The sequence below is a fragment of the Paenibacillus sp. GCM10023252 genome (assembly GCF_042653305.1).
GTDB lineage: Bacteria > Bacillota > Bacilli > Paenibacillales > Paenibacillaceae > Pristimantibacillus.
Window position 1 is genome coordinate 230686 of record NZ_JBHSHW010000003.1, and the last position, 115343, is coordinate 346028.

Sequence of the window (115343 nt, forward strand, 5' to 3'; positions counted from 1 at the left end):
CCGTGTGCTGGCAGATCTATTCGAAGAGGGGATTCACCGCCGAACTGGAAGCGGATAGAGAGCAGAAGCAGATAGAGCTTCAAGAAGCGTTCACCGTCATTCAGCAGCTGTCGTCCCGCCTGGATCAGACCTTCCGCCGTACGACGGAGAAGTCGAACTATATCTCACAGTCCGGCATTGAGATGGTAACCGCCTTCCAGACGGTAAGCGCCGGACTGCAAGATCAGAATGGTGCGGTAGATCGCATCGAACAAGAGCTGCAAGATATTGATGGCATTGTACAGCAGACGCTGCAAGCTTCAAGATCCATGAGATTGCTGTCCCAAGACACCGAGACGGTTATTCAATCGACAACCAGCACTATGCATATTCTGCATAATCAGATTGGGAATATGTCCTCCATTATGGATGCTGCTGCAGGCTCCATCTCGAAGCTTGATGAATCCACGACGAACGTGCATCGCATTCTGTCTTCCATTCAAGAGGTCACGAACCAGACGAACTTGCTTGCCTTGAACGCATCAATTGAAGCAGCACGAGCGGGGGAGCAGGGCAGAGGCTTCTCAGTCGTCGCTGCCGAGATCCGCAAGCTGTCCCATCAGAGCCGGAATGCAACCGAAGAGATTCAGTCCATCCTTCAGCAGATACGCAGGGATACCGAGGAGTCTGTAAGGCAGTTCACATCGGGCAAGGAGCTGACACAGGAGAGTGTAGATAAGTCAACTTCCGCTATCTCGGAGCTCAACATCATGAGCACAGCTGCTTCAAGGCTCATCGAGTCTGTTGCTGCAATTGACCATATGATTGAGGAGCTGGCCGGCAATACAGCTGATATTGCTGAGGAGATGTCTGTCATTAATGGGGTGTCTAGCAGCAGCGCGGCATCCATCGAGCAGCTGCTGAGCTCTGCAGAGGTGCAGGCTGCGGCGAGCCGAGAAGTGTATGAGGAGATGCAGCAGTTGAAGGAGCTCTCCACGAACCTGCACAGGCAGGCGGGGGCATAGCTGTGTCGGAAGCACCACCCATCGTGCGGTGCATCGCAATACCTATATGAAAATATTATAAAACCTCGAGCCGTTCGCAGCCGTCATCCAGACGACAACGGTAATAATAACCGCAATTAGCGCCATGGCGATATAATCTCCGACTCCGAAGGGCTGAGCATGATACCACGTGCGCGTCTGCTTGCGGCCGAAGCCCCGCAGCTCCATGGCCGAACTAATGATCTCAATCCGTTCAATGCTAGACAGAATAAGCGGCATGAGGATGGCAATGAGGTTGCGGATACGCTTGCCTAGTCTCTCGTTGCGGGAGATATCGAGTCCTCGCGCCCCAGCCGCGAACGAGATGTTCTGATAGTCCCGCTGTACATCCGGAATATAACGCAGGGCAATGGAGACGGCATAGGCAATCCGGTAGCTTATCCCAACCCGGTTCAGCGACGCAGCGAATTCACTGGGATTCGTGGTCAGAATGAAGAGCAGGGCGATGGGAATGACGGCGGCATACTTGAGCGCTACATTGCATTGGTAGAACACTTGCTCAGCCGTTACGACATACTGTCCAGCGATAGGGAGCCAAACGTGCTTCGTGCCGTAGAGCTTCACCCCCTCCTGCGGGGAGAAGAGGAAGATGGCCAGATGGTTCAGCAGGAAGAAGAGCAGGATGAGTGCGAGCACGAAGGCATAGTCTCTATAGGGGACACGGGACAAGACGAACAACCCGATACCAAGGACAAGCATAGCGAGCAAGCAGCGTGTATCATAGGTAATCATAGCGGTCACCGACCACAGGGCGAAGAACAGCAGCTTGGCCGCGCCAGTCAGGCGATGAATAGGGGAGTCTATCTTCCTGTACTTCAACATTCTCGCTGTCATGTGGCCCGTATCCTCCTATCATGCTTAATGAAGCGGCGTACGAATAACCGAGGATCGGCAATGCCGCTGAGCTCGGCGAGCTCCATGAGCGACGTCTCGTTCAGATGGGCCTCCTGCAAGAGCGCAGCATCGGTTAGTATTCGGTCAGGGCGGTCATCCGCGGCAATTCGTCCGCTCGACAGCACGATCGTGCGATGCGAGTATTCCAGCATAAGGTGCATATCATGAGTAATCATAATGATAGTCAGGCCGAGCTTGTTCAATTGCAGCATGAATTCCATCATCTCGTTGTAATGCTTGTAATCCTGACCAGCTGTAGGCTCATCCAGTATAAGAATGTCCGGCCGCAGCACGAGGATGGAGGCGATCGTCACACGCTTCTTCTGCCCGAAGCTAAGCGCCGATATCGGCCAATTGCGATAGGGGTACAGCCCGCATATACGCAGCACTTCATTCGCTCTCTCGGCCATCTCTGCCGTGTCGACTCCGCGAGTCTGAAGACCGAGGACCACTTCGTCATACACCCTCGTTGTGAACATCATATGATTCGGATGCTGCATCACATAACCGATTCGTTCCGCACGTTCCTTAATGGTATCGCCGCTAATATCCCGCCCCTTGTATCGAATGCTTCCCTCCGTCTGGGGGTAGAAGCCGCAGATCAGCTTCGAGAGCGTGGACTTGCCGGCCCCGTTAGGCCCGGCAATACAAATAATCTCGCCTTGATGAACCTTCAGCGAGAGGTGATGAATAATCTGCTCATTGAGATCATAGCCGAACGTCACATCCCTCAGCTCCAGCAGCGGTTCCTTCTCGGCTGTACCTATGTCCTCCCCATACTCTCCCAGCTGAGCGTCCCATGCCTGAAGCGGCTCACGGAACGTATCCAGTTGAAGAGTGGTGAGACTTCGCGGATGGAGCTCTGGCGTAATCGTACAGCCTGCATAGCGAAGAGAAGTCACATAGAGCGGCTCTCGTATCCCGTTCTCGGCAAGAATGCCGGAGCATAGCAGCTCATTAGGAGAGAGATCGGCAACAATCTGCCCTTCGTTCATGACAATAATGCGGTCAACATTGCGGTGAAGAACATCCTCCAAGCGATGCTCGATGATGATAATCGTCTTGCCCGATTCCGCATGAATTCGATCAATGAGTTCGATCGCACGCTTGCCAGCGCGGGGATCCAGGCTAGCCAGCGGTTCATCGAACAGCAGGAGGTCTACGTCGCTTGCTTGTACACCTGCCAAGGCGGTTCGCTGCTTCTGACCACCCGACAAGGTGTGGGGAGAAGCTCCCAGATGAGCATCGATTCCGACTTCTATCGCTGCGGCATGAACTCTTGCAACCATGGCAGACCGTGATAGACCCTCGTTCTCCATCTGGAAGGCAATATCCTCTGCCACGGTGAGTCCGACGAATTGTCCATCGGAGTCCTGCAGCACCGTCCCTACCCGATCCGCCAGCTGGGACAAGCTAAGTTCCCTCGTCTCCTTGCCCCCAATTCTTAAGGAACCAGAGATCGTACCGGGATAGAAGAAGGGGGCAAGTCCGTTCATACAATGGGCGAGAGTGCTCTTGCCGGAGCCGGAAGGACCGACGATGAGCACCTTCTCCCCTTCGTAGATGGTTAGATTAATGGCAATTAGCGAAGGATCCTGCTGAGCTCTATATTGATAAGTGAACTCGTCGAACTGAACAATAGCCTTCTTGTCGGTTCCCATCAGGCCTCTCTCGTCAGGCTCCCCTGCTTCGTCCGCGACTTCGCATAAGCCGCGAGCAGAAGGGTGCCAAGCACGGCAACCGTCACAATGTTCGAGATTCCGGCCACCAGTCCTTGCGTGTATACCTTATTGACCGGTTCGGCATAGATGAGAATGTCCAGCGTGGGGGCTACCAGGAACCAAGCCACTGCTTGGGCAACGACTTGATACAAGTTGAAGCGCAGAATCTCCTTGCTGCCGAACTCTCCCTCATGAACACCGATGCGGCTGGAGGCAAGACCGATGACGACACCCACCAAGGCGGAGGCAATAATCCAGCTGAACCAAGGAGAGCCGTAGAAGATGGCATCCTTCAGGGTGTGTCCGATTAATCCAATTAATAATCCCACCCAAGGGCCGTACAGAATCGCGAAGAGGGCGAGCAGTGCGTACGTGGTCTCGATGTTTGTATCGGGAATTCCTGACGGAAGCGAACCGAACCGGCCTAGAATGACGAATAAGGCAGAACCAATCCCTACGGCTACAATGGACTTGATAGATAGACGGTTACTCCTGCGCGTATTGCTCATCTATATTCCTCCCATATTAGTGTCGGCTGCGTTGATCTGCAGCGCTATTGCACAGATTATATATCGGAATAATAGGAATTACAATATATGGCTGCCACATAAATATCGGGCCTGCCCATTGACGTTGTGGGTATGGGGGTGCTATATTATCAACAACAATAACCTACTTAGTTAATAGGATTAATATGTTATAAAGTCTACCCCACAAGGAGGAGACTTCCGCTCTCTGTCATCAGAGCAGTGCGAAGTCTGCTCCTTATTTGTTATTCAACCCTGCAGAAGGAGAGAACAATCATGTCCATAGCGACGACTTCCTTACGAACACGCAAGCAACGACGAGCAGGACGGAGCTGGCAGCCTTGGCTGCTGCCGCTCCTCGTACTGGCGAGCTGGCAGCTGCTAGGGCAGACGGGTTACTTGTCGCAGCGTATTCTTCCAACTCCTTACGAGGTTTTCACCGCTCTGGTTGAAGTCCTGCAAGACGGTACGCTCCTGGAGTATGTAGGGGCCAGCACGCAGAGGGCCTTCCTCGGCTTCCTCATTGGGGGAGGCATCGCGTTCGTACTCGGCCTGCTGAATGGCATCTACCCTGTGGCCGAGCGGTTCATTGACTCATCCGTCCAGATGGCGCGAACGGTTCCTCATCTAGCCCTCATCCCGCTCGTCATTATCTGGTTCGGCATCGGCGAGACGTCGAAGCTGTTCCTCGTTGCACTGGGAGTGGCCTTCCCGATCTATCTCAATACGTTCCATGGCATCAGGTCGGTTGATCCCGGACTGATCGAGATGGGCAAGGTGTATGGACTGCGCGGCATTCGTCTCTTCCTGCAAGTGACGCTGCCCGGGGCGCTGTCGAGTATACTACTCGGCATTCGCTATTCGCTGGGTATTATGTGGATCACCCTAATCGTAGCTGAGACGATTGCTGCCGATTCCGGCATCGGCTATATGGCCTCTCATGCGAGAGAGTTCATGCGAATGGACATCGTCGTGCTGTGCGTCATTCTGTACGCGCTGCTGGGCAAGCTATCTGACCTGGCGGCGAAGTTCCTCGAGCATCGCTGGCTGCAGTGGCATCACAACTACCTGAACAAGGGATAGGAGGAGGGAGCATCATGGTTCAATCTCATCAAGCAGATGGTGTGCAGCTGCATACGCGGAGCTTAAGCAAGTCCTTCGGCGAGTCCCCTATACTGAGCGATGTTCATCTGCAGGTGAAGCCGGGCGAATTCGTAGCCATTATAGGGCGCAGCGGCTGTGGCAAAAGCACGCTCCTCCGACTCCTCTCCGGACTAGAGCAAGCTTCGGAAGGTCTCATTCTCGTAGACGGGGAAGCCCAGAAGGGCTTGCACCCTCACACGAGAGTGTTGTTCCAGGATGCAAGGCTGCTTCCTTGGAAGCGTGCAGTAGACAATGTCCGCATAGGCGTTCCCGGCGGCGACAAGCAGCTGGCCTTGGCGGCTCTCAAGGAAGTGGGGCTAGAGGACAAGGCCAGCGTGTGGCCTTCGACCTTGTCCGGAGGACAGCGTCAGCGCGTTGCACTGGCCCGTGCACTGGCTGGTCACCCTCGGCTCCTGCTGCTCGACGAGCCGCTCGGCGCACTCGATGCACTGACGCGGATTGAGATGCAGCAGCTTATCGAACGGCTGTGGGTGGAGCAGGGCTTCACCGTGCTGCTCGTGACGCACGACGTGAGCGAGGCTGTAGCGCTAGCCGATCGGGTTGTCCTGATTGAGGGAGGCCGAATTGCGATGGACGTACGAATTGCTCTGCCGAGGCCGAGGGAGCATGACAGCGGCTTCGCCCATTATGAGAAGCAGATTCTGGATCGATTGCTGCAGAGGAACGCTCGGGATAGTGAAGCCTATCGGCGTGAGCTGAGCTTCTCCATATAGCACATCCATTATGAGACGAAGGTGGGATTATTCATGACGAAGATGTATGACATTCAGCTGCAAGCAGATGTATTAGTCATAGGAGGGGGGCCCTCCGGCACTTGGGCAGCCGTGACAGCTGCGCAAGGGGGAGCGAGAGTCGTACTCGTTGACAAGGGCTACTGCGGAACTAGCGGAGCAACGGCTCCATCCGGGACGGGGGTCTGGTATGTGAACCCGGCGGAGGATGAACGGGAGCAAGCGATGAAGAGCCGTGAAGCGCTGGGCGGCTATCTTGCCGACCGCGGCTGGATGAAGCGGGTGCTGGATAGGACGTATACGAATACGAATCAGATCGCGGCTTGGGGGTATCCTTTTCCAACGGATGGGGCGGGGGTGTCTCATCGAAGAAGTCTGCAAGGGCCGGAGTATATGAAGCTGATGCGCAGGCAGGTGCAGAAGGCTGGCGTGCGCATACTCGATCACAGTCCGGCGCTGGAGCTGCTTGCGGATGAGCATGGCGTTGGAGGAGCAGTCGGCATCAATAATCAGACCAAGGAGAGCTGGCGTGTGGATGCGGCGGCTGTAGTCATCGCAACCGGAGGGTGTGCCTTCCTGAGCAAGGCGCTGGGCACGAATGTATTGACGGGCGACGGTTACTTAATGGCAGCGGAAGCGGGTGCGGACTTCTCGGGGATGGAATTCTCCACTGCCTATTCCCTTGCCCCAGCCTTCTCTCCGGTGACGAAGTCGGCATTCTACACATGGGCGACCTTCTATTATGAGGATGGCAAGGTCATTGAAGGGGCAGGATCTCAGCGCGGACGCTCCATTATCGCCAAGACGCTGCTGACTCAGCCGGTGTATGCTTGCCTGGATAAGGCCGACGAGGAGCTGCGGAAGGCAATGCGAGAGGCTCAGCCGAACTTCTTCCTCTCCTTCGATCGGCTCGGTATCGATCCGTTCACGCAGAAGTTCCCGATCACGCTTCGGTTCGAGGGAACGGTGCGAGGAACAGGCGGCATCCGCATCGTCGATGAGAGCTGCGCAACCAAGGTTCCAGGCTTGTATGCGGCAGGAGATGCGGCAACTCGCGAGCTCATCTGCGGCGGATTCACCGGAGGCGGGAGTCACAATGCAGCATGGGCGATGTCTTCGGGCTATTGGTCTGGAGAGGGTGCAGCCCGGTATGCGCAGCAGCAGGGCGCTGCGGCTTCTTCCGGCAGACGGGTGCAGCTGCTCTCCGAGCGCACCGGCATTCCGACAACAGCCAGCCCGCGTGAGGGGGCGGTTGATTCCAGTGAAGTGGTACGTGCGGTGCAGGATGAGGTGTTCCCGTATGACCGGAATTGGTTCCGTTCGGGCGCGGGCTTGGAAGCAGGGCTCGCTAGGCTTAATGGGGTATGGGATGAGCTGAAGCAAGGCATCGGTGCAGGAGACGGCAACGTCGTTCGCGTGAGGGAAGCAGCGGCCATGACGGCTACGGCGAGATGGATGTTCATAAGCGCGCTTGCCCGGACGGAGACGAGAGGGATGCACCGCCGGGAGGACTTCCCGCAGCAGGACAGTTCGCAGTAGCGGAGAATACTAAGCGGCGGGCTCGAGCAGCTGTGGGTACAGCCGGAATTGGCGGCGGACACAGCAGGCGCCGGGGTATCACGCGGTCCGGAGAGGGACGACGAGTACGGTGCCGAGGGCGGTGTTGCAGTAGGCGCCGGGGTATCACGCGGTCCGGCAATGGACGCGGGAGGCTCAGCGGCAGCAGGGCAATCAGGCGCGTCACTCAAGGAGGCGGTAGGCTCATGATTGAGATTCTAAGCAAGGAACGCTGCGTAGATTGCAACCAATGCGTGTCCGTGTGCCCGACGAATGTATTCGATCCTGCGAGCGCCCCTGGGGAAGTGCCGACTATTGCACGCAAGTCTGACTGCCAGACCTGCTTCATGTGCGAGCTGTACTGCCCGACCGACGCGTTGTTCGTCTCGCCGCTTGCCGAGCAGGCGGCTTCAGTTACGGAGCCGGAGCTTGTTGCGAGCGGGCTCATCGGTTCCTACCGCGACAGCGTAGGCTGGGGGATTGGGAGGAAGTCGACGGCTTCTTCCGACGGGTCTTATGTTGTTTTCCGAAGGATGCAGGGGCATTAATACCAATGAACGATGTGAACAGATCTGATGGGGGTTATAGAGAATGAAGAACAAGCTGCGCTTAAGTGGAATAGCTCTACTGTTGATTATGACTGTATTCACCGTAATTGCCGCCGGCTGCGGGTCCGATAATAATAAGCCGGCTGCTGGCACGCCTAAGGAGAGTGTCTCTCCTGATGCCACCGTGAGTGCGGACTCTTCGTCTGCACCTAGTCCGTCTGCCGATGCATCTGCTCCTGCTCCTCTGGCGCCGAAGCTGCGTATCGGATATATCTCCGCTAATAACAAGGGCACGATTACAGGCGCGGAAGGCTGGGCACAGCAGAAGGGGTATCTGGACTCTGAGCTGCGGAAGCACGGTGTTACTGAGATTACCATTAAGTCGTTCCCGAATGGGCCGAACTTGAACGAAGCGCTAGCTGGCGGAGCGCTGGATATTGGCATCTATGGCGATACGCCTGCCATCAACGCGAGATCAGTTGGACTGAAGACCAAGCTAATCAACATTGCTCAATCCGGCATGAATGCGTGGCTGATTGCTAAGGCGGACGGTCCGCAGACGGTGGAGGAGCTGAAGGGCAAGAAGATCGCAACTGCGGACGGCTCCTATATGAGCCGCTACTTGCGAGGACTGCTGCTGGAGAAGGGGCTGGAGAAGGATGTGAAGGTGGTGCATCTGCTGCCGCCCGACGGTGAAGCTGCTCTAGCTCGAGGAGATATCGCCGCCTATGCGTATCCGACAGGCTTCGGTCCGCTGCTCATTAGCAAGGGATACAAGGCCATTGACCAGGCCAAGGACCATCCGAGCCTGCGCGGCTCCAGCGTAACGGTTGTCACAGAGGAGTATCTGAAGGACAATTCGGCTATCGTCGAGATCTGGAACGGCATTCGCCAGCAAGCGGTTAAGGAGATTCAGGCATCACCGGATGAATTCTATACGCTGTATGCCGAGGCTTCGGGCTTCCCCGTGGACATCGTGAAGGCATCCTTCGAGATTAGCCAGTGGCCGACAGAGCTGGTGCCGGCTGACGGTCTGCAGCTGCTGGAAGGGACGAAGAAGTACTTGTTCGACAACGGCATTATTAAGAAGGACTTCCAGCTCGACGACTGGGTGTATAAGCCGTAAGCCGTAGGTATAGTACAGAGCTGAATAGCTGCACGAAAAGTGGTGCCCCAGAAGCCTGGCTTCTGGGGCATCACTTTGGTATAGAGCAGCACTCCAAGTAACCCAGGTCGGCAGCTGCAAGGGTCCCCATGACCCTTGCAGCAGTCCAAGTAACCCCGATCGGCAGCTGTAAGGGTCCCCACGACCCTTGCAGCACTCCAAGTAACCCCGCTCGGCAGCTGTAAGGGTGCCCACGACCCTTGCAGCACCGCAAGCAACCCCGCTCGGCAGCTGTAAGGGTCCCCACGACCCTTGCAGCACTCCAAGTAACCCCGAACAGCAGCTGCAAGGGTCCTCATGACCCTTGCAGCACCGCAAGCAACACCGCTCGGCAGCTGTAAGGGTCTCCTCATCACGCTCTATGAGGTACTTCACTCCAAGCTGCCAGCCGAGAGTGCTATAGATGTCAGAATGACCCCTACTTCACTCATAGCAGGCTGCTCTGAGCGATATAGAGGTCATTGGTATATCCATTATATCGTGTTCTTCGGACGACGTGACTCCAGAATCTCTATCATGCCGGCGATCTTCCGCAGCTCGTTCAAGGCATCCTCGAACGCATAATATTCGCCGATATCCTTGTTGAAGTGTGCGTAGTCGATCAATCTGGACTTGCCCACTACCTCTATCCCGTTATGGAGACTCAGCAAGCAGATGGTCGTGCGCTTCCCCATCACCATGAACTCCTTGGACTCGATGAGCGCCTCCAGCTCGCGCCGGGTGTCGGTCTCGTGCAATCTACGGTTCTGAGTCTGGTTCGTTGACGTTGCATTCGGGGTCTGGCTTGGATTCTGCCCGTCCGTCTTGTTCATGCTTGCATCATTCCCTTCTATACCATTAATGACCATAACTATTCAGGCTGATAACTTCTATTATACGACTTAACAATTTGCCTTGTAAAATCAAGATAAAGAAAACGTCCCCGCCCAGCCCCTGCTCCTGCAGCTCCTTAGCTAGGCGGATGCACCTTGTACAGGACGTACCTGCTCGTCCACTGCTGACTCGTTACAATCCTTGAACCGCCCTCTTCATTATGAAAAAAGTACCCAGCCCCATTCTGTTCCTTGTACGTCCAGCCTTGCTTCTTCATATGACTAATGAGCGCTTCGCTGTCTGAGGTCTCGCTGCCCTTGCCCTTGCTCTTGTCCTCGTTCTTGCCCTTGTAACCATACCACTCCTCCGTCCCCGTGGAGGTGAGCTTCACCAGCTTAGCCTCTTCACCGCTATCTAATATGGCGGCGACGGATCTAGGCTTAAGCCCGTCTATAGGAAGAGCTGGGTATCCCAGCAGACTGTAAGGGTATGCCGGCCGCAGGAGCAGCAGCAAGCTTACGGCAATGAGCGCTGCCGCCGTCAGCAGGAGTAGAGCAGGGCGGAGTATCATGCGTCTTCTCATCGTGGACACCTCCGGATAGTGAGCTGACTAACGTCTAATTATTAGACGCAAGCGGAGGTGAGTTAGTTGCTGGTTCACCACTCCTATATATAGCAATAGAGCCGGCAAGACCGGCTCTATTCCCTGGGGCAGTTATTCTATCGTTCACAAGCAATGAGATCCTTGTCTCGATCACTCTTCTTGTTAGCCTCATAGAGATCCTTGGATGCAAAAGGCTTATACTTCGTCTTGCCGCCTTTGTTCTTCACGGATGAAGACATAGCCACGCCGCCCTGGTAGTATTTGTTCAGCTCCGTGCAGTTCTTGAATTCGGTCACCTTCGATGCGGCCTCAGCCTTCAGCACAACAGTGCTTAGTGAAAAAGCGGAAATTAAGAGTGCAGATAAGGCAACGTTTATTAGCTTTCTCATGATGGGCCACTCCCTGAATTTGGATTATCGTACTAATCATACAGAGTCTTGTCCCGATGTTCAATGAAGAATTTTCTAATTTTTCATGAAGACCGAACTGTATTCACATCTTCTACTCTTGACACCAATGCCGCTACGCTGTATAAATATATCTAAATATTCTGTCAACTAAATAATCAAGCATCGAGGATTGGGACAGTAGTTCATAAGCGATAGTCGCAGCGAGCCGGGGGAGTGGAAGCCGGTACGGAGCTTACGAATGAAGCGGGCCCAGGAGATGAGTCGTCGAGCCGTTAGGGGGTAGACGATTCCGGTCAAGTAGACCGTTACAACAATGGAGTGGTCGGTCATGCCTCTGGGGCAGCGGCTGGCACTTAGAGTGGTACCGCGGGAATGAACAGCTCTCGTCTCTTATATGGAGACGGGGGCTTTTTTTACGTTGGCGGTGCTAATACATTACATAATAAGGAGCTGAACATCCGCATGCTAATCCAACATGTCATGACGCTAACCAAGCAAATTGCACAAGACCTATGCGATTCGGCAGGTGTCACCCTGCCAGCTGATCTAACCATTAAGGCGGAGCATCCGGCAAGCAGCGAGCACGGGGAGTACAGTCTGAACGTTGCCATGCAGCTCGCTCGGCATGTGAAGCGCGCACCGCTGCTCATCGCGCAGGATATTCGTGAGCAGCTATGGAGCGATGTGAGGCTTCGGGGTGCTTTTCACCGGATTGAGGTGGCTCAGCCTGGGTTCATTAATCTGCATCGCCATTGGCAGTCATGGGCGGGGGAGACGGAGGAGCCGACAAGGATGGAGTCGGTCGCGCACGAGAAGGTGCTCATTGAACATACTTCCATTAACCCGAACAAGTCTGCGCACATCGGGCACCTGCGGAATTCCTGCATTGGGGACACGCTGGCCAGAATGCTGAAGAGGGCGGGGCATCGCGTCGAGGTGCACAACTATATTGACGACTTGGGCAATCAGCTGGCGGATACGGTTGTTGGCATGCTGCACACGAAGACGGAGGAGGCTCACAGGAGGTTCGGAGACTTCTGCTGGGATACTTATGCGAAGGTCAATCGGGCCTATCAGGAGGACAGCAGCCTGCAGCAGGAACGGACGCGAGTCCTCCATCAACTGGAGGAAGGAGACAACAACATCGCTTGGCTGGGACAGCTAGTAGCCGAGAGAATTGTAACGGAGCACGTGGTGGAGATGAAGGCATTCGGTATACGGTACGATGTCCTCGTATGGGAGAGCAGTATTCTCAGGGAAGGGCTGTGGACGGAGACGTTCGAGCAGCTGCGGGGAACGGAGGTTATGCACCAAGAGACGGCTGGGAAGCTGTCTGGGTGCTGGGTGCTGAAGCAGCCTAGGGGCAGCTCGGATGAAGAGCCGCAGGTGGACGGTGAGTCGCAGGATCAGCAGCATCAGCAGGAACAGCAGAATCAGCCGGGTCAAAATCAGCAGCATCAGCATCACGCGGACAAGGTGCTAGTGCGCTCGAACGGCATTCTGACCTATACGGCCAAGGATATTGCCTACCATCTGTGGAAGTTCGGCAAGCTGCAGAGAGACTTCCGGTATCGCAGGTTCGGGGATCGTCTCTGGTCTACTAGCGCAGAGGGAGCTCGCCGCAAGGTCGGCCATGCAGATAGAGTCATTAACGTCATTGATCATCGGCAGGAGTACCCTCAAGCGATGGTGAAGCAAGCTCTGCTAGCGCTCGGTTATGAGAGTGAAGCGAGCAAGCTTCAGCATGTCAGCTATGGCGTCGTATCCCTCAGCCCTGCAACAGCGCTGGAGCTGGGAATAGATATATCGGAGGGAAGGAGCTCCTACCCGATGTCCGGAAGGCAGGGAATTGGCATTAAGGTGGCAGCAATTCTAGATGGGATGGAGCGGGTTGTCAGTCAGAAGCGCTCGCGCCGTGCAGGGCTATCGAGCCGCGTCATTGCTGCTGCGGCAATCCGTTATTATCTGCTCCGCTTCCACCTGCAGACCGAGGTAGTATTCGATACCGAGCAGGCGACGGAGATCTCGGGCAACACGGGCGTGTATCTGCTCTATACCCATGCACGTGCTTGCAGCCTCCTGGACAAGGGGAATGGAGAACCGCTGCAGGCTGATGATGTATGGCTTGCCGGACTGCAGCAGCAAGAGCATAATCTGCTGCGCCATCTCGCCTATTGGCCGGAGGTTCTGCAAGCTGCAGCCGCAGAGCTGTCACCGACTCCAATCTGCTCCTATGCGTATGAGCTTGCCTCGTTGTTCAACCATTACTACGCGGCCTGTCCAATACTGAAGGAAGAAGGGGCTCGAAGAGCCTCTCGGCTATGGCTGACGCAGCAAGCTCAGCGTACGCTGCAAGATGCGCTAGAGGTGCTTGGCTTGCCGGCTCCTAGACGGATGTGAGGGCAGGGTGAGCCTACCCTTCCTCGCGCAGCTGCTCCATCCGGCGGCCTTGCGTCAGCATCGCGGCGCTGACCAACAGCACGCCGTTGACCACGAAGATCCAGCGGATGGGGATGAGGCCGCCCATGACCCCGCCGATAATCGGTCCGAACATCGTGGCTAGCTGAGTGGACGACTGATTCAGGGAGAAGGCCCGCCCGCGGAACGAGCTGTCGGTTACTCTCACAATCATGGCGTTGATTGCCGGGAATACCGCCGCGAACGCTAGTCCATAGATGAATCGCAGGACACCGAATTCCACATAGTCACTGACGAAGAATTGCAGGATGTTGCCGATTCCGCCGCCAAGCAAGCCGATGAACAGCACCTTCGTATACCCAATCCTTGCCCCCAGCTTGCCCCACTGTGGAGCGGCGAGCAGGGTCGCAATGCCTACGGCAGAGAACACGATGCCTGACTGGAGCGACGCCGCGCTTGTGTCCCCGCCCAGATGCAGCACATAGACGGTGATGAGCGGCTCGAGGATCATGACGGAGAATTGCGTAATGCCGGCCATGACGAGCAGCAGCGTGAAGGAACGGTTGGCTAGAGCGAGCTTCAGATCGTCGAATACATGGGAGCGGACGGCGGAACGGTTGAACGGCTGCTCCTTCACGAAGAAGACCGCAATGAGAGCAGATACGAGCACAATTCCCCCTGAGAAAATAAATGCCTCCCGGTTCCCCATATACGTACTCACCACTCCCCCAATCACGGGCCCCATGATGCCGCCGGTTGCTCCGGACGTTGCCATGATACCCAAGGCATATCCGGTCTTGTCCTCCGGTGTATTCGTCGCCACGAGGGCAATGGAGGCTGGCACATACCCCGCCAGCAATCCTTGGAACACGCGCAGCACCAAGAACCAGTAGGGGTCATGCACGAAGTAAGTGAGCACATAGAGGACAGCTAAGCTAAAGCCAGAGCGAATGAGCATCGGCTTGCGGCCGTACTTGTCCGACAGGGAGCCCCAATAGGGCGCAATGAGCGCGCTGGCGAGGAAGGTGATGCCGAAGGCGATGCCTGCCCACAACTCCAGATGAGAGTGGATGCCCAGCTCTGTTCTCATGAAGATAGGGATGAATGGGATGGAGATCGAATAAGCCGAGCTGCAGAAGAAGACGCCAATCCACAGCACAATCAAGTTGCGCTTCCAGGAGTATTCCATGCTAGTTCACTTCCTTGTGTGTAGGAATAAGAGGTCCGAGTGCGAATCTGTCACCTCTAATGGTACTCCTATCTGTTCCCAATTGCGAGCCGGACAGCTCGTTGATGAGGTACTTGGTTCTATTAGCCTAGTCATAAAATATTATGAAATATTCCAAATTTCCCATTCAATCTCCAGCCGATCTGCTACAATAGAGAAGCATGTCAAATATTGGAGAGGAGCTCAACCATCTATGATTCAGCTCACACCTCACACCCCGCGCTCGAACGGCAATACAAGCCGTAAGCGCAGCACACGAATGGTCTCATCGCTTCTGCTCATCCTTGCTATTCTGACTGCGGTACCCGCGGTTCAGCCAGCAGCCGTCTCGGCTGCGAGCACATCCGCAGGCACATCAGCTGTTAAGCCTGCCGCAAACCCGGCTGCTGAAGCAGCAGCTGCGAAGAAGGCGGCCATTGCTGTCGAAGCGATTAATGCGTTCGACGATCCCGCCGACTCGCGGGACAACCTGCAGGCAGCCATTACACGCGGACAAGCTGCTGTCGTGCTGGCGAGAGCGCTGCAGCTTAAGCCGCCGTCGAAGCCAGCTGACTTGCAAGGCTTCGCAGATGTTCCGGCGTCCGCTCCAGCAGCCGGCTCTATCTATGCCTTGAGAGCAGCCGGCGTCATTAAGGGCGGTACGACTGGCTTCAAGCCAGCCGCTCAGATTACGCGTGAGCAGCTCGCTTCACTGCTCAGCCGCGCCTTCGCCTTGCATGACAATGGCATTCAGGTGAAGTATGCGGATGCGGCCAAGATTGCGAAGCCGCATCAAGCCGATGCGGTTCGAATGAAGCAGCACTTCATCGTGGACGGCACGGCATTCGGTCCTAAGACAGCCGTCACGAATGAACAATTCGATCTATGGCTGTACCGCGCCTTGCAGCTTGATATCAGGCGAGAGGGTGTACTCCCGATCGAGCACTTCATCGGACAGCCTTCCCAGTTCGGCTTCCAAGTGTCTCCAGACGGCAAGCAGATGGCCTTCCTGCAGCCTTATAATAATCGGCTGAATATCTTCGTCAAGAAGCTTGGAGAGGAGGAAGCTGTGCGAGTAACTAGCGCCAAGGACCATGACATCATGGGATTCGCCTGGGCGAATGATTCCAAGCTCATCTACCCTCAGGATAGCGGCGGGGATGAGAATTACCATCTGTACAGCATTAATGTAGATGGCACCGATAACAAGGATCTTACGCCATTCAAGAATACGAGAGCGATCCTCGTAGATCCGCTGGACGAGCTGCCCGATGAGATTCTCATCGGCCTGAACAAGCGGAACCCGCAGTTCTTCGACGTGTACCGACTGAACATCGCGACGGGCAAGCTTACGCTCTCCGCTGAGAATCCGGGCAATATTAGCGGCTGGCTCACCGACCATCAAGGCAAGCTGCGAATTGCGATTGCCAGCGACGGCAATGTGTCGTCTCTGCTCTATAGGGAGACTGAAGAGCAGCCGTTCGCGCCGCTGTTAACGACCGACCTCGGAGATACGTTCGCACCGATTATGTTCACTTATGACAACAAGCGCCTCTATGCGGCCAGCAATATCGGTCGTGACAAGTCGGCGATCGTCGAGTTCGACCCGGCTGCCAAGCAGACGGTGAAGACGGTGTATGAGCATGCTGAGGTGGATGTCTCCAGCTTCCTGCCATCCCCGAAGAAGCAGACGATTGCAGCAGTTGTCTACGAGACGGACAAGCTTCAGTATCACTTTTTTGACACGGAGCTAGAGAAGCAGTATAAGGCGTTGCAGGCCCTGTTGCCTGGGCAGAGCATCTCCTTCCAGAATACGGAGCGGGATGGCAAGGTCATGATCTATGCCTACGATGATAAGTCAATGGGTACTTACTACTTCTATGACCTGGCAGCGAACAAGCTGGAGCTGATTGCTGACGTATCGCCATGGATGAAGAAGAGTGAGATGGGAGATCAGCAGCCGATTACCTTCGAGGCGCGCGACGGGTTGAAGCTGAATGGGTACTTGACGCTTCCGAAGGGGGCAGAGGGTGCTGATGCGAGCAAGCTGCCGCTTGTCGTGAATCCTCATGGAGGGCCGTGGGCTCGTGATTCATGGGGGTATAATCCGGAGGTGCAGCTGCTTGCTAATCGCGGCTACGCGGTGCTGCAGGTGAACTTCCGCGGCTCAACCGGCTATGGCAAGAGCTTCATTGAAGCCAGCGCCAAGCAGTGGGGCAAGGCGATGCAGGATGATCTGACAGACGGGGTGGAATGGTTGATTAGCAAGGGGATAGCGGACCCTGACCGCGTAGCCATCTACGGAGCTTCCTATGGCGGCTATGCTGCCCTTGCAGGTCTTGCCTTCACGCCAGACGTCTATGCAGCTGGTGTCAGCTACGTAGGTCCGTCGAATCTGTTCACCTTGCTGGATTCACTGCCTCCTTATTGGGAGTCCGAGCGAGCGAAGTTCTATTCGCTGGTTGGCGATCCTGTGAAGGACAAGGCGCTGCTGGAAGCGGCTTCCCCGCTGTTCCGCGCGGATGACATCAAGGCTCCGCTGTTCGTCGCCCAAGGGGCGAATGACCCGAGAGTCAAGCAAGCGGAATCCGACCAGATCGTCGAAGCGCTTCAGAAGCGAGGCGTTGATGTCCCTTACATGCTGAAGCAGAATGAAGGCCACGGCTTCTACAACATAGAGAACCAGCTGGACTTCTACCGAGCGCTAGAGGTATTCCTGCACCGTCAGTTGATGGAGTAGTTCAGCACTGCATCATGAATTAAGCCCGAGCATTGTCCGCAGACCATCTTCATCTGCGGACATGCTCGGGCTTTTTTATTCATAAAATTCAATGATGATGGTGATGCAAAGCCTTGCCGGAAGAGATTAAGACCGCCGGGAAGTCTTATAGTCAATAAAGCAGCTGCTAGTAAACGACTTAAGACCGCTGGGAAGTCTTATCTGACCAATCAGGACCCGAATGCGGTTGTCTAGAAGTGGTTAAGACCGCCAGGAAGTCTTAAGACCAGTAGAGCAGCAGCTAGCAGGGGACTTAAGACCGCTAGGAAGTCTTACAACTGCAGCTCCTGAGTAATCAATAGCTAGAGTTGGCTGAAGCTCCCTATAAGCTGTTGGGCAGTCTTACTCCTCCACAGCAGCAGAGCACTTCGCCTTCTTCGGCCACAGCGTGTAGCTGAAGGAGATCAGGAAGTCGGCACCGAGCACCAGCGACCAGATGCCTATCGTCTGGAGGAGGCTCTCGGTCCGGCTCTCATCGCCTACCATCACAATCATGCCTACAAGGACCAGGCAGCCTACAGCCCAGGCCAGCAAGTGGCGCAGCCAGCCTCGCCGCTCCTCGCGGGCATGCTCTGCACCATGCTTCACGCGGGGCGGCAGCGCCGGGCCGCCGGCGAACCTGTGGGCGAACTTCGCATCCGCCCACTTCACCATGCGGTGCCCATAGGCTACCGAGACGCCGATGTAGATGGCGGAGAGCGCATGCTCCCAGCTCGCCACCGCGCCTCGGCGCAGGTCCAGGACCGTGGCCGCGGCCAGCAGCAAGTCGACCAGAGGGGTGCAGAGGAGCAGCAGCGCCCCGACCTTCCGCCAACCGAACACATACCGGCACACCAGCCCTCCAAGCACGAACACCCAGAAGCCGATCTCACAGCCGATAATGAATGCAACAATCATAGCTAAGCCCTCACTTCATACAGTCGTGCCTGACAGCTCCGCTGCAGTTACTGATTAATATACCTCTCGAAGATCGCTCCGAAGTCCCGCACCTTGAACTGCTTGCGCGAAGCCGTCAGCCACTCGAACGCCGACTTGTTAATCGCTCCGAACTGAACGGCCAGATCCGCTTCCGTCTTGTGCACGTTCGAGACAGCTGTAGTAGCCACTTCGAGGCTGCGGTGGGCGTAGTCGAGGGCAATGTCGTTCTCATGCGTAATCTCAGCAATCTTGATCAGCGCCTTATACAGATCCTTCAGCTCCTCGATATGCTTCTTGTGCACATCGATGGTGAACGTCTCTGAGCCGAGAGAGAACTTGATCTCCACATCCAGGTCGACGGTACCAGCTGTCTCTAGAGAGACGTTCGTCACCTTGTATGTACCGTAAGGGTAGCGGCGCAGGACGCGCTTCTTGCTCATCGCGCTGTTGCCATCGAGATGGATCAACGCTTGATTGGTGAAGCAATATTCATCAGACTTCGACTTAATGAGGAAGAAGATTTTTTCCTGATCCTCGTGGAGCACATAGTCATCCGCATCCACCTTGTCATAGTTTTCCGGGCGAATCACCGCACCTACGTCACTGATTCCGAGCACATCTGCTGCTATTTTGCCGAACATTCCACATCATTCCTCTCGCAAGCTATAATAAGTACTTCTCCATTATATATATAATCTGGGAACAGGGCACCTCTTCGTTGAATAAAAAAAACCGCCAGCCCTCGCGCGATCAAGCGAAAGCCAGCGGTTCTGCAGCCTGTTGTGTCCTCTAAGCTAGTCCAATACAGCCTTAATATGCTCATTCGTAATGGCCCAGTGGGAAGCCGTCCACACCTTGGCATTCTTCTCCACCAGAATAATCTGCGGGGATTCATGCTTCACGGCAACATCCTCGGCAATCTGGTTCGACACCGGACGGGATTCGATCACCTTCACGAGGACATAATCGGCATCCTGGCGCGGGCTGGCCTCCAGGTATTCATTGAACTCACGCAGCGCGTTCGCGCTGACCGGACAGGTTGTGCTGTGCTTGAATACAACAACCGGACGGTCGGCGGAGCCTTCCAGCGTCTGCTGCCATTGTTCTATCGTCTCAATCTCTCTAACTTGTGCTGACACAGGTATCACTCCTTATTCGCCTGCTTGCGCAGACGAGTCTTCCCTGTATTATAGCGCCCCCTCGGGCAAAAGTCATGCAGCGCTCCATCTGCTCCTTGCACACCTATGCTCGCAAACAAAAACCAGTCCATATAGGACTGGTTGAGTAGAGCGAGAGCGGGTTAGACGCTCTCTGCCGTGCGCTTAGCCATTAACTGGGCAAGCTGCTCTTCCACTTGTGCGCTGCGCTCACTGCTCACTTGCGAGGAGGAGCTGCTGCCCGCATAAGGGGAGCCGTAGCTGCCGCTAGCCTTGCGCAGCTCTGCCTGTGCTTCCCACTCCATCAGCTTGTTCTCAATGCGCTCGAAGCCACGGGAGGCCGAGCTGCCTTGAAGCGAGCCCGCAGCATGGGGGCCAGTCTGGCCGGCTGTTCGGTGCAAGCGGGCGACGAGCTCGGTGCGCTTCGTCTGCAGCGCAGCCTTCTCGGCCTTAAGCGCTTCGACGCGGCTCGTCAGATCTGCCGCGCTCAGCTTGTTCAGCTCGTACAGGCGCAGCGACTCGCTCGCCTGCTCCTCGTACAGCAGCTTCGCCTCAAGCGCGCTGCGGGCCTCGGCTTCTCGGCCGGAGGCGGCAGCTTCCTCGGCCTTCGCCTCGTAATGCTTCGTATGCGCCTCAAGCTCGACATAACGCGCCTTCAAGCTGCGCTCCTGTGCCTGCTGCTGGACGACCGCTTGCTCCGCTGCAGCAATATCTTCATCTAATGTACGCAGGTAATGGTTCAGCATCAGTACCGGATCCTCAATGCGGTCCAGCATCTCATTCGCAGCAGCCTTCGTTATATTCACCATTCGTTCCAGGAATCCCATGGTTCATCTCTCCTTGTCCATTGTATAAGATATCAGTCTGTGTAGATGCCTTGCATTCTTGCAGCATTCTTGCAGTAGTCTTCCAATAGTCTTGCCGTGTTAGAATTCAGTTGGTCCCAATACGCGGTATGGCGCCTTCGGGACGAATAGTGTGGCAACCAAGTACGCCAGCAGGACGGCTCCGAAGGAGAAGAAGCCGGTAATGACGAGCAGCAGACGAATGATAGTGGAATCAATGTTCAGCCATTCGCTTAGACCTCCGCATAACCCTGTCAGCTTAGAGTCGGAAGTGGATCGGTACAGTTTTCTCACATGCATGACCTTCTCTCCTAGAATAATTGTCGTTGTCTTGTTATCTATAGGCTAATTGTATCCTGCAGGGTGAGCTAGCGTAACGGTCCACAGTCGGTTAGTGGAACTAGGCTTAAGGCGGGGAGGAGCATGGACTGGGGGAGGGCGAACTTACAGCTAATCGACCACCTCCGCGACACTTAACGAGGGAGATCCTTGTTATACGCTCCAACTACCGCCTGCTAGGCCAACTTAACAAGGATAATCCGTGTTAACGACCCTTCCATACTTCATATCGGTGACTTCACTTACGCTTAACGAGGAAAATCCTCGTTAAGTCCTCCAGCAGCCCGATCCTAGATCGACTTAACAAGGAAAAACCTTGTTAACATGACTCCGACCGCCAAGCTCTGCATGCAGCGAGCGACTAAGGATTGATTCCATTCATCTCCCTAACCTGCCTCTGCTGCCTCCGAACAGGTGCACAAGTGCACTTGATTCTGCCCGCCGGCACTCGGCAGCCCCGAATCTGGAGCACAAGTGCACCTAGTCCCACTTGCCGCCCTTCATCGCGCCCTGGACACACCAAAAAAGGAACTGCCTAGTCAGCAGTTCCTTCTTGACTTGCTCGCCGCGAGTACAATGAGCGGCTATATATGCAATTACGTTATCCGTTCATCTCACTCACTCCGCCTTCACTCACGATTCCGCTTACTTACTCCATCATTCCGTCAGTATAATGAACCCCCGCGGTTCGACGAACTGACCTTCATACTCATAGGGCTCATCACCGAAGTTGACGACGGCCCGCTTGCCGGAGGAGAATCGGCTCTCCTGAACCTTGCGGTCCTCGCTTACGAAGCGATGGGAGACCAGCTCATCGTAGCAGATCTGCTGCAGCCACGGACATACACGGTTGTAGCTCTCCACGAACGTGCTGCTGAAGCTCGCCCACCGCTCTTGATCAATGGACCACAACGGAGCCGATCCGTACAGAATGTTGAACAGGTCCTTCTTCCACCAGATCTCAGGGTTGTGATGATTACCATCCTCCCAACGCCAGGAAGTGACGATCGCATCATGGTAGACCAGCTCGTAGAGGGGAACCCGGGTATATTCATTAATGGAATACTTCAGATAAGTATCCGTAGCGGTTCGCGCTCCGAGCATAATGGAGGGCCTGGCATTGTCTCTCCAGTCGCCATAATAATGAATGCTGCCCTTCTTATTAATATCAGAGCTGAACCATGTACGCTGAAGCGTCATCATGCCATGAACATACACGCCGCGTGACCCGACATAGTCAGAGCCGAACTCTCCCCCTAAGTAGAGGTTATATTCATTCTCAAGCAGCTCATAGTTCTGGATGATCGCTTCCGCATATTGCTGTCTGGTAAGACGATGCTCAGGGTGATGGCACTCGTACAGCCCATTCGCTTGATAGACATCAACGAAGTAGGTCTCATGAGGGTAGAGGCGGAGCTCTCTCTCTACTCGATTCACGATCTCAGGCCTTACAGCCTCGGGGCACACGAAGGTTCCGAACGAATTGGAATAGGTGGAGCCGTCCTCCTTGCGGGTCGTAATCTTGTCGAACTTGCCCGGGTATACATTCCTCTTGAGCGGAATCGTCTGAATCGCAGCATTGGCCGGATGGCCATCCGGATGAATGTCGGTGAACAGCTCATACGCTCCCGTCCCGTAGCCGAGCTCCTTCAGCTTGTTGTCATAGCCCTCCACAGGATAAGGCAGATGGTTCGCATCCCACAGGATCAATGCCTTCTCAACACCGGCCTCCTTCAGCTCTTCAGCGAAGCTCACCTCACGCGCACCGTCCCACACATAGACATGCACCGCCCCGAGAATCTTCTCAATCGCAGGGAACCTCTCCTGCTTCTCCTTCAGGGACTGCACCTTGTTCTTGGGCCATACATATTCCCGATACCGCTTGCACTGAGCCACATACCCCCCTTTGTCCATGAAAATATACCGAATCCTCCGCTCATAGCTGATTTCACCCATCGAAGGAAGCCATACCGGAGCGAAGGTAATGAGCCCATTCTCACGTGTGAGTGAGATTGAGGCATCATATGGGGTCTCGAATATAGCCATGTATCCCGTCTCAAGCGCATGGTCCGTTACACCAATCCAGGCCATAGCTGCGCCGCCTCCGCAGAAGAAGAGGGGATGCTCCTCCAGAGGATAGAATGTATCGTCCACGGGAAGCAGCAGTCCCTGGCTGTCGGTCTGGAGCAGGTAGTGGTGCGCATCAGGCGTCTGGAAGGCAGAAGGGAAGCTGATTCGCTCAAGCGCGATGGAATCTGCAGAAGCAGCGGCTGCCGAGAGCGTGAAGCTCACCTCGGACTGCTCAGTCAGTTCAATCGTTGCGGTCAGCGTCAAGGTGCTGTTCAGCTCCAGCTTGAGCGTATTGCCGGACTGAGAGATATGTTGAATAACGAGTTCCTCGGACAGCGGCAGCTGCTCCCAGGTTTTGCTGCAGCGTTTATCGGTAACCTGGAGAATACGGGTATTCGGGCTGAATGTCACTTCGAGATTGGCATCAGTCAACACCCAGATGGCTGGTTCAGGATGGTTCAAGTTCATTAGGTATATCGCCCTCCATTCCTTGTTGTGACCAGTATAGGAGATTACCTGATCTAAAAATATAAGAATAAAGGATAAATATAAGACAATTCTATTATGGGCATTCCTCTCTACTCGTTAAGTTCTTGACGAATGAGTTCGACATGTTATGCTGGGACAAGATGATGACATAGAGGTGGAGTGAGCAGGTTGGGAGATAGAGGCAGGAATAAGTCATGGTTCTACGTAGGATTAATTGCAGTAGCGGCAATCTGGGGGACGAACTTCGCGATATCCAGGCTTGCGATGGAGACCTTCGATCCCATTCTGTTCTCGTTCCTGAGGTTCGGGGTCGCTGTACCGTTCTTCTTCCTCTTATTGAAGAAGCTGGAGGGGAGCATCGGAATTCCTCTCAAGGCGGTCCCAGGACTCCTAGGACTCGGCTTGTTCGGCATTACGATACTTGAGATTACCGTTATGTATTCCATTAAGTTCACTACGCTGGCGAATGCCTCGCTGCTCAATGTGGCGCCATGGCCTATCTTCGCTGCAATATTCGCACCGCTGTTCACCCGTGAGCCGATTACGAGAAGGCTGGTCATCGGCGGAGCAGCCGCGATGGTTGGCGTGTGCTTCGTCATCCTGGGCGGAGGCGAGGGCTTCGCCGTATCTTCGCAGAATATGCTAGGGAACTTAATGGCATTCAGTGTTAGCGTCATTGGTGCTCTCTATAACTTATATTCCATGTCATTAATGAAGCAGATGTCGGCGCTGCGAGTGAGTACGTGGACAATTGCCTTCGGATCGCTGTTCATGCTTCCCTTCACGCTTGGCTCCTGGAGCAAGGTAGAGTGGGGGTCGCTGGAGGCGAGTCATTACTTCTCGCTGTTCTACAACATTATCATCTGCACAGTGGTCGCCTTCCTCGTATGGAATGCGTGTATGTACCGAATCGGCGCGACACGCTCGAACTTCTTCCGCTACGTCGTACCTGCGGCAGCGGTCATCGCCGGTTATCTGATGTTCGGCGAGACGATCTCCCTCTGGCAGTTAGCCGGTGCGGCCTTCATGGCGGGAGGACTCATCTGGATCAGCATGGAGCAGCGTACGGCTCCGCCGATCACAACGGCAACAAGGTCAACCGTGTAGGCTCGGCACTGCCGAGCTCCCTCCACGATTCGGCATGGGCAGCATCGCGATCGCACTCTAGTGTTGGTGGAATCCAGTACTAGGGCGAGCTTGAGCCAACTCGCTCCCACCACGCAGAAGGGGCTATCCTCCAGGCAGAACAATCTGCCGGGAGGATAGCCCCTTACTGCTCACGCATATGCTGTCCTAGCGTCTCAGCACGGGAAGCAGCTTCATGCTCTGCTCCATACTTGAGCTGCAGATCGGACATTGAGGTTGAGATTGAAAAGAGAAGTCATCTCTCATCCAACATTCACAGCCGTCCTTGCTGCAAGTCCATACTGCGGTTTGCTCTTCGGGAACCGGCTCTGTGTTTTTCTTGGAATAATACATACAATCCCTCCTTCGATTTACAAAAAAAGGTCACACCTATGTAGGGAACGAAAGACCGTATTCGTGATCACCCTAACTATGATGTGAGCCATTAGCTTCTTATATACCAATAGCTTACTATAACATATTTTACGCAAGACAACAATGTACAAGAACCTAGATTAGGAAGAAAATCGCTTCCGATATTGCCGGGGGGTTACGCCCTCAAATTGCTTGAAGCAGGAAGTGAAGTAGGCAGGCAGGGGGAAGCCGACTTCCTCAGCAATACGTGCTATCGGCAGGTCCGTCTGCTGCAGCAGCAGCTTCGCTTGCTGGGTTCGGTAGCGGAGCAGATACTGCGTCGGCGAGCAGCCGAACTCCCTCTGCATGCAGCGTGCGATGTAGACGGGGTGGAAGTTCAAGCTGAGCCCCATCGCGGCTGCCGTAATCTCTTCCCGGTAATGCTTGCGAAGATAAGCGGCAGCTCCCTCTGCGCATCGAGACGACGGGGTAGAGCGTGACTTCTGCACCGCGGCCGACAGAGGCTGAAGCACCTGCTGGAACAGCATCTGCTGCTTCAACCGAGCGTCATGCTGATGAGGGCTGTCATTCAGCTCCACCATCTGCTGAAGCAGCTCATACATTCGCTCGGGATGAGCCAGACTCCCGTACTGCGGGAGGTACAAGGCGAAGGTCCGCTCCGTGAATTGGTAATGGTCCGGAATGCTCGGGGCATGGTCCTGATCGCTCCGTGAGGCCAGTCCTTCCTCATCAATAAGAGACCATGTGCTTAGCGCATTGAAGTGCAGCCAGTAATACGTCGTATCGACCTGGCAATCCAGCGTCGGATAATGATGCGCATCCGGACGCAGGATGAGGAACTGTCCAGGGTTCACCTCGTATGACTGCCCCTCCTCCCCCATATAGAGACACCCCTCCACCACTACAAGCAGATCGAATACGCCGATATTACGCCGATTCGGATGCTTGCGCCCTGCAGGCGTCGTCGTTATTCCGTTAATCATGTAATGCGGGAGCGGTGGCGCAGATAATTGCAGGATGCTCATGACAGACGTAGACTCCTCCCTCTAACAGATGAATCCTCAGGTTGGAATATTGATAGTATCCGTTCAATTCCTGATACTTCCCCATCACTATACCATCTATAATTTGAGGTGACCACGATGTAATATTGCACTGGAGATCAGGGGGCTTACGAACATGGCGAATTCACTTGCCGCAGAGAAGAATAAGTATGGACTGGGTGTGCTGGCTTGGCCGATTTTCATCGAATTATTCCTTCAATTCCTATTAGGCGCCGTTGATACGGTGATGGTTAGTCATATCTCGGATGAGGCCGTGGCGGTGGTCGGATATTCCAACCAGCTCTTCGCCGCGCTCACGACGGTGTTCATGACAGTGGCGAGCGGGGCGGGCATCCTCATCGCGCAGAAGCTTGGTTCCAGACGGGAAGGGGACGCTCGCACGATCGGCATCATGGCCCTTACGGTCAGCGCCTATATCGGAGCAGCCTTAAGTCTAATTCTCTACCTGTTCCCTGGGACCATTGCGCGACTGCTGCAGATGCCGGCCGAGCTGCTGCCGCTGGCAGAGATCTATATCTCCATCGTGGGCGGGGGGATGGTGCTGATCGCCATAATGTCCGCGCTTAGCACAGTCATACGCAATACCGGCAATACGAAGGGACCGATGTATACGGCGGTTGCGATGAACATCATCCATGTCGTCATGAACTACGGCTTCATCTACGGCAAGCTTGGCTTCCCGGAGTGGGGTCTGCAGGGGGTCGCGCTGTCCACGGTCATCTCGCGCGCGCTTGCCGCGGCGGTGCTCATCATCATGTTCATTGGCAGCTTCCAGCAGCGCATCCGCCTGGCTGAGCTTCGGACGTGGAGCAGCAAGCTGTTCGGCGAGGTGCTGAAGATCGGCTGGCCGCTCGGCGTCCATATGTCCTGCTGGGTGTTCACCCAGCTCATCATCTACTCCTATCTGGCGGTGCTCGGCAGCACGGAACTGGCGGCACGCACCTATATGAACACGCTGGAGTCGTTCTGCTTCCTGCTCGGCTACTCCATTGCGCTGGCGGTTCAGATTCAGATCGCTCATCTGTTCGGGGCGGGCAAGTCCAAGGAAGCTTATGCGACGGCCTATAGGGCGCTTGGCATCGGGATGGTGCTCGTCATGGTCAACGCGCTCCTCATCTACTTCTTCGGGGAGCAGCTGCTTGGCTTGTTCACGAAGGACGAGGAGATTATCGCGCTCGGCTTGTCGCTGCTTGGTCTTAATCTGCTGCTGCAGCCTGGCAAAATGCTCAACATGGCGCTGAACAACTCCCTCGGCGCCATCGGAGATACGAAGTTCTCGATGTACACCTCGCTGTTCTCCATGTGGCTCGTCGCAGCCGGGCTGTCCTATGTGGCGGGCATCCAGCTCGGCTGGGGACTGATCGGCATCTACTGCTGTATGATTGCCGATGAATATATCCGCGGCCTGCTCGCGCTGTGGCGCTGGCGAGGCCGCAAGTATCTGCGCCGCGCTGAGCTGGAGGAGCGGCGGCGCAGGTCTGCGCAAGCTGCTGCAGCGTCTGATACGCTGGCTGCACAGCAGCCTTCCGGCAGCAGCTCGAGTACCGCTGCTGCTGCAGAGTAAGGGAAGGTTAGCCCGAGACGGAGATCTCGGGCTTTTTGGTTGTGTTGCATGCCGCTGACGGGTGGAGGGGGAGAGTTAACAAGGAATATCCTTGTTAAGCCCTACAGGCAGGGGCGAGTTGGGGTACTTAACGCGGATTATCCGCGTTAAGTCTGCCGAAGGCACCGTCAGGAAGCAGTGATGGGACAGTTAACAAGGAATATCCTTGTTAAGCCCGGCAGGCAGGGTCGTGTTGGGGTACTTAACGCGGATTATCCGTGTTAAGTCTGCCGAACCGGCAACTGATTCGAGGTGACTGCGGGTGGGCGAGCAGAAGCTATGAGATCTCATTCCTAGCTGCCACCCTCTCCGCCCCTTAACCGTCCCTTCGCACCTGTACGCCCAGCTATAAATCCAGTACACTGGTGTTGAACTTAACTCGCTAAGTAACAACGGGTTAATGAAGCTGTGAAGGAAGGCAGGTATTACTTAACCATGTTAATAATGAATGAGAAAATAAAAGCCGCCGAGGTCGAGCTGACCGGGCTGAATGGCGAGAAGCTGGGTGTCGTATCCCGAGCGGAGGCGCTGCAGCTGGCGAAGGAGCACAAGGCAGACCTCGTCTGCACCTCGTTCATGAGCAGTCCGCCGCCATGCAAGCTGGTGAGCCGAGGCGCAGCCAAGCAGCAGGCGTCCCAGGAGAAGAGGGATGAACGCGTGAAGGACAAGCCGCTGAAGGTGAAGGAGCTCCGGCTCACAGCGGGCATCGAGGAGCATGACTACGACACGAAGCTGCGTCAGGCCGACAAGCTGCTCACCTCGGGGAATAGCGTCCAACTAGTCGTTAAGCTGCAGGGCAGCAAGGAAGGGCCGAAGGCGAAGGAGCTGCTGGAGCGGATGCTGAAGGATCTGGCGGGAAGCGGCAAGCGCAAGACAGGTATCCAAGTGAGCGGCAAGCAAGCAGCGGTAGAGGTGTTGCCGTTGTAGCCGTTGTACCGCCACATTGGGCCACAGAAAGCTGTTTTTCGGAGTGCTTCCGGAACGGATGGAGGGCTTGTGCAACCTATTTTACACTGCGAACCTTACACGATGCCTCCTGAGGACGGCGACAGCTGCTTGCGCTTGACCTATTGACATGTTCCCGCCGCTCGCCGCATACATCGTTAACACAGCCCGAATGTTCACCGTCTATAGTTGCACTTAGCAGTCGATTAAGCACGAGATGAAGGAGGATGTCCTACAGGATGCTTAAGCCCATTAACTACGCCCACCGCGGTGCTTCCGGCTATTGTCCGGAGAATACGCTGGCGGCGTTCCGCAAGGCAATCGAGCTCGGCGCGACAGGGATGGAGACGGATGTGCAGATGACGAAGGACGGCGTGCTCGTGCTCATCCACGACGAGTCCTTGCAGCGAACGGCAGGCGATCCGAGGCTGGTTAAGGATGTCACTCACGAGCAATTGCAGCAGCTAGACGCGGGGAGCTGGTACAGCGGTGCCTGCACGGATGAGCGGGTACCGACACTGCAATCTCTACTCCAGCTGGCTGCCCAGCACAACATCACCCTCAACCTAGAGTTGAAAAACGGCCTAACCCCCTATCCAGGGCTAGAACAAGCCGTCATTGCCATGGTTCGAGAGTACGATTGGACGGGTCGCACCATCATCTCCTCCTTCAACCATTACTCTCTGGCCGAGTGTAAGCGGTTAGCGCCAGACATCCGCACAGGCGTGCTCTATATGGAAGGGTTATACGAGCCTTGGGAGTATGCGAAGCGTCTCGGTGCCAATGCCCTACATGCAGCTCATTACGCTGTGCTTCCGGAGTGGGTAGCCGCTGCTAAGGAACAAGGCATGATCTACAACCCGTTCACCGTTAACGATGTGAAGGAGATGGAGAGGCTGCTGGATGCAGGGGTGGCAGGCATCATTACCGACTACCCCGATCGACTGGCAGAGCTGCTCCGAACGAGAGAGGGGACTGCTCAATGAGACGAACCTGGCTGTTAGGACTCGGCTTCTTCAGCATCAGCATCACGTGGGCGCTCTATAATGCGTTCGTACCATTGTTCCTAGATCCCTATGTGAGCAGCGTAGCCCTCATCGGCTTCATGATGACGATTGATAATTACTTCGCCTTATTCCTGCAGCCGTGGATCGGCAATCGCAGCGACCGGACCGATACGAGGTTCGGCCGAAGAATGCCCTATCTGCTCATCGGTATGCCGCTGGCCGCGGTGTTCGTCGCACTGGTTCCTTACCATACGGGGCTCGTAACCCTCGTTCTATTCATGGTGCTGATGAATCTTGCCATGAGTATCTATCGTTCTCCAACCATTGCGCTTATGCCCGACCTTACTCCAGACGCCAAGCGGACCAAGGCGAACGGCATCATTAACTTCATGGGCGGAGTAGGGGGTATCCTGGCATTCGGCGGCGGATCCATCTTGTATCGTAATTCCCAATCTGCGCCTTTCCTCGTCGCAGCAGCGATTACTTTAGCGGCGATGGTTGTGCTTCTCTTGGTTATTAAGGAGAAGCGGGACGCGCTTAGCTACACGCCTGCCGAGAGGCAGGGACGAATCCGCCTGAGAGGCGAGCTGGACCGGACGACGGTGCTGCTGCTCCTCGCGATCTTTTTCTGGTTCGTGTCGTACCAGGGGGTTGAGGCGCTTTTCACCTTGTATGGGACGAATCAGCTTGGGCTCGAGGACAGCGTCGCGTCGTTCTCCCTTACCTTCTTCTCCTTGTTCTTCGTCCTGTTCGCCATCCCCAGCGGCTGGCTCGGCAACCGCTTCGGCAAAAAACGCATCATCCTCATCGGCATCGCAGGACTCGTACTCGTATTCGGGTCCATCACGTTCGTGGAATCCGTCTTCATGCTGCGTGTGATGCTGGCCATCGGCGGAGTGTTCTGGGCGTGCATCAACATTAACTCCTACCCGTTCATCGTCTCGACGGGCAGCGAGCAGAGCATCGGCACTCGGACGGGTCTGTATTACCTCGTATCCTCTCTGGCCGCAATCACCTCGCCGCCGCTGCTCGGCCTCATCGTGGATGAGTTCGGCTACGGCTCACTGTTCTATTGCGCGTCGCTCGGCATGGTGGTGGCACTGCTGTTCGTTCTGCTTGTGAAGAATGAGGGCAAGACGGTGGAAGTGAAGTCGAACGGGGCTGAGGTAGCTGGGTAGAGTTCATAAGGTTATGTGTTAGGTGAAAACTTTGTAAGAAGCTAATTTAAGAAAGGACCAATATGTATATTGATAAGATAAACCAAATGATTAACGCTAATAACATTAAAGATGCTCTAAACCTAATAGAATTAACAGGAACTGAAAAAGATTATAATACTACGCACTATTTATTAGAGTTGTTAGTTACAACAGATAACCATTTAGTAAGGAATCAAGTTGCAATCGCACTATCAGATCTTAGGTGCCAGGAGGCTGTGAAACCGATTGTAAACTTATTAAAAAGTCCAAACACTCTTGGATATAGAGGAACATTACTTTATGCTTTAGAGCCATTAGACTATACAGATCAAATAGGTTTACTTCTTGACTTTATAATTACCGGTAACTTTGAAGTGAGTAGAACCGCGTTTTTGCTATTGGAACAAGTTAAAGACAAGATATCATCTGAACTAAAACAAGAATATAGAATGAAGATGGAAACTCTAATTGAGGAATTGGAAGATAAAATTGACTTTATTAACGAAGCAATAGATGGTTTTACAAACATATAATTTTAGACTATTCAAGAATACCATGATATCAACTAACAGCGTATTCACGCGGCTGTTATTCGCCTTTGGTCCCGACAGAAGGTGCTAGAGAAAGTGGAGGTAGCCGAACAACTCCTCCGAGGCTAAGTCTGACGACCCAGCTCCCGTTAGTCGCTTTAAGCCTCTCGAGTTCGTGAACACAACAACGTTATAAGAAACGGAGGGTCGATAATGAATATTGAAGTTGTAATGAATAACGGGAAGGAAATTGCGATAGTTAACTCGAATGAAGTTCTAATCTCAGATATACAAAGCGCATTAGATGTAATAGCAACCATAAGATACGAAACGGACTGCGATTATTTCTTGATGAACAAGCAGACAGTATCCGAGGATTTCTTTGATTTGAGCACAAAACTAGCTGGAGATATTCTCCAAAAGTTCATAAACTACCAAGTCAAAGTTGCGATTGTTGGAGATTATTCCGCATATTCGAGTAAAAGTCTGAAAGACTTCATATATGAAAGCAATAAGGGGAACCATGTATTCTTCTTAGAATCTAAGGACGAAGCTATAGAAAAGTTGGGAAGAATCTAAATTGATATCGTGATTACACGGACGGTCTATCAAACAGAAGGAGTGTGCCTTGCAGCCATGTCAGACCGTACAAACGAAATACCGCTTGAGATAAAAGCTAAACTCATGCAGCATTATGGGCTTATCGGTAAACAACAGACTAAGTCCGGTACTGGGGAGCAGTCGATGAATGGCTATCTGCCGCCGCAGGCTGCAGCTCAGTCAATGAAGCCGCTTATCATAGTTCCCGGAGTTGGCATCGGACCGCTCAAGCTAGGTATGAGCCGAGGAGAGGCGCAAGAGGTATTCAGTCATAACAGCACCTTGGAGTTCTATGCTTCTCATATGGAGTACGACTCGGATGACAAGCTGATAGGTATGGAGATTAGCAACCCATACGGGCCATCCAGCTTAGTGCTGCTCTACAACGGGGTCGATGTGTTTAAGACGAAGGCGGAAGCACTTGTCAGTGTAATAGAGGAAGCAGCCCCGTATATTAGAGATGGGAGCTCGGAGTCGGGTTATGGTTATATTTTCAGAGAGTTACAGATGTCGGTGTGGAGGCCAGTCGTGGATGAGGAGCACCTCACCTTCGCCACTGTAGCGATTGCATCACCAGGGTATTATTAGATAACAAGGCGGCCGCTTCCCAGGAGGAGGAGGCTGCTTCTTAGATAGGGGCACTGGACATGCTGGTTACCATCATCTTATTCGTCCTAGCAGGGCTTGCCGAGATTGGCGGAGGGTACCTCGTATGGCTCTGGCTGAGAGAATCGCGGTCCGCATGGTATGGCGCCATCGGAAGTCTTATTCTGGTCAGTTACGGGGTCATCCCGACACTGCAGAGCTTCCCGTCCTTCGGCCGAGTGTATGCTGCTTACGGCGGGGTCTTCATCATACTGGCCGTGCTATGGGGATGGCTGGTGGATCGCAAGACGCCGGATCTGTATGATTGGGTCGGCGCGGCGGTCTGCCTCGTGGGCGTAGCCATTATGCTGTGGGCTCCTCGGGGCTAGAGCTGCCCGTCTGTCAGCGTTATACTTGCAGTATACAATCTATTGAGTAAGGAGCTATCATGAAGCCGCAATATTTAATATATCGTACCAATCAGCCCATTCAATCAGATGAAGTATTGAGGGAGTTACATACAGCGCCGAAGGCTCTTATTAATCAATATCCGTGGCTGACGAATATGCTGGATTATCAGCCTGAAGCGAATGCTGCAATGCTGCATGATGATGGTGGTATCCATGTACTCCTGTCGGCAGCGGAGCCAAGTCAGCTCGTAACAACAGTCTATACGAAGGATCATGACCCTGTGTTCCAAGACAGCTGCCTGGAGTTCTTCGTGAGGCCAGATCCGCTTAAGCAGGACTATTACAATCTGGAGTGGAATGCGAACGGATGCCTGCTTGTCGGCTACGGTCCTGACAAGTGGAATAGAACTCAGGTGGATCCGTCTAAGTATGAGTCGTTCTATAGGAGGGCGTACATTAGGAGACGGGGTGTGAATACCTTCTGGTCCGTATATTGTTACGTTCCCTTCCATGCTGTAGGCGCATCGGATTATTCACTCCGGCAAGGATGGAGCGGCAACTTCTATAAGTGCGGCGATCATACCCCTCATCCTCATTATGGATGCTGGAGCAGGGTGAATTCTGATAACCCTGACTTCCACCTCCCCGACCAGTTCGGGCTGTTCGAATTCGTAGATGAATATACACAATGATAAGGAGTAACACATGTCATATCATCAAGTAGAAAATATATCCAATTCGCGAGCTGAGCTGCGTGCCGACTGTGAGAGCTGCTTCGGTCTGTGCTGCGCAGCTCTGCAATTCGGAGCTGGGGTCGACTTCGCTGCGGATAAGGCGGCTGGACAGGCTTGCCCGAATCTGCGAGAAGACTTCCGCTGCGGGGTGCATACGGAGCTGAGAGAGATTGGCTACCGCGGCTGTACTGTCTATGACTGCTTCGGCGCGGGGCAGAAGGTGTCGCAATTGACCTTCGGCGGCAGGGATTGGCGGCAAGCACCAGCCACGAGTAAGCAGATGTTCGACGTGCTTCCCGTCATGCGGCAGCTGCATGAGCTGCTGTGGTACTTGGGCGAAGCGCTCAGTCTGGCTTCCGCTCAGAAGCTCATTGGTCGGGAGCTGCAAGAGGCGTATGAGCAGACGGAGCATATGACCGAGCTGCCCTCAGACGAGCTGCTCCAGCTGGATGTCGACGCGCACCGCGCCGAGGTTAATAGGCTGCTCCTTCGGGTAAGCAAGCTGGTGAGAGGTGAGACGCTTCGACCGCTTACGGGCAAGGGCGGCCGCCGGAAGGTCTATGACCGGGGTGCCGATCTGTTCGGTGCCAAGCTTCGCGGCGCAGATCTTCGTGGTGCTTTTCTAAGAGGAGCTTGCCTCATTGCCGCTGACCTTCGAGATGCTGACCTCCGTGGCGCGGATCTCATCGGGGCAGACTGCAGGGACACCGATCTTCGCGGCGCAGACTTGTCTAGCAGCCTCTTCCTGACGCAGTTCCAGGTCAACGCGGCCAAGGGCGATGCAGCGACGAAGCTGCCTCCGATGCTTATGCGTCCGGGGCATTGGGGGAGCTAAGAATATTCCCAACGCGGACGGGCTACTTCTTCTTCCTACTCAGGAAGGTGTAGCTTAGAATGAATGCAAGGATTCCGACTAGGAGAGTCATCTTCCAATTCAGGTTGAAGACGACGAAGGAGCCGCTAGACTGCACTTGGAAGTCTTCGGGAACTTGATTCATCGAGATGATATAAGTGATAACCGTGTAGATTGCCATGATGCTGATAGTGTGACAAGCGGCTTGTAGTAGTCTTTTTAATGTCAAGTGAGGTTCCTCCGATAGTTGTGCCTGCTTAAGTCTCTCTGGAAATATTTAATGCAGAGAACGATTAATCCTGTTAAGCATAGGAATACGTAGATACGATAATCGTCAAGGTTGCTAACGTCCCGATTGTCAGAAGGAACCCGCCAATGATTACTTTTTTCAAATGCAGCACCTCGCTTCTTATACTGGGAAGTCGTTCCATATGTATTAACGCGTGATTCGTTAACTTCGTTGCAGGACGAGGTAAGATTAAGGGGAAATGATTCATTGCCTTGAATGCGGTTTCTTGGTAAAATTCGGAGTAACCCCTGCGTGTGATGCGGGACAGCGAACCTGTTACCGGTTATGCGGCTATGGAGAGGGTGAGGCAGATGAATCGGCAAGAGGCAGAATTCAGCAATCTGGTGAAGGCGTATCGCAAGCGGCACATGGGCAAGGGCCCTAGTCGAATAACGACGACGTTCTGCAAGAACTGGGCGATCTGCGAGATGGAAGGCAACTTGTCTCCGGTTGAGAAGTTCATTGCGGGAGCTGGCGATGGGAAGCAGATGCTGCGTGAGGCACGAACCCAGTGGGTCAAGGAGATCTATCGGACCCATCCTCCCCTTGAGATGGAGGAGCTGCTCGGCGCGAAGTTCGTGGACTTATATGTAGATATTGATATTGATAAGGACTTCGGCATGTCAGTGTTCGTGTTCGACCAGAATCTGCAGCAGAAGTTCGGTTCCGCATAAGCCGGAGCTGGAATGACTAACTATATATCGGATTGGCGCTCGGCAGCGTACCTGCGAGAGACTAACCGCTTGGAACAAGGAACTCCTTCGGATGAAGGAGGGCTTGGTCTTGGCGGTTTTTTTGTGTGCCGGTCAGGTGCGGCAAGGCGGCAGTGAGCGATCTAGGAGCAGGGCAAGCAGGGCAGAAGGAGTGCTGTAAGGGTCGTGAGGACCCTTGGAGCAGTGAAATTAGCGTAGAAAGGGTGCTGTAAGGGTCGTGAGGACCCTTGGAGCAGTGGAAACAGTGCATAAGGAGTGCTGTAAGGGTCGTGAGGACCCTTGGAGCAGTGGAAACAGCGCAGAAGGAGTGCTGTAAGGGTCGTGAGGACCCTTGGAGCAGTGGAAACAGTGCAGAAGGAGTGCTGTAAGGGTCGTGAGGACCCTTAGAGCACCGAAAGTAGAGTAGAAGGAATGCTGTAAGGGTCGAGAGGACCCTTAGAGCAGTGCAAGCAGGGCAGAAGGAGCGTCCGCGCACTTGGCTATGCTAGCTGCCATAACGTCACACACATTAACTTAAGGGAGTGTTCCATATCATGGGAAAAACCTTACATACCGGGCCGATTAAGCTGCCCAAGAAGCTCGATCCCACGCTGTGGGTGAGCAAGATGCCCTTCGGGCTGGGGCGGGTGAAGCCGCACCATATCCGCGATACGATGAAGGTCGCGTGGGATAACCGCGACAATCTGCCCTATGCCTACCGCATCCTGACGCAGGGCGTCTGCGACGGGTGTGCGCTCGGCGTCAGCGGCCTGTACGACCAGACGCTGAACGGCCCGCATGTGTGCACGACGCGGCTGAACGTGCTGCGTCTGAATACAATGCCGGCGATTAAGCCGGACATCCTGCACAGCGACATCGACGAGCTGCGCAAGCTGTCCAGCACGGAGCTGCGCAAGCTGGGCCGGCTGCCCTATCCGCTCGTCCGGCGCAAGGGTGAGCGCCGCTTCACCCGCATCTCCTGGGATGACGCCCTCACTCGCATCGCGAGCAAGATCTCCGCGATCGACCCGAAGCAGCTCGCCTTCTACTTGACCGCGCGCGGCATTACGAATGAGTCCTACTATGCCGCGGCGAAGGCCGCGCGTCTCATCGGTACGAACAACATCGACAACGCGTCGCGTATCTGCCACTCCCCGTCCAAGACTGCGCTGAAGCGCTCCGTCGGAATCGGAGCGTCCTCCTGCAACTATAAGGACTGGATTGGCACCGATGTACTCGTGTTCTGGGGCAGTGTGGCGGCGAACAATCAGCCGGTGTCGACCAAGTATATGTATGCGGCGAAGCGTAAGGGAACCCGCATCCTCGTCATTAACCCGTACCGGGAGCCGGCGATGGAAGGCTACTGGATTCCTTCGATTCCCGAATCGGCCTTATTCGGGACCCAGCTTGCCGACGACTTCTACCAAGTGAACATCGGCGGGGATATTGCGTTCATGCACGGCGTCATGAAGCATTGGTTCGTCATGGAGGAGATGAGCGCGGGCTCAGCGATCGACCATGCCTTCGTCAGTGAGCATGTGAATGGCTTCGAGGAGCTGAGGGAGCATGTGACCCAGCAGAGCTGGGAGCTGCTCGAGCAGTCCTCGGGCCTCACCCGCGAGCGCATGCAGGAATTCGCCGAGATTCTCGCGGCGGCGAAGTCCGGGGTGTTCGTCTGGAGCATGGGGCTGACGCAGCATCGCTTCGGCACCGACAACATCTCGCAGGTCGCGAATCTTGCGCTGCTGCGAGGTTTCCTTGGCCGCGAGCACTGCGGCCTGATGCCGATCCGCGGCCATAGCGGCGTGCAGGGCGCGGGAGAGATGGGAGCCGACCCGTTCTCGCTGCCGGGCGGCGAATTCAAGGGCGAGGATATCCAGCGGATCGAGCGAACATGGGGGTTCGAGCTCCCGGCATGGCAGGGCGATATCGTCGGGGTGACGCTTGAGAATGCGAGGCTGCCGGCGGGGCATGAGCGGCAACTGAAGCTTTTCTACACATCAGGGGGGAACTTCATCGAGACGATGCCGGATCCGGCGTTCGTGCAGGAGTGTCTGGAGAGTGTGGAGCTGCGCGTGCATCAGGATATTATCCTGAATACGTCGACGCTGGTGGATGCCCAGGAGGAAGTAATCGTGCTGCCAGCGATGACGCGCTATGAGCAGACGGGTGGCGGTACGTCGACGTCTACGGAGCGGATGGTCTATTATTCGCCGGAGATTGAAGGCCCTCGCATCGAGGAAGCGCGCGCGGAGTGGGAGATCTATATGGACCTAGCGGCCAGGGTGAGACCTGATCGGAAGCACCTTATTCAGTATGAGGATGGGCATGCGCTGCGCAGGGAGATTGCGGAGGCGGCGCCGAATTATCTCGGAATTGAGCACCTTCGCAGCAAGGGAGATGTGTTCCAATGGGGAGGAGCGTGGCTATGCGAGGATGGCAACTGCCCAACGCCGGATCGCAAGGGACAGCTCATTCCGATCCTGCTGCCGGAGGTGCGGAAGCCGGAGGGGCACTTCTATGCAACCACTCGCCGCGGCAAGCAGTTCAACTCCATGATCTATGGGGATAAGGATGCCTTCAACGCCGCCGACCGCTATGATGTGCTGCTCCATCCTGATGATGCAGCCAATCTCCACCTCACACCAGGGGAAGCCATCGTCGTCTACAACCGGCATGGTGCCTATCATGGCCGAGTGAAGCTGGAGCCGATCACGCCGGGTAACCTGGAGGTGTACTGGCCTGAAGGGAACTCGCTGTTCCCCAAGGGGGTCTATGAACCGATGGCCGGCATTCCGGAGTACAATTCCTTCGTCGTCGTGGAGAAGGCGGACACGTACCATGCGCACAAGGATACGAAGTATGTGGAGCGCCGGATTCAGGAGCTGGAGCTGGATGTGCCGGAATAGCGGGAGTAGCAATGGGTGTAACTGAAGGTTAACTGAGGTCATTCGAGAGTAGCGAGCGACCTTGATGGAAGGGCTGTGTGGAGGCGGGACGAGCAGCTTGGTACACGGGGCTAATGATTAACTTCGTTAATAGGCGGAAGGGGACTGCAAGATGGAACAAGAGCGAAGCAACACAACAGGCTGGCCCATTCGAAAATATTCCTCGCAATCCGGCACCTTCACCGAGCGAGACGATGAGATTGCATCCGAGTTCGCGCTGACGGTGAAGCTGGATGGAGAGGAGTTCGCGACCATCGTCTGCTCACCTACGGACCTGCAGCAGCTCATCATCGGCTTCCTCGCTTCAGAAGGCGTCATCCGCACGATGAAGGATATCGCCCAGCTCGACATCGATGCCGACAAGGGCTTCGCCTATGTCTCGCTCGTGCACAAGCAATCTACGTCCAAAGAGTACTATTCCCGTAGATTCATAGGCTCCTGCTGCGGCAAGAGCCGTCAATTCTACTTCCACAATGATATGATGACTGCGCGGACGGTGACTTCCCGGATTCAAGTGAGTGCAGGCGAGTGTCTCGCGCTGATGCGGCTGCTCCAGCAGAGCTCGGACGACTTCCGGCTAACCGGCGGCGTTCACAATGCCGCAATCGGCACGGCAGGCGAGCTCCTTGCTGTCTATACCGACATCGGAAGACACAATGCGCTCGACAAGGTGTTCGGCTATTGCGTGGAGAAGCGGCTACGCACATCGGATAAGATTATTATTTTCAGCGGGCGGCTCTCCTCGGAAGTGGTCCTGAAGGCGGCGAAGATTGGCTGCGGCATCCTCCTCTCGAAGTCTGCTCCAACTGACCTTGCGCTGAAGCTGGCAACTGACCTCGGAATTACCTGCGTCGGCTTCATCCGCGGGGATGAGCTGAATGTGTATACGCATTATGATCGAGTTACGGGGGGTAACATGTAGGGTCTAATAGGGTACTATTAAAAGATAGAACTTATGTAATCTCATAGATCAAGCTATCATTGATATAGCAAAATTGAGTTAATTCTCAACTATTGGAGGCTATCAATGATTAAGCTTGTCCTGCCAATTATCATTTCTCTAGTCCTAACTATTCTGTATTGCATGAAGTACAGCGGCTATAAGTTAGCTATACTCGTTGCAGCATTAATTAATATAATCTGTCTGTCTCTAGGTACGGTATGGTGGTGGATGACGGAGGTAGATGGACTCGGTCAATTGGTACAATTTTTTATTTATTCTGTATGCTTTGGAGTCATTGTAATCATTAACATCATTACATTAGTCACTACTAAAAGAAGAAGTCATTAGTCAAGAATTAATTACAATCCAGCAATTACTTTACAAGTAGTGGTTAGTTGAGTAGGCCCGCCCCACTTCTCTCTATTAACCCTCCCCATTCTGTGGTAGCATAGTAAGAACGATTCTCAATAGTGTGGCAAAGGAGTTCTTACTAACATGCTTCGACGTTTTTTTACCTATTATCGGCCTTACCGTAAGCTATTCTACCTCGACTTCGGCTGTGCGGTGCTGCTGGCTATCCTAGAGCTGGGCTTCCCGCTTGCGGTCAACTATGTCATCGACGACCTGCTGCCGAACAAGGACTGGGGACCAATCGTGGTCGCTTGCTCGATTCTGCTGCTCATCTACATTCTGAACACCCTGCTGTCCTATGTCGTCACCTATTGGGGACATATGCTCGGCATTAACATTGAGACGGATATGCGGCGCAAGCTGTTCGACCACGTGCAGAAGCTCAGCTTCCGCTACTTCGACAATACGAAGACGGGCCATCTCATCTCGCGTCTGACGAATGATCTGTTCGAGATTGGGGAGGTCGCGCATCACGGTCCCGAGGATATGTTCATTGCTGCGATGACGCTGATCGGCGCATTCGGCATTATGGCGTTCATTAATGTGAAGCTGGCGATCCTCACGTTCATCGTGGTGCCGATTATTATATGGCTGGTACTGATCTTCAACGGGAAAATGACCAAAGCCGCGAATCGTCTCTTCTCCGACATGGCGGACTTCAACGCTCGTATTGAAGATACGGTCGGCGGGATCCGCGTCGTTCAGGCCTTCTCCAACGAGGAGCATGAGAAGAAGCTGTTCCGCGGCAACAACCTGCGCTTCCGCGATGCGAAGCTGCTGTCCTACAAGATTATTGGGGCGAATGCCTCCATTACTTACCTGCTCATGCGGCTCGTGTCGCTGTTCGTGCTCATCTGCGGGACTTGGTTCGTCATCCAGAACGAGCTGTCGTATGGGGAATTCGTTGGATTCGTGCTGCTGACAAATATATTCTTCAAGCCGATTGAGAAGATTAATGCGGTCATTGAGAGCTATCCGAAGGGAATCGCCGGCTTCAAGCGGTATGTGGAGCTGCTCGATACTCGGCCGGATGTGGCAGATAAGCCGGGGGCGAAGCACGTAGACCGTCTTCACGGGGATATTGAATACCGAGGCGTCACATTCGGGTACGAGGGTGAGGCGAAGGTGCTGCAGGGGATCGACCTGAAGATTCGCGCAGGGGAGACTGTGGCGTTTGTAGGACCGTCCGGTGCTGGCAAAACAACCCTCTGCTCGCTCCTCCCGCGCTTCTACGAGATCGATTCGGGGAGCATTACGGTGGATGGTCACGATATCCGCGGGCTCAAGCTGGAGTCGCTGCGCAAGCAGATTGGCATCGTGCAGCAGGATGTATTCCTGTTCGCGGGAACGATACGCGACAACATTCTGTACGGCAAGCTGGGTGCTGAGGATGATGAGATCTGGCAGGCCGCGCGGCGCGCCAGACTGGAGGAGTTCATCCTCGCCCAGCCGGACGGGCTGGATACGATTGTCGGCGAACGCGGCGTGAAGCTGTCCGGCGGACAGAAGCAGCGCCTCGCGATCGCGCGGATGTTCCTGAAGAATCCGCCGATCTTGATTCTCGACGAGGCTACTTCGGCGCTCGATACCGAGACAGAAGCAGCCATTCAGCAGTCGTTGGCGGAGCTGTCCGTCGGACGGACGACGCTCGTTATCGCGCATCGTCTGGCGACGATCAAGAATGCCGACCGCATCGTCGTCGTGACGGAGCAGGGCGTGTCCGAGCAGGGCCGCCACGAGGAGCTTGTCGGCGCCGGCGGCATCTACAGCCGCCTGCATCAGGCTCAGTTCGGCTCATAAGCTATGAAGGCCCGCCCCAGTGTGATAGAACTCTGACCCATAAGAAGGACACTTTGGAAAAAGTGACCCTATTATGGGTCAATTGTGTTTTATTCGTGATAATGGGAATAAGAAGTGAGGTCGTGGAGGTGCAGCTGGAAGCAAATTGAGAAAAAGACCATATTGCTCGAATGAAATAAAAACAAAAAATTAACTGTTCGATAGATCTCACAAAACTCTAAATTAAGTAGATATAACCATAAGGAAAGAGTGCTAATTAACTATTCAAAAAAAAGGAAATTATGATAGCATTAAGTTAGGTGATTATATAAAATGTGATTGCACTAAAATTGTTGGAGGAATTATATTGAATAAAAAAGTCGTCATTTCATCTTTGGAAGCTGTGGCTATTCTAGGAAATTCACTTGCATATGCCGCTTCAAGCTCTGCAACGATCAGCTATTATGATACTGGGAAAAATGGCTCTACTGTGAATATGTCGGAGGTGTGACTGTTCAAGGTTTCAACAACAGCAGTTCAGATAATCAGTTGTGGGTACAGTTGTATCGTAGTGATTTCGGGTTAAATGATAAGATCACTGAGGAAGAAATTGCAATTGGTACTAGTTATTCTTGGAAGAAGAATGTTTCTGATGGGAATTACTATATTCACTTAGATCCTGATGGACCAAATTATAATGGTGTAATTGGTAGCGGTAGTGCAACTAATTAATTAATGAATAAAAGACAACGAGTAGGAGATAAGTGCTTCTACTCGTTATTTTCAATTTCAAAGGAGACGATTATGCAAAGTGGTATGAACAAAGTTGTGAATTCAGTTGCACTTGAGTTATCGATGTTATTTCGGAATTGGATTTGCTGGATTGTGTATGTACTTGGACTTGGAGAGTTTGGATTTATTGTCTTCATGAGGCTTGCTAGCTCAGACATCGGCGGTGCGTTGACAGCAACTGGTGCAGTCATTCAAGGTGGGGTATTTGCATTTCTCATATTGGGATATTTTCTGATTAGGAAAGAAACAGCCAATCATTCTGATGAAGTATTTAACTCCATTAAGAGTGGCTTTATCATAAAGGGTATATCGAAAATCATCACTATATTGGTATGCGTACTTCTATTCACTACGATAGCTATCTTACTCACAGTCTGCATATTCATATATTATGGAGTACCTGGACTGTTTTATCTCGAAATGGTCAAATACATTACTCTATATTATACCTTGCCATTCATAATATCAGGTCTCATTGGGATCTGGTTAGGTTCATTCTTCAAATCCAGATACATTCTGATTTTAATTATTCTAACAGGAGTTACGATAGGTCCTTTAAATAGTTTAATTTTCAAGAACTTAATGGCTGTAATTAGTGTAGATTTATCCCCTTTGTTAACAACAGTAAATATAAGTCAGTCTGATGTGGGTGCAACTATGGATCCTATCTATGGATATGCACTGGAGTGGAATAGATGGGTTCATATGTTGATATGGCTAGTATGTTTATCTATGTTACTAGTCATAAGAGGACTATATCACCAGAGGCGAAATAGTATTCGTATCCTACTACCAACATTCGGGGTTGCAGGTATTCTGCTTATTAGCAGTTTCATCTACCTATCTCAACCGAGTCAAGTTATTAAAACATTGAATGAGCGAGATTCAGTTCGAAATTATGATAAGAGTTATTATGCTATGCAAATAGTGGATCAGGTTGTGAATGAGGATGAGAATTTTCTTGTGAACAGTTATGTGCTTGATCTGAATATTAATCGAAGTCTTGAGGCCAATGCGAAATTAAACATTACTTTAGTTAATGATGCGGATACATTTGATTTTGTATTGTACCATCGATTTGAAGTGAAACGTGTAACCAATGATAAAGGAGAGGTACTAGAGTACGCTCGTGAAGGAGATCATTTGACAGTATGGACCCAATCCATGCAAACGAAAGGACAAAAAGTAGACATTACAATTGAGTATGCGGGCCTCAGTTCTCCGTATTTCTTCGTTAATGAATTGGCGGTGATGCTACCTTCATACTTTGCATGGTATCCTTACCCAGGGAACCAACCATCCATGATCTATACGAGGGAGAATAAATTGCAGGTTGTGCCCCTTCAGCCTACATCTAATGAGATTACCTATACTGTGAACTATCAGATTCATCCATCTAAGGTATATTCTAATCTCAGCATGAGTAGTGATCACACGCTTAGTGGCAAGAGTAATCAGGGGATTACTTTCCTAGCGGGTCAACTTAGCAAGATTCGTGTTCAGGATATTGATGTGGTATATCCAACTTCATTGTATAAGAATATGGACTCTCTTCGTCACTACATCTCTCAAACAGAGAAGAATATAGCATTGATTGAGCAGGATCTAGGAATAGAAAATCGGAAACCACGTCAATCTTATTTTTTATTATCAGTGCCGTATGCACGATCAATAGGATTTGTAAAATCCACTTGGCTCAGGGATGACCATATGATCTTCTCTGTTTCACATAATCTAAATAATGGAAGTATATTCGGGTATGAAGCTATGAATATAGGTGGATTAACCAGTTCCATTATTCGTACACCAGAGCTAATATGGGATGTCGAACAAGAAGATCAATTCTTAAATGCCTATTCTTATTGGTTTGAGAAGAAGCATGAGATTGAGCAAGGCAATACTCCAAATTTAGAACGTCTTATTGATGCGACAAAGAATAACAAGAATGATAAACACCATCATTTCTATCTTAATCTAAAGGAATGGTTAGATGTTCATTATGAAGATCAAGATCGTCTGAGTCATTTCTTTCAAGAGTGGAAACAGATGCTGCTGGATCAGAAAGATAATGAGCAGATCATGACTTTCGTATCCGATGAATTAAATAAGGAAAACCAAGGGAGAGAGAGCTAGATGCTAATTCTTGATCATATTACTAAATCTTTCGGGAAAACGACCGTGCTCCATCCGCTGAGTATTCAAATCGAAAATGGTATGTTCGGTCTATTAGGGCCCAATGGTGCGGGAAAGACCACATTGATGCGAATTCTTACAACCATCTTAGAACCAACAAGTGGACGTGTCCAATATGGATCCGTCCATTGGGGTGACAAGGATAAAGCTAGACAACTAATTGGTTATCTACCGCAGAAGTTTTCCTTCTATTCCAATTCGAAGGTAGTGGAATTATTAGAGCATATTGCTGTATTGAAAGGTGTAGAAGCACCGAAAGAATCGGTTCAAAAAGTGATCAAGGAAGTGAATTTGGAAGAACACTCCCATAAAAAAATGGGCAATCTATCTGGTGGGATGGTCCGAAGAGTGGGCATCGCGCAAGCATTACTGGGTAAACCTCGTATTATTATTGTAGATGAGCCTACGGCAGGCTTGGATCCTGAAGAGAGAATTAGATTCAGGAAACTATTGAAATCAATGGGCAAGAATAGCGTAGTTATTATTTCCACCCACATTGTAGAAGATATAGAAGCTACATGTGATCACTGTGCCATACTATATAATGGAAAAATTCTGAAAAGTGGTTCAATCAGTGAAATCTCTTCTCTAGCAGAAGGGAAAGTGTGGGGACAAGTCATTGATAGAGATAATTATTATAATCTAGATGAGAATGCTGGGATTATTGCCAGTCATGCTGAGGGCGATCAGTATCGACTAAGAATTCTTGCTTCGGAATGTCCGAAGAATGGGACACCACTGAAGTCAAATCTAGAAGATAGTTACTTATATGCGATGAGGAACTTGGAGTTATGAGAGTAGGTAGAATTCTACTATTTGATTGGAAAGCGATGGGGTTTAACTTTTACATCCCTCTACTCATTATGATCTTCTTATATGGGTATGCTTCATTAACTGGTTTCACTGAGAATAATTTTGTTCCATCCATTAGTTTGGCTGTGCCTCCACTAGCTGCCTGGTGGAGTATCTATCTGATGCAGCATCTCCTCGAAGAGCAAGGTGGAGAAGTCTTATTTAGTTATCCTATCTCCATTCGAATTCTTGGCCTTGGTAGAGTTCTTTTATTTTATTTGGTATTTGAACTTGCTTTATTCATTTTGATTCTAGGAGTTTGCTCCTATCAGATTGGTTACGCATTTAATTTTTTCGTTCAGCTTTCTATTCAGAGTTTGTTTTTCGCTAGTCTAGGTTTTATGGCAATGGTATATACCAAGAATACGAGTTGGTCACTATTCATTGTTGCTACATATGCGAGTACCCAGATTCTCACGAATGGAATTGTTATGCCTCTAATCAATGTCTATTTTTTCCGAGATCGAATCTTGCTAATGGAAGAGATCTGGGGAAAGTTATTCATCATTACTCTTCTGTCAATTGGAGTTCTTCTAACGGCACAACACTCTTTAAATCGCACTGAAAAATTTAAATAGATTTTAATGATTTATAATTTTAAGTAAGGCTCAACCTCAAATTCAGTGCTTGATTATTAGCCTGACATCCGATGGCGGTTGCATGCAATGAGTATGCCTGCTTTATAGCGACTACGATTCCGCGTGAATTAGTGGGGGCATTGGATGGCTTTAATGTGATTAAGGCGGCCTTCAACGTTCGCGTTTGTCCAACAACATTTATGGTAGTTCACAATCTCTTTTTTTCAATTGTGCATCGTATTGAGGGTGCAATCTCCTTATAAAAAATGATGATAGTAATTGTATAATGAAATTGAGAATTATATCAACTTCTGAATGTTTACAATCTCCCCCACAGGGTAAGTAGTGTAAGAACAGCTTATAACAACGAAGTGGAGGGATTACCATGAGCAAGAACAAGAAGATTGTTGGCGTATTCCATAGTCAGGACGAAGCGATTCGGGCCATCGAGAGCTTGAAGCGGCAAGGGTACACCTCTGATGAGATCTCTATTGTAGCGAAGAATCGGGATGACGTGAACGACGTCTCGGAAGAGACCGGTACTATGGCTCCTGAAGGACTGGCTAGCGGGGCAGCGGCGGGCGGTGTGCTTGGCGGAGTTACTGGTCTGCTTGCAGGACTGGGGCTGCTGGCGATTCCGGGAATCGGGCCGATCCTGGCAGCTGGTCCAATCGCAGCCACGCTAACTGGGGCAGCTGTTGGTGCCGGTGCAGGCGGATTGGTCGGCGGACTAATCGGGCTTGGCATACCGGAGGAAGAAGCGAAGCAATATAATGATTACGTGAAGGAAGGTCGCATCCTGGTGCTGGTAGAGTCCGATATGAAGCGCGACAACTACGCCTATGACAGCTTCCGTGACAACAACTCGCTGAACGCATCCTCCTATGGATCCGATTATGGCGCAGTTGCGAATCCGAATCATATCCGATAGATTCACGCAGCAGGACAGCCCTCAGCCGGATAATTATCCGAGCCCGAGGGCTTGTTTTGCGCTAAGGCTGACGAATTCCTTGGTGGTTAGAAAAAAAGGAGGAAGACGAGAAATGTTCAATCGTGCACTGTTGATCTATAACGGCAATGCCGGGCAGGCGGATGTGGCCAGGCAGCTGCAGATCATTGCGGGCCTGCTTGCCCCTGCCATACCAGAGCTTACGCTGCTCGCGACAGAGAAGCAAGGAGATGCTGAACGATATTGCCGGGAGCGGGGGGAGCAAGTGGAGCTGCTGCTGGTGCTCGGCGGTGACGGAACGGTGCATGAATGTGTGAACGGATTGGCAGAGCTTCCGCGTCCTCCAGTCGTTGGCATCCTGCCCGGGGGGACGTGCAACGACTTCTCGCGAGCGCTGCATATCCCTCAGGGGCTCGAGCAGGCGGTGCAGACGGTGCTGCAGGGCAAGACACTGGAGGTAGATATCGGGCGAATGGGAGATCGTTACTTCTCTAACTTCTGCGGAATCGGCCTTATTGCCGATACCTCTGAGAACATTAATTCCGAGCTGAAGGGGGTGTTCGGCAAGCTCAGTTATTTTCTAAGCGCGCTTCAGAAAATGCGGAGTGCGGAGTCTTTTCACTATAGGCTTGAGACGGATGATGGTGAGCTGGAGGGAGAGGCGGTCATGATCCTCGCTGCGAACGGGCGTTATCTGGGGACGAATGTGCTGCCGGGGTCGGATGAGCTGCTAACGGATGGGCTGCTGGACGTATTCATTATTCGGGAGGCGGGGCTGCCGCTGCTGAAGGAAGTGCTCAGTCACAAGGCTTCGCCGGATTGGAATCCGGAGAACAGCTCCATTGACTATGTGCAGACGAGTCGGCTGCGGATGGTGACAGATGAGCCGATGAAGGCCGATACGGATGGGGAGATGTATATGGAGACGCCGGTGGAGCTGTCGGTGCTGCGTGGGAGGCTGACTTTTGTAACGGGATAGGCTTATAATAGTACTCATTGTGCAGATGATATAGAGAGTAGAGAGCACACATGAGGAGTGGAGAGAGATGACTGTACAGCAAGTTGTGAAGCAATCCCCGCTGGTGGAGGCGCTCGGTCTGAAGCCGCACATTGAGGGTGGATGGTACCGGGAGATCTGGAAGGCGTCGTTCGAGATTCCGCAGGAGGTGCTGGGCGCGCCGTATTCGGGTAATCGTTACGCGGCATCAAGCATCTACTTCCTGCTGCATCCGGAAGAGTTCTCGGACTGGCACACCGTTCATTCGGATGAGCTGTGGCTATGGCATTCGGGCAGCCCGCTGCTGCTGACGCTTGGCGGTACGGAGGAGAATCCGGGCGTGAGGCAGGAGATTGTGATTGGTCCGGATGTGCTTGGGGGCCAGCAGCCGCAGGGGCTGGTGCCGGCAGGAGAGTGGCAGATGGCGAAGCCGCTGGGTGACGAACCGGTGTTGGTGTCGTGCATTGTGGCGCCGGGCTTCCACTATGATGACTTCCGGCTGATTGAGAAGAAGCAGGGGTAAGTGTAGAGGGAGCAGGCAGAGGCAGTTGCTACTGCAGGCTGGGTTAAGGGATGGCTGAATGGCGGGTGGCGGGTTGGATGTGCCGTCGCCGCGTTGAATGAATAGGTCGAGTTCAGATGGAGCTGCTTGGGGCTTCGCTGAGCTCGGCCTATTGTGGCGCTGGCATGGCAGCGGTGGGGGTGCAGGAGGGCGCGCCGGAAGGCAATAGAGCCAGAATGTGGCGCTGCAGCGAGCCGGCAGGCGCGCTGGAGGGCAATAGAGCCAGAATGTGGCGCTGCAGCGTCGCGGTGGGCGCGCCGGAGGGCCGCGGCGCAGAAGGGCAATAGCGCCGGAATGTGGCGCTGCAGCGTCGTGGAGGGCGCGCCGGAGGGCAATAGCGCCAAAATGTGGCGCTGCAGCGTCGTGGAGGGCGCGCCGGAGGTCAATAGCGCCAAAATGTGGCGCTGCAGCGTCGTGGAGGGCGCGCCGGAGGGCAATAGCGCCAAAATGTGGCGCTGCAGCGTCGCGGAGGGCGCGCCGGAAGGCAATAGCGCCAGAATGTGGCGCTGCAGCGTTGTGAAGGGCGCGCCGGAAGGCATTAGCGCCAAAATGTGGCGCTGCAGCGTTGTGAAGGGCGCGCTGGAGGGCAATAGCGCCAAAATGTGGCGCTGCAGCGTTGTGAAGGGCGCGCTGGAGGGTGATAGCGCCAAAATGTGGCGCTGCAGCGTTGTGAAGGGCGCGCTGGAGGGTGATAGCGCCAGAATGTGGCGCTGCAGCGTCGCGGTGGAGGCTAGTTGGGAGCTATAGCATCAAAATGTGATGCTGCAGCAGGAGGAGTGGGCTAGTTGGGAGCTGCAGCATCGGAATGTGATGCTGCAGCGCACGGAGTGGGCTAGTTGGGAGCTATAGCATCGGAATGTGATGCTGCAGCAGCGAGAGGAGGCTAGTTGGGAGCTATAGCATCGGAATGTGATGCTGCAGCAGCGAGAGGAGGCTAGTTGGAAGCTATAGCATCGGAATGTGATGCTGCAGCAGGAGGAGGAGGCTAGTTGGGAGCTGCAGCATCGGAATGTGATGCTGCATCAGGAGAGGAAGAGGAGGCTAGTAGGGAGCTATAGCATCGGAATGTGATGCTGCAGCAGGAGGAGGAGGCTAGTTGTGAGCTATAGCATCAAAATGTGATGCTGCAGCAGGAGGAGTGGGCTAGTTGGGAGCTGCGGCATCGGAATGTGATGCTGCAGCGCACGGAGTGGGCTAGTTGGGAGCTGTAGCATCAGAATGTGATGCTGCAGCAGCTAGAGGAGGCTAGTTGTGAGATGTAGCATCGGAATGTGATGCTGCAGCTGAATGTGTCGGGCTAGCTGGGGTTGTGCAGTAGAGGCGGAATGCGCCTCGGCCCCTGCATCAACCCGCCTGTCCCCCCCGGGCTCCCCGCGCCCCCGCGCCCCGCGCCCCTAATCAAACGAGCGAATGAACAGCTCCGTATACAACGGATCCCACTGCTCCCCCTTACCGCCCTCCAAGATGGAGAGCGCCTTGGCGCGGTCCATCCCCTTGCGATAAGGGCGGTCGGAGGTCATCGCATCATAAGCATCCGCGATGGCGATGATCTTGCCGAGCAGCGGAATCGCATCGCCGGCGAGGCCGTCGGGGTAGCCGCGCCCGTCGTAGCGCTCGTGATGCGAGCGCACACCGGGCAGCAGGGCGGCCATGGCGTCGGCGGGCTCGATTCGGCGCAGGATATTTTCACCCTGTACGGGGTGCTGCTTAATCTGGTCGAACTCCTCGTCCGTCAGCTTGCCATCCTTCAGCAGCACGGCATCGCGTACGCCGATCTTGCCAATATCGTGAAGCAGCGCTGACTTGCGAATGGTCTCCACGTCATCCTTCCCCAGTCCAGCGAGCTCCCCAATCCGAACCGCATACTGTGCGACACGCTCCGAATGGCCGGCGGTGTAGGGGTCCCGGGCATCGAGGGCAGCAGCCAACGTGAAGAAGTAGCTCTGAAGCAGCTGGTTGTTCCGCTCCTCCCTCTCCCGCAGTCCCTCGACCATATGGTTGAAGCCCGCGGCAAGCCTGGAGAATTCATCCGAATACGTATCCGCCGTCCGAATCGTGAAGTTCCCTTCCTTCACGAGGCTCATCGCTTCATGAATGGTCTGAATCGGCTGCCGAATGTCGGCGGACATGAGCTTCGCGCTCAAGATGGAGAATAGGACTCCAATGACGAGGATGATAGCCGCCCACTTCCAATAAGCGACGGTATCCTCTCCAGTCAGGCCGGTCAACCGAATCTGTGCAGCCAGGCTGAACAGGACAAGCGGCAGCGTGCCGATCAAGAAGGCGCTGAACAGGAACTTGCGGTTAATGGAGACAATAACTTCCCCGCTCAAGGTTAAGTCAGATTGATACAGCCTGACATGAGTCTCGCGAATGTGGACAACAATCGGTTGAATCGACTTCGACGTGAGGAAGAATTCAATGAGCGCATGCATACTGGCGACGAGGAAGGCGGCAAGCACGGCAAGCCCCACATAATAGAGCGGGAAGCCTACATCGCCAACTATAATCTGCCACGAAGTCATCGCTGCTGCAGGAATCGACATGCCGAGGAAGTGGGGACCGAAGATGCGCTTCACCGACAGGACAGGGAAGTGGTGCGTGCGCAGGTATGCCGTCTTCAGCTCGTCAGAGGTAGGTGTCACTCCGCTCCGGAATACTGCCTGAATCGGCTTCAGATGGAGACGGAATACATAGAGTTCGCACATTAGCATGAGAATAAGGGAAGCTACCAGTATGACTGCGAGGCGCACGGTCTCTTCCCAAGAGATCTGAAGCGTGGAGAAGACTAGCGTGCTCCCGACACCGAGGACGGCAATCATCGAGCCGAATACATAATTGCGAAGGAGCTGGGTTAGGAATACACGGTACACAGTTGAGGTGGCGTTCACGAATCCCAATCGGTTAAGAGCAGTAGCGGCAGGCTGTGTCATGAGGATCCTCTTTTCCAACAATATGAGTTGCGATATATCCATAGATTACCTTAACGCTAGGTGAAGCGTATACAGCATCTTCTCTTGTATATTTCGGAGGGGAGTTGCGCTATGATGAGTAGATGTCTTAATCTCGGAGTGAATGACACCATGAATCCAACCTTATGGACCCGCAACTTCATCTTACTGACGCTGGCCAACCTGTTCCTATTCCTATCCTTAGAAATGATGCTCCCAACGCTGCCCGTCTTCGCCGAGCAGCAAGGGGCGAATGAGACCCAAGTCGGACTCGTCCTCAGCTTCTTCGCCTTCGCTGCTGTCCTTAGCCGCCCCTTCGCCGGGGCCGCTGCCGGCACGCGAATGAGCCGCAAGCTGCTGCTGGCCATCGCGGTAGCCATCTGCCTCATCGGCACAGGCAGCTACTTCCTCGCCACCTCGATCCTGGCGATCATGCTGCTGCGAATTGTGCATGGCATCGGCTTCGGCGCGGCTACGACGCTGTACGGCACGGCCGTATCGGACGTCATACCAGCGTCCCGCAGAGGAGAGGGGATGGGCTACTTCGCGACCGGCAATGCGGTAGCGATCTCTCTCGGGCCGTTCATCGGCATCTGGCTGATGGAGAGCTACAGCTTCACCGCCCTCTTCGGGGTGGGGGCCGGCGTACTGCTCATGGCCATCATCTTCACTCTCTTCGTATCGGAGAAGAAGCCCGTGACAGCCTCGAGCCGGGCCGCCCAGCAAGCGAAGACGGATAAGGAGTCGGAGAAGGGGCAGTCTGGACCAGCCGCCTCCGTCAGACGTCTCCGTCTCTCCGATGTGGTGGAGCGGAAGGCGCTGTTCCCTTCCGCCCTAGGCTTGCTCGCCGGACTCTCGCTCTCCGGCATCGTCAGCTTCATCTCCCTCTTCGGGAAGGAGGCGGGCGTGAAGAACATCGGAATCTTCTTCCTCGTGCTCGCGGTAAGCGAGTTCCTGATCCGCTTCATCTCCGGGCCGCTGTTCGACCGGAAGGGGCGCAGCTGGGTACTCATTCCTTCGGCCTTCAGCTGCATCATCGGTGTTCTCCTCTTGTCGATAACCGATTCCACAGGGATGCTGCTGCTCGCTGCGGTGTTCTATGGCATGGGCTTCGGGGCGGCCTTTCCCGCCTTGCAAGCTTGGGTCATTAATCTGGTCGAGTCGCACCGCAGGGGAGCAGCTACAGCGACGTTCTACAATGCGTTCGATATCGGCATCGGCTCGGGTGCAATTCTGCTTGGTTACATTGCGAGCTTAACCAACTATTCGACGATGTACTTGGCTTCGGCCGTATTCTACGTCATTTATCTGGTGATCTACATCCCCTATGACCGCCGCCAGTCCAAAAAGACGCATGCCCATTCAACAGAATGAGACATGCGTCTTTTTTTCTAATACCATATTACACTTCTGACAAGCTATTCGTCCTTCTCCCGGCCAGCCAGCAGGAAGATGGCGATCAGGATGAAGGAGGTAAGTGCCATGAGCGGGATCGTAATCCAGCCGAACAGGTTCAGGTAATCGAAGTTGCACGGAATGCCTGCCTTGCACGGCAGCATCTCGGCGAGCCACGGGAACCAGATCTCGGCATTGTGGTAGATGGAGATTGCCATGCCGATGAAGTTCAGCGGCAGCACGTATCCGATGATGCGGCGGTCGCCGCGGTAGCTTGCAATGCCGAGGAGAATCGCCTGCGGGTACATGAAGATGCGCTGGTACCAGCAGAGCGAACAAGGGGCGTACCCCTTGATCTCGCTGAAGTACAGGCTTCCGAGCGTGGCCACCATGGATACGACCCAGGCGAAGTATAGTCCGTTGCGTCTCAGGAAGGAGGAGGGGGAGGAGCTTGATTGGGTATCGGCAGCTTCCACTCGCATTCGCGGTTACTTCCCTTCTACGGCCTTGTTGATGGCGGCTTGGATATCCTTGTAATCGAGATCGCCCTTGTACATCTTGCCGTTGATGAACACCGCGGGAGTACCTTCGACACCCGCTGGACGGACCATCGCTTCCTGGTCATCCACTTCCTTCTTGTACGTCTGCTTCTCAATATCCGTCTTCAGCTTGTCGAAGTCGATGTCGAGCTTCGCATCACGGGCAAGCTGGACCAGAACTTCCGGTGTGGCCCATACGGTGCGCTCGTCCTTCTGATTGTCATAGATGGCCTTATAATACGGCCAGAATGCTTCGGGATTCTGATGATAGACCGCTTGCGCGGCATAGGCAGCCCAGTCTGAATCAGGACCCAGGAACGGATAGTTCACGAAGTACATCGATGCCTTGCCGGTATCAATGAAGTCCTTCTTAATCTGCGGCTCGATGTTCTGCGCGAAGTATTGGCAGGTCGGACACTTGAAGTCGCCGAACTCGACGATCTTGACAGGCGCATCCTTGCTGCCCTGCATCGGCAGGCCGCTATAGTCGAAGTCATAGCCCTTGGATTGATTGTTCATGCCGAGGACAATAATAGCAATGACGGCTAGGAAGATTAGAGTTAACCAGATGAGGGCTTTGTTGCTGCTCTTGTTAGCCGCAGCCTTGGTGGAGCTGTATGTCTGACGCTTCTTCTTGTTCTTCGTGCTCAAGGTGAATACCCTTCCTCTCTATATGGGGCTTGTCCCTCTAAGTATAATGGAACGGCTTGTGGAGGGCGATAGCTAATTGTCACAATGTGTTGAAAATAATCCTCAGAACTCACAGCGCTCATCAGTGTCAAGATCTTACGCTTGTTGCTGGGTACGTTCCTTCCCCTTGTCGGTCGCCGCGAAGGAGCGGGTGAGCGTCTTGATCTCCTCTACCGGCTTGAAGCGCAAGGCAGACCAATCCTCGTCTATCGCAATCTGACGGACAGGCTCGAAGCCCTCGGCCGCGAGCATCACGCCGACCGTTTCTCTGCTGCAGTCCAGCTTTTTGAACAGCTTGGAGGATTTTTTAGGATAACATAACCACAAGAGCCCGCCGGGTGCCAGCACTGAGGCTGCCTGTCGCGCGAGCGTCTGAATGTCCTCGTTGCTCGTCCCGAACACCTGCACTAGAGGGTAGTTCGCACCCGTGCGAATATCCTTATGCACTTCGCCTTGGAAGGCTTGGAGCACATCGTCATAGCTATGCGGGGCGTTCAGAATGAGCACGGCTTCTCCGTTGTCTCTGTATTGCAGCTTCTTAAGAACAGGGTTCTCGGTCGTCAAGGTGTTCAGTCTCCTCTGCAGCAATGTGAATATCCTCTAGTATACCCTGAACTTCTTAGGACCGCGAGGAGGATGGAATTGGATGAGATACTCTTATCCGCGCCGCCTTCATCGTGCATTGTCGTGCATCGTCATGGTCCCGATGGCTTCAACGTACGGCTCCCCTTCGGTGCTCACTGGATTCCGTACTTGGCGCGGTAGCGGGCCAGGGTGCGCAGCGGCCAGATATAATTGTTGCTGTCGTAGTGGGAGTAGACACTGCCTGGCAAGCCGGCGCCAGTCGGATAACGATGTGTCCAATGGGCGGTCGGCAGCTCCAATTGATCCAACAGGGAGTGAATGCCTCGGTTCAGCTGAATAGTCGGCTGCGAGCTTGCTGCCATAAGTCCGTCCAGTGCCCATGCGGTCTGGGAGGGTGTGCTGCTGCCCAGCGGAATATAGAGCTTGCGGTGATCGCTGCTGCATGATTCTCCCCAGCCGCCGTCTTCCAGCTGAATGGCTTCCAGCCAGCGCACGCCGCGCTGGATCTGCTTGTGACCTGAGGGGAGGCCAACAGCTGTAAGAGCTTCAATGGCGGCGCCAGTCCCGTGCGTGTAGGCGATACCCCAGCGGCCATACCAGCTTCCGTTGTCCTCCTGCTGGTTCAGCAGCCATCGGACGGCCTTAAGCAACCAGGGGTAGTGGCTGCTCCTGTTGAAGCCTAGATCCTCGCCGAGGAAGAGCAGCGTTCGGGAGGTTAGGTCGGTGGTGGAGGGATCTACGACGATATCCTTCGCCCCTTCGAACGAGAGGAGGGGGAGGAGCGGGGAGCCGTTGTTACGCTCGAAGGCGGGCCATCCGCCATCGTCATTATGCATCGCCAACACCCATTGCAGTCCTCGCTCCCAGCTGTCTCGGCGCTCCGGGGTTGTCTGGTGATGCTTCAGGGCGCGCAGGGCGGCTACGGTATCATCCACGTCAGGGTAGAGGGTGTTCACATCAGAGAAGCCCCAGCCTCCGGGGACGGTATGCGGACTGCGAATGGTCCAATCGCCGCGCTTCGTATGCTGGCGGGTGCGTAGATACTGGGCAGCTCGAGTGATGGAGGGGTGAGCCGCTGCCGTGCCTGCCTGCTGGAGGGTGGAGCTGAGCATCGCCGTATCCCATACGGTAGACGTTGCTACAGGAATGTGTGAGATGGAGGAGCATAGGAGGGACTTGATTCCTTCCAGGGCGCTGCGGATACGCGGGGACTCGGGCTTATAACCAAGCTGGAGCAGGGCGAGCACCATGAGCATGGTCGAGGTGGAGTAGGTAAGAAGCGTCCCATTAGGTTCAATGCGGCTGAGCATATACTCCTCGGCATCCTTCGCGGCGGACGGATAGACGAGGGAGGCGATGGGATTGGATGTGAAGGCTTCGGCGAGCGAGGCGAGTAAGGCTGCCCAAGGGGCGTCATTGCGGAACGGCTGCTTGCCGCTGATGTAGAGGTCGGACAAGTCAGGTGTTCGTGCGGTGTGCAGGGTGAAGCGGCTGTTCGCTAGGAGGAGGACGGGGATGAGGTGTGCGCGAGCGTGTCCGGACAGAGAATAGAGGTCAATACTGAGAGCGTGCTTGGTGAGGAAGAGCTCGAGAGGCAGATGAAGAGAACGAGGGTAATCTGCTTGTCCCGTCACCGCCAGCATCACCTGCGTGAGCATCGTTCCAGTCTGGGACAGCCCTCCGCGGGAGAGGATATATTGCTTCGCCTGCTGCATGCGCGGGTGCTCTATGGAGTAGTGGTTGGTGTGAAGCAGCGCATAATAAGCTTCAATTGTCGTATCGAGATGACCTTCCACATTATCGTGATACAGCCGCCAGCTTCCGTTCGTCTCCTGCCGGCCAGCAATCCGGGCGGCTAGCTGCTGGATGAGCGGCTGCTCCTGCTCCAAGAGTCCGAGGGAGCCGATCAGGATGATGAAGTAGCAGTCCGGCATGATGCCGGACTGGCAGCACATGCGCCAAGCTCCGTCGGGTGACTGGAGCTGCAGCAGCTCCTTCGTCATCCGCTCGATTCGCTCCGTTACTCTCGCCAGTAGTGCAGTCATCGCGCTCACTCCCCCTGCTTGTTGTTGGGCAGCTGCACGTAGGTGCAGCTGCTCACAAGTGCAACTCCCTCAGATGTATATGCCCTGAGGGAGTGGAGTAGAGCAGATGCGTGAGATTCCACGGCGGCCGCCGCACCAGCGCGGCGGAAGGGGAATAGCGCCAGAATGTGGCGCTGCAGATCCGCGCAGGCCGCGGCGGAGGGCAATAGCGCCAGAATCTGGCGCTGCCCCCGCCAGCCGCGCCTCTCGCCGCGGCCCCGCGGCCGCTACACCGCCATGTCCGCGACGATGCCGCGGACGAGGGCGATGAACTTCGGCCGCGCCTGCGCCGCTACGCGGACGACCTGCTCATGCGTGAGCGGCTCCAGCTCGTCGCCGAGCGCCATGTCGGTGATGCAGGTGATGCCCACCGCCTGCATCCCGCAATAATTCGCCGCCGTGACTTCGGGCACGGTGGACATGCCGACCGCATCCGCGCCCCATGCGGCGAGCATCTTCAGCTCAGCACCGGTGCAGTAGGTCGGACCGGTGATGTGCACATAGACGCCTTGCTGGAGCGGTACGCCCAGCTCCTGCGCCTTGCCTGCCGCGAGCGTGCGCAGCTCGCGGTTGTACGCTTGCGACATGTCCGGGAAGCGCGGGCCTAGCTCGGGGATATTTTCACCAATGAGTGGATTGCTGCCTGTATGGTTAATGTGATCAACAATTAACATCAGATCACCCGCCGCGAACGCGCGATTCATGCCCCCCGCCGCGTTGGTCACGATAATCCGCTCGATCCCTAGCCGCTTCATCACATAGACCGGGAACACCACTTCCTTCATTGTATACCCCTCGTAATAATGGAATCGGCCCTTCATGACGAGCACAATCTTGCCCTCCAGCTTCCCCACGACGAGCTCGCCTGAATGCCCCTCAACCGTCGACACAGGGAAGTGCGGAATCCGTTCATAAGGAATCACGACCGCTTCCTCCACTTCATCTGCCATCACGCCAAGCCCCGAACCGAGGATCATCCCGATCTGTGGAGCAGCCCCATCGTGGCCAAGCTGACTGCGTATGTAGGAAGCAGCCTCATCTATTTTTGCAAGCATGTGATCCATTTTTGCATCATCCTCCTGCCGGAGACCGGCATTATTTCCTCCATCATAGCTTTCCATCGCCTTTCATGCAAAAACCATTGTACTTTCCCCATAACCTCCGTATAATTTATCTGAAATTATGCTAATTTATAGTGAACGGATTTTCACACCACCTGAGAATCTCGTCGCCTGGAGGAGAGCTTGCCCATGGGAGATCACAAGCTGGACAAAATTATCGAAGCTGCGCGCATGTATTATCAGCTTGATTACAATCAACAGGATATCGCAAAGCGTCTTGGCGTATCTCGTCCAACCGTGTCCCGATTCCTGCAGCTCGCGAAGAACGAAGGCATCGTGCAGATTAAGATCTGCGATCCGAATGAGAATAACGAGGAGCTCGCCCACAAGCTGCAAGAGAAGTTCGGCCTGAAGCGCGCCATTGTGGCGATTACCCCTCAATACGAAGATACAATTGCCAAGCAAGCCATTGGGGAAGCGGCAGCCGCTTATATTGAAGAGATCGTCAAGGAAGGCGATACGATCGGGACGACTTGGGGCACAACGCTATATGAGGTGGCGCTAAGACTGCAGAGCATCCATGTCAAGAACGTGAAGGTCGTTCAGCTGAATGGCGGCGTCAGCCATTCAGAGACGAATACGTATGCGTATGAGGTTGTGTCGCTTTTTGCCAAGGCATTCCATACCAATCCTTACTTGATTCCGCTCCCTGCTATCGTGGACCATGCGGTCGTGAAGCATGCCATCGAAGCCGATCGCCATATTCGCAAAATACTCGACATGGGCAAGCAAGCCAATATCGCCGTCGTCACCGTTGGTGCTCCTACCGATGATTCGGTGCTCATCCAGGCGAATTACTTCACGGAAGAGGATCTGCGGACGATCTATGCTTGCGGGGTAGGCGATATCTGCTCCCGATTCATTGACATAGAAGGGCGTGTGTGCAGCGGCGAGCTGGATCTGCGGACGATCGGCATTGACCTTGAAGAGCTTAAGCATAAGGAGACCTCGATCCTAGTGGCCGGCGGGCCTTCGAAGATTGAGGCCATCTATGGCGCCCTACGCGGCGGGTATACGAATGTGGTCGTTACCGACCATATTACGGCCCAACATCTGCTGGACTATGAGTCCAAGGCAGAGAAGAAGGCAGAGGAGAATAAGGATTCGGTAAGTGCATTACAATAGATCAGAATAGATAGATTAGAGATATAGTGGAGGCTGCTATCATGGACAACAACAAGGTGCAAGTGACAGGAGAGCAAGTAGCTGGAATGATCGATCATACGCTGCTGAAGGCAGACGCGACGAAGCAGGAAGTTGAGAAGCTGTGCGAAGAAGCAAGGGAGTACAAGTTCGCAACCGTATGTGTGAATCCGACATGGGTAGCTCTATGCGCCAAGCTGCTGGAAGGTTCAGGAGTTGGCGTGACGACGGTCGTAGGCTTCCCACTTGGCGCAACAACTACGGCAGCTAAGGCAGCGGAAGCTCAGGATGCCATTGCGAATGGTGCAACAGAAGTCGATATGGTGCTTAACATCGGTCTGGTGAAGTCCGGCGATCTGGCCGGCGCTCGTGCGGATATCGCAGGTGTGGCTGCGGTATGCCAAGGCAAGGCGGTGCTGAAGGTTATACTGGAGACTGGATTGCTCACGGATGAGGAGAAGGCAGCAGCAAGCAAGGCTTCGGTCGAGGCGGGAGCGGACTTCGTGAAGACGTCCACCGGCTTCGGTAAGGGTGGAGCAACGGTAGAGGATATCGCGCTGATGCGCCGCACCGTGGGACCAGACCTGGGTGTGAAGGCTTCAGGCGGCGTTCGTGATTATGAGACGGCTGCGGCGATGATTCAGGCTGGCGCGACTCGTATTGGAGCAAGCTCCGGTATTGCCATCGTAACTGGAGGCAAGGGAGAAGGGTATTAATGGAATAGCTGGAATGCAAGGCCGCCCTTATTTTTTCGACTCCGTCTGATTTTGGAGTTATAATAGCTTTACTGTATGTTCATATGAAGTAAGGGTGGCGGTAGCATTGGTTAGGCAACACGGAATAAGAGTGCTGTGGGATAAGCCCTTCGTGCTGTTCTCATTGATTCTCTTATTGAAAGCGAGCCTGACGTACGGCGTCGTGTTCAGCGAATGGACGTGGAGACCGCTTATTGCGGACATTCCTTTTGTCCTGTTATGCTTCTCTCTCATTGAAGTCATGGCCAAGAAGCGGAAGCTGCTTGCTTATATGATCGTGAACTTCTTGGTTACTGCGGTTTATTTCGCCATTATTATGTATTACAAATATTATGGAGTCATCGTCACCTATGTCGCGCTGCAGCAAGCGGGACAAGTGACGGAAGTGAAGAGCAGCGTCATGACGATTATGCATCCGTACTTCATGCTGATCTTCGTAGATATCGTGCTCTACCTGGTACTGTTCGGGGTCAGCCGCAAGGTGCGCGGGTGGCGAGAGCTGTATGCGGTACGGGAGCCGAGGAAGCTGGCGCTCTCAGCAGCCGCGGTCATGCTGATCGTGTGTCTGGCGAATGTGATGCCCTTCCGGGAGAGCATCAATGAACTCAAGAAGTCGCAGCAGATGGGGCTGCTTAATTATCAAGTCTACTCGGCGGTGCATGACTTGTATGCTGCTCGCAGCAGCATTAGTGCGGCAGGATTGCCTCCTGTGGAACAGGCGGACATTGATGCATTGAAGGGCGTTATGCCTCCGGCCAATCCGGCTCATTATGGTGAGGCTGCTGGACGTAACGTCATTATTATTCAGCTGGAGTCGTTCCAAGACTTCTTAGTCGGATTGAAGCTGGATGGCAAGGAGATTACGCCGAACCTGAACAAGCTCGTGAGTGAGCATTATTACTTCCCGAACTTCTACCAGCAAGTGGGGCAGGGGAATACGTCGGATGCCGAATACGTCGTCAACAGCTCCCTGCTCATTCCGCTTAAGGGCGCTGCGTCACAGGAGTATAGTGACAAGGAGCTGCCGAGCTTGCCGAAGCTGGTTCGGAAGCACGGCTACGAGTCGATGACTTTCCATACGAACGACGTTACGTTCTGGAACCGGAATGAGCTGTATGCGGCGCTGGGGTTCGATAAGTATTATGAACGCGAGTTTTTCAAGGATGAGGATATGATGTTCTTCGGCTCGTCGGATGAGGTGCTGTATAAGAGGACTTCTGAGGTGCTGGGGGAGAAGCAGGCTGCAGGCAAGCCCTTCTACGCGCATGTAATCTCGATGTCGGGTCATCATCCGTTCGATCTGCCGGAGCGTAAGCAGCAGATGGAGCTTCCTGCAAGATTCGAGAATACGTTCGTGGGACACTACATTCAGGCGCAGAACTATGCGGACTATGCGTTGGGGCAGTTCGTTGACGAGCTGAAGGCGAACGGCGTGTGGGATAACAGCCTGATTGTGCTGTACGGCGATCATCTCGGCCTACCCATCTACTCGCTGACAGGCGAAGACAAGAAGCTGATGCAAGAGGTGCTCGGCCGGCCTTATGACTATGCGGAGATGATGAATATACCGCTGGTGGCGATAGCGCCAGGAATTACCGAGCCGAAGGTGCTGGAGCAGGTAGGCGGTCAGTCGGACATTCTGCCTACGGTTGCGAACTGGATGGGCTTCAGCCTCGAGGGGCAGATTCACTTCGGGCAGGACCTGATGGGCCAGTCGTCGAACCTGCTGCCGCAGCGGTATTACTTGCCGTCGGGCTCGTTCATCGACGACAAGGCCGTCTTCGTGCCGGGCAACGGCTTCAGCGACGGCAAGGTGTATCCGCGCGAGCCGGGTGTCTCGGCCGCGGAGGCGCAGGTGAGCGAGGAGCAGTTCGAGCGCGCGCTGAAGCTGCTCCGGCTGAGCAGCCGCTACGTGGAGCAGCTGCCAGCGAGGGAGTGAGCTGGGATGCTGCCAGAGGGTGCTGGCTGCGCTCCCTTCTAGGGAGCAAGCTGAGCAAGATGGCAGCAGCCCCTGCGGGGTGAGCTGGGATGCTGTCAGCGGTTGCTGGCTGCGCTCCCTTCTAGGGAGTGAGGAGGCCTCGTCAGTGGCAAGCCGGCGTCTCCCTGCTGAGGGTTAGCCGATCAAGATTGTGCTGCTCCCTGCGGTTCCAACTGGGGCGGGGAGCAGTCTGCGGCTCAATCCGGCGTCTCCACATCGCAGGAGTAAGCCTTTCATATACTTGAATATGTGTTGTAATAGAGCTAGTGTCCACGTGCAGACCCCAAGTTGTTGGGTCAGACTGGGATCACTGGCTTTTTAGTTGTTTGGGGAAGTTAGAAGTCAGTTTCGCAAGGGGACGGAACTGAGCGCCGTTATTTTAGTCTTAATGGTCACTTTCTCTAATCTATCGGAACTGAGCGCTGCTATTCACCTATTATGATGCCAATTCTTCGCAAAAGAGAGACAATAACGGCGCTGAGTTCCGCAAGACTTCAGAATTGGCTTATTTACTATCGCATAACGTCTCTCCGTTCCGTTAAGTTTTCTCAAGTAGTAGGTTCAACCACCTATCAGTGTGCTGTTGCTCCTTACGGCCCGCAGGCCTCTGATAGCTACGGATGGTATCCTACTTTTTTCCTTTTTGTTCACTATCCCCTTCGTTCAGGAACTGGATGTCGCGCGAGTGCGATCGGTAGGGTAGCTGTGTAAGTCCTTACATAGGAAATTACATGAAAATGCATTTGGATGCAGGGAGCAGCATGCTTCTCTTGAAGTTAACGAGGAAAACCCTCGTTAAACCCCCGGCCGATACCCGGTTGAGGGCACTTAACACGGAAAATCCGTGTTAAAGTATCTCGGCCCAGCAGAGTAGCATGCTTCTCGGGTTGAGTCAACCTTGGGAGAAGGTAATTTGGCGCAATAGCATCGGAATGTGATGCTGCAGCGGCTGGAGCGGGTTAGTTGGGAGTAATAGCATCGGAATGTGATGCTGCAGCGGCTGGAGCGGGTTAGTTGGGAGCAATAGCATCAGAATGTGATGCTGCAGCGGCTGGAGCGGGTTAGTTGGGAGCAATAGCATCGGAATGTGATGCTGCAGCGGCTGAAGCGGGTTAGTTGGGAGCAATAGCATCGGAATGTGATGCTGCAGCGGCTGGAGCGGGTTAGTTGGGGTCAATAGCATCGGAATGTGATGCTGTAGCAGCTGGAGCGGGTTAGTTGGGAGCAATAGCATCGGAAAGTGATGCTGCAGCAGCTGGAGCGGGTTAGTTGCCAGCCAGCGGAGGTTACTTAACACGGAAAATCCGTGTTAATGGAGCATCTCCGAACCGCCGCACTTACCCACGCCCCCTAATAAAGTGGTAATATGGGAAAATGGGGGAGGAGAAGCGCTATGAACGGGCCTGTAACAGAATCAGCATCAGCCTCACTATCAACACCAACAACACCATCACAACCATCACAACCATCACAACCATCACAACCATCACAAGCATCATCAGCCTCACTATCACCATCAACAACACCACCACCATCATCATCAGTAAGCCGACATAAAATAATGTTCACACTCATTATTTTGCTTATTGGAGTCTCCTGGGCAGGGAACCTATGGACCTACGAGCGCTCACAGCTAGAGGAGCCGCTGTTCCTGAAGCACTACATGACCCTCGACGGGGCAACGGGCGAGATCATGAAGCTCACATTCCTTGAGAACAGGAACAGTAATCGGACGGTCAGCGGCATTCGGATCGACGAGCTGCCGATGGTACAATTCAACCTAAATGAAGAGACTCGGATGAAGCATCAAGTCATAAGGAGCGCCTCAGCGGAGCTGGACCCTCCACTGTTGAGAGACGTGGAGGGGAAGCCCCTGTCCATCAAGCATATCACCGTGTTCTTCAACCATGGGGAGCAGACTAGGGTGCCCATCGGGGACATTCAGATCGTCTGGCATTCCAAGCCGCCTTCCCTAACGAACGCCACTTCAGGCGGCAGTTCCAACGATGGCAGTGGCTTCGATCATCTCATCGTTGACCATACCGCTGAACTAGAGGCGATTACCTACACGCATAACGAGCACGTAAGGCCTTGGTTCGAGCTTAAGTTGAACAATGATCCGGTGGAATCCATCAAGTTCCCTCTATCCGTCCGTCAGGGCGACATCCTCCACTTCACTTACAAGTTGACCATACCGGAGGACAACCCTGCCGCGATGGACGTCCTGTACGGGAAGGCGCTCATGCACTTCAAGCTTCCCGATGGTCAGCAGAAGATAGAAGCTTTTCACCTAACGAGAGATCCTTATCTGTCCGAGAAGCAGATTAAGAAGCTGGTTCGTGCACAGAGAGGAGGAGAGCGATGAGCAAGGGGGCATACCGCAAGCTGGGCTGGGGATTGTTGCTCACCGTCATTGATATCCGTATCGCACAGCTGGACATCATACCCGACTTCGTTGGCTACATCCTAATCGCTGCCGCTCTGCGTACACTCTCCACGGAACAGGAGGCGTTCCGCCGAGCCAGCTGGATTGCGATACCCATGATCTTCCTATCAATGCCGGATCTCATTCTCCCTGCTGTGTCAGCCTTCATAGACATCGCGGCTATTCCGATGAAGCTTCATCTCTACTTCCAGTCCATGCAGGCGCTGCGCTTGCTCATGGTCTATTGGATATTCCAAGGGATGTATGCTTCAGCAAGGGAGCTCCGCGCATTCAAGCTGCTGAACTCGATATACAATCGACGACTACTCTACCTGCTAGTGAACGTAACCCTGATGGCTGGATACCCCTTCCTGTTCAATATGGAGGATTCCATGGAGTTAGCTCTCATTGCAGCAGGGGTGCTGGCCTTCATCCTCGAATTATTATTCATCAGACTGGCCTTCCGAATGGCTAAGGCGGAGCATCAGAAGCCTTCGGGACCTGGCCAGACCATTGATATAAGATTACTGCCACATGAAGGAGACACAACACATGGCTAAGACGAAGTACTACGTGGTCTGGGTTGGCGCGAAGCCCGGTATCTATACGAATTGGGGAGACTGCCAGCGGCAAGTGAACGGCTTCCCTGGCGCGAAGTTCAAGTCCTTCGAGTCCAAGGCGGAAGCCGAGCAGGCTTACAGCAAGGGCTCCCCGAAGAGCTGGGGCCAAGGAGCGGCATCATCTGGAGGAGCGCAGTCCTCACGTAAGTCCTCCTATCCCCTTAAGCAATCAGCCTCCTCATCAACCGCCGTCTCCAGCATGGCGGATATCGACTATGACAGCATCTCTGTCGATGTCGGCACGAGAGGCAATCCGGGTCCTGTTGAGTACAAAGGCGTGGATACGCGGACGGGTGAGGTTATTTTCAGCAAGGGGCCGGTAAGCAAGGGGACGAACAATCTAGGCGAGTTCCTCGCCATCGTTCATGCTCTGGCGTATCTCAAGTCGCAGAATAGCAGCAAGACCGTCTACAGCGATTCAAGGAATGCGCTCAAGTGGGTGAAGGAGAAGGCGGTCGCCACGACGCTGCCTCGCGATGCAAGCACGGAGGAGATCTGGAACCTCGTAGATCGTGCCCTTCACTGGCTGAAGACGAACGATTATCCGAATAAGGTGCTGAAGTGGGAGACGAAGGCTTGGGGCGAGATTAAGGCCGATTACGGGCGGAAGTAATGAATTGGATACGAATCGAAGGGGCATGACGATGGAACTGCTATCAAGAGAACGATTACAGCAATACTGCCGAACGATATGTATGCCTGAAGGGGCGACGGAACGATTGGTGGACATCACGGATCAATTAAGTGAAGATCAACAGCTCTATGAGATTTACACGGAATTCTATGAAAATTATATAGAGAGCGGCTATTGGACAACGGTATGGGAACCGCTGAATATCCATCCTTACGCATTAGAAGTACTCGGTAATGAAGCTTCGCTGTTGTACCTGCATGCCGCACTTCAGAGGCTGCCTATGACAGAACAGAAGTACTCCGAAAGGGGACTGAGTGAACAGTTATTCGTGGATACGTTGAGAGATATTGGGGTATGGGTGCAGAATGCCTATCAATTAGTGGGATACTACGCGATTAGGAACTTCAGCTGGATCTGGAGACATCTTGAAGCTAGAATGTTCAGGCTGGGCAGCATGCAGTTCATGGAATCCAAGTTCACCGGAATTGTCAAAGGGTTCTACAATGAGAAGGAAGAGAGATTGTTGCTCCTGTGCGGTGATGGGATGAAGTTAAGAGCGAATGGGGATCGGCAGGGAGTATGTAATAAAGAAGAGACAGCCGATGGCTTCGTGACGGAATACGAGGAGACGGAGGACTATTACATTGGAAATCCAGTTACTCCGATCGGCAAGGGGTTAAGCCAGCGTGTCCAGCTAAGCAAGGATGAATGGGAAAAAGTGCTGGATGAGGGGGACAGCCTGTTTGAAATCCACATTCCAAGAGACGCGGCATTTGATATGCAGAGCATAGCAGACTCATACTTGCAAGCTAAGACGTTTTTTGCGAAGCATTTTCCAGAGGTGCATGGTAAAGGGATGGTCTGCCATACCTGGCTATTCACCCCCCAGCTTCAGGAAATGTTACCCCCTTCCAGTAACATTATTAGGTTCCAACAGCAGTTCTATCTGTACCCGACAGCGGGCTCCATCAGCTTCTTGTGGAACTTTGTGTTCAATGAGATGACCGAGGTCAAGGATGCCAAGCCCGATACTTCACTTAGAAGAAAGGTGCTCGAATTCGTAGAAGAAGATAAAGAGATATTCGATATGAATGGGATTTTCCTTGATCGATGCGGGGAATTTGGAACGGTAACTTATAGCAAGTGATAGACAATCATTAGTTCGTTTACTCCGCAACCTTTTGGTTGTGGAGATTTTTTTGTGCAACATAATGAACTTAATTGGTCTCTATAATCTCTTAACTAATCTTAGCCGAACAAGACGCTTATTACCGAGAGTCTGCTGCTGGACGGATTCCATTACATTAAGACTTACAATAAGACCCTCTCTAGCAGCTCTTATTCTCCATTCATGAGAGACTGTCCAAAGATTGTCCCTTATAGTCCCAAATATTATCGGAGACATGACCCAATGAATTGGGATTATAATTAAGGACAAAGGGAATGTAAGCGTATCCACTCGTGAAAATGAACATCAAGCATTGTCCCTCAGAAGGAGCTGTTCATGTTGAGATTGAGATTGAAAAGAGTAATCAGTCTAGTGTTGATTACGGCCTTATTCATGACATTCATGGTCGAGATGGTCCCTGGGAGCAGAGCTATTGTTCAGGCGGCAACCATCAGCAACAACGAATCACAACTCGCTAATGAAGGCACGCTATCCCCATCACCATACAAGTATCCCTATGCCCCTACCCAGCAGTCTTACTTAGACAAAGCTATGCTGGACACAGTTAATATTGCGTTCCAGAATAGAGATGCTGCCAATGATGGCAATGTTAATATTACAACCGCATTCGCCTCTATTGCTCAGGCAATCGCTGGTGGGAATCATAAGCAGGAGTATGTGAATCACTATGTTGCCACGATTCGCAAGATGCTGACTGTTCCAGCTAACATGCCTAACCTGCAGGCTGGACTTGATTCACGAGGACAATCACCAATGGTCTATGCAATCGCTCTACTCTGGCACAATGAAGAGGTCATGTCACAATTCACGGATGCCGAGAAGCAGAAGCTCATTACGTTCATGAAGGCAGGCCTATATGCGACAGCCTATACGATCAGTGACTATGATCATAATGGCAATCTGCGGCCTGGCAATCGGACTTCCATGAATGGGGATACGAATAACTGGATTGGGACGGGTCCTAACTATTGGGAACCGAACTTGACTATCTTCTACGCTGCATCCTTCATCTTCGGTCTGGAGAATGTTAAGGATATGCTGCATCAGTATGACCATGCGGCATTCATCCAAGAGCTAGGCGCGCAGGGTCTGAGCACGATCAAGGCAAGCTACGAGAAGACGATTAATTATGAATCTCTGGCTAGCAAGGCAGCGATCGTTGAAGGCACATTGAGAAGTGAGAAATGGTCATTCAAGGGGGCAACGCTAGACCAATTCCTAGCTAATCCTATGGCCCTGTTCGAAGCGGTTGAGCAGCACACATGGAGCCATGTATCCGATGAAGGTGAGTTCATTGGAGAGGTAGGCATGCAGCATGAATTCGACTCAACCGATGCAGCAGGGCCGAGAGAATCCATCTCCTACGTCGCATTCGGCGTCTCGCCTTCCGTTGCCAATCTGGTGCTCATGAAGTACTTCGGATTTTGGGATGTGCCTGGCAACGAAGAACGAGCACACAACATAATGAAGCTCTATCAGGTTGGACTGTCAGACTACTATACGAAAGCGGTCAATGGCTACTTCACCCAATCCTGGTTGGGCACGAAGACAGAAAGCTTACAAAATAATGGAGTTCTCCTACTGCCTATGGAGCTCATGACTTCCACCAATCTAGTTAACCTGTCTATCTGGAATGATACCTTCAACTATGCGAATCTGTCCGGCATGACTGGTCAGAAGTGGACCCTTGTTGGGGAAGGAGCAGAGCTATCGCAGGAGACCATCATTCCTTATAATATTAAGTCACCGCTTACGACTGCTCCGGGTGCAACAGCTAAGGATCCTGCCGAGAAGGTGTTGAAGCTGCCTGCCACCTCCTCCGCCAGCCTTGGATACTCTAACCAACGCTTCGCAGATATCTCCTACCAGGCTTGGGTCATGAAGAGCGAAGAGGCCGCTGGAGAAGCAGCTATTCTCGGAAGAGTACAAGATGCTGATCATTATTACAAGATGTCTCATCTGAATGGGAAGCTGCTCATTGTGAAGGTTACAGGTGGTGAATCAACAGTACTGGCTGAGCAGGCCTATACGATGAATGCGAATCAAGCTTATCGGCTGAGAGCCGAGCTCATCGGTGAGAGCTTGAAGCTGTATGTGAATGGGCAGCTGCAATTAGAAGCAACGGACTCTGAATACAGCGAAGGATCGATTGGCGTATATGCCTGGGGCACTACGGCTAAGTTCGATGGGCTCATCGTACAGCATGAGAAGCCGCCTGCACCGGAGCTTAACTCCGTGCGAGTCGGACAGAGTCAATTAAGCCTGCAATTCAGTCCAGTGCCGGGAGCGAACTATTACAAGGTGTATTATGGCACAGCACCTGGTCAGTACACACACTCCTTCCTGACGGGAACGACCAACCCTACGCTGCCAAGCCTTAACAACGGAACCGTCTATTACACAGCCGTAAGTGCAATTGCTGGCAAGGGGGAGAGTGAGCTGTCTCAAGAACGGTCAGCGTCACCGGCGGTCCCTACAGCCGTTGTCCCTGAGTTGAAGAGCATTGTAAGTGATGGTCCGTTCGTAACGGTTAACTTCACAACAGATGCGGGATCCACTTCGTACTCCATTAAGGTAGGAGATCAGAGCGGTAACTACAATCGTGTGATTGAGAACGTAACGGGCTCAGGATATAGAGTGCAGCTTCAGGCAGCGCAGACTCCATACTACTTTGCAGTGTCAGCAACGAACGAGCAGGGAGAGAGTGCTAATTCCAATCAATTAGTCGGCATGGCGAATTCATCGACGCTTTATGCGGCTGATTTTGCAACGGAGGCAGAATTAGATCAGTATCAGATCATTACAGGCACATATTCCTTAGACCAGAATGGATCTTCAGGAAGATTGAAGGCTAACGGCTCAGCATTCGAGCGTATCTGGCTGAAGCAAGGGAAGGGTTGGAAGGACTATTCTACAACGGTGAAGATGTCCTACAGCTCGGCTAAGACCACCAGTATTAATCAGACCTTCATGCTGGGACGGGCAACGGATACCGCCAATTATTACCTAACCGGATATGAGCATAATCCAGTTACGAACGTTGGTACGATTAGAATTAATCGCAAGATGAACAATGTCATGACTATGCTCAAGGAGAAGGCGATGATACTAACTCCTGGGCAGGAATATGAGCTTAGAACCGAATATGAAGGGAATCAAGTCAGGCTGTATATAGATGGACAACTCCAGCTTGAGGTAACGGATGCTACCCCGCTGTTAGCTGGTAGTCCTGGCTTCCTGTCGGTTGATGCTTATGTGTACTATGACGATCTCGTAGTAGAGAGCAGGAATGGTCTAGAAGCCCCAATATTGAGCTCCGTCACGGCAGAGACGAATCAGGCAGTCGTCCAGTTCAGTGAAGTGGCTGGAGCTGACGGCTATAAGATCAAGTATGGCGAACAGGCAGGTTCATACACGCATGAACAGATCGTAACAAGTGCAGCCGAAGCTGGAGTGCGAGTGACTGGCTTAAGCGCAGGCCGAACGTATCAATTCGCAGTCAGCGCCTTCCACTCTCATTACGAGAGTGCGAATTCGGAAGTGAAGTCCATTACCTTAGCGGGGGGAACTCCGTCAACACCAGCACCATCGCCTACTTCAACGCCGTCACCAACACCAGTGCCGACTGCTGCTCCAGGGAGCAGCACGGTGGAGCTGACACCGACTCTTGACGGAGACGTTGCTAAGGCACAAGCTGATGCGCAAGCCCTGCGTCTGGCATATGAGCATGCAGAGGCGGATAAGGAAGGCAATCGTACAGCAGGCGTATCTATTAAGTCCATCGAAGGGGCAGAAGAGTATCGGGTAGAGCTGCCTAGTCAGCTGTTCACGGAATCCATGAAGATGGATAGACGATTCCTAAGCATAGAGACGGCTATCGGCCAGCTGGTAATTCCTCTTCATATGTTCAATAAGACTGAACTAAGCGGTGATTCGGTTACTCTTGCTATTGGCAGAGCAGATACGTCAAGCTGGCCGCAAGAGCTTCAAGACAAGATTGGCGATCAGCCTGTCATCGAGCTGCATGCTTATATAGGAGATAAGCAGGTGAACTGGAGCAACAAGGCTGCTCCTGTTACTGTACATATCCCTTATGAGCCGGCAGATCAGATGCGCGGTAAGAGCGAGCATATTACGATATGGTATATCGACGGTCAGGGGCAGATTACGAGAGTACCTTCTGCGCGCTACAACGAGGAGACGGGCGAGATCTCGTTCAGAACGACACACTTCAGCACCTATGCCGTTGCCTATGCTCCTGAGACCTATAAGGACTTGACCCGTCATGAATGGGCACGACTGGCTATCGAGGTTCTAGCATCCAAGGGTATAGTTCATGGAGTGGCTGACAAGGAGTACGCGCCGCAGCAAGCCATTACGAGAGCGGACTTCCTCCTGCTGCTTGTTCGTACACTCGAGCTTGAAGGGGATGGAGATATAGACTTCGAGGATGTATCGGACTCCGCCTATTACTCTGAGGCTGTTCGCATCGCCGGGGCGCTTGGTATTGCACAGGGCAAGGGTGAGAACCGGTTCTATCCAGAAGCTAAGATTACACGTGAGGACATGGCGGTGCTCCTTGCAAGAGCAATCGAAGCTGCCAATCCAGCTGCAATCAAGGGAGAACAGGTTGATATGAATACGTACTTCGATGCAGATGCAATAGCAGATTACGCTCGTACGAGCATGGAACGGCTAGTAGAATCAGGATTGCTGCAGGGCAATCAGAACGAGCTGCGTCCCAAGTCGCATGCATCAAGAGCAGAGATTGCAGTCCTTCTCTATCGGTTGTATAACAAGCTGAATTAAGCTGTAACGGTTGTGGTTGAAGCGCGATGTGCATGGATGCACATCGCGCTTAATCAGTCTAAGATGACGCGAGCTATTCATTGATAGGCGGTGATGCCAGCAGATTATTAAGCGGTATGTTCTTGGTTTGGTTCAGGCAGGTTAAGAATGTACGTGGTATTAATAAAAAATGAAACGAGAAAGGAAGCTGAGGTTAATGAACATGAGAAAATGGGTAACTTCGATTGGCGGTGCCGTTTTATTCGGAGGACTGCTATGGTCAATTCCTGCTTATGCTGCTAATGGAGAGCTTATCTTTCAATCCGGATTTGAGGGAAGTTCGACTCGTTCCACGACAAGCGCTCAGATTGATGATATCACAGGGACAGATACTTCGAAGCTTAGCCGCAATAATTGGGTAACGGATCTAGAGGATCATCCGCAAGTGGGCACTTTCAGACTCTATTATGAAAGCGGTAACACTGGAGATCGCAAGGCTGAGATTATTCAGGAGTCCCCTACGAATACGAATAAAGTACTGAATTACTGGTTGAAGAATGCGACTACGCCAGATAGCAACTTCTTCAAGGGGCGAATTCAGACAGACATCTATGATGATGCCAGCAGTAATCAAGAATCTCTGGATGAGATGTACTACAAGGTAAGAATGAAGCTGGACTCCGATGTACAGCAGCTGGAGACGCTTCAGAAGAAGATATCTTGGCTCACGCTGGCAGAATTCTGGAATCAGCCTACTTGGGATGGGAGCCCCAAGCCGTTCCGAATCACATTCGGATTGAACAAGGACGCCCCTTCGGTTGCTGGCGAGTCCAAGCCGCTGTACTTCCACGTAACGTCCGAGAATTATGCACAAGGCGTCGGATATACGGAAGTCTGGAAGTATGACAACAAGTCATTCCAGGTTCAGTATGACTCGTGGATGACTCTGGAGATCTACTATAAAAAAGGGAACAATACGACAGGCAGCAAGGGCCGGTTCTACGTAGCAGTAACACCCGAAGGTGGAAGTCGGCAGGTCGTGTTCGACATCTACAACTTCACCCATAACTCTACCGATACGAATCCTAGAGGACTCAGCCACTTCAACCCTATGAAGCTGTATACGTCTAACGAAGTCATTGACTATGTTCGCAATAGCGGAACAGGTAATGCCCTGCAAGTGCAGTGGGATGACTTCGAGCTGTGGAATGGCTGGCCAAGTCTATACGAAGCAGAGGCGATGAGAGTGGGGACGACCTCTGGCGATGCCCTGACCGATTCAGCTGACACAAGCTGCAGCAGAGCGTACTGTAAGATTCTATCCAGCAATGCGCCAGGAGACTTCATGAATCTATTCGCCTCTGTTCCTAAGGACGGCTTGTATGATGTGAAGGTTGGTGTCAAGAAGTGGACGAATCGCGGTCAGTTCCAGATGTCGATTGATGGAACGAACGTAGGCTCGATTCAAGATCACTATTCCTCCGTGCCAGAGTACACCGAGCTGACCATCGCGAGCAATTACCAGCTGTACGCAGGTGAGCGAAGGTTCAAGTTCTATGTGACAGGTACGAGTTCAACCGGTCATCAATTAGGCATAGATTATATTAAGCTGGTTCCCAAAAATTAAATAAAAACTGCGGCACCTCCCTTCAATTGCAGGGTCGGTGCCGCAGTCATGATTAGCCCTTCATGGATTGGATGAACTTCTCCAATGCGATTATACCAGCAGCTGCGCGGACCGTACAACTCCTTCAAGAGTGCTGCAGGGGGATTCATTTTTTGTTTTACATACATACAGTATGTATGTTAAGCTCGTATTACAAAATTTGAGAGGAGATCATTGCATGCTAACCAACAATTTCTATCCGGTCGTTATGACGGATCAAGTCGAGAGAAGTGCCAGCTTCTATACCGAGTATTTCGGATTCGATAAGGTGTATGAAGCGGATTGGTATGTAAGCCTGAGATTATCCAAGGGGGCTGTTCCATTCGAGCTTGCTATCCTTGATGCTTCACATCCTACGGTTCCCGAAGCGTACCGGAAGCGAGTACAGGGGCTCATTCTCAACTTTGAGGTGGAGGATGTCGATGCCGAGTACCGTAGACTTATAGAAGTAGCGGGGCTGCCATTGGAGCAGGAGCTAAGAGACGAAGAGTTTGGCCAGCGGCACTTCATAACGAGAGATCCTAGCGGGGTATTAATTGATGTCATTAAGGTTATCCCGCCAGCCGACACGGAGAGTTCTAATTACTTGGTATAGCGACTGACGCGGCATAGATGGGAGTAGAAGGGTTAGATGAAGAGGAATAAGGAAGATACGAGTGGGACGATTGACCTGCTGATCCGAACGGGCAGACAGCATTTTACTGCGCGGGGATACGCGGGAGCAGCGCTCGAGGAGATTGTTCAAGAGGCACAGTTGACACGCGGAGCGGTCTACCACCATTTCCGCAGCAAGAGAGGGCTGTTCGAGGCTGTGCTTGAAGCTGTGCAGAGAGATGTAGCAGAACGCGTAGAGTTCGAGGCGAGCAAGACCGATGATCCGTGGGAGCAGCTTGTGCTCGGGTGTCGTACGTTCGTTGCGGCGGCAGTTGAACCGTACAATAAGCGAATTATGCTCATTGACGGACCAGCCGTGCTCGGATGGGAAGCATGGCGCAGAATGGACGAGCGCAATGCGATGAGGTTATTGCGTGATCAGCTCGAGGAGATGCAGCAGCAAGGCTACCTGGTTCCCCTGTCCATTGAGGCAATCACTCATCTCATCTCGGGTGCTCTCAACGAATTTGCCCTGTGGCTTGCCCATCAGCCGGATGCAGACAAGCAGCTTGAGGAGCAGATGTCGGTCATTACCCTTATGCTGGAAGGGTTCCGTGTGCGTGGTTAGCAAGGGAGGGACGGTCTGGCGAAAAGCTTAAGCTTTTCGCCAGACCGTCCCTGTTCATTTATTTTACAACGCTAATGATTAAGTTCGCATGGAGGGAAGTGCCTGGGGCGAGCATGACCAGCTCTTCCTGGCGGTTCAGCTCCCCGGTCATGGCCATCCACGGCTCCACACAGACGAACGGCTTGTCCTTCACGGACCACAGCACCATATACTTGAAGATCTCATCGTACTTCATGCGCACCTGCAGCCCGCCGGCTACGGGGAAGGTAATCTCAGGCTTCTTCGGATCGAGCAGCGTAACCGATTCAACCAGCCCTTCCAGATCAAGCTCGCCGGTGAACGGCTTCACTTCATTGTCATTATAGTCGAGGTACTGCGTCGCATCTGTCCCATAGGCCAGCCTCTTGCTGTCGGCCTTGAAGTAGGGGTGGAAGCCCGCGTAGAACGGCATCGTAGACGCGCTGAGATTGCTGTAAGTCTGCCGAGTGTGGAGCTCTCCGTCCTTCAGAGCATAGGTGAACTCCAGCTCGAAGTCGAACGGGTAGGAGATACGTGTCATCTCGTTGCTCCGCAGCCTAATCGTAACCGAAGCTTCGCCTTCGCTCTCCGTCCCCACCACTTCCCAGACTGAGGTGCGTGCTACGCCGTGATTCGCCATCTCATAGCCTACTCCATCCCACTCATAAGACTTGTTCTCCAACTGCCCGCTGATCGGGAACAGGATCGGATTGCCCCCGCGAATATTCGCCTTGGGATCGATGAATGTATCTCTATCCAGGTAGAACAGCTCCTCCCCATGCAGCTGGCACCCTGTGACAATTCCGCCTCGCTCCGGGCATACTAGCACCTTAGATGAGGTGGATTCCTCTGTTAGCTCATAGATCGTATACGTATCGTCATAGGTTCTCACTTCATAATTAGCCACGATTATACCTCCAGTAGAACGGGAATGGGTTAAGGTGATTCGCCTAACAATATACCATATTTATGAAGGGGTTACCTACACTAGCAGCCATCCCAGCACAGAGAGAAGCACAGAGGTCATCACCATAGCCGCAAGCGGACGAAGTGCCCGGCTCCTTAGCTGCCCTAGATCTACAGTAAGACCGAGCCCGACCATAGCCATCGTTAGCAAGGTCGTGGTGAGGAGGGAGATGTGGCTCATCGCTGCATCCGGTACAGCTGTCACAGGCCCAATCACATAAGTGCCGACGACACTCATAGCGGCGAAGCCGAGCAGGAACCAAGGGAACGCGATGCGGTTGCTGCCTGAGCCGGTGGTGGAGCCAGAGCTAAGCCTGGAAGCCCGTACCCTCATGGTGCAAATAACCACAAAACTAACCGGCACCAGCATCAGCACCCGTCCGAGCTTCGCCATCAGGGCGTAAGACAGGGCCTCCTCTCCTGCTGGAGCTGCTGCAAGCGCTGCATGGGCTAGCTCATGCAGGGTCAGCCCTGCCCACATGCCGTAATCTGCTGCATCCTGGAATGGCAGAATCGGCAGCAGCAGCGGATAGGCAACGGCGAACATCGTTCCGACGAGGGCAATGATGCCAGCGCCAACCGCCGTATCCTGCTCCTTGGACTGCAACAGCGGGGAGACGGCGGCTATGGCGGCAGCACCGCATACCCCCGTTCCGATGCCTAGCAGGAGAGAGAGAGGGAGATCCGCCTTGAACAGCTTAGCTAGGCAGACGGTAGTTAGGATGGCGAAGAGTACGACTGCCGCATCCTTCAGCAGGAGGCTGGGCCCTTGAGCAAGGAGAATATGAATATTGAGCTTCAGCCCGAACAGGATGATGGCGGTCCTTAGCAGAATGCGGGAGGAGAAGGTAATGCCTGAGCGAAGCTTCTCCGGATAGCCGAACAGCTGGCGGTACAGGACAGCGAGCAGGATGGCTGCAGCCATTGGGCCGAGCAGTCGCAGCACTGGAAGGTGAGCGAGGAGCATACCCGAGAGCGCAATGATGAGGGTGAAGGTGACGCCACCGACTAGGGATATAGTTGTAGAAGGCTGCTTTTGCACAGTGTGAAGTGCTATTGCCATAGACGTCGGAGCCGCAGCCGGAACGGGAGCCGATTCTGGAATTGCTGATGGTGAATGTCCTTGTGCCCTAGGCAGCGACAGTAAGCTCATGGCGTGATTCCTCCGAGTTGTTGAAGTCTAGCTTCAGCATAAGGGAGGGGAAGCGGAATGTGAAATCAGGTTTTCTAATGGAAGGTATAAGGGGGGAGTGAGAAAAAGCCGCCCTCATGTAGAGGACGGCTGCAGTGGTATTCGGTATTATTGCGCGGCTGGAGCGTCAGCTGCTGGATCTGCTGCAGGTGCGAGCGTGTTCGTAATCTTCGCTTGCGCCTTCAGGTCTGTCAGCCATTGCTGGGACAGCTCGCCAACTTGCTGAGTGACTAGGGTGTCCTTAATCTCGGCCTTCTTGTCTTCCAGAGTAGGGATAACCGCAGCCTTGGAGTCGGTCTTCTTAATAATGTGGAAGCCGTTAGAGCCTTGAACCACTTCGCTTAGCTGGCCCTTCTCTAGCTTGAATGCTGCTTCTTCTAGCGCGGGATCATTCTCACCCTTACCGAAGAATCCGAGGTCACCGCCCTTGTCCTTGGAACCGGGATCAGTCGACTTCTCCTTGGCCACGGTTGCGAAGTCAGCACCACCCTTCAGTTCCTTCAGGATGGCATCGGCTTCTTCCTTGGTCGCTACGAGGATATGAGAAGCCTTCACTTGCTCGGGCTCGCCGAGGGAAGCCTTATTCTCATCATAGAACTTCTGGATGTCTTCATCGCTAACCTTCGTCTTCGGCTCAAGGATCTTCTTAATCTGAACCTGGGACTTCGCATCGCGCTTCAGGTCATCGATGGTCATGTTGTACTGAGCAAGAGCAGCATTGAACTCTTCTTCCGTATTGAACTGCTTCTTGAGGGTGTCAATCTCCTTGTTCACATCTTCGTCGGTGACGGTAACCTTAGCCTTATCTGCCTCTTGCTTGATCAGCTCGTTAGTGATGAGATTGTCCACAGTGGATGCGCCTCCGCTGACAACCATGGCATCATATAGCTGGTCCTTTGTAATATCTACACCGTTAACAGTCGCTACAGCTTCACCTGAAGCGCCGTCATTCGTGAAGGCGAAGATGGACACTGCAACTAGTGCAATAGCGAGGATCGTTGAGATCGCAACCCATGGTCCCTTGCCGTTACGCGTCTGCTCCGCTGTATCTGTGTCTTGTGAAGTAACGGGCACTTGGATAGGTGCTGGCTCGTTGTTGTCTGCATCGGTTGCAGGAACAGGAGCTTGGTGTGCAGCCTCTTGGTCAAGTTCTTTCTCAAGCTCACGTTCGATCTCAGCGTCAGTCGCCTCGACCTGATCTAGCTGCTCGTTCTTCGCAGCGTTTAGCTTGTTTTCCTCGTCTTTGCCGCGCTGCGACTCATCGTTATTCATGTGCAGGTGAACTCCCTTCTATTTGTAACGCTTGTACAATCTTCAACTACTATAACAAAATTAAAACACAAAAACCTTAATATAAAATAAAAATGTCACCTACTGGTCAAATTGTGCGTGCGTGGGGGAGAGGATAGATGGGGGAGTAGGGGAGGTGTTGGAGGTTGGGCGATAGGACGATAGGGCGGTAGGGCGATAGACATAGGCGGGTGAGAGTGGCGCCGATGCAGCGCTAGACATTGGTGGTAAGTAAGGGAGAGAGTGCGTGGAAGGAAGTGTAGGGTGGAGTTGTGGAGAAGGGTGAGTGATAAGGCGGAGTGATGGAGTAGAGTGAGGGGGGGAGTAGTCAGAGGGTGGGAAGCACAGGCAGAGTAGTCTCAGTAGTCTGAGTAGACAGGGGAGGTTGGCTAGTGCATTAGAGATATGTTGTGATTCCTTCCATTACTCCCAGGTGCTCCAAGCGCGCTAACCCCGCTAACCACCCAACCAGCCACTCTGGCCCAACCTGGCCAAACCTCCACCAACCCCGCCAACCCCGCCAACCCCGCCAACCCCCGCAAATCCACCAACCTCACCAACTCCGCCAACCAACCCTATGCGCCTGTGCAACGCCAGAATTTGGTGCTACAGCTCTCTGGAGCGGCCTCAGCGCCTCTGCAGCGCCAGAATTTGGCGCTATAGCCCTCCGGAGAAGCCTCGGCGCTCGTGCAGCGCCAGAATATGGCGCTATAGCTCTCTGGAGCGGGCTCTGCGCTCGTGCAGCGCCAGAATTTGGCGCTACAGCTCTCTGGAGCGGCCTCGGCGCCTCTGCAGCGCCAGAATATGGCGCTATAGCCCTCCGGAGAAGCCTCGGCGCCCGTGCAGCGCCAGAATATGGCGCTATAGCCCTCCGGAGCGACCTCGGCGCCCGTGCAGCGCCAGAATATGGCGCTACAGCTCTCCGCCGTAGCCCCGCCGCCGCGTGCTTCGCCATCCCCGCGCCCCCGCCCCCGTCGCTTGCTCCGCCATCCCCGCGCCCCGCCGCCGCGTGCTTCGCCATCCCCGCGCCCCGCCGCCGCGTGCTTCGCCATCGCCGCGCCCCGCGCCCCGCTGCCTCGTCCCCCGCCGTGGGTGGCCTCGGCCCCCCTGCCCCGCCATCCCGCGTGTTCCCGCTACGCAAAAACGCCAAGGAATGCTATGATATAACCATTGTACATTCCAGCATTATCCTGCATAGGCAGACAGCGGCTAAGGGCCGCTCAGGCGGCTGCACATAGAAGCAAGCAGCTATCATTCTTAGGAGGAGTAAGTGTGGGGAGAAAAGCGAGAATCCTTACAGGTGTTGCTCTATTCATGCTCATCCCTTGGGTCTTCTTCCTATGGCTGCAATCGAATGCAGCCTGGGATCTTCGAGTGAAGGCGCCGATGGAGCACTTCTACATCGTCAGTATCGTATCCGCAATTGCATTAGCGCTTGCTGCAGCGGTGGGATATACGGCCACACAGCTGCGCAATATTAAGATCAGCTTCCTCGCCCTGTCTTACATCTCGCTAGCCGCCATGTTCGTCCTGCACGGACTGGCTACGCCCGGCTTCCTCTCCCATCATAGCGGCATATCTGGCAGCGCCGCGCAGCTTAGTCTGCTGCTTGCAATCTTCTGGTTATGGTTATCCTCCATGTCGGCCGACCGCGCCTTCATTCGACTACTCGCGAGCAAGCAGAGAATGCTGATGCCAATCTGGTCTGGCATGCTGCTCTCCGCCAGTCTGCTGCTATGGTTCCACCCGCATCTGGCTCACTACATCCAGTTCAAGGACGCAGGAATGAAGTGGACCATTACCTTGCTCCTTACCGTGCTGGGCTTGTGGTCTATGTACCGATACCTGCAGTCATATCGCCTCTCCCGATTCCCGCTGCAGCTTGCTATTGTGTACAGCGCGGGCTGGATGCTCGTTGCTCAATATATTATGGTCACCGGACAAGTGTGGTATATCAGCTGGTGGCTCTACCACTTCCTCTTGCTCGGCTCCCTCATCATCATGGTTGGAGGCATGCTGCGGCAATACGTCAGCTCGCGATCCTTCCGTTCCTCTATGAAGCTGCTGTTCCGCACGGATCCCCGTGACTGGCTCAAGACCTATATCTCCCCAAGTGTGAAGTCTCTCATCGCAGAGACCGAAGCGCGAGACGCATACACAGCCGGCCATAACTACAGGGTTGCACTCTATGCTCTCAAGCTCGGGGAGGAGCTAGCCTTGAGCTCTGACAAGCTCCGAGCTATTGCCCAGGGAGGCATCGTCCATGATATCGGGAAGCTGTCCATCTCTGACCGCATTCTGAACAAGCCGGGAAGTCTGACGCCGGAGGAGAGAGCGGTCATTGAGCTGCATCCCGTGACAGGCTATGATCTCTGCAAGCGGCTCGGCTTCATGCCTGAGGAGCTGTCAGTCATTCGCTCTCATCATGAGAGATGGGATGGAGACGGTTATCCTGATCGGCTGAGCGGGGTACAGATTCCGCACCTTGCCCGAATTATAGCAGTGGCGGATGTATACGATGCGCTGACCTCCTCTCGCTCTTACCGGAAGGCGATGTCTCATGACGAGGCTACGGGACATATTCTCCGGCAGCGCGGCAAGCATTTTGACCCGGATGTTGTGGATGCATGGGTGAGGCTTGTGACGGAGCAAGCCGAGTTCTTCCGAGAGACAGCGGAGAACAGCCGGCATCTGAAGCTCATCCGCCAGGCAGCTAGATAGACACATGAAGGAAGGGGCTCCACTGCATTGAGAACGATGTCATTACGGACCAAGGGATTAATCGTAATTCTCCTCATCTCCTTCATTCCGCTGCTGCTTGCAGGGATAGGCAACTATCAGGCGGTGAAGCGAACGGTTACCCAGTCTCAGCTAGACAGGATACAGAATCAAGTACATAGCAGGGCGATGAATCTCTCCTCATGGATGGCGATACGCAAGGCGGAAGTAGAGGTCATTAGCCGGACGGATGTAGTCAGACTGGGAACGGATGAGGAGAAGCTGAAGTATCTTCAGCATGAGCTGATGCGTGCTGGGCTGGTGTATCGTGCGATTGGTTACGTCGATGGGGAAGGGAATGTGCTCGCTACCGATGGGAATCGGCTGAATATAGCGGCAGACAGTGAATATCAGAAGGCGATGAGGGGGACTACCGTCATTACGGACCCTATCACGACAGCCTTCACCGATGTACCGCACTCCTATATCTATGTTCCTATCTTAAGCGAGCGTAATGAAGTGACCGGACTGGTGTATGCAGCCATACCCACCTCCGTAATCAAGGCCTATTCCATCTTCTCCACGGACAAGAGCAACACCATTCGGCTCTATAACTGGTCAGGCGACGTTCATTACCGCGTGCATGCTCCAGGCAACGAAGAGGCTTACAACCGAGTTAGTGAGCAGCTGCTGTCTACGATTGACGGCATAGTAGAGAGCGGAAGCGGGAGAGATAAGGAGTACTTCGTGCATTCGAAGGTTATCGGCACGCCATGGTTCCTATCCCTGCAAGTTCCACAGGAGGTTATCGAGCAGTCGCTGGGCAAGCTGTTCTGGAGAACCTTCTATACCTTGGCGCTGTCCGTGCTGCTGATAGGCATTCTATTCCTCCTCTTCTTCGAAAATATCATCAACCGACTCAAAAAAATATTGTCGGTTACCGAGCACGCCGCGGCAGGCAAGTTCGACGCCGAGCATCTCGTTCAAGTTCCGAATGATGAGATCGGGCAGCTTGCCGGCTCCGTCAACGGAATGATGGAGCATCTCCAGGAGATGTTCGACCGGCTGAATGCCATTATTAATCAGAATCAATACGGCTTCATCGTGCTGGACGAAGAGTACCGGGTCAGCTATATGAACCGTACAGCAGAGAATATGATTGGATACACGTCAGAGGAGCTGGCGGGTCATGCTACTCCGCTGCTGTTCATGGATGAGGAGGAGATTCGCAAGGAGGCGGAGCTGCTCTCAGCGTTGGGCGGGTACGAGGTGCAGCCGGGCATTGAGGTGTTCAAGGAGCTCCGGAGACGGAAGTTCTCCTATGAACGGGAATGGACCTTCGTACATAGGGATGGCACACGCATCCCTGTCGCTCACAGCTCAAGCGGACTGCGTGATCGCAGCGGCAAGTTCACCGGCGTTGTCGGAATTGTCCGTGATATTACAAGCCGGAAGCAGATGGAGAAGACACGCGACCGGCTGCTGAATATTGTAGATGCCGCTAAGGACCCCATCGCCTCCGTAGACTCTAATGGCGATCTCATCTATATGAATCAAGCAGGCCAAGATCTGCTGGGCATTCGGATGTCTGAGGACAGCGCCCAGTCGATGAAGAGACGAGTTGCAGAGGTGCTTAATCCTAAGCTGTATGAACAGCTGATCCAAGGCGCTCTGCAAGCTCGAGACCGCGGCTATTGGGAGGGAGAGGCGGAGCTCCCAGGCGCTGAGGGTGAGATCATCTATCTCTCCGTTATTGTCGTAGCTCATCGTGATTCAGATGATGACCTATTCTTCTCCTGCATTGCCCGTGATGTGACGGATCAGAGGCTGACACAAGACAAGCTCGTTAAGGCAACCGCTGCTGCGGAGGAGGCAAGTGAAGCGAAGGGGCGATTCCTCGCCTTAATGAGCCATGAGCTTCGTACTCCGCTGAACGGCATTATCGGTCTAACGCAGCTGCTGCGCAAGACTGAATTGAATCGCGGCCAGAGAGATTATCTGGAGAAGATTAATATGTCCTCGGATATGCTCTTGCGCATGATTAACGATATTCTAGACTTCTCTAAGATTGAAGCAGGGAGAATTGAGGGAGAGCGGCTGAACTTCGATCCGGAGGAGCTGCTGCATCGATTGGCTGGACAGCTCAGTCTGTTCATGAACGGCAAGGATCAATTCCAATTCATCATAGATACGCCGGGAAGTCTTCCGAGAAGACTGATCGGCGATCCTATGAGACTGGAGCAAGTGCTGCTTAATCTATGCGCTAACGCCATCAAGTTCACCGAACGGGGCAGGGTCATCCTGAAGGTGGAGCTGGAGGAGCAGACGGAGCGAAGCGTAAGACTGGCCTTCTCCGTGGAGGATACGGGGATCGGTCTGTCGGAGGAGCAGCTCGCTAAGCTATTCCAGCCGTTCACGCAAGCGGACAGCTCTACCACGAGGAAGTACGGAGGCACGGGGCTTGGGCTAGTAATCTCTGATGCGCTCGTCCGAGGGATGGGAGGAAGCCTGACCGCGAGGAGCAAGCTTGGCGCCGGCAGCCGGTTCAGCTTCGCGCTTAAGCTCGAATGGGAAGAGCACGATGCGCTCCTTCGAAGTGAAGCCCAGTCCTTGCACTCCTATATGCGAGAGCAGCCGATCTGGCTGGTGGAGGATGACGTGCAGGTCCTTCATTACTGGAGTGAAGTGCTGGAATCCATGCAGCTAACCGTCATCGGATTCAGCAGCTGGAAGTCAGCTGAGCACAGGCTGCGAATTGTTGGCCAAGGAGCGCGGCCAAGACTTATCCTGCTGGATATGGAGATGCCGGACATGTATGGACTGGATACGTGGCTCTCCTTCCAGCAGGAAGCGGGCAGGATGGGCATTCCTCTCATGATCATGACAACATCCTTCGGCCGTGAAGAGATGCTGCAGCTGCCTCCGGAGGTGAGGCCGCATGCGGCACTCGTGAAGCCGCTGACGAGGATTGGATTGCTGCAAGCGCTAGGGACGATCTCCGACGAGGAAGGCAAGCATGCAGCAGCTGGCCGAGGAGCGGCTGGCCACGCGACGACTGGCCAAGGAGCGGCCGGCCATGAAGCAGCCGGCCAAGTGGCGGCTGGCCAATCAGCAGGCGGCTATGCACCTGCTGGCCAAGCAACGGGCTTCCAAGCCGCTGCCGGCCAAGCAGCAGCGGCAAGCGAGCAGCTGCAGCGCGTGCAGGGCAGAGTTCTGCTGGCGGAGGACAATAAGATCAACCAGCTCGTTGCGATGGAGCTGCTGAAGGAGGAGGGCTTCGAGGTCGAGCTCGCAGAGAATGGACTTGAGGTGCTGAGTAAGCTTGAGCAGGGGGGCTGGGACTTCATCCTCATGGATATTCATATGCCCGAGATGGATGGGACGGAGGCCGCACAGCGAATTCGCCAGCAGTCTAGATATAGGGATATCCCCATCATTGCGGTTACGGCGAATGTGGTGGGGAGCGACCATGAGTACTACCGGCAGCTGGGGATGAATGCGGTAGTGACGAAGCCGATTCAGATGGATCAGCTGCTGAAGGTCATGGACCGCTGTGTGGAAGACTCCGGTCAAGGGAGAGTGAGGCAGACGCTGCCTCTGGATGCTATCCCTGCTGAGCTGGAGGCGGTGCTGAATCGTGCTGAAGCACTGGCTATGGTTGGAGGGAAGGTGTCAATCCTGAAGCATATGCTGAAGCAATTCAGTACAGATTATGAGGAGTTCGGTCATCACTTCAAGAGAATGATAGAAGCAGGCGATAGGCAAGGAATGAAGAGACTGGTGCATACGCTCAAGGGAGCATCCAGCTATCTCGCTGCGGAACGCGTCAGGAAGGCTGCGGCAGAGGTAGAACCCCTTCTTGAGGAGATCATGGAGGAGAAGCCGCTGGCAGTGGAGCGAAGTGAGAGGCTTGTGAGCGAGGTGGATGAGCTGGTGAGAGTGATTAACAAGGCTAAGTATACTTAGCAGGGTAGAGAGTGCCTAACATTTTTCTAACAAATGATTGTAGCCCCTCCTAAGGTTATTGTATAGTTACATTAACGGACTAGATTCGACAGGAATCTCTATCCTGAAGAGGGTGGCATGGATATGAACAGAGTGCTAGTAATTGAAGATGACCATATGATGAGCGATATGCTAGCCATGTACTTGACTGAGGAAGGCTTCCATGTGGCCCAAGCGGGAACGGGGCAGGACGGACTGCAGCGTGCGGAGGAGTTCCACCCGGATGTCGTGCTGCTCGACCTCATGCTGCCGGATATTGACGGCATGGAAGTCTGTGCGGCTCTGCGCAAGGTGTCCAATGTGCCGATTATGATCCTGTCCATGAAGAGCGAAGTATCTGACCGGATAGGGGCACTTAAGGCCGGCGCGGACGATTATATGTGCAAGCCCTTCTCCATGCATGAGATGACAGCCCGAGTGGAGGCCTTGATTCGCAGATCGCATAACGTATTCTCGGAGGCGAAGGCAGAGACGGCTGCAGCTGCTGTGCAACTGAAGACCGATGAATTAATAGGGCTCGACATGGAGCGCAGATTGCTGCATGTCAGAGGAAGCTTAGTAGAGACAACCTTCTCCGAATTCGAGCTTATGAAGCTGTTCCTGTGCCATCCTGGCAAGGTGTTCAGCAGGGAAGAGCTCATCAACACGATTCGCGGCTTCGACTCCTTCGTGACGGACCGGGCGATCGACGTACATATTGTGAACCTGCGAAGGAAGATTGAACTCAGTCCGAAGGAGCCAAGACTGATTCGTACCGTCTGGGGCTTCGGCTACAAGTATACCGCGGAAGAATGATTAGATAAGCGCTTAGGTCCGTCTCTGAATAGAGACGGGCCTTTTGATATGACCGCTCGGACTTGGAAGAGTGGGGGAGGCTGCCTAGGGAGAGGGCTAATGTGGCGAACGTTGGCTGACGCGTTGACGTGGCTGGCGAATGCGAATGAGGCTGGGCTAACATTTTCATATGTGAAGACCGTAATATTCCTAATACTTCTATGTCATGATAGAGGGAAATATGAGAACAACACGGGAGATTAACGATGAACATGACGCTGGATACATTAAGCTCAGGAGAAGCCTACGCTCAGCTCGAGACCGCTCTGCAGCTCGCGCGTGCAGTGGGCAGGCGCATTGCTGCAGTGTACATACATATCGACAGTCATCCTTCCCTGCCATTGGAGACTCTTGAGGAGAAGATTCTGCAGGGGCTGTCTCCCTCGATCCCGGTGTTCCGCACTGGTGCAGGAGGCAGCACCTTCTTCCTGTATGTAGAGGCAGGAGAGAAGCTGGATACCTGTATAGCCGAGCTGGAGAGGAGAAGGCAGGCAGCTGAGGCGGCATTCCTCCTCGAAGGGAACGGAGAGTGCGGGCTGTGGATCGGAGCGTCTGTCTTCCCGCAAGACGGACATACGAGTGTAGCCTTAATGGAACGTGCAGGCACGGCGCTGGCGCAAGCCCGGGAGCGAAGCGACAGCCGCATCTGCTTCTACAGCGGGAATGAAGTGGCGGAGAAGGCATATCGTCAAGCTGTCATACAATCTACAATGAGGCAGGCCTTGTACAGCGGCCAGCTGGACATTAGCTATCAACCGATCTTCCGAACTGGAAGCGGCAGGCTGAAGGGGTATGAGGCACTCATTCGCTGGATTCACCCTCAGCTGGGTGTAGTCTGGCCAAGAGAGCTGATTCCTGTCGCGGAACGGACGGGTCTCATCGTGCCGATAGGCGAGTGGCTCATCCGCCAAGCTTGCATGAAGCTGGCTGCCATTCATAAGTATAGTAAGTCTGAACTGACCATTAGTGTGAATCTGTCGCCCGTGCAGCTGCGGGATCCGAGCTTCGCTCCGACGGTCCTCAGACTGCTGGATGAAGCAGGAATACCCGCTGGTTGCTTGGAACTTGAGATATCCGAGCATGACTCACTGGGCAGTGACAGCGAGGCGATACTCGTCCTGAAGCGTCTAAGTGAAGCAGGGGTGCGGCTCGTGCTGGATCACTATCATCAAGGGGGCTCATGCGGGGCTGATCTTAAGAATCTGCCGCTGAGCGGATTGAAGCTGAACAAGTCGTTCATGAAGGGGCTAGCCGTAAGCGAGGTCGAACAGATTATGGTGCAGACGATGCTGGAGCTTGCGCACAAGCTGGGACTTGAAGTAACAGCGACCGGGGTGGAGTGTGAAGAACAGTACCTGCTGCTAAGAGAGTGGGGCTGTGACAGCCTGCAAGGCTTCTTGCTCGGCAAGCCGATGGAGCCGGACCAGCTCGATCTCTCCATGATTAAGCGGTAACCTCTTCTAAGCAGGGCATACAACAAGAACAACATCGAGCCCGCTTCAGCAGCGAGCCCGATGTTGTTTTTTATAGAGATGCTGGATTTATGAGACCTCGAGGTACAGCTTCGTACCGTCATTATATTGGAAGATTGCGACGTCGCGGATCACTTCTACTTTAGCAATTCTTTTCCACTTCTTGCGAAAATCAAAGTTCAGTTCCATCTCGACCAATTTATGATGAAGTAATTCTACAGATGATAATTGCTCGCTCGGATAATACACAGGAACGGAACGGTTTTTGAAGGTAATGACTCTCATCATCTCCTTTTCCCCCTCCCACAGATCTAATCTTACAGCTTATGATAGTTATTATATAATAAACCCTTTAGGGGGTTATAAAACAGCGGTAAGTCTTTTGTTTGATTTGCTCATAGTTATCTAACAAATAAGACCGCAGCGTGTGGCTGCGGCCTTGTGGAGCGAATTAGCTGGAGTAGCTGCTGTACTTCTTCTTATAATGGGAATGTCCATAGTGCTTGTGCCCCTGCGGCGGGTAATGAGGGGGCTGCTGCGGCGGATAGTGCGGCTGCCGCGGCGGGTATTGGTGGCCCTTCTTGTAGGCACTGCTGCTATAATGATACTGTCCGTGAGGGCGGTGACCCGTAAGAGAATGCAATAACCGCTTGACTATATGCTTCAACATAACGTTCAACCTCCAATGATTCTGAATGTACTCCTTATACGGCTGAGATGAAGGATGGTTTCTACTATGGATAGATTAGGGCAGTTATATACGGGGAGAGGGGATTAGGTGACTTCTGTGATAAGGCGGCTCGGCAGCTGGCAGGATTGGCTCCGCAAGGCCGAGCAGATAAGAAGCAATTGGCAGGACTACCCGCTGCGCGATGGGACGGTCTGGGCAGGAAGGTACAAGGTGCTGCGATGCCAGGGGATGGGCAGCTACGGGCAGGCGTATGCTTGCTTGGATCGGGAGACGGGACAGACGGTGCTGCTCAAGCGGAACAAGCCGAGCAAGGGGAATCTCGGTCGCCAGCTGCTCAGAAGGGAGGATGCAATTCTTCGCTCCCTGAATGGGCCGATGATACCTAAGCGGCTGAATTATGTGCAGCGACACAGGGATGAAGCCTTAGTCATGGAGCTGGTTCCAGGGGACAATCTGGAGCATCGCATTATGGAGCAGGGCCGAGTGTATACGGAAGAGGAAGCGCTGCGGCTGCTTGGACAGCTGATGGAGGTGCTGGCATATGTCCACCAGGCAGGCTATGTTCACCGTGATGTGAGAATTCCGAATGTACTAGAGCATGATGGCAAGATTACGTTGATTGATTACGGCCTCTCCTGCCGCAAGGGGGAGGTGCTGCCCGAACAGATTCAGCGTGGTCTTGGCGATCTTGATGAGCCGGGGAGCGATGAAGGGGAGGAGCCTGCAGAGGCTGCAGGGTGGTCCGCCGTGAAGAGACGGATGCGAGTCCCTCAACCGACGAGCGACTTGCTGGGTGCAGGACATCTGTTCCTGTTCATGATGTACTCCGGCTACGAGCCTCCAGTGGAAGGTGAGGAGGGGGCAGGATCCTCAACTCCGTCGGAGCGGACAAGTGAGCTGGAGCCTGCGGTGGAGCTGAGCTGGGAAGAGGAGCTGCAGGTATCTGAGGGAGTAAGTCATCTCCTGAGGCAGCTGCTGGCAGCTGGCCCTCATTCCGACCCCTCGCTTACAGCAGAGAGCTGCCGGCGCGAGATTGACGCGCTTCTCTCGCGATCGTAGCAGCGATTCTTGCACACTCAGCCGGCCCAATATGGTGCATTATTGCACCAGGATGGCTGTCGGCGTTGGGAATAGGTCCAAATATGGTGCATTATTGCACCAGGATGGCCGCCAGCGTCGGTAGTCTGTCCGATTATGGTGCATTATTGCACCAGGATGGCTGTCGGCGTCGGGAATTGGTCCCAATGTGGTGCAATATTGCACCAGGATGGCTGTCGTCTTCGGGCATTGATCCCAATATGGTGCATTAGTGCACCAGAATGGCCGCCAGCGTCGGTAGTCTGTCCGATTATGGTGCAATATTGCACCAGAATTCCTCCAACGAGCCTCGTCCTTCGGCTGCAACGCCACATTCCGGCGCTATTGCCTCCAACGAGCCTCGTCCTTCAGCTGCAGCGCCACATTCTGGCGCTATTGCCCCCAACAGGCCTCGTCCTTCTGCTGCAACGCCACATTCTGGCGCTATTGCCTCCAACGAGCCTCGTCCTTCTGCTGCAACGCCACATTCTGGCGCTATTGCCTCCAACGAGCCTCGTCCTTCAGCTGCAGCGCCACATTCCGGCGCTATTGCCTCCAACAGGCCTCGTCCTTCAGCTGCAGCGCCACATTCTGGCGCTATTGCCTCCAACGAGCCTCGTCCTTCTGCTGCAACGCCACATTCCGGCGTTATTGCCTCCAACAGGCCTCGTCTTTCGGCTGCAACGCCACATTCTGGCGCTATTGCCTCCAACGAGCCTCGTCCTTCAGCTGCAACGCCACATTCTGGCGCTATTGCCTCCAACAGGCCTCGTCCTTCAGCTGCAACGCCACATTCTGGCGCTATTGCCCCCAACAGGCCTCGTCCTTCTGCTGCAACGCCACATTCCGGCGTTATTGCCTCCAAAGAGCCTCATCCTTCGGCTGCAACGCCACATTCTGATGCTATTGCACCAGAATGGCCGCCAGCGGCAACATATATGTAAGGAGCCTCCGCCCATGAACGTGCGGAGGCTCCTTAAGCTTTGGCTCAGATACTAATTATAGAAGAGTAATAACTAATAAGTTGTACAGTACGAGTGGAAGGATTGCGCTTGAAGGACCGAATCCTCTTGCGTCGTACATGCTGCAATGCAGGTAGAGGAAGCAGGGGTCCATATGTGTGATCATGCCTTCGTGCATCTGACCGTCAACCGTCTGAATCCGTACATACTTATGCATGTTGTTGCTGCACATATGTGCAAGCTTGTTTCTTACATCCATTACCATCTGTTTGTGCTCGGGTCCTGCTTCGTACAGAATAGCTTCTACTGGCTTCTTGCCTTGCTGCATTGGAGCAACGGCGTTCATATTGCTATTCATGCCACCTACATTGCCGTTCATATTGCCATTCATGCCGCCTATATTGCCGCCCACATTGCCGTGCATATTGGCATTCATATTAGCATTAGCATTCGCATTCGCGTTAGCATTGGCATTAGCGTTCGCATTCGGAGCCATCGGGTAATTGTACACGCGGATATCCGCCTCCCTAGTCGTTTGTACATAGGTATGCATGCACATGCCTAAGCGTGATACGTAAGGGAGGAGGATCTCATCATGATCTCAATGACCTCAACAGGTTCTCAATAATCTCATCATACATCTATGATGATTGGCAGAATCATGGGTCTTCTTCGTGTCTTCGCATAGAGGAACTTGCCCACTGTCTCTCGGATATTCGACTTGAGGTGCGACCACTTCCAGTCATTGCCCGATTGCTGCAGCGTCTCAATCGTCACTGTCGCAAGGCGAACCACCTCGCTTAACAAGCCCTCGGATTCCTTAATGTAGACGAACCCACGTGTAATGACATCTGGACCTGACAGCAAGATATTATCCTGCCTGCTCAGCGTAATGACAATGACAAGGATTCCATCCTCCGACAGATGCTTGCGATCACGGAGCACGGCGACGCCGACATCACCAATGCCGAGGCCGTCCACCAGCGTATTGCCGGCCGCGACCTGCCTGCTCTGCACCGCCTCTCCGCCAGCAAGGTCCAGCACATCCCCGTTCCGCATGATGTAGATACGATCCCGATCCACTCCGACCGCCTGAGCCAGAATTCGGTGCTGATGCAGCATGCGGTACTCTCCATGAATCGGTACAAAATACTTCGGCTTCATAAGCGTCAGCATCAGCTTCAGCTCTTCTTGGCTGCCGTGGCCGGACACATGCATGCCCGAAGAGGTATGGCCTCCATGTATCACGTCCGCGCCCAGCAGATAGAGATGGTCGAGCGTGCTCGCGACATTCCGCTCATTGCCTGGAATCGGAGAGGAAGCGAAGATGACCGTATCCCCCGGTTCAATGGAGCTGAGGGGGTGAGTCGAGCTGGCCAGCCTCGCAAGGGCGGCTACAGGCTCGCCCTGGCTGCCGGTGCATAGCACTGCAACGCGATTACGCGGGAGGTCCGCCGCTTCCTTGGCCTCGACGACCATATCCTCCGGCATGTTCAAGTAGCCAAGCTCTCGGGCTACCTTAACGACGTTAATCATACTGCGCCCGAGCAGCAGCAGCTTGCGATTCGTCTTCTGCGCCGCGTCTATAACCTGCTGGACTCGGTTGACGTTGGAGGCGAAGGTGGTTAAGAACACCTTGTGCTCCGCTCTATGGAATGCCTCCTCGATGCGCTCACCGACCATGCGCTCCGAGGGAGTGAAGCCTGGACGCTCGGCGTTCGTGCTCTCCGAGAGGAGGAGGAGGACACCCTCTTGCCCGATATTCGCCATCCGGTGGATATCAGGGAACTGGCCATTGGCCGGGGACAGGTCGAACTTGAAGTCTCCGGTATGGACGACCTTGCCCTCGGGTGTGTCAATGACAACACCCAGACAATCCGGAATACTGTGATTGGTTCGGAAGAAGCTGAGCGTCAGTTCACCTAGCGGGATGAGCGAATCAGCCCGAATCTCGTGAAGCACCGTCTGCTTCAAGTGATGCTCCTTCAGCTTGCCTCTAATTAAGCCAAGGGTGAGCCGTGAGGCATAGACCGGCATATTCAGCTGCTTGAGCACGTAGGGAATGGCTCCGATATGATCCTCGTGACCATGAGTGATGACCAAGGCGCGAACCTTGTCCTTGTGCTCCTGCAGATAGGAGATATCTGGAATGATGAGATCGACGCCAAGCAGACTCTCGTCAGGGAACTTGGAGCCGCAATCGATGACTACGAGGTCATCGCCGTATTGGACGACATACATATTTTTGCCAATCTCGAATACGCCGCCAAGTGCCATTACGGACAGTCTATTGTCGTTCCGGGCAAGTTTCTTCGTGCTCATAAGCATCCTCCTGTACCTGCTTGCTGCGCTATCAGGGTTACCAATTATGGCAATAAGTATGCAAGGCGAATGGCACAGAGGTACTTAAGCCTGATGGTATACCTGACTGTCCAGGACAGCTGCAGCATGACAGAGGGGTACCCCGATTGCAGCTGCGCTTACGAATAGGAAGATGACGGTGGAGTCTTGTCCAGTCGACGAATCCATCCGTGCATAGAATAGTACATGCCTGTTAGAGAGGGGGGAATAGGTATGTCTCTTAGAGCTAAGATCAAGTTCAGCCGCGTTCAAGTGAGCCGCAGACCATCATCCGGAGCACGCGCATCAGCACGCATCTCCAGCAGCAAGTGCTGTGATCCCGTAGAGTCGGTCCAGGAGGCTGGAGCTGAGCTGAGTGAGCTGTTCGGCCGGCTTAAGAATGAAGAGCTGGCAGCGAAGCTCATCTACGCGATTCGTTGTCACGATTGCCGCAAGCTGGAGCAGCTGCTGGGCTGCAACTGCCGGGTTGTGAACTTCTTCTGCACCTCCTGTGCGGACTGTGTAAGGATCTGCTGCACGTTCGGCCGCTGCAAGGATGTTACGATCTCGTTCACCATCTGCGTCGAACGCAGCCGGAAGTGCTGCTCGGGCCGCAGCCGGGGCTGCTAAGGTATAATTGTTCTTCATTGTGCCTAGTCAAAAGAAGGCTGACCCGCAAACAAAGGGGTCAGCCTTCTTCTAGTGGCAAGCCATTAACGCCCTCATAACACCGGCATAATACCCTGCTTCGCGCGGTACGAACTCATCAGCACGAACGCTCCGCTCCGATACAGCAAGCAGCTCACCTGAGGGTGAGATCTCGACGCCATGTACATTAACGGATGACGCTTCACCCTCGAACAAGGCGAGCATCGCACCGAGCTCAGCCTCGTACACGCCGGCCACTTCCGATGCCTGCAGCTTCAGAGAGGCTAGGGAGAAGCGGGCATCCACGACGCAGGCGAACTCCTCGCTAACCTCACGGTCAATGAAGGGGACTCCGCAGGCTGTCCCATACGATTCCTCGCGGTGCTGACCGAGAGGAATCAAGGATTCGAATGCAGCGACGATTCCAAGCTCCTCTTCCAGCTCGCGGGATGCTGCCCGTACGTTCTCCCCGGCAGACAAGTGTCCAGCCGCCGTAATGTCGTAGCAATTCGGGTACGTATCCTTGCCGGACTGTCTCAGCTGGAACCATACATACAGCTGATCGCCAGCCTTGCGAATGACCCAGCAGTGGAAGGTCCGATGCCAATACCCATTGGCATGCGCCTCCGACCGGGAAGCAGTACCGATTGGATTCATGGCCTCGTCATAGATATCGAAGCGCTCCTCGGTCATACTCCCTCTGCCCGTCCGCTCTCCAGCTGGGAAGTACAATGCGCGCATCGGGTTGCCTTGACAGGTACCTTGGACAGGCAGTAAGGGCATTCCTTCTCAGCAGGCTCCGCCGCAGGGGCATCAGCTTCTTCTCGCAGCTTGAGCCGGTGAAGCATGTTAATGCCCTTAACGAGCGCGAATACGCACAAGGCCACGAGCAAGAAGTCAAGCAATACATTGATGAACTGGCCATAGGCGATGACAGCCTCCCCTTTTTCAACCGCCTTAGCCAATGAATCCACTACCGTGCCATCATCCGCAATCTTGTCCTTCTCGAGGTTAATATACAAGTCCTTGAAGTCCGCCCCATTCAGCAGCACGCCGACAGGAGGCATAATGATATCATTCACAAGCGACGTGACGATCTTGCCGAATGCTCCTCCTATGATGACGCCGACCGCCAGGTCAATGACGTTTCCGCGCATGGCGAACTCTTTGAATTCTTTGACAATTTTCATAGGCTGCTCTAATCTCCTTCCAATTCATGAGGTACATCTATCCTAGTATTCTATCCTGATTCGATAGATTTGAGAATCACCCGCCTCACAAGTAGGTCCCAAGTGCGATATTCCCGTTGCACAAAAGAAAGGAATTTATACAATTATGTCGAATCTGAGTATATTGTAGTAAATATATGGATATTGAAGGAGTTCAATAGTGTGAATCATCATCACTCCATGCTGTCAGGAAGCTTCAACTACACCTTGCTGTCACTGGCTATCATGTGCGTCTCTGCTTACACCATGTTCAGCCTCATTCACTCCCAAGGCTTGTGGGGCAGGGCGCTTCGGTTAAATGTGTTCATGGGAGGAGCGGCCGTCTTCGCGCTAGGGCTATGGGCGATGCACGTCATCTCTCTGCTCGGCTCCGATTATATGATCAGCCTTAATTGGCGCATGGCAGCGGCCTATATCTGTGCAGCTGTGCTGGCCTACGCGGCTCTCCTTAATCTCAGGAGCGCAGCGAGATATAGGGGCAGACTGCTGGTGGCCTCTCTGCTGGCGGCTCTGTCGGCAGTATGGCTTCATTATCTGGCTATGTTCTCAGGGGATGTTGCCAGCTATGCAATCAACTGGGGACTTGTCCTGCTCTCCTTCGGTATTAACTTCTTAGGTGCCATCCTCTCCTTCTACTGGTCAGAGCGCAGACAGAGCCCTCGCAAGTATGCCAGCAGTCTCCTGCTCGGCTCCTCCAATATGGCTATGCATCTAATCGGGATGGAGGCACTCCAGATCGAGTACAGCACGGTGCTTACAACAGAGATGCTGAACCGGTATCTCATGGTGCTGGTGTTCCTGGTCGGCTTCGCCACCTTGATTATTCTATGCTTCAGCCTCGCCATCTGGGCATCCTCGCGCAACTTCGTACTAATGAACGAGCGATACAAGCTGCTCGTTGAGAACTCACTGGACACCATTGCTCTCATAGCGGAAGACAAGTGGGAGTTCATGAATCAGTCAGGACTCTTGATGTTCGAGGCACAGAGCAAGGAGGAGCTGTACGGACAGCCTATCTATACCTTGTTGGATGAGAAGCATCACGAGTGGGTGCGAGCCTGGTTGGCGAATGAAGAGAATGAGCCGCTGCTCCATATGGAGACGCCAAGCCGCGCAGTCGAGCTGGAGTGGAGGTCCCTGCAAGGCAAGCCGCTCAGTACGGAGATCGTCCGCACCAGCACGACGCATTCCGGCAAGCTCGTGACTCAGGTCATTATCCGGGATATATCCGAGAGGAAGAAGAACGAGGAGCTGCAGCTGAATTCCGAGAAGCTGTATATCGCTGGCCAGCTGGCAGCAGGCATTGCCCATGAGATTCGCAATCCGCTAACCGCGCTGAAGGGCTTCCTGCATCTCATCGCCTCAGGACGAGCTGTTAACAAGAACTACTATGATATCATGAAGTCAGAGCTGACCCGAATCGAATCCATTGTGAGCGAGCTGCTCATGTTATCTAAGCCGCAAGCAGCTCAACTGAGGCACGGGGATATCCGTCAGCTGCTGGCGGAGACGATTGCCCTGCTTGATGCTCAGGCTAATCTGCATCATGTTACTATTGATTACAAGCCTTGCTCGCAGCCTCTATGGATATACGGGGTTCCAGACCAGATTAAGCAAGTATTCATTAATGTCATTAAGAATGCGATTGAAGCGATGCCGAGCGGCGGGTATGTGAAGGTTCGTACGTATCTGCAGGAAGGGAAGCGGGTCAGAGTACATATCGAGGATGAGGGAGGCGGCATTACGAAGGAGCAGCTGGCTAAGATGGGCCAGCCCTTCTACACGACGAAGGAGAAGGGGACAGGTCTAGGTCTCATGGTGTCGTACAAAATCATTAATAACCACCAAGGCTCCATTGCAGCTGACAGCAGGCTCGGACTGGGGACAACCTTCTTCATTACGCTGCCCTATGCTCAGCCGGGCAAGGTCACTTCCATTCACAGTGCAACGCAAGCACAAGAGCACATACCAGTATTCTCCAAGGTGGAATAATCATTCGTGAAACCTATATTATACTGCATCGTAATATGCTGTAGAATGGAACTAATCTTGTAGCTTATTGGAGGGCTCCCTTATGTTCAATCGGTTCTTAGCTAGTATTGGAATTGGATCTGCCACAATCGACACTCTGCTGGAGAAGGCTCGCTACATGCCCGCTGAAGAGGTTCGCGGAATCGTTAAGATTCGTGGCGGCAACGTGGAGCAGCGGATAGAGACGATTCAGCTGTCCGTCATGACGGAATACATTCGAGAGAGCAATGATCATAAGTATACACAGCACGGCGAACTGACCCGCTATCAGGTCAGCAGCCCGTTCACCCTGCAGCCAGGCGAGAATCGAGAGGTGCCATTCTCCTTCCAGCTGCCGCACCAGACTCCGCTAACGATCGGCAGAGCTCCCGTATGGATTAAGACGGAGCTGGACATTCGCGGCGGCGTAGATCCAGGTGACAATGACCGCATTGAAGTAGTGCCAACCCCGCAGATGAATACCGTGCTGGAAGCACTAAGTCTGATTGGGTTCCGCCTTCGCAAGGCGGAATGCGAATATGCTTCCCGGTTAGGCGGAAGAATTCCATTCGTGCAAGAGTTCGAATTCGTGCCAACTACTCAGTTCCGCGGGCAGCTCGACGAGCTGGAAGTGATCTTCTACCCGTCTGATCATGAACTTGAATTGCTCCTTCAAGTAGACCGCCGGGCTAGAGGTCTTGCCAGCCTGTTCGCTGAAGCGATGGATATGGATGAATCCTTCGTTCGTGTGCGCTTCTCGAACGAGCAGCTCGCAGCTGGGCCGCAAGCGATTGCTCATCAGATCGCGGATATCATTGGCAGATACGTGTAACGGATACGCCTAACCGTAAGAGTGAATACGATGTCATACCTGCAGTTCAAGTCAGCGTCCTCGGGGAGGATGAGGGCTTGAGCTGTTTTTTTGGTACGAGGAGGGCGGGTCATCTAGATAGGGCGGCGTGCGTCCGTTCCATTAATTCCGTATAATAACGGCAGGAGGCGATTCACAGATGGCTGAACCGTTGAAGGCAATGTATGACGATCGATTCATTAAGCAGTTCGCTCGGCTCGTGAAGTCGGTCTGGGAGCCGTTCCAGGAAGTGTCCTACTATGAACGTGTAATTGCGGGAGACTGGGAGCAGCTGGAGCTGAAGGCCAGGACGAGAAGGCTGACCGAGTCGCTCGGCGCCGAGCTTCCTTCGGATTACGAAGCAGCTCTCTCGATACTGTATCGCATAGACGCGGAGTGTCTGGGGATGCCCTATCTGTTCTTCCCTGACTTCGTAGAGGTGTATGGTCAGCAAGAGGAGCATTGGGGGCTGTCGATGGAGGCACTGGAGCGATTCACTGCTCGATCTACGGCGGAGTATGCGGTGCGTCCCTTCCTGCTCCGTAACCAGGGACGGATGCTTCGCCAGATGATGGAATGGACGAGCCACTCGAATGAGCATGTGAGGAGGCTGGCCAGCGAGGGGGTTAGACCTCGGCTGCCTTGGGCACAAGCCTTGCCGATGTTCAAGCAGGATCCTGCTCCAATTATTCCGATCCTCGATTCCCTGAAGCAGGACAGCTCGCTCTATGTAAGGAAGAGCGTGGCGAACTGCCTGAACGATATATCGAAGGATCATCCTGAGCTTGTCATAGAGCTGGCTGAGCGGTGGCAGGGTGTTCATCCCCATACCGACTGGATCATTCGAAGAGGGTGCAGGAGCCTGATTAAGGCGGCGCATCCTGCTGTAATGAGCCTATTCGGCTACACCAGTGCTGGAGGAGATGGCGTGGAGGCGGCGGAGGCGGGTTCAGGGTCACCCCTAGTTGCTGAAGCGACGCTAAGGCTCACGCCGGAGACCTTATTCGTAGGCGGTGAGACGCTGCTTCAGTATCAGCTGAGGTTAAGGGACGGAGAGCCGATTAAGGCGAGGCTGGAATACGGCATCGACTTCGTCAAGGCGAGGGAGAAGACGTCGCATAAGCGCTTTTTATTAGCCGACAAGGTGTTCCCCGGAGGGAAGCTGGTTGACGGTGTGAAGGTCCACCGATTCGCAGACCTGTCGACGAGGAAGCATTACCCCGGGTTGCATCGCATCTCGCTGTGGTTCAACGGGAGGGAGATTGCAGCTTCTGAGATTATGGTAACCGATCTTGATTAATTGCTCGTCCCGGAGTAGGAAGGAGAGCCTCGCATGACCATTGGGGCACGGGTTCTCAAGACAGGTATGGCCGTGGCGCTTGCCATCTACATAAGCAATCTTATAGGTTTTCCGTCTCCGCTCATTGCGGCGGTTGCCGCTATTTTCACCATACAGCCTTCGATCTACCGTTCATGGCAGCAGATTGCGGACCAGCTGCAGACGAACTTGCTCGGTGCGGCTATTGCGCTGCTCGCGGTCCGATTGTTCGGCCACACGGAGATTGCTGTTGGTCTCGTCTGTATTGTCGTCATTCTGATTAGTATTCGGCTGCGAATGGAGAGCACGATCGGGCTTACTCTCGTGACGGTCGTCGCGGTGATGGAGGCGAATACGGTGGGCTGGACGTTCGCCGTGCAGCGGGTGCTCATGGTGCTGACGGGAATGGGCGCTGCCTTCGTCGTGAATGTTGCGGTGTTCCCGCCGCGGCCGCGCAAGCAGTTCGCTGTTCAGATGAATGAAGCTTATCGCCAGCTGTCGCTGCTGCTCAGGACGGCTATCAGCAATGAGATGAAGGAGCAGGTGTACCGCAAGGAGAAGGAGAAGCTCCATGGCACGCTGCGCAAGCTGGAGGAGCGGTTCCTAGTCTTCGAGGAGGAGCGGAAGCTGCTCGCCCGTACGAGGCAGAGTCACGCGCGGAAGCTGCTGCTTACGAAGCAAGAGATTAAGGTGCTCCACAAGGGAACGGACCTGCTGGACGCCGTGGAGGAGCATTACTTCCCATCCGCTGGAGGCGGAGAGTGGGGACAGCGGTTCGATCATCAGCTCGAGGAGCTGACGAAGTATCATGAGCATATCCTGCTCAAGAATGAGGGCAAGATGAAGCCCAGCGCGCTCATCGAGCCGAATGAGGAGCGGGAAGGGCGGCTGATTGAAGACCTCACCCGCTACCTGCAGGAAGACCCGGACGAGCACAAGCGGCTCGTCTTCGTCGCCTCGGCTATGTTCGAGTATGCGTACCACCTGCGCCGGCTGGAGAAGCTGGTTGACCAGGTTCAGCAGCGGTCGGAGGACAAGGGGAGAGAGCAGGATAAGGCCGAAGGCTGAGCGGCTGAGGATTAGAGGTTAGCTCTGTGGAGGAGAGGGCGGCGCAGCTGAGGATTAGTACTCTTAAGCCCCCTAAATGAATTGGAGTCTTTCTCTGGAACCCATTACAATAAAGTAGTAGGACAGGGGGAGGACAAATGGTGCTAAAGGAATATCAAAAGAAAGCAGCACAAGAAACGTTGTCGGGGATAAAGGTGGCGGTAGTCGCACGAAAGTATGAGGTGACACCAAAGACAATTAACAAGTGGGTAAGGAGCTACCAGGAGTTGTTCAGTGAGGAGTCCCTCCCTCCACTCGAGGAGTCTATGCTTGGATTCGATGAAAAACGTAGCTAAGGAAGTACTTTGTTTTGAGCGCCCTTTGGGGCGCTTTTTTTCGTGTAATGGCGTCGACGTCGCCGGTGACCCGATCCATTGTGGGGCATCGCCGTTTAAAGGAGTGTCAGGTGCAGCCGCATCAAGCCGCTCGCTATGTCTACTAAATCTCTGAAAACCCTTATAAAAATTTATTTGGAATAAATACCACACATCATTTGTTTAATTATAGAATATAGTTCAAAAGAAATATGCTTTATTCACTATGTACTACAAGTTTTGTTATACCATATAATGATGTTAGGAGGTAATAGAATAAGTTCCAAACAAAGGGAGTGAAAAAGTTAGTTTTTACTCGTCCATAAGCAAGGATGTAAATCGAAAAAGTCAGGTACGTACGAAGCCTTTTCCCATATACCTAGGTATATGCAGAGAGACTATTAATAATTTAGGAGGAATTATTTTGTTTAAAAGGACAGGGATTATAAGCTTCGTTTTATCTATTATTATGATTTTCACTGCTGTAACGTCTGCTTTTGCTGAATCATCCAGCTGTACCGATTGTAAGTCCAATGGTAAGTCCAATGTAGTTTATACCAATGAAAAAACTGGGAATAAAGTTGTGGAAATTCAGAAGGATGGAAAGTCTTATTATGCAGCAGTATCGGGTTCAATTGTAAATGATGAGTTTAATGAAACTAAATTGAAAGAAATGAAAGAAAAAGCAGAAATTCAAAATACTGAGGTACCATTTGATAAAGATGTACCTATTGTTTTAGAGAGAGTCTATTTTCAATTTGAAGAGACTTTAGATGATGCCATAAGTACCGCAAATACTCCTGTTTCTGTTGAAAGTTCCGACTCGGTAGAACTACTAGCTAAATCGGGGTTTTGGAAAGGAAGTTGGATTGATAAGATATGGGATTTGTGGTACGGCACAGGATATAAGGTTCACGTTTCTAGTGGTGATGCCAATTATATTATAACTGCAGGTGCAACTGTTGTAACAGGTTTGTTTGCTGTTTTAGCTGCGACTGGGGTAATCAGTGCGGCAGCAGCAGCAGCCGTTCCTGCTATTATAGTTGTTGGAATACTTACTCTTTATCAAACCATTCGAAATGAAGATGGTTCAGTCGATTTTGAAATGTTTGAACCAAACTTGGTGAATATAGGTATTTGTGTAGCTGCTAGTCAATATCTTGGGCAGGCAAGGAACAAAGGAACTTTCCGCAATTTCTACTGGGGAGTATATTGGCCAGGTATGTGTTTTTAAGTTATGTAATATAACCCCCTTAATTAGAGGCGGGTTGAAGTAAGGGGATGAGTTGAATAGAGCTGTTGGAGCTGATATCATGAGGTATAAATATAAGATAAAAAGGGCATATTTGACCAGATTTTGGAAAGGGAAGGAAAAGGCCTTTTCCCGTCTACCTCGATATGCCGAGAGACTATTAATAACTGATATTAATAACTGAGGAGGTAAAATGAACTCCGAAAAGAAGTCAATGAAAACACGCTTGATACTTGGAAGTCCTTCTTTGATATTCGTAATTTTAGTTTGTATTAGTCTTTTCTGGATTTCTAATCTTTTTGTTGAGATGGGTTTAAAACCTCAAAATCGTTTGTATATTACCCTTGTAGTGATGGTTACTTACTTAATTGGTTTACTCACTGGCCAACTTCTCTCTTTTCTTCAATCGAAATTCAAATAAAGTTCTTACTTCACAGACGGATTCTTTTATAGTGAAGTGAAAAAGTCCCAGGGGCGCTGCCTCTGGGATTTTTTTTTTGAAAATTCCCTCACTTATAGATGCTGTAAAATAATGAATATAAAAATAGATGGAGACGGTTGCTTTGGCTACTTCAAAAGAAACACACTCGGTGCGCCACCTCCGTAGGCAACGAAGAGAAAGAGAGCTTTGTGCGCAGTACGGTTCTACATTCAACACTTATTTATGTAAAACCTGTAAAGTGAATAGAGATGATTCGACAAATAGACGGATGTCAGATCGAGCATCTCGTAACCTATGCCTCACATGTGGAAGAGCTAAGCAAGCCCACGAAGGAGTTTGCAACTCTTGTTTGATACAAGAGCAATTAAATTATCACAACCGGCCGAACCGCAAACTAAGGGCCTGGGAACGGGCAGTCCTCCGTTGGCTATTTCAGCATTCAACACCGCTTAAAGAGACCGTGACAAAAGTAGCTTCATTTTTTGAAATGCCTCTGGAAGAACTGTTCCCGATCTTTAAAGTTCGTTCAAATCAGATGAAGACAGAAAAACAGCCCCCATCTTTTAATGTGGAGTGCGGGAAGTAGTTGACGCGAAGCAGCCTCATTACAGTGAAAATTAAGCTGATAGCAATCACCTCGGGGGGCTGAACCGAGTACGGATGAATAGAGGTCATTTTGACCTCTAAATGCCGGAATAAGCTGAGTTTGAGTGAAATAGAGGTCATTTTGACCTCTATTTTGTAATATAAGAGTTGAAGCTCGGAAGTGAAGCTATAGTCCGCAGCGGATAAATTAGCCTTGGAGCTAAGCAGTCTGCGACACAGAACCAAAAGCTGCAGCAGCAAGAAAGTGCCCTTGCAGCAACGAAAAAGCGGGAGAGCACAAGCGCCTATGGGCGGCTTAACTCTCCCGTTTTTTTTTTATCACTCGTGGCGCTTGGGCTTGGAGATGGGGCGGATCTTGTGATTGCCGTCATCCTTCACCAGTCTGGGATCGGTCTCGCCGTCGTGGTGATTGTTGATGTCGTATTCGATAAGCTCCCACTCGGTTGTGCCGAGCTGCTCATCCGCTGGGAATGTCCGTCCCCTGTTCAGCTTCATCTCGTGGCCCCATTCGTCCTTGTAGACGCCCTCTACCTCTACGGGCTCACCGGACATCGGCTGCATCTTGTGCTGATCATCGCTCATTGCTGTTCACCCTCCCTTATAATCCGTGCTTAGGTACCGCCGCGCGGTCTGCCTCAGACTGAAGCTGCTCGGAACGCTCCTTGCCGCTGCCGGTTCGGTCCGCCTTGGATTGAGCTCTGCTCGCTTGACGCTGCTTATTGGACGGTTGTTCACCTGACATCTCGCTTATCTCCTCTCGGTATAAGGAATCCATGAACAGTGTTCCACAACGGATAGGAAACTATGAGCAGCACGTGTCAAAAACCGCAGCACCGAACAAAGCACTATCCAACAAAGCTCACCACCAAGCAAGCTCACCACCAAGCAAAAACCCCTGCATGCCAGCTCAATGAGCGGGCGTCAGGGGTTCAGCTTCAACCTTATTGCAGGCGAAGGCCGCAGGAAGGGCATTCCGCATGCTCTTCTGTGACGATCTCACTGCAAGCCGGGCATGGCTCACGGAAGGGCTCGCCTGAGGCGCGCTTCAATCCTTCGGTGCTGCCTTCAGCAGCAGCGGATTCCGCCGAGCCAGGGCGGAGATGAGCCGGTGTGCCGAATAGCGTCTCGACCATCTCCCTAAGCTGGCTGTGCTTGCCGGAGTCGTCCGTGCTTATTCGGATGAACATATACATAGATCCGAGCAGCAAGGCAGTCATGAGGAGGACGAAGATCGTCGCTCCTACATTAAGCCAGCTGATCATCGGATAGGATAAGAGCAGCTTCATCGCATTCGAGCCTTTCTATACGCAAGTGTAACACAGATGAATATCGTTGGAGACGCCTCGCAGTTCCCTCTAACCCACATGGTAACGGGCTTCAATTCGCTTGCCTCCGAACCACATGATGCCGACGACGGCCACAGATACAATGACTCGCCATGGCTCCTGCAGCATCGACGTAATATCGAAGCTCAGCAGGGAGATAATGAGGATCATAACGGCCTTGCCCAAGATCGTTGCCAGTAGAAAAGTGCGCAGAGGAACCGTACTGATTCCAGCTATTAATGTAATGACTGCCGAAGGAGCGAACGGGAAGCAAGCCATCAGGAAGAGTGGGGTGAAGCCCTTCTCCTCAATCCAGTTGAAGAATCGCTCCGACTTCGGGAATCTGCGCATAATACGGGGCTTCACTCGGCGGCCAAGCCTCCGGGCAAGAAGGAAGAGAAGGAAGCCTCCCGCAGACACGCCTATCCAGGAGTAGAGGAATCCGAGCCCCAGTCCATAGATGTTCACATTCGCCGCAATGAAGACGACAAGCGGAAGGAAGGGGAGGAAGGACTCAATGAACGGGAGAAGAATTCCCGGCAGAGGTCCGTATGCGGAGTAGCTCTCAAGCGTCCTCTGCAGGTGCTCAAGGTCGATATTCTGAACATAGGAGATCCATTCTTGCCATTGCCATTGCCATAACGTCATATCCTTAACTCCACTCTATCTGGGTGTGCGGCCGCCGCTCCTGTCCTCAGGGAAGGGGAACCATAAGTAGAACAAGCCAATAACTCCGAACAGAACCGCGCTAACCCATACGACCAGCGACTCGGTGTGCCAGGAGGCTAAGAATCCTCCAGCTAATGGTCCAATCATAACGCCAATTCCCTCCACTGTCGAGAGAATCCCCCAGCCCAGCCCCTCCTGCTTGGGAGGGACATATGCAGCCAGCAGTGCGTTCCACGCGGGAAGGATAGCCGAGTATGACAGCCCGAGCGCACTTGCGATGAGCAGGCATTCCCAGAACTTCAGCCCAAGCGCCAGCGCGTAGAGCGCGATGGAGAAGGAGCTGAAGCCGAGCACGAGGAACCACTTCTTCCCTCCAAGCTTATCGGACAAGCGGCCCATCGGCATGAGCCCGGCAACGGCGAACAGTCCTCCGGTCGTTAGGAGTATGGAATATTGCGCACCGCTGAACCCGAACTGATTCGTAGCCAGACTTGGCAGGATCGGTACCAGCATCGAAGCTCCTGTCGTCTGTAGAATCATACCCGGAAGCAGCAGCTTCATCTTGCCCAATCTCTCACGAAGCACAACGAGCTGCTCCTTAATAGGAATAACAGCAACCGCGGAGGACCTTGATTCCACGATCCAGATGGACAGGATGCAGGCAATGAGAGACATCCCCAGCAGCAGATAGTAGGTGAAGGAGGTACTATAGTCGAGCAGAATATTACATACTATCGGCCCGGCGCCAAGCCCCACCATCCAGATCGTATAGAGATAGCCCATCTGTGTCGCTCGCTTCTCCTCCGTCACCTTCGTTAGACACATGATCCAGATCGGTGATACTCCAATGCCATAGAGGGCAGAGGCTGTGATGAATACCCACGGCAAGGTCGCGAATTGGAACATAAGTACACCTGCGAGGCAGATGACGAGCCCTGCTTGTACGATGCGGCGCACGCCGAACCGGTCCATCAAGTAGCCGATTGCAATCCGGACGACTGTATCTGTGAAGTAATGGGCGGTAATTGCGATTCCAATAATATGCAAGGGCAGACCAAGCGTCTTCTCTCCGAAAATCGGCAAAAAACTGACGAGAATAGCTCCTCTTACAAAGTCTACAACAAACAAAATGACGGAGATCAGCCGGATCTCCGCACCGAATGAGCGAGTGGCAGCTTGAGTCATGGATAAACTCCTCTCTTGCAGTCCTACAGGCTGGAGGATGCTTCTTCCATTATATTCAAACCGGACAAAATATCCAAAACGATCGTGTCCGCAGCATTCGTCATTCGAAGCTTGCGCAGAGCTGCTTCTGTATTTTTATAACGTATGGGGTCGGTCAATAGTTTCGTTATCTCGCCGGCCAACGCGGAAGGAGTGCTCGCAATGACCGCTGCACCCTTGCCAGCCAGATAGAGGGCATTCTGCTTCTCCTGACCCGGCACCGGCCGATAAGTGAAGATAGGCAGACCTGCTTCAATGGCTTCGGCCAGCGTAATGCCTCCCGGCTTGGTTACGATGCAGGAAGCCAGCGACATCAGCTCATGAATGGGCTCTACGAATCCGAAGATTCGCAGGCGAGCTCCTGGCTGGGAGTAGGAGGTAGAGGCGGTGGCCTCGTACGGCGCGGGGAGTGCTGTTCCTTGAACAGATGAGACAGCTGCAGGTTCAGCAGGAACCCTTGAGTGGAATTGCGCCTCCAGCGCAAGCTTCACCGCTTCATTGCGTCCGCAGACGACGGCAACTTGAAGCGTGCTCATCGCAAGCAGCTCCCTGCATAGCTCGGGAAGATCTGGCATGACCCCTTGTGCTCCAGCCATAATAAGGACGGTCGGTAGATCGGGACGCAGCCCATACTCCATGGACAGGTCAGAGGGACTGGAGTGATTGGAGTGATTGGAGTGATTGGAGTGATTGGAGTGACAGGAGCGGAAGCCTCTCCTCAAGGGAATGCCCGTGACGCGAACCTTGCCGCCCGTAATGCCAAGCCCGGAGAGCTCGCGCTTCAGATCAGGCGTGGCCACATAATAGCGGTCAACGGCAGGATGAACCCACCTGCAATGGAGGTCATAGTCGGTAATGACCGCATACGAAGGTATGCGTGCAGTTCGAAGCTTGCTGCGGCTGCGGCTGCTGCTGAGAGCAGGGAGAGCGAACAGGGGGAACGTATGGATGACGGCATCTGGCTGCTCGGCAGCGACGATTCGCCGGATTTTGTCCCGGCCGAGAGAGTGCAGGAGACCGCCGAAGAGCGAGTCATGCTTCATCGGACGTGTGACATCATATACCCAGCCATACAAGGAGGGCATATAGGTATAGCTGGATAGATACATGCGGCGGGTCATCTCATTCAGCCATGGATGGGATTCGGCCATGAGGTCGACGAGTACAGTACGGTGGTTGCCTCTCTCTTGAAGGGCCTCTTGAAGCGCCTTGGCCGCTTGAAGATGGCCTTGACCATAGGATGCATACAGGATAAGCAGCTTGGGCTGTCTGCCGGTATCATTGGAATGAAGCATGTGACACACCTCCTGCCGCCAGTATAGCGGGGAATTGTCAAGCGAGCGTGAACGACGGCTTGGTTCCTTTGTTTTGTTTTTGTATAATAGGGAAGGAAGCGCAGTTAATATTATCCATACTACTAACCTCGAAGGAGCGATTGATGCATGGAGTATACGGCACTTGGCAAGTCAGGGCTGCGGGTGAGCCGCCTCTGTCTGGGGACGATGAACTTCGGCGTGGACACTAATGAGAAGGAAGCCTTCCGAATCATGGACTCAGCGCTGGATGCGGGAATCAACTTCATGGATACGGCGAATATCTATGGCTGGGGAGAGAATGCCGGCCGGACCGAGGAGATTATGGGTCGGTGGTTCAAGCAGGGAGACGGCCGCCGCGAGCGCACGGTGCTGGCTACCAAGGTGTATGGCGACATGCATGATCCATATGACGGACCGAATCGAGAGGCAGGCTTATCTGCTTACAAAATAAAACGTCACCTGGAAGGCTCGCTCCGCCGCCTTCAAACGGACCATATCGAGCTGTATCAGATGCACCATGTGGATCGGAGAGTGAACTGGAACGAGCTGTGGGGCGCCTTCGAGATTGCGGCTGCCCAAGGCAAGATCGGCTACGTCGGCTCCTCGAACTTCGCCGGCTGGGACATCGCAGTTGCGCAAGGCGAGGCGAAGGCGCGCGGCCATCTAGGGCTTGTCTCCGAGCAGCATAAGTATAACCTGCTGTGCAGGCTGCCAGAGCTGGAGGTGCTGCCGGCATCGAAGGAGCTGGGGCTCGGGGTTATCCCATGGAGTCCGCTCGACGGCGGGCTGCTCGCGGGCAATCATCGCCGCGGAGGTGATTCCGGTGGCCGGCGGAGCGGGGATGCGAAGCGGCTGGAGCAGCATCGCGAGCAGCTGGATAGGTATGCCAAGTTCTGCGATGAGCTGGGCGAGCCGGAGGACTTGGTGTCTCTCGCGTGGCTGCTGGCGAATCCAGCAGTAACTGCGCCGATCATCGGCGTGCGCACGCAGGAGCAGTTCGAGCGCTCGCTTCGCGCGCTCGATGTGAAGCTGGACGAGTCGGCGCTGAAGCGGATCGACGAGATTTTCCCAGGACCGGGCGGCGAGGCGCCTCGCGCGTACGCCTGGTAATGGAACGAGCCTTCCCGCTTGGATAGCGGGAAGGCTCGTGGTGTAAGGTAGGCAGGGGCGCGGGTATGGTTGGCCTCGGCTGGGATGTTGGCGCTGCAGCTCGAATGGGGCAGCCCGGCAAGGCTGTAGCGCCAGAAGGAGGCGCGTTGGGGAGCAATAGCGCCGCAATGTGATGCTGCAGCGCCAGAAGGAGGCGCGCTGGAAGCAATAGCGCCGCAATGTGATGCTGCAGCGCAAGAAGTAGGCGCGTTGGGAGCAATAGCGCCACAATGTGATGCTGCAGCGCAAGAAGTAGGCGCGTTGGGAGCAATAGCGCCACAATGTGATGCTGCAGCGCCAGAAGGAGGCGCGCTGGGAGCAATAGCGCCACAATGTGATGCTGCAGCGCCAGAAGGAGGCGCGCTGGAAGCAATAGCGCCACAATGTGATGCTGCAGCGCAAGAAGTAGGCGCGTTGGGAGCAATAGCGCCACAATGTGATGCTGCAGCGCCAGAAGGAGGCGCGCTGGAAGCAATAGCGCCGCAATGTGATGCTTCAGCGCCATAAGGAGGCACATTGGGAGCAATAGCGCCACAATGTGATGCTGCAGCGCCATAAGGAGGCGCGCTGGGAGCAATAGCGCCGCAATGTGATGCTGCAGCACCAGAAGGAGGCGCGTTGGGGAGCAATAGCGCCACAATGTGATGCTGCAGCGCCAGAAGGAGGCGCGCTGGAAGCAATAGCGCCGCAATGTGATGCTGCAGCGCCAGAAGGAGGCGCGCTGGGAGCAATAGCGCCGGAATGTGATGCTGCAGCGCCAGAAGGAGGCGCGCTGGAAGCAATAGCGCCACAATGTGATGCTGCAGCGCCAGAAGGAGGCGCGCTGGAAGCAATAGCGCCGCAATGTGATGCTGCAGCGCCAGAAGGAGGCGCGTTGGAAGCAATAGCGCCACAATGTGATGCTGCAGCGCCATAAGGAGGCGCGCTGGAAGCAATAGCGCCACAATGTGACGCCTCGCCTCGCCTCGCCCCAGCCGCCCCCGCCCCCGCCAAAAAAAGCCGCCAAGCGCCATCAGGCGCCTAGCGGCTTCATCTAGATCAACAGATTGAACAGCAGTGGATCCTTGTTCAGCTCCACGAACTGGAACCCCTTCTTGCGCATCCGCTCCACGAGCGGGTCGTAGTCGTCGCGATGCCCGAGCTCAACGCCGACCAGCGCGGGGCCGTTGTCTTTGTTATGCTTCTTCGTATACTCGAAGCGGGTAATGTCGTCGCCCGGTCCCAGCACGTCGTCGAGGAACTCGCGAAGCGCACCGGCACGCTGCGGGAAGTTAACCATGAAGTAGTACTTCAGCCCTTCATAGACGAGCGAACGCTCCTTGATCTCCTGCATCCGATCGACGTCATTGTTGCCGCCGCTGACGATGCAGACGACATTCTTGCCAGCAATCTGCTCACGATAGGCTTCCAGCGCGGTAATCGGCAGAGCCCCTGCCGGCTCAGCGACGATCGCATTCTCGTTGTACAGCGCCAGCATCGTCGTGCACACCTTGCCCTCCGGCACGGCAATGACATCGTCCAGCAGCTCCCGGCAGATGTCGAACGTAGCTTCGCCGACCCGCTTGACCGCCGCCCCGTCGACGAACTTGTCGATGTTGTCGAGGGTGACAACATGGCCTGCGTCTAGCGCCTCCCGCATGGAAGGTGCCCCTTCAGGCTCCACGCCAATCACCTTCGTGCCCGGCGATACCGCCTTAATATAAGAGGCCACGCCTGCGGCCAGCCCGCCGCCGCCAATCGTCAGGAACACATAATCCGGCGGAGTATCCGCCGACTCTATAATCTCTTGCCCCACCGTTCCGTTGCCGGCGATAATCTTCGCATCATCGAACGGATGAATGAAGGCCATATCGCTCCGCTTGCTCTCTGCAACGGCCTCGGCATAGGCATCGTCGAACGTGTCGCCGACGAGGATCACTTCAACATAGGAGCCGCCGAAGAACGACACCTGGCTGACCTTCTGCCGAGGCGTTGTGCTCGGCATATAGATCTTGCCCGTGACGCCAAGCGCCTGGCAGGAATAAGCAACGCCTTGGGCATGATTGCCGGCGCTGGCGCATACAATTCCCTTCACCAGCTGCTCCTCTGGGAGTGACCGCATCAAGTGGTAGGCTCCGCGGATCTTGAAGGAACGGACGACTTGCAGGTCCTCGCGCTTGAGATACACCTGGCAGCCGTAACGCTCAGACAGTACACGGTTATGCTGCAGCGGCGTGCGGGTAATGACATCCTTCAGATGCATCTGCGCGTACACGATATCTTGAAGCCCGACTCGGGCTGTATGGGACGGATGAAGATTCACGCCAATCATTCCTCTCACGAACTGACTATCAATTGCTCTATTATAGCACCATCCCACGCGCGGAATGAACCTAATAATTATTGGAGGAGGAGCTGCCGTGCCGAGATCGGTCCGCATCCTATTCACATCTATCCTTATCCTTATTCTGCTGCTGGGCGGAGCGTGCTGGGGACTCCTTCGTTATGCGGCACCTGAAGAGGAGCTAACCCTGTCCTACGAGCCGATCGACCTGCAGAGCAAGGCATTAGCCATGGCGCGCAAGCTGAAGCCGGAGCTCATCCTGACCGAGGAGGATATGAACAATCTGGTGAAAAGCTCCCTAGCCCAAGCCCCCCTCCTGAGTCCCGACTTCACGTTGCAGGGTGCAAGGGTGGAACTGGAAGGCGACCGCTTAATCGTCCACCTGAATGTCACATACCGTGATCGAATTCCTGTCGGAGCGGTTGCTGAATATCGGATGAGCTGGGAGGAGCCGAATGTGCGGCTGCAGCCGGTTAGTCTCAAGGTGAAGGGGATTCAGCTGCCGGAAGATCGGCTGGAACCGATTCTTGTTCCTCTAGATCTGAGAGAGCTGAAGGTGATACAGGTGCGCGAGGTGATTTTCGACGGGGATCGTATTCGATTGCTGTTCAGGGCCAATCTGCAACTCTAGCCGCATTGACAGGGTAACTGAGAATGTTTATCATAGAAAACAAACATTAGTTGATAATTATTCTCAATTAATACAACCGTCTCAACCAACACTAGGCTTCATGAAGGGGGCAGACCGATTGCGATCGGAATCAAGCAAACCTTGGAACTGGCTGCTGTTCCCGTTCACTTCGGTTCAGGCAGCAGGAGGGCGTCTGTATGCGGCTTCCGCACAGCATGGCGTCTATTGCAAGGGGGCGAATCAGGATTGGATGCCGCTGGAGGGCGGCGGGATGCAGGATGGTACGACCGTGAACCGCTTGAAGGAGCTGGAGGGGCGTCTGTCGGCATGTACGAATACGGGTCTCTATCATTATATAGATGGCAAGTGGCAGGATGATGGGCTGGCAATCCCTTGCTATCAGTACGCCAGATGGGGGCAGATCAGCTATGCGGCCACGGAGTATGGGGTGTGGTGCAAGAGAGGGCTGAAGTGGCAGCAATGCGACTATACGAACAAGCGGGTCTATGATCTGCTCCAGCTGCCTCAATACCTGGTCATTGGCCACGAGGAAGGGCTGTCTCTCTATGACCGATTCATGGATGAGTGGGCAGACTTCAGGGCAGGCTCGGCCGTCACGAGCGTTGCTGTATATAACAAGCGTATTATTGGGACGAATGAGCATGGGGAGCTGCTTGCAGGAGACGGCGAGGGCCGCTTCAACCGCATCCGCTACGGACGGCAATTCCTCTACTCCGTCAAGTGCTGCGGGAAGGGTGTCTATGTGTGTACCGACAGGGGGCTGTACAGCCTAAGCGAGATCGGCGGCAGGTTGATCCTTCAAGGAAGGAAGCTGGGGTATCCGGTGACGGATATTGACCTTGCCGGAGATGAGATGATGCTCGCCACCCTGTATCAAGGGGTTCAGTTCATGCCCGTATAGCGCAGACGCCTCTTCTTCCTCAGTTTCGAATACGGTGTCAATAAGGTTCGCAGCTATTTTTGGTCTATTTTTGAGCTTTTTTATGGTTTTCAGCTTTCTTTCCATCGTTTTTTTCTTATTTTTTTTCTGTTTAATCGTTTCTATTCCCTTCCTGTGCACGGCTGTGCCAATCTGCTAGAATATGAAGAATAAGATTGAGCGCACGCCATCATTATTGCAGATTTTCACACAGGAGAGGGTACTATTGTCAGATGAACTATTGCTAACGTTTCGCTCGCCGCCTTTGCCTTTTTTTGTAGAATCCAACAGGAAGACTTACCTCCCTGGAGAAGAGCATCCCAATCGGACGAACATTGGGGTATTCGATCTGTTATTCGTGCACCAGGGGAACTTACATATCTGTGAGGGGAAGCGCAAGTGGTCGCTCGGAGCAGGAAGCGTCCTGCTGCTTCGTCCCGATCGCCAGCACTATTCATGGAAGCCTTGCGAGGAAGAGACCGTGTTCGACTGGATTCACTTCCAGACGGTGAGCGATTGGGAGGAGACGGAGGAGGGTCAGCCCGGCACGGTGCGCGGCGATTACTATACCTATGCGATTCGGCTGCCGAAGCATATGAGGCTGAGCTATCCGGATGAAGCGAAGCTCATCTTCGCCCAGCTTCATGAAGCCGCTCGCAATTCCTCGCACGGCGCCTTCTGGGAGCGGCAGCAGCGGTTCCTGCATCTGCTGCAGATGCTTGACGAGGGGTGGAGGACGGATGCAGCCAAGGCTTCGGTGTCGGTAGCGGAACGTGCTGCCGCGTATCTCAAGCTCCATTACCGTTCGATCATATCGAACAGCATGCTGAGCGATGCGCTGCAGTTGCATACGAATTACATTACGAGGTCGATGTCTGAGGTGTTCGGCTGTACACCGCAGCAGTATCTGCTGTTCTATCGGCTGGACCAAGCGAAGCTGCTGCTAATCAAGACGGACTGGCCCATCGCTCGCATTGCCGAGGAGACGGGCTTCCGGCAGACGCCGCACTTCTCCCGGCTGTTCGCCGCCCATACGGGCATGCCGCCGCTGAAGTTCCGTAAGCGGTTCACGAGCTAGGGCGGTGAGAATGCAATACAGGAAGAGCCTGACCATGCTGCAATCTGTTGCAGCTGGCCAGGCTCTTCGTTGTTCCCACAGTCTATTGCCTGCCTGCTGACAGAGTAGGGTGTCAGCAGGCAATAGCAACACCTGAATCTAGCGAGTGTGAGGGGTTCCCAGCTGCTTGGCTAGCTCCCCGAACGCTTCATCCAGCTTGGCGGTCGGAATGTGCGCATAGCGGTCACCGATGCTGACCTCGAAGTAACAGGAGCCGGCAGACGTCGGCCTGAGATGAGAGCTTAGCCCGACTCCTGTGCTCTCGCAGACAGCGAGCAGATACGGCTGAGCTTCCTCTGCAGGCAGCTCGAAGTGAACATGGAACAAGTTCGACACCGGCTCAGCTGGCACGACAGTCGTCTTAGGCAGCTCCCGATATCGCGCCGCCAGCGCCCTGGCTCCCTCGTAGTACTCGCCCATCTTCGACAGACGCCGCTCCATATAATAGTCCGCGCTCAGGATGTAGGGGTACAGGGAGATCAAGTCGCCCCCATGACGCCTCTTCCATACCTTCGCCTGCTGCGTGAACGGTGCCGGCCCCGCCAATATCGCTCCAGCAATGCCCCCAATCCCCTTGTAAAAGGACACATAAACACTATCAAACAGCCGACATACTTCCGCAGCCGTCTTGTTATAGAAGGGAAGAATCTCGAACAGGCGAGCGCCGTCGAGATGGAGCTTAATCCCCTTGCTGCGGCAATAGGCGGATATCGCTTCAAGCTCCTCGAAGTCGGGCAGCTGGCCGCCAATCTCGCGCTGGGGAAGCTCCAGCAGAAGGCAGGCAATCTCCTCACTCAGGCTGGTGACATCTTCGAGAGTAATTAACCTGTTCTTGTCAGCGAGCAGGATCGGCTCTATGTGATGAAGCTCCTTAAGTCCATCTTGCTCATGAATCTCCACATGGGCCAGCGGATGATAGGCTACGCGCTTCAGTCCCTTCTCGTCACACCAGATGCGCAGCGCAATCTGCTGCGCCATCGTTCCGCTAGGGAAGAAGACGGCAGACTCGAGGCCTAGGAGTGAGGCTAGCTTACGCTCGAATTGCGTGATCAGCTCTCCCTGTCCATACACATCGCTCTCTAAGTGAGGGTCAACGCTCTGAAGGGCTTCGGTGAGCACGTTAATATGTCGCGGGCCATGCCCGGTTACGGGATAAGTCGTGTTATTGAAGGCTTGAAGCAGAGTGGGACCGTTGTTGTTCATAGCTGGGTTATGCTCCTTCTCGTGTTGTCTAATCGCTACTATGTTACCCTTCTGAGCCTGCACACGGCAAGTATTCGGCAGATGGCTGCATATTATGTGGTGCCAGATGCAAATACTGGATAGGTGCAGGTATGGCGGCTGCGGGCTGCCGAATTCGAAGGGCTCTCGGATGGGAGCCGGATGCAGGAGAGTGAGTGGCATGATCGAACGGTTCTCTATCACGGCAGAGCTAGGCGAGATGGCAGAGGCATTCCGAGTTGAGAAGATAGTAAGAGGCTATACGAACAAGTTCAACGTGGCGCCAATCCAGACCGTATCCATCGTGATGAACAATCGACTGGGCCAGCGAGTGATGGACGAGTCCAGGTGGGGGCTGTTCCCGTTCTGGGCGAAGGACTCCATTAATGCAGATGTGACGACGCTGGAGTCGAAGCCGTTCTTCGAGCGGATGCTGCGCAGACAGAGGTGTGTTGTGCCGTGCAGCGGATTCTTCGGCTGGCAGCCGGTCGAGCAGGAGCGTGACCCGCGGGCGATGCATATTGTCGTGAACGGCCAGCCGTTGTTCGGCATGGCAGGCTTCTACGATATCTGGACGAATGCGCGCGGCGAAGAGCAGAAGGCGTTCACCGTGGTGACTGCCGCTGCATCGGGAACGATGTCGAGGTGGCAGCAGCAGGTACCGATTATACTAGATGAAGAGGGCATGGAGGACTGGATGAATCCGGATCTGACCGAATTCCGCCGACTGCGCAAGCATCTCGAGCCTCTGGAATCTTATCAGATGCGGGCGTATCCCGTAACGAATGCAATCAAGAGCGAGGAATACGAGTCCGAGGATTGTGTCCGGGAGATCTACCCGGCGGACTTCGCGTTGTATTAGAAGTCGACGAACGGCAAGAGCCCCGGCGCGCAATACGCTGGGGCTCTTGTTGTGCGTGGCTAGCTGCCGCGGCGAAGGGTAGAGGGGGCGGTGCCAATGTACCTCTTGAACACCTTGCTGAAGTAGTAGATATCGTTGTAGCCGGTGGCATCCGCCACTTCGGACACGCTGAGAGAGGTGCTGCGGAGGAGCAATTCGGCGTGTCCGATGCGCACGATGTTCACATAGTCGGTGACCGTACGGCCAGTCAAGCTGCGGAATAACCGGCTGAAGTGGAAGCGGCTGAGGCCAAGCTGACCAGCGAGCCCCTCCACACTGAGCTTATCCTTGTAATGTTCGTCAATATAGCTGAGCACCGGAGCGAATCGTTCCAGATTGCTGCTTAGCACCCTCGAGTCTTCTGCACCTCGAACAGCTGCAACATAGTCTCGTACGAGGAGCGCAGCCAGCTGGAAGAGGAGCGACTTGACCGCTAATTCATAGCCGTAGCCCTTCTCGTCCAGCTCGTGGATGAGGGCTGACAGACAGGAAGTGACCGACTTGTCGCCTCGTATATGCCCGCAGAATGTCATGGAGTTATCTGCCATCCTCTCAATATACCGAGTAGAAGCAGTGTCCGATGACGGACCCATGAGCAGAGCAAGGTCTACGATGAGGGCATCATACTTCAAGTTGTCTGACCGGCTGAACCCGTGGTGAAGCTCTCTGCTGTTCACGACAACCACGTCCCCGGCTGATGCGCGATACAACTCTGACCCGCAGGTAATCTCTGCCTCGCCAGCTTGGATATACAGGAACTCCATGTGAGCATGCCAATGAATCGGGAACATCGGGAGGCCTTGCTCCCTTGATGCATGGCGATGTACCTTAATGGGAAAAAGCGGATTCGGCATATCCATCGGCTCCAAAAGCATTGCTCGTTGATCCATATGAACACCTCCTCCTTCTGTCTCTTAATCGCACATAATGACAAATATATAGCAAACGCCTTCATGGCATAACCCTGTCTAGTCATTATAATACAAG

107 protein-coding genes and 1 pseudogene (1 of these 108 running past the window's edge) are annotated in these 115343 nt (G+C 53.7%); 66 read left to right on the forward strand and 42 right to left on the reverse strand.

The window, feature by feature from the left end; genetic code table 11:
• Positions 1-1004 carry the 3' portion of a methyl-accepting chemotaxis protein gene (locus ACFO9Q_RS03650; protein WP_379178786.1) on the forward strand. 529 nt of this gene lie to the left of the window's left edge, so only the last 1004 of its 1533 coding nucleotides appear in the window; its start codon lies beyond the left edge, outside the window; its stop codon occupies positions 1002-1004.
• Positions 1005-1046: 42 nt separating this feature from the next.
• Here ACFO9Q_RS03650 and ACFO9Q_RS03655 read toward each other — a convergent pair whose 3' ends face one another.
• Genes ACFO9Q_RS03655 through ACFO9Q_RS03665 form a run of 3 tightly spaced genes read right to left on the reverse strand, consistent with a single transcriptional unit; the run spans position 1047 to position 4167 of the window.
• Complete coding sequence (locus ACFO9Q_RS03655; protein ID WP_379178788.1) at positions 1047-1877, reverse strand: energy-coupling factor transporter transmembrane component T family protein; 831 nt, start codon at positions 1875-1877, stop codon at positions 1047-1049.
• Positions 1874-3598: an ABC transporter ATP-binding protein gene (locus ACFO9Q_RS03660; RefSeq protein ID WP_379178790.1), complete on the reverse strand. Its 1725-nt coding sequence runs from the start codon at positions 3596-3598 to the stop codon at positions 1874-1876. The genes ACFO9Q_RS03655 and ACFO9Q_RS03660 overlap by 4 nt, the downstream gene beginning before the upstream one ends.
• On the reverse strand, positions 3598-4167 hold the full coding sequence (locus tag ACFO9Q_RS03665; RefSeq protein ID WP_379178792.1) for an ECF-type riboflavin transporter substrate-binding protein: 570 nt from the start codon (positions 4165-4167) through the stop codon (positions 3598-3600). Before ACFO9Q_RS03665 ends, ACFO9Q_RS03660 begins: the two co-directional genes overlap by 1 nt.
• A gap of 294 nt (positions 4168-4461) precedes the next feature.
• Here ACFO9Q_RS03665 and ACFO9Q_RS03670 point away from each other — a divergent pair, with 294 nt between their 5' ends.
• The 6 genes and pseudogenes from ACFO9Q_RS03670 (at position 4462) to ACFO9Q_RS03695 (ending at position 9311) form a co-directional block, all read left to right on the forward strand.
• Positions 4462-5268, forward strand: a complete 807-nt coding sequence (locus ACFO9Q_RS03670; protein WP_379178794.1) for an ABC transporter permease subunit — start codon at positions 4462-4464, stop codon at positions 5266-5268.
• 14 nt (positions 5269-5282) lie between these two features.
• Positions 5283-6062 (forward strand): ATP-binding cassette domain-containing protein, encoded by a 780-nt coding sequence (locus ACFO9Q_RS03675; protein ID WP_379178796.1) that lies wholly within the window; start codon positions 5283-5285, stop codon positions 6060-6062.
• Between the two features lie 42 nt (positions 6063-6104).
• Positions 6105-7616 (forward strand): annotated as a pseudogene (locus tag ACFO9Q_RS03680) (FAD-dependent oxidoreductase); the annotation flags it as partial.
• Positions 7617-7667: 51 nt separating this feature from the next.
• Complete coding sequence (locus ACFO9Q_RS03685; RefSeq protein WP_379178798.1) at positions 7668-7847, forward strand: hypothetical protein; 180 nt, start codon at positions 7668-7670, stop codon at positions 7845-7847.
• Positions 7844-8185: a 4Fe-4S binding protein gene (locus tag ACFO9Q_RS03690; RefSeq protein WP_379178800.1), complete on the forward strand. Its 342-nt coding sequence runs from the start codon at positions 7844-7846 to the stop codon at positions 8183-8185. Before ACFO9Q_RS03685 ends, ACFO9Q_RS03690 begins: the two co-directional genes overlap by 4 nt.
• 43 nt (positions 8186-8228) lie before the next feature.
• Positions 8229-9311 carry an ABC transporter substrate-binding protein gene (locus ACFO9Q_RS03695; protein WP_379178803.1) on the forward strand — a complete coding sequence of 361 codons (1083 nt, stop codon included), beginning with the start codon at positions 8229-8231 and terminating at the stop codon, positions 9309-9311.
• 512 nt (positions 9312-9823) lie between these two features.
• On the opposite strand, the gene ACFO9Q_RS03700 is transcribed toward ACFO9Q_RS03695, so the two are convergent.
• From ACFO9Q_RS03700 to ACFO9Q_RS03710, 3 genes are all read right to left on the reverse strand, one after another.
• Positions 9824-10162 carry a Gp49 family protein gene (locus ACFO9Q_RS03700; RefSeq protein ID WP_379178806.1) on the reverse strand — a complete coding sequence of 113 codons (339 nt, stop codon included), beginning with the start codon at positions 10160-10162 and terminating at the stop codon, positions 9824-9826.
• A 137-nt stretch (positions 10163-10299) separates the two neighbouring features.
• Positions 10300-10746 (reverse strand): hypothetical protein, encoded by a 447-nt coding sequence (locus ACFO9Q_RS03705; protein ID WP_379178808.1) that lies wholly within the window; start codon positions 10744-10746, stop codon positions 10300-10302.
• Positions 10747-10883: 137 nt separating this feature from the next.
• The gene (locus ACFO9Q_RS03710; RefSeq protein ID WP_379178810.1) at positions 10884-11156 is read right to left on the reverse strand and encodes an excalibur calcium-binding domain-containing protein; all 273 of its coding nucleotides are present in this window, start codon (positions 11154-11156) and stop codon (positions 10884-10886) included.
• Positions 11157-11639: 483 nt separating this feature from the next.
• Between ACFO9Q_RS03710 and ACFO9Q_RS03715 the strand changes: the two genes are divergently transcribed.
• A complete protein-coding gene (locus tag ACFO9Q_RS03715; RefSeq protein ID WP_379178812.1) occupies positions 11640-13577 on the forward strand; it encodes an arginine--tRNA ligase in 1938 nt (645 codons plus the stop codon).
• Between the two features lie 13 nt (positions 13578-13590).
• Here ACFO9Q_RS03715 and ACFO9Q_RS03720 read toward each other — a convergent pair whose 3' ends face one another.
• Positions 13591-14784, reverse strand: a complete 1194-nt coding sequence (locus ACFO9Q_RS03720; protein ID WP_379178814.1) for an MFS transporter — start codon at positions 14782-14784, stop codon at positions 13591-13593.
• Positions 14785-15016: 232 nt separating this feature from the next.
• On the opposite strand from ACFO9Q_RS03720, the gene ACFO9Q_RS03725 reads away from it, so the two are divergent.
• Positions 15017-17542 carry an alpha/beta fold hydrolase gene (locus ACFO9Q_RS03725; RefSeq protein WP_379178817.1) on the forward strand — a complete coding sequence of 842 codons (2526 nt, stop codon included), beginning with the start codon at positions 15017-15019 and terminating at the stop codon, positions 17540-17542.
• A 381-nt stretch (positions 17543-17923) separates the two neighbouring features.
• On the opposite strand, the gene ACFO9Q_RS03730 is transcribed toward ACFO9Q_RS03725, so the two are convergent.
• The 6 genes from ACFO9Q_RS03730 to ACFO9Q_RS03755 all read right to left on the reverse strand — a co-directional run bounded on the left by ACFO9Q_RS03730 (position 17924) and on the right by ACFO9Q_RS03755 (position 23378).
• The gene (locus tag ACFO9Q_RS03730; protein WP_379178819.1) at positions 17924-18478 is read right to left on the reverse strand and encodes a hypothetical protein; all 555 of its coding nucleotides are present in this window, start codon (positions 18476-18478) and stop codon (positions 17924-17926) included.
• Between the two features lie 47 nt (positions 18479-18525).
• Complete coding sequence (locus ACFO9Q_RS03735; protein WP_379178821.1) at positions 18526-19140, reverse strand: PH domain-containing protein; 615 nt, start codon at positions 19138-19140, stop codon at positions 18526-18528.
• A gap of 153 nt (positions 19141-19293) precedes the next feature.
• Entirely contained in the window at positions 19294-19638 is a 345-nt protein-coding gene (gene ytxJ / locus ACFO9Q_RS03740; RefSeq protein ID WP_379178823.1) for a bacillithiol system redox-active protein YtxJ, read from the reverse strand.
• Between the two features lie 161 nt (positions 19639-19799).
• Entirely contained in the window at positions 19800-20483 is a 684-nt protein-coding gene (locus tag ACFO9Q_RS03745; protein ID WP_379178825.1) for a PspA/IM30 family protein, read from the reverse strand.
• Positions 20484-20582: 99 nt separating this feature from the next.
• Positions 20583-20801, reverse strand: coding sequence for a PspC domain-containing protein (locus tag ACFO9Q_RS03750; RefSeq protein ID WP_379178827.1), 219 nt, complete (start codon positions 20799-20801; stop codon positions 20583-20585).
• 696 nt (positions 20802-21497) lie between these two features.
• Entirely contained in the window at positions 21498-23378 is a 1881-nt protein-coding gene (locus ACFO9Q_RS03755; protein ID WP_379178829.1) for a glycoside hydrolase, read from the reverse strand.
• A 189-nt stretch (positions 23379-23567) separates the two neighbouring features.
• Here ACFO9Q_RS03755 and ACFO9Q_RS03760 point away from each other — a divergent pair, with 189 nt between their 5' ends.
• Positions 23568-24506 (forward strand): DMT family transporter, encoded by a 939-nt coding sequence (locus ACFO9Q_RS03760; protein WP_379178831.1) that lies wholly within the window; start codon positions 23568-23570, stop codon positions 24504-24506.
• Between the two features lie 186 nt (positions 24507-24692).
• Here ACFO9Q_RS03760 and ACFO9Q_RS03765 read toward each other — a convergent pair whose 3' ends face one another.
• Complete coding sequence (locus ACFO9Q_RS03765; protein ID WP_379178833.1) at positions 24693-24878, reverse strand: cold-shock protein; 186 nt, start codon at positions 24876-24878, stop codon at positions 24693-24695.
• Between the two features lie 161 nt (positions 24879-25039).
• Complete coding sequence (locus ACFO9Q_RS03770; RefSeq protein ID WP_379178835.1) at positions 25040-25924, reverse strand: AraC family transcriptional regulator; 885 nt, start codon at positions 25922-25924, stop codon at positions 25040-25042.
• Between the two features lie 154 nt (positions 25925-26078).
• Between ACFO9Q_RS03770 and ACFO9Q_RS03775 the strand changes: the two genes are divergently transcribed.
• From ACFO9Q_RS03775 to ACFO9Q_RS03820, 10 genes are all read left to right on the forward strand, one after another.
• Entirely contained in the window at positions 26079-27527 is a 1449-nt protein-coding gene (locus ACFO9Q_RS03775; protein WP_379178837.1) for an MATE family efflux transporter, read from the forward strand.
• A gap of 474 nt (positions 27528-28001) precedes the next feature.
• Positions 28002-28493 (forward strand): translation initiation factor IF-3, encoded by a 492-nt coding sequence (infC, locus tag ACFO9Q_RS03780; protein ID WP_379178840.1) that lies wholly within the window; start codon positions 28002-28004, stop codon positions 28491-28493.
• Positions 28494-28750: 257 nt separating this feature from the next.
• Entirely contained in the window at positions 28751-29497 is a 747-nt protein-coding gene (locus tag ACFO9Q_RS03785) for a glycerophosphodiester phosphodiesterase (RefSeq protein WP_379178842.1), read from the forward strand.
• A complete protein-coding gene (locus tag ACFO9Q_RS03790; protein ID WP_379178844.1) occupies positions 29494-30696 on the forward strand; it encodes an SLC45 family MFS transporter in 1203 nt (400 codons plus the stop codon). Before ACFO9Q_RS03785 ends, ACFO9Q_RS03790 begins: the two co-directional genes overlap by 4 nt.
• Positions 30697-30758: 62 nt before the next feature.
• On the forward strand, positions 30759-31250 hold the full coding sequence (locus ACFO9Q_RS03795; protein ID WP_379178846.1) for a HEAT repeat domain-containing protein: 492 nt from the start codon (positions 30759-30761) through the stop codon (positions 31248-31250).
• A gap of 210 nt (positions 31251-31460) precedes the next feature.
• Positions 31461-31826, forward strand: coding sequence for a DUF4180 domain-containing protein (locus ACFO9Q_RS03800; protein WP_379178848.1), 366 nt, complete (start codon positions 31461-31463; stop codon positions 31824-31826).
• A gap of 57 nt (positions 31827-31883) precedes the next feature.
• The gene (locus ACFO9Q_RS03805; protein WP_379178850.1) at positions 31884-32435 is read left to right on the forward strand and encodes a hypothetical protein; all 552 of its coding nucleotides are present in this window, start codon (positions 31884-31886) and stop codon (positions 32433-32435) included.
• Positions 32436-32494: 59 nt separating this feature from the next.
• Positions 32495-32821: a YnfA family protein gene (locus tag ACFO9Q_RS03810; RefSeq protein ID WP_379178852.1), complete on the forward strand. Its 327-nt coding sequence runs from the start codon at positions 32495-32497 to the stop codon at positions 32819-32821.
• A 59-nt stretch (positions 32822-32880) separates the two neighbouring features.
• On the forward strand, positions 32881-33534 hold the full coding sequence (locus ACFO9Q_RS03815) for a carbohydrate-binding family 9-like protein (RefSeq protein WP_379178854.1): 654 nt from the start codon (positions 32881-32883) through the stop codon (positions 33532-33534).
• 13 nt (positions 33535-33547) lie between these two features.
• Positions 33548-34411 (forward strand): pentapeptide repeat-containing protein, encoded by an 864-nt coding sequence (locus ACFO9Q_RS03820; RefSeq protein ID WP_379178856.1) that lies wholly within the window; start codon positions 33548-33550, stop codon positions 34409-34411.
• Positions 34412-34433: 22 nt separating this feature from the next.
• On the opposite strand, the gene ACFO9Q_RS03825 is transcribed toward ACFO9Q_RS03820, so the two are convergent.
• Entirely contained in the window at positions 34434-34658 is a 225-nt protein-coding gene (locus ACFO9Q_RS03825; protein ID WP_379178858.1) for a hypothetical protein, read from the reverse strand.
• 371 nt (positions 34659-35029) lie between these two features.
• Between ACFO9Q_RS03825 and ACFO9Q_RS03830 the strand changes: the two genes are divergently transcribed.
• The 14 genes from ACFO9Q_RS03830 to ACFO9Q_RS03895 all read left to right on the forward strand — a co-directional run bounded on the left by ACFO9Q_RS03830 (position 35030) and on the right by ACFO9Q_RS03895 (position 49161).
• Positions 35030-35392 (forward strand): DUF2294 domain-containing protein, encoded by a 363-nt coding sequence (locus tag ACFO9Q_RS03830; protein ID WP_379178860.1) that lies wholly within the window; start codon positions 35030-35032, stop codon positions 35390-35392.
• A gap of 12 nt (positions 35393-35404) precedes the next feature.
• Positions 35405-35548: a hypothetical protein gene (locus ACFO9Q_RS03835; protein ID WP_379178862.1), complete on the forward strand. Its 144-nt coding sequence runs from the start codon at positions 35405-35407 to the stop codon at positions 35546-35548.
• Positions 35549-35964: 416 nt separating this feature from the next.
• Positions 35965-38319, forward strand: coding sequence for an FdhF/YdeP family oxidoreductase (locus tag ACFO9Q_RS03840; RefSeq protein WP_379178864.1), 2355 nt, complete (start codon positions 35965-35967; stop codon positions 38317-38319).
• A 151-nt stretch (positions 38320-38470) separates the two neighbouring features.
• On the forward strand, positions 38471-39280 hold the full coding sequence (gene fdhD, locus ACFO9Q_RS03845) for a formate dehydrogenase accessory sulfurtransferase FdhD (RefSeq protein WP_379178866.1): 810 nt from the start codon (positions 38471-38473) through the stop codon (positions 39278-39280).
• A 516-nt stretch (positions 39281-39796) separates the two neighbouring features.
• Positions 39797-41512, forward strand: a complete 1716-nt coding sequence (locus ACFO9Q_RS03850; RefSeq protein ID WP_379178868.1) for an ABC transporter ATP-binding protein — start codon at positions 39797-39799, stop codon at positions 41510-41512.
• Between the two features lie 346 nt (positions 41513-41858).
• Positions 41859-42002 carry a hypothetical protein gene (locus ACFO9Q_RS03855; RefSeq protein WP_379178870.1) on the forward strand — a complete coding sequence of 48 codons (144 nt, stop codon included), beginning with the start codon at positions 41859-41861 and terminating at the stop codon, positions 42000-42002.
• Positions 41999-42223 (forward strand): hypothetical protein, encoded by a 225-nt coding sequence (locus ACFO9Q_RS03860; RefSeq protein WP_379178872.1) that lies wholly within the window; start codon positions 41999-42001, stop codon positions 42221-42223. The genes ACFO9Q_RS03855 and ACFO9Q_RS03860 overlap by 4 nt, the downstream gene beginning before the upstream one ends.
• Before the next feature lie 72 nt (positions 42224-42295).
• Positions 42296-44416 (forward strand): hypothetical protein, encoded by a 2121-nt coding sequence (locus ACFO9Q_RS03865; RefSeq protein WP_379178874.1) that lies wholly within the window; start codon positions 42296-42298, stop codon positions 44414-44416.
• Positions 44417-45271 (forward strand): ABC transporter ATP-binding protein, encoded by an 855-nt coding sequence (locus ACFO9Q_RS03870; protein ID WP_379178876.1) that lies wholly within the window; start codon positions 44417-44419, stop codon positions 45269-45271.
• Entirely contained in the window at positions 45268-45906 is a 639-nt protein-coding gene (locus ACFO9Q_RS03875) for a hypothetical protein (RefSeq protein WP_379178878.1), read from the forward strand. The genes ACFO9Q_RS03870 and ACFO9Q_RS03875 overlap by 4 nt, the downstream gene beginning before the upstream one ends.
• 385 nt (positions 45907-46291) lie before the next feature.
• The gene (locus ACFO9Q_RS03880) at positions 46292-46837 is read left to right on the forward strand and encodes a general stress protein (RefSeq protein WP_379178880.1); all 546 of its coding nucleotides are present in this window, start codon (positions 46292-46294) and stop codon (positions 46835-46837) included.
• Positions 46838-46949: 112 nt separating this feature from the next.
• The gene (locus tag ACFO9Q_RS03885) at positions 46950-47834 is read left to right on the forward strand and encodes a diacylglycerol/lipid kinase family protein (protein WP_379178882.1); all 885 of its coding nucleotides are present in this window, start codon (positions 46950-46952) and stop codon (positions 47832-47834) included.
• A 67-nt stretch (positions 47835-47901) separates the two neighbouring features.
• Positions 47902-48375 (forward strand): cupin domain-containing protein, encoded by a 474-nt coding sequence (locus ACFO9Q_RS03890; RefSeq protein WP_379178884.1) that lies wholly within the window; start codon positions 47902-47904, stop codon positions 48373-48375.
• 384 nt (positions 48376-48759) lie between these two features.
• The gene (locus ACFO9Q_RS03895) at positions 48760-49161 is read left to right on the forward strand and encodes a hypothetical protein (RefSeq protein WP_379178886.1); all 402 of its coding nucleotides are present in this window, start codon (positions 48760-48762) and stop codon (positions 49159-49161) included.
• Between the two features lie 647 nt (positions 49162-49808).
• Here ACFO9Q_RS03895 and ACFO9Q_RS03900 read toward each other — a convergent pair.
• Positions 49809-51347, reverse strand: a complete 1539-nt coding sequence (locus tag ACFO9Q_RS03900) for an HD-GYP domain-containing protein (RefSeq protein WP_379178888.1) — start codon at positions 51345-51347, stop codon at positions 49809-49811.
• Positions 51348-51458: 111 nt separating this feature from the next.
• Here ACFO9Q_RS03900 and ACFO9Q_RS03905 point away from each other — a divergent pair, with 111 nt between their 5' ends.
• Positions 51459-52739, forward strand: a complete 1281-nt coding sequence (locus tag ACFO9Q_RS03905; RefSeq protein ID WP_379178891.1) for an MFS transporter — start codon at positions 51459-51461, stop codon at positions 52737-52739.
• A gap of 44 nt (positions 52740-52783) precedes the next feature.
• Here ACFO9Q_RS03905 and ACFO9Q_RS03910 read toward each other — a convergent pair whose 3' ends face one another.
• From ACFO9Q_RS03910 to ACFO9Q_RS03930, 5 genes are all read right to left on the reverse strand, one after another.
• Positions 52784-53242 (reverse strand): disulfide oxidoreductase, encoded by a 459-nt coding sequence (locus tag ACFO9Q_RS03910; RefSeq protein ID WP_379178893.1) that lies wholly within the window; start codon positions 53240-53242, stop codon positions 52784-52786.
• Between the two features lie 6 nt (positions 53243-53248).
• The gene (locus ACFO9Q_RS03915) at positions 53249-53950 is read right to left on the reverse strand and encodes a DsbA family protein (RefSeq protein ID WP_379178895.1); all 702 of its coding nucleotides are present in this window, start codon (positions 53948-53950) and stop codon (positions 53249-53251) included.
• A 135-nt stretch (positions 53951-54085) separates the two neighbouring features.
• Positions 54086-54553: a DUF3052 domain-containing protein gene (locus tag ACFO9Q_RS03920; RefSeq protein ID WP_379178897.1), complete on the reverse strand. Its 468-nt coding sequence runs from the start codon at positions 54551-54553 to the stop codon at positions 54086-54088.
• A 173-nt stretch (positions 54554-54726) separates the two neighbouring features.
• Entirely contained in the window at positions 54727-56619 is a 1893-nt protein-coding gene (locus ACFO9Q_RS03925) for a prenyltransferase/squalene oxidase repeat-containing protein (RefSeq protein ID WP_379178899.1), read from the reverse strand.
• Between the two features lie 266 nt (positions 56620-56885).
• Positions 56886-57722 carry a purine-nucleoside phosphorylase gene (locus tag ACFO9Q_RS03930; RefSeq protein WP_379178901.1) on the reverse strand — a complete coding sequence of 279 codons (837 nt, stop codon included), beginning with the start codon at positions 57720-57722 and terminating at the stop codon, positions 56886-56888.
• A 186-nt stretch (positions 57723-57908) separates the two neighbouring features.
• On the opposite strand from ACFO9Q_RS03930, the gene ACFO9Q_RS03935 reads away from it, so the two are divergent.
• The 3 genes from ACFO9Q_RS03935 (at position 57909) to ACFO9Q_RS03945 (ending at position 61616) form a co-directional block, all read left to right on the forward strand.
• On the forward strand, positions 57909-58904 hold the full coding sequence (locus tag ACFO9Q_RS03935) for a sugar-binding transcriptional regulator (protein WP_379178904.1): 996 nt from the start codon (positions 57909-57911) through the stop codon (positions 58902-58904).
• A 41-nt stretch (positions 58905-58945) separates the two neighbouring features.
• Positions 58946-59638, forward strand: coding sequence for a deoxyribose-phosphate aldolase (gene deoC / locus ACFO9Q_RS03940; protein ID WP_379178906.1), 693 nt, complete (start codon positions 58946-58948; stop codon positions 59636-59638).
• A 106-nt stretch (positions 59639-59744) separates the two neighbouring features.
• Positions 59745-61616: an LTA synthase family protein gene (locus tag ACFO9Q_RS03945; RefSeq protein WP_379178908.1), complete on the forward strand. Its 1872-nt coding sequence runs from the start codon at positions 59745-59747 to the stop codon at positions 61614-61616.
• A gap of 931 nt (positions 61617-62547) precedes the next feature.
• Here ACFO9Q_RS03945 and ACFO9Q_RS03950 read toward each other — a convergent pair.
• Positions 62548-62952, reverse strand: coding sequence for a hypothetical protein (locus tag ACFO9Q_RS03950; RefSeq protein ID WP_379178910.1), 405 nt, complete (start codon positions 62950-62952; stop codon positions 62548-62550).
• A 77-nt stretch (positions 62953-63029) separates the two neighbouring features.
• Here ACFO9Q_RS03950 and ACFO9Q_RS03955 point away from each other — a divergent pair, with 77 nt between their 5' ends.
• From ACFO9Q_RS03955 to ACFO9Q_RS03995, 9 genes are all read left to right on the forward strand, one after another.
• Positions 63030-63212 (forward strand): hypothetical protein, encoded by a 183-nt coding sequence (locus ACFO9Q_RS03955; protein ID WP_379178912.1) that lies wholly within the window; start codon positions 63030-63032, stop codon positions 63210-63212.
• A 4-nt stretch (positions 63213-63216) separates the two neighbouring features.
• Positions 63217-64020: a hypothetical protein gene (locus ACFO9Q_RS03960; RefSeq protein ID WP_379178914.1), complete on the forward strand. Its 804-nt coding sequence runs from the start codon at positions 63217-63219 to the stop codon at positions 64018-64020.
• Complete coding sequence (locus ACFO9Q_RS03965) at positions 64017-64640, forward strand: hypothetical protein (protein ID WP_379178916.1); 624 nt, start codon at positions 64017-64019, stop codon at positions 64638-64640. Before ACFO9Q_RS03960 ends, ACFO9Q_RS03965 begins: the two co-directional genes overlap by 4 nt.
• Positions 64633-65313: a ribonuclease H gene (gene rnhA / locus ACFO9Q_RS03970; protein WP_379178918.1), complete on the forward strand. Its 681-nt coding sequence runs from the start codon at positions 64633-64635 to the stop codon at positions 65311-65313. The genes ACFO9Q_RS03965 and rnhA overlap by 8 nt, the downstream gene beginning before the upstream one ends.
• A gap of 31 nt (positions 65314-65344) precedes the next feature.
• Positions 65345-66481: an acyltransferase domain-containing protein gene (locus ACFO9Q_RS03975; protein ID WP_379178920.1), complete on the forward strand. Its 1137-nt coding sequence runs from the start codon at positions 65345-65347 to the stop codon at positions 66479-66481.
• A gap of 357 nt (positions 66482-66838) precedes the next feature.
• Positions 66839-71332: an S-layer homology domain-containing protein gene (locus ACFO9Q_RS03980; RefSeq protein WP_379178923.1), complete on the forward strand. Its 4494-nt coding sequence runs from the start codon at positions 66839-66841 to the stop codon at positions 71330-71332.
• A gap of 196 nt (positions 71333-71528) precedes the next feature.
• Entirely contained in the window at positions 71529-72938 is a 1410-nt protein-coding gene (locus ACFO9Q_RS03985; protein ID WP_379178925.1) for a hypothetical protein, read from the forward strand.
• A 217-nt stretch (positions 72939-73155) separates the two neighbouring features.
• On the forward strand, positions 73156-73572 hold the full coding sequence (locus ACFO9Q_RS03990; RefSeq protein ID WP_379178927.1) for a VOC family protein: 417 nt from the start codon (positions 73156-73158) through the stop codon (positions 73570-73572).
• Between the two features lie 36 nt (positions 73573-73608).
• Positions 73609-74199, forward strand: a complete 591-nt coding sequence (locus tag ACFO9Q_RS03995) for a TetR/AcrR family transcriptional regulator (protein WP_379178929.1) — start codon at positions 73609-73611, stop codon at positions 74197-74199.
• 58 nt (positions 74200-74257) lie between these two features.
• On the opposite strand, the gene ACFO9Q_RS04000 is transcribed toward ACFO9Q_RS03995, so the two are convergent.
• The 3 genes from ACFO9Q_RS04000 to ACFO9Q_RS04010 all read right to left on the reverse strand — a co-directional run bounded on the left by ACFO9Q_RS04000 (position 74258) and on the right by ACFO9Q_RS04010 (position 77647).
• Positions 74258-75124 carry an aldose epimerase gene (locus ACFO9Q_RS04000; protein ID WP_379178931.1) on the reverse strand — a complete coding sequence of 289 codons (867 nt, stop codon included), beginning with the start codon at positions 75122-75124 and terminating at the stop codon, positions 74258-74260.
• Positions 75125-75199: 75 nt separating this feature from the next.
• Positions 75200-76246, reverse strand: a complete 1047-nt coding sequence (locus tag ACFO9Q_RS04005) for a YeiH family protein (RefSeq protein WP_379179166.1) — start codon at positions 76244-76246, stop codon at positions 75200-75202.
• Positions 76247-76483: 237 nt separating this feature from the next.
• Positions 76484-77647, reverse strand: a complete 1164-nt coding sequence (locus ACFO9Q_RS04010) for a peptidylprolyl isomerase (RefSeq protein ID WP_379178933.1) — start codon at positions 77645-77647, stop codon at positions 76484-76486.
• Between the two features lie 1290 nt (positions 77648-78937).
• Between ACFO9Q_RS04010 and ACFO9Q_RS04015 the strand changes: the two genes are divergently transcribed.
• The 4 genes from ACFO9Q_RS04015 to ACFO9Q_RS04030 all read left to right on the forward strand — a co-directional run bounded on the left by ACFO9Q_RS04015 (position 78938) and on the right by ACFO9Q_RS04030 (position 86676).
• Positions 78938-80386 carry an HD-GYP domain-containing protein gene (locus tag ACFO9Q_RS04015; protein WP_379178935.1) on the forward strand — a complete coding sequence of 483 codons (1449 nt, stop codon included), beginning with the start codon at positions 78938-78940 and terminating at the stop codon, positions 80384-80386.
• Positions 80387-80422: 36 nt separating this feature from the next.
• Positions 80423-84349 (forward strand): response regulator, encoded by a 3927-nt coding sequence (locus tag ACFO9Q_RS04020; RefSeq protein ID WP_379179168.1) that lies wholly within the window; start codon positions 80423-80425, stop codon positions 84347-84349.
• A gap of 123 nt (positions 84350-84472) precedes the next feature.
• Positions 84473-85183 (forward strand): response regulator transcription factor, encoded by a 711-nt coding sequence (locus ACFO9Q_RS04025; protein WP_379178937.1) that lies wholly within the window; start codon positions 84473-84475, stop codon positions 85181-85183.
• A gap of 245 nt (positions 85184-85428) precedes the next feature.
• Positions 85429-86676, forward strand: coding sequence for an EAL domain-containing protein (locus tag ACFO9Q_RS04030; RefSeq protein ID WP_379178939.1), 1248 nt, complete (start codon positions 85429-85431; stop codon positions 86674-86676).
• 87 nt (positions 86677-86763) lie between these two features.
• On the opposite strand, the gene ACFO9Q_RS04035 is transcribed toward ACFO9Q_RS04030, so the two are convergent.
• Positions 86764-86982 (reverse strand): hypothetical protein, encoded by a 219-nt coding sequence (locus tag ACFO9Q_RS04035; RefSeq protein ID WP_379178942.1) that lies wholly within the window; start codon positions 86980-86982, stop codon positions 86764-86766.
• Between the two features lie 163 nt (positions 86983-87145).
• Positions 87146-87364, reverse strand: coding sequence for a hypothetical protein (locus ACFO9Q_RS04040; protein ID WP_379178944.1), 219 nt, complete (start codon positions 87362-87364; stop codon positions 87146-87148).
• A gap of 108 nt (positions 87365-87472) precedes the next feature.
• Here ACFO9Q_RS04040 and ACFO9Q_RS04045 point away from each other — a divergent pair, with 108 nt between their 5' ends.
• Entirely contained in the window at positions 87473-88444 is a 972-nt protein-coding gene (locus ACFO9Q_RS04045) for a serine/threonine-protein kinase (protein ID WP_379178946.1), read from the forward strand.
• Between the two features lie 289 nt (positions 88445-88733).
• Here ACFO9Q_RS04045 and ACFO9Q_RS04050 read toward each other — a convergent pair whose 3' ends face one another.
• The 3 genes from ACFO9Q_RS04050 to ACFO9Q_RS04060 all read right to left on the reverse strand — a co-directional run bounded on the left by ACFO9Q_RS04050 (position 88734) and on the right by ACFO9Q_RS04060 (position 91746).
• On the reverse strand, positions 88734-89327 hold the full coding sequence (locus ACFO9Q_RS04050; RefSeq protein WP_379178948.1) for a hypothetical protein: 594 nt from the start codon (positions 89325-89327) through the stop codon (positions 88734-88736).
• A 134-nt stretch (positions 89328-89461) separates the two neighbouring features.
• Positions 89462-89935, reverse strand: coding sequence for a hypothetical protein (locus tag ACFO9Q_RS04055; protein ID WP_379178950.1), 474 nt, complete (start codon positions 89933-89935; stop codon positions 89462-89464).
• Positions 89936-90057: 122 nt separating this feature from the next.
• Positions 90058-91746 carry a ribonuclease J gene (locus ACFO9Q_RS04060; RefSeq protein ID WP_379178952.1) on the reverse strand — a complete coding sequence of 563 codons (1689 nt, stop codon included), beginning with the start codon at positions 91744-91746 and terminating at the stop codon, positions 90058-90060.
• A 252-nt stretch (positions 91747-91998) separates the two neighbouring features.
• Between ACFO9Q_RS04060 and ACFO9Q_RS04065 the strand changes: the two genes are divergently transcribed.
• Entirely contained in the window at positions 91999-92394 is a 396-nt protein-coding gene (locus tag ACFO9Q_RS04065; protein WP_379178954.1) for a hypothetical protein, read from the forward strand.
• Positions 92395-92463: 69 nt separating this feature from the next.
• On the opposite strand, the gene ACFO9Q_RS04070 is transcribed toward ACFO9Q_RS04065, so the two are convergent.
• Positions 92464-93105 (reverse strand): NUDIX hydrolase, encoded by a 642-nt coding sequence (locus tag ACFO9Q_RS04070; protein WP_379178956.1) that lies wholly within the window; start codon positions 93103-93105, stop codon positions 92464-92466.
• Positions 93102-93602, reverse strand: a complete 501-nt coding sequence (gene mscL / locus ACFO9Q_RS04075) for a large-conductance mechanosensitive channel protein MscL (RefSeq protein WP_379178958.1) — start codon at positions 93600-93602, stop codon at positions 93102-93104. Before mscL ends, ACFO9Q_RS04070 begins: the two co-directional genes overlap by 4 nt.
• 201 nt (positions 93603-93803) lie before the next feature.
• Here mscL and ACFO9Q_RS04080 point away from each other — a divergent pair, with 201 nt between their 5' ends.
• The 6 genes from ACFO9Q_RS04080 to ACFO9Q_RS04105 all read left to right on the forward strand — a co-directional run bounded on the left by ACFO9Q_RS04080 (position 93804) and on the right by ACFO9Q_RS04105 (position 100474).
• Positions 93804-95633: an ATP-binding protein gene (locus tag ACFO9Q_RS04080; RefSeq protein WP_379178960.1), complete on the forward strand. Its 1830-nt coding sequence runs from the start codon at positions 93804-93806 to the stop codon at positions 95631-95633.
• Positions 95634-95715: 82 nt separating this feature from the next.
• Positions 95716-96483 carry a sporulation protein gene (locus ACFO9Q_RS04085; protein WP_379178962.1) on the forward strand — a complete coding sequence of 256 codons (768 nt, stop codon included), beginning with the start codon at positions 95716-95718 and terminating at the stop codon, positions 96481-96483.
• 178 nt (positions 96484-96661) lie between these two features.
• Positions 96662-97801 (forward strand): DNA alkylation repair protein, encoded by a 1140-nt coding sequence (locus ACFO9Q_RS04090; protein WP_379178964.1) that lies wholly within the window; start codon positions 96662-96664, stop codon positions 97799-97801.
• Between the two features lie 33 nt (positions 97802-97834).
• Positions 97835-98887, forward strand: coding sequence for an FUSC family protein (locus tag ACFO9Q_RS04095; RefSeq protein ID WP_379178966.1), 1053 nt, complete (start codon positions 97835-97837; stop codon positions 98885-98887).
• A gap of 137 nt (positions 98888-99024) precedes the next feature.
• Positions 99025-99222 (forward strand): hypothetical protein, encoded by a 198-nt coding sequence (locus ACFO9Q_RS04100; protein WP_379178968.1) that lies wholly within the window; start codon positions 99025-99027, stop codon positions 99220-99222.
• 442 nt (positions 99223-99664) lie between these two features.
• A complete protein-coding gene (locus ACFO9Q_RS04105) occupies positions 99665-100474 on the forward strand; it encodes a hypothetical protein (RefSeq protein ID WP_379178970.1) in 810 nt (269 codons plus the stop codon).
• A gap of 1384 nt (positions 100475-101858) precedes the next feature.
• On the opposite strand, the gene ACFO9Q_RS04110 is transcribed toward ACFO9Q_RS04105, so the two are convergent.
• The 6 genes from ACFO9Q_RS04110 to ACFO9Q_RS04135 all read right to left on the reverse strand — a co-directional run bounded on the left by ACFO9Q_RS04110 (position 101859) and on the right by ACFO9Q_RS04135 (position 106053).
• On the reverse strand, positions 101859-102122 hold the full coding sequence (locus tag ACFO9Q_RS04110) for a transposase (RefSeq protein ID WP_379178972.1): 264 nt from the start codon (positions 102120-102122) through the stop codon (positions 101859-101861).
• 16 nt (positions 102123-102138) lie between these two features.
• On the reverse strand, positions 102139-102282 hold the full coding sequence (locus ACFO9Q_RS04115; protein ID WP_379178974.1) for a hypothetical protein: 144 nt from the start codon (positions 102280-102282) through the stop codon (positions 102139-102141).
• 199 nt (positions 102283-102481) lie between these two features.
• Positions 102482-102826, reverse strand: a complete 345-nt coding sequence (locus ACFO9Q_RS04120) for a hypothetical protein (protein WP_379178976.1) — start codon at positions 102824-102826, stop codon at positions 102482-102484.
• Positions 102827-102895: 69 nt separating this feature from the next.
• On the reverse strand, positions 102896-103513 hold the full coding sequence (locus tag ACFO9Q_RS04125) for a TVP38/TMEM64 family protein (RefSeq protein ID WP_379178978.1): 618 nt from the start codon (positions 103511-103513) through the stop codon (positions 102896-102898).
• A 15-nt stretch (positions 103514-103528) separates the two neighbouring features.
• Positions 103529-104719 (reverse strand): MFS transporter, encoded by a 1191-nt coding sequence (locus tag ACFO9Q_RS04130; protein WP_379178981.1) that lies wholly within the window; start codon positions 104717-104719, stop codon positions 103529-103531.
• Between the two features lie 23 nt (positions 104720-104742).
• Positions 104743-106053, reverse strand: coding sequence for an MGDG synthase family glycosyltransferase (locus ACFO9Q_RS04135; RefSeq protein WP_379178983.1), 1311 nt, complete (start codon positions 106051-106053; stop codon positions 104743-104745).
• Positions 106054-106200: 147 nt separating this feature from the next.
• Here ACFO9Q_RS04135 and ACFO9Q_RS04140 point away from each other — a divergent pair, with 147 nt between their 5' ends.
• The 3 genes from ACFO9Q_RS04140 to ACFO9Q_RS04150 all read left to right on the forward strand — a co-directional run bounded on the left by ACFO9Q_RS04140 (position 106201) and on the right by ACFO9Q_RS04150 (position 108139).
• Entirely contained in the window at positions 106201-107184 is a 984-nt protein-coding gene (locus tag ACFO9Q_RS04140) for an aldo/keto reductase (protein WP_379178985.1), read from the forward strand.
• Between the two features lie 249 nt (positions 107185-107433).
• Positions 107434-107730, forward strand: a complete 297-nt coding sequence (locus ACFO9Q_RS04145; protein WP_379178988.1) for a hypothetical protein — start codon at positions 107434-107436, stop codon at positions 107728-107730.
• An 82-nt stretch (positions 107731-107812) separates the two neighbouring features.
• Entirely contained in the window at positions 107813-108139 is a 327-nt protein-coding gene (locus ACFO9Q_RS04150; RefSeq protein ID WP_379178990.1) for a hypothetical protein, read from the forward strand.
• Between the two features lie 117 nt (positions 108140-108256).
• On the opposite strand, the gene ilvA is transcribed toward ACFO9Q_RS04150, so the two are convergent.
• A complete protein-coding gene (gene ilvA / locus ACFO9Q_RS04155; protein ID WP_379178992.1) occupies positions 108257-109525 on the reverse strand; it encodes a threonine ammonia-lyase IlvA in 1269 nt (422 codons plus the stop codon).
• A 97-nt stretch (positions 109526-109622) separates the two neighbouring features.
• Here ilvA and ACFO9Q_RS04160 point away from each other — a divergent pair, with 97 nt between their 5' ends.
• The 3 genes from ACFO9Q_RS04160 (at position 109623) to ACFO9Q_RS04170 (ending at position 112195) form a co-directional block, all read left to right on the forward strand.
• Positions 109623-110177, forward strand: a complete 555-nt coding sequence (locus tag ACFO9Q_RS04160) for a hypothetical protein (protein ID WP_379178994.1) — start codon at positions 109623-109625, stop codon at positions 110175-110177.
• A gap of 118 nt (positions 110178-110295) precedes the next feature.
• A complete protein-coding gene (locus tag ACFO9Q_RS04165) occupies positions 110296-111099 on the forward strand; it encodes a hypothetical protein (RefSeq protein WP_379178996.1) in 804 nt (267 codons plus the stop codon).
• Positions 111100-111343: 244 nt separating this feature from the next.
• Positions 111344-112195 carry a helix-turn-helix transcriptional regulator gene (locus ACFO9Q_RS04170; RefSeq protein WP_379178998.1) on the forward strand — a complete coding sequence of 284 codons (852 nt, stop codon included), beginning with the start codon at positions 111344-111346 and terminating at the stop codon, positions 112193-112195.
• A 138-nt stretch (positions 112196-112333) separates the two neighbouring features.
• Here the strand turns inward: ACFO9Q_RS04170 and ACFO9Q_RS04175 are convergent, their stop codons facing one another.
• Positions 112334-113437 carry a threonine aldolase family protein gene (locus tag ACFO9Q_RS04175; protein WP_379179000.1) on the reverse strand — a complete coding sequence of 368 codons (1104 nt, stop codon included), beginning with the start codon at positions 113435-113437 and terminating at the stop codon, positions 112334-112336.
• Positions 113438-113636: 199 nt separating this feature from the next.
• Between ACFO9Q_RS04175 and ACFO9Q_RS04180 the strand changes: the two genes are divergently transcribed.
• On the forward strand, positions 113637-114317 hold the full coding sequence (locus ACFO9Q_RS04180) for an SOS response-associated peptidase (RefSeq protein WP_379179002.1): 681 nt from the start codon (positions 113637-113639) through the stop codon (positions 114315-114317).
• Between the two features lie 59 nt (positions 114318-114376).
• Here the strand turns inward: ACFO9Q_RS04180 and ACFO9Q_RS04185 are convergent, their stop codons facing one another.
• On the reverse strand, positions 114377-115246 hold the full coding sequence (locus tag ACFO9Q_RS04185) for an AraC family transcriptional regulator (RefSeq protein ID WP_379179004.1): 870 nt from the start codon (positions 115244-115246) through the stop codon (positions 114377-114379).
• Between the last annotated feature and the right edge of the window lie 97 nt (positions 115247-115343).

What these genes read in the sequence shown, in the direction of transcription:
- ACFO9Q_RS03655 (WP_379178788.1), bottom strand. Translation starts at nt 1,877, where the DNA reads ATGACAGCGAGAATGTTGAAGTACAGGAAGATAGACTCCCCTATTCAT.
- ACFO9Q_RS03660 (WP_379178790.1), bottom strand. Translation starts at nt 3,598, where the DNA reads ATGGGAACCGACAAGAAGGCTATTGTTCAGTTCGACGAGTTCACTTAT.
- ACFO9Q_RS03665 (WP_379178792.1), bottom strand. Translation starts at nt 4,167, where the DNA reads ATGAGCAATACGCGCAGGAGTAACCGTCTATCTATCAAGTCCATTGTA.
- ACFO9Q_RS03670 (WP_379178794.1), top strand. Translation starts at nt 4,462, where the DNA reads ATGTCCATAGCGACGACTTCCTTACGAACACGCAAGCAACGACGAGCA.
- ACFO9Q_RS03675 (WP_379178796.1), top strand. Translation starts at nt 5,283, where the DNA reads ATGGTTCAATCTCATCAAGCAGATGGTGTGCAGCTGCATACGCGGAGC.
- ACFO9Q_RS03690 (WP_379178800.1), top strand. Translation starts at nt 7,844, where the DNA reads ATGATTGAGATTCTAAGCAAGGAACGCTGCGTAGATTGCAACCAATGC.
- ACFO9Q_RS03695 (WP_379178803.1), top strand. Translation starts at nt 8,229, where the DNA reads ATGAAGAACAAGCTGCGCTTAAGTGGAATAGCTCTACTGTTGATTATG.
- ACFO9Q_RS03700 (WP_379178806.1), bottom strand. Translation starts at nt 10,162, where the DNA reads ATGAACAAGACGGACGGGCAGAATCCAAGCCAGACCCCGAATGCAACG.
- ACFO9Q_RS03705 (WP_379178808.1), bottom strand. Translation starts at nt 10,746, where the DNA reads ATGAGAAGACGCATGATACTCCGCCCTGCTCTACTCCTGCTGACGGCG.
- ACFO9Q_RS03710 (WP_379178810.1), bottom strand. Translation starts at nt 11,156, where the DNA reads ATGAGAAAGCTAATAAACGTTGCCTTATCTGCACTCTTAATTTCCGCT.
- ACFO9Q_RS03715 (WP_379178812.1), top strand. Translation starts at nt 11,640, where the DNA reads ATGCTAATCCAACATGTCATGACGCTAACCAAGCAAATTGCACAAGAC.
- ACFO9Q_RS03720 (WP_379178814.1), bottom strand. Translation starts at nt 14,784, where the DNA reads ATGGAATACTCCTGGAAGCGCAACTTGATTGTGCTGTGGATTGGCGTC.
- ACFO9Q_RS03725 (WP_379178817.1), top strand. Translation starts at nt 15,017, where the DNA reads ATGATTCAGCTCACACCTCACACCCCGCGCTCGAACGGCAATACAAGC.
- ACFO9Q_RS03730 (WP_379178819.1), bottom strand. Translation starts at nt 18,478, where the DNA reads ATGATTGTTGCATTCATTATCGGCTGTGAGATCGGCTTCTGGGTGTTC.
- ACFO9Q_RS03735 (WP_379178821.1), bottom strand. Translation starts at nt 19,140, where the DNA reads ATGTTCGGCAAAATAGCAGCAGATGTGCTCGGAATCAGTGACGTAGGT.
- ACFO9Q_RS03745 (WP_379178825.1), bottom strand. Translation starts at nt 20,483, where the DNA reads ATGGGATTCCTGGAACGAATGGTGAATATAACGAAGGCTGCTGCGAAT.
- ACFO9Q_RS03750 (WP_379178827.1), bottom strand. Translation starts at nt 20,801, where the DNA reads ATGCATGTGAGAAAACTGTACCGATCCACTTCCGACTCTAAGCTGACA.
- ACFO9Q_RS03755 (WP_379178829.1), bottom strand. Translation starts at nt 23,378, where the DNA reads ATGAACTTGAACCATCCTGAACCAGCCATCTGGGTGTTGACTGATGCC.
- ACFO9Q_RS03765 (WP_379178833.1), bottom strand. Translation starts at nt 24,878, where the DNA reads ATGTATTATTCCAAGAAAAACACAGAGCCGGTTCCCGAAGAGCAAACC.
- ACFO9Q_RS03770 (WP_379178835.1), bottom strand. Translation starts at nt 25,924, where the DNA reads ATGAGCATCCTGCAATTATCTGCGCCACCGCTCCCGCATTACATGATT.
- ACFO9Q_RS03775 (WP_379178837.1), top strand. Translation starts at nt 26,079, where the DNA reads ATGGCGAATTCACTTGCCGCAGAGAAGAATAAGTATGGACTGGGTGTG.
- infC (WP_379178840.1), top strand. Translation starts at nt 28,002, where the DNA reads ATGTTAATAATGAATGAGAAAATAAAAGCCGCCGAGGTCGAGCTGACC.
- ACFO9Q_RS03785 (WP_379178842.1), top strand. Translation starts at nt 28,751, where the DNA reads ATGCTTAAGCCCATTAACTACGCCCACCGCGGTGCTTCCGGCTATTGT.
- ACFO9Q_RS03790 (WP_379178844.1), top strand. Translation starts at nt 29,494, where the DNA reads ATGAGACGAACCTGGCTGTTAGGACTCGGCTTCTTCAGCATCAGCATC.
- ACFO9Q_RS03795 (WP_379178846.1), top strand. Translation starts at nt 30,759, where the DNA reads ATGTATATTGATAAGATAAACCAAATGATTAACGCTAATAACATTAAA.
- ACFO9Q_RS03800 (WP_379178848.1), top strand. Translation starts at nt 31,461, where the DNA reads ATGAATATTGAAGTTGTAATGAATAACGGGAAGGAAATTGCGATAGTT.
- ACFO9Q_RS03805 (WP_379178850.1), top strand. Translation starts at nt 31,884, where the DNA reads ATGTCAGACCGTACAAACGAAATACCGCTTGAGATAAAAGCTAAACTC.
- ACFO9Q_RS03810 (WP_379178852.1), top strand. Translation starts at nt 32,495, where the DNA reads ATGCTGGTTACCATCATCTTATTCGTCCTAGCAGGGCTTGCCGAGATT.
- ACFO9Q_RS03815 (WP_379178854.1), top strand. Translation starts at nt 32,881, where the DNA reads ATGAAGCCGCAATATTTAATATATCGTACCAATCAGCCCATTCAATCA.
- ACFO9Q_RS03820 (WP_379178856.1), top strand. Translation starts at nt 33,548, where the DNA reads ATGTCATATCATCAAGTAGAAAATATATCCAATTCGCGAGCTGAGCTG.
- ACFO9Q_RS03830 (WP_379178860.1), top strand. Translation starts at nt 35,030, where the DNA reads ATGAATCGGCAAGAGGCAGAATTCAGCAATCTGGTGAAGGCGTATCGC.
- ACFO9Q_RS03835 (WP_379178862.1), top strand. Translation starts at nt 35,405, where the DNA reads ATGACTAACTATATATCGGATTGGCGCTCGGCAGCGTACCTGCGAGAG.
- ACFO9Q_RS03840 (WP_379178864.1), top strand. Translation starts at nt 35,965, where the DNA reads ATGGGAAAAACCTTACATACCGGGCCGATTAAGCTGCCCAAGAAGCTC.
- fdhD (WP_379178866.1), top strand. Translation starts at nt 38,471, where the DNA reads ATGGAACAAGAGCGAAGCAACACAACAGGCTGGCCCATTCGAAAATAT.
- ACFO9Q_RS03850 (WP_379178868.1), top strand. Translation starts at nt 39,797, where the DNA reads ATGCTTCGACGTTTTTTTACCTATTATCGGCCTTACCGTAAGCTATTC.
- ACFO9Q_RS03865 (WP_379178874.1), top strand. Translation starts at nt 42,296, where the DNA reads ATGCAAAGTGGTATGAACAAAGTTGTGAATTCAGTTGCACTTGAGTTA.
- ACFO9Q_RS03870 (WP_379178876.1), top strand. Translation starts at nt 44,417, where the DNA reads ATGCTAATTCTTGATCATATTACTAAATCTTTCGGGAAAACGACCGTG.
- ACFO9Q_RS03875 (WP_379178878.1), top strand. Translation starts at nt 45,268, where the DNA reads ATGAGAGTAGGTAGAATTCTACTATTTGATTGGAAAGCGATGGGGTTT.
- ACFO9Q_RS03880 (WP_379178880.1), top strand. Translation starts at nt 46,292, where the DNA reads ATGAGCAAGAACAAGAAGATTGTTGGCGTATTCCATAGTCAGGACGAA.
- ACFO9Q_RS03885 (WP_379178882.1), top strand. Translation starts at nt 46,950, where the DNA reads ATGTTCAATCGTGCACTGTTGATCTATAACGGCAATGCCGGGCAGGCG.
- ACFO9Q_RS03890 (WP_379178884.1), top strand. Translation starts at nt 47,902, where the DNA reads ATGACTGTACAGCAAGTTGTGAAGCAATCCCCGCTGGTGGAGGCGCTC.
- ACFO9Q_RS03895 (WP_379178886.1), top strand. Translation starts at nt 48,760, where the DNA reads ATGTGGCGCTGCAGCGTCGTGGAGGGCGCGCCGGAGGTCAATAGCGCC.
- ACFO9Q_RS03900 (WP_379178888.1), bottom strand. Translation starts at nt 51,347, where the DNA reads ATGACACAGCCTGCCGCTACTGCTCTTAACCGATTGGGATTCGTGAAC.
- ACFO9Q_RS03905 (WP_379178891.1), top strand. Translation starts at nt 51,459, where the DNA reads ATGATGAGTAGATGTCTTAATCTCGGAGTGAATGACACCATGAATCCA.
- ACFO9Q_RS03910 (WP_379178893.1), bottom strand. Translation starts at nt 53,242, where the DNA reads ATGCGAGTGGAAGCTGCCGATACCCAATCAAGCTCCTCCCCCTCCTCC.
- ACFO9Q_RS03925 (WP_379178899.1), bottom strand. Translation starts at nt 56,619, where the DNA reads ATGACTGCACTACTGGCGAGAGTAACGGAGCGAATCGAGCGGATGACG.
- ACFO9Q_RS03930 (WP_379178901.1), bottom strand. Translation starts at nt 57,722, where the DNA reads ATGGATCACATGCTTGCAAAAATAGATGAGGCTGCTTCCTACATACGC.
- ACFO9Q_RS03935 (WP_379178904.1), top strand. Translation starts at nt 57,909, where the DNA reads ATGGGAGATCACAAGCTGGACAAAATTATCGAAGCTGCGCGCATGTAT.
- deoC (WP_379178906.1), top strand. Translation starts at nt 58,946, where the DNA reads ATGGACAACAACAAGGTGCAAGTGACAGGAGAGCAAGTAGCTGGAATG.
- ACFO9Q_RS03955 (WP_379178912.1), top strand. Translation starts at nt 63,030, where the DNA reads ATGGGGGAGGAGAAGCGCTATGAACGGGCCTGTAACAGAATCAGCATC.
- ACFO9Q_RS03960 (WP_379178914.1), top strand. Translation starts at nt 63,217, where the DNA reads ATGTTCACACTCATTATTTTGCTTATTGGAGTCTCCTGGGCAGGGAAC.
- ACFO9Q_RS03965 (WP_379178916.1), top strand. Translation starts at nt 64,017, where the DNA reads ATGAGCAAGGGGGCATACCGCAAGCTGGGCTGGGGATTGTTGCTCACC.
- rnhA (WP_379178918.1), top strand. Translation starts at nt 64,633, where the DNA reads ATGGCTAAGACGAAGTACTACGTGGTCTGGGTTGGCGCGAAGCCCGGT.
- ACFO9Q_RS03975 (WP_379178920.1), top strand. Translation starts at nt 65,345, where the DNA reads ATGGAACTGCTATCAAGAGAACGATTACAGCAATACTGCCGAACGATA.
- ACFO9Q_RS03980 (WP_379178923.1), top strand. Translation starts at nt 66,839, where the DNA reads ATGTTGAGATTGAGATTGAAAAGAGTAATCAGTCTAGTGTTGATTACG.
- ACFO9Q_RS03985 (WP_379178925.1), top strand. Translation starts at nt 71,529, where the DNA reads ATGAACATGAGAAAATGGGTAACTTCGATTGGCGGTGCCGTTTTATTC.
- ACFO9Q_RS03990 (WP_379178927.1), top strand. Translation starts at nt 73,156, where the DNA reads ATGCTAACCAACAATTTCTATCCGGTCGTTATGACGGATCAAGTCGAG.
- ACFO9Q_RS03995 (WP_379178929.1), top strand. Translation starts at nt 73,609, where the DNA reads ATGAAGAGGAATAAGGAAGATACGAGTGGGACGATTGACCTGCTGATC.
- ACFO9Q_RS04005 (WP_379179166.1), bottom strand. Translation starts at nt 76,246, where the DNA reads ATGGCAATAGCACTTCACACTGTGCAAAAGCAGCCTTCTACAACTATA.
- ACFO9Q_RS04010 (WP_379178933.1), bottom strand. Translation starts at nt 77,647, where the DNA reads ATGAATAACGATGAGTCGCAGCGCGGCAAAGACGAGGAAAACAAGCTA.
- ACFO9Q_RS04020 (WP_379179168.1), top strand. Translation starts at nt 80,423, where the DNA reads ATGTCATTACGGACCAAGGGATTAATCGTAATTCTCCTCATCTCCTTC.
- ACFO9Q_RS04025 (WP_379178937.1), top strand. Translation starts at nt 84,473, where the DNA reads ATGAACAGAGTGCTAGTAATTGAAGATGACCATATGATGAGCGATATG.
- ACFO9Q_RS04030 (WP_379178939.1), top strand. Translation starts at nt 85,429, where the DNA reads ATGAACATGACGCTGGATACATTAAGCTCAGGAGAAGCCTACGCTCAG.
- ACFO9Q_RS04035 (WP_379178942.1), bottom strand. Translation starts at nt 86,982, where the DNA reads ATGATGAGAGTCATTACCTTCAAAAACCGTTCCGTTCCTGTGTATTAT.
- ACFO9Q_RS04040 (WP_379178944.1), bottom strand. Translation starts at nt 87,364, where the DNA reads ATGTTGAAGCATATAGTCAAGCGGTTATTGCATTCTCTTACGGGTCAC.
- ACFO9Q_RS04060 (WP_379178952.1), bottom strand. Translation starts at nt 91,746, where the DNA reads ATGAGCACGAAGAAACTTGCCCGGAACGACAATAGACTGTCCGTAATG.
- ACFO9Q_RS04065 (WP_379178954.1), top strand. Translation starts at nt 91,999, where the DNA reads ATGTCTCTTAGAGCTAAGATCAAGTTCAGCCGCGTTCAAGTGAGCCGC.
- ACFO9Q_RS04070 (WP_379178956.1), bottom strand. Translation starts at nt 93,105, where the DNA reads ATGACCGAGGAGCGCTTCGATATCTATGACGAGGCCATGAATCCAATC.
- mscL (WP_379178958.1), bottom strand. Translation starts at nt 93,602, where the DNA reads ATGAAAATTGTCAAAGAATTCAAAGAGTTCGCCATGCGCGGAAACGTC.
- ACFO9Q_RS04085 (WP_379178962.1), top strand. Translation starts at nt 95,716, where the DNA reads ATGTTCAATCGGTTCTTAGCTAGTATTGGAATTGGATCTGCCACAATC.
- ACFO9Q_RS04090 (WP_379178964.1), top strand. Translation starts at nt 96,662, where the DNA reads ATGGCTGAACCGTTGAAGGCAATGTATGACGATCGATTCATTAAGCAG.
- ACFO9Q_RS04095 (WP_379178966.1), top strand. Translation starts at nt 97,835, where the DNA reads ATGACCATTGGGGCACGGGTTCTCAAGACAGGTATGGCCGTGGCGCTT.
- ACFO9Q_RS04100 (WP_379178968.1), top strand. Translation starts at nt 99,025, where the DNA reads ATGGTGCTAAAGGAATATCAAAAGAAAGCAGCACAAGAAACGTTGTCG.
- ACFO9Q_RS04110 (WP_379178972.1), bottom strand. Translation starts at nt 102,122, where the DNA reads ATGAGCGATGATCAGCACAAGATGCAGCCGATGTCCGGTGAGCCCGTA.
- ACFO9Q_RS04115 (WP_379178974.1), bottom strand. Translation starts at nt 102,282, where the DNA reads ATGTCAGGTGAACAACCGTCCAATAAGCAGCGTCAAGCGAGCAGAGCT.
- ACFO9Q_RS04120 (WP_379178976.1), bottom strand. Translation starts at nt 102,826, where the DNA reads ATGAAGCTGCTCTTATCCTATCCGATGATCAGCTGGCTTAATGTAGGA.
- ACFO9Q_RS04125 (WP_379178978.1), bottom strand. Translation starts at nt 103,513, where the DNA reads ATGACGTTATGGCAATGGCAATGGCAAGAATGGATCTCCTATGTTCAG.
- ACFO9Q_RS04130 (WP_379178981.1), bottom strand. Translation starts at nt 104,719, where the DNA reads ATGACTCAAGCTGCCACTCGCTCATTCGGTGCGGAGATCCGGCTGATC.
- ACFO9Q_RS04135 (WP_379178983.1), bottom strand. Translation starts at nt 106,053, where the DNA reads ATGCTTCATTCCAATGATACCGGCAGACAGCCCAAGCTGCTTATCCTG.
- ACFO9Q_RS04140 (WP_379178985.1), top strand. Translation starts at nt 106,201, where the DNA reads ATGGAGTATACGGCACTTGGCAAGTCAGGGCTGCGGGTGAGCCGCCTC.
- ACFO9Q_RS04175 (WP_379179000.1), bottom strand. Translation starts at nt 113,437, where the DNA reads ATGAACAACAACGGTCCCACTCTGCTTCAAGCCTTCAATAACACGACT.
- ACFO9Q_RS04180 (WP_379179002.1), top strand. Translation starts at nt 113,637, where the DNA reads ATGATCGAACGGTTCTCTATCACGGCAGAGCTAGGCGAGATGGCAGAG.
- ACFO9Q_RS04185 (WP_379179004.1), bottom strand. Translation starts at nt 115,246, where the DNA reads ATGGATCAACGAGCAATGCTTTTGGAGCCGATGGATATGCCGAATCCG.